Raw genomic sequence first — 90,921 nt, 5'->3', positions numbered from 1 at the left:
CCCCCCCCCCCCCCCCCCCCCCCCCCCCCCGTCAGGGCTCGTCGTCGATGAGCCGTGACCGGATGAGGAAGCGCACCCCCTCGGGTCCTTCGACGGAGAACCCGGACCCGCGTCCGGGAACCACGTCGACCGTGAGGTGGGTGTGGCTCCAGTACGTGAACTGCTCGCGGGACATCCAGAAGTCGACGGGCTGGGCCGGTTCGCCGTCCGGGGCGATGTCGAACCGGCCCAGCCGCACGTCGGCGTCGGACGTGATGAGCTCCCCTGCCGGGTAGCACATGGGGGAGCTGCCGTCGCAGCACCCACCCGACTGGTGGAACATGAGCGGGCCGTGCTTGCCCCAGAGCATGCGCAGCAGCTCGATGGCGGTGTCCGTCAGCGCGACGCGTGACGTGGTCTCGCCGTCGAGGACGACCTCGGCCTCGATCATGGTTCTCCTCCCGTTCGTCCGACTCTCCTGCGGGCCTAGAAGAAGCCCTCGGCCTTCTCCGAGTAGGAGACGAGGAGGTTCTTCGTCTGCTGGTAGTGGGCGAGCGCAGCCTTGCTGTTCTCCCGCCCGATCCCCGAGCTCTTGTAGCCGCCGAACGCCGCCCCGGCCGGGTAGGCGTGATAGTTGTTCACCCACACGCGACCGGCCTTGATGTCACGACCCGCCCGGTAGGCGAGGTTGCCGTTGCGCGACCACACACCGGCGCCCAGGCCGTAGAGCGTGTCGTTCGCCAACGAGATGGCGTCGGCGTAGTCCTCGAAGCTCGTCACCGCGACGACAGGACCGAAGATCTCCTCCTGGAACACCCGCATCGAGTTCTTGCCCTCGAAGATCGTCGGCGCCACGTAGTAGCCGTCCGTGAGGTCGCCCCCGAGGTCGACGCGCTCGCCACCGAGGAGGAGAGCCGCGCCCTCCTGCTTGCCGATGTCGATGTAGCTGAGGATCTTCTCCAGCTGGTCGTTCGATGCCTGCGCGCCCACCTGCGTGTCCGTGTCGAGCGGGTTGCCCTGGATCGCCTTGCGGGTGCGCTCGACGGCGTCACCGAGGAACGAGTCGTAGATGGACGCCTGGATGAGCGACCGGCTCGGGCACGTGCACACCTCGCCCTGGTTGAACGCGAAGAGGACGAAGCCCTCCTGCGCCTTGTCGTAGTAGTCGTCGTGCGTGGACGCGACGTCCTCGAAGAAGAGGTTGGGGCTCTTGCCGCCGAGCTCCACGGTCGCCGGGATGATGTTCGCGCTCGCGTACTGGAGGATGAGACGGCCAGTCGTCGTCTCCCCCGTGAAGGCGATCTTGCGGATGCGGGGGCTCGACGCGAGCGGCTTGCCCGCCTCGAGGCCGAAGCCGTTGACGACGTTGACCACCCCGGGCGGGAGCACGTCGGCGAGCAGCTCCATGAGCACGAGGATCGAGACCGGGGTCTGCTCCGCGGGCTTGAGGACGACGGCGTTGCCGCCCGCGAGCGCCGGGGCGAGCTTCCACGTCGCCATGAGGATGGGGAAGTTCCACGGGATGATCTGCCCGACCACGCCGAGGGGCTCCGCGTAGTGGTAGGCGATCATGTCGCCGTTGATCTCGGTGAACTCACCCTCCTGCGCGCGGATGAGCGACGCGAAGTACCGGAAGTGGTCGGCGGCGAGCGGCAGGTCGGCCCCGAGGACCTCGCGGATCGGTTTTCCGTTGTCCCAGGACTCCGCGACCGCGAGCATCTCGAGGTTGGCGGTGATGACGTCGGCGATCGCGTTGAGGACGGCCGCTCGCTCCGTCCCGGTGGTCTTCCCCCAGGCGGGGGCTGCGCGGTGTGCCGCGTCGAGCGCGGCCTCGATGTCCTCCGCCGTACCGCGACCCACCTCGGCGAACGGCTTGCCGTTCACGGGCGAGATGTCCTCGAAGTACTGCCCCTGCGCGGGGGCGACCCACTGCCCGCCGATCCAGTGCTCGTAGCGGGACTTGAAGGTGATGAGGGAGTCGGGTGTGCCTGGCGCTGCGTAGATGGTCATGCTGCTCCTCTGACGTCGTTGTCATGTGAGCCCCTCGGCTTCGAGGGCACACTCGCACCGTAGGCCGGTGGAGGTTGCATCCAGTTGCGCGCCCGGAGCGGCTGCGGTGTCAGCGCACCGCGCCGAGCTCGGTCTCGAGCGCCTCGAGATGGGCGACGACCGAGGCGCGCCGTGGCGAGCGCGCCGGGAGCAGCTGCAGGCACGTCTCCCACAGGGCCACGTCGTCACGGCTCTCGTCCGTGCGGGCGTACTCGAGGAGGAGGTCGACGCCCGCGTCGGCCAGGAGCGACTCCCGTACCTGACCCGCGAGGACGCTGCGGATCTCCTGGATACCCGGCGCGGTCGACCCGGGCAGGACGGCGCCGACGTAGCAGCCGAGCGCGACACGGTGCGCGCCGCGGTCGAGGAAGGCGAGGACCCGGTGCGCGTCGAGCTCGAGCCGCACGTCGAGGCGGTACGGCCGGGACAGCGGGACGAGCTCTGGCGCGAACGCCTCGAGGACCTTGCGCAGGCGGACCATCTCGGCACGGACGGTCACGACCGCGTCCGCCCGCCCGTAGACGGCGTCGGCGAGCGCTTCGGCAGTGAGCCCTCGACGGTGCCACGCGAGGAGCGTGAGGATCTCGGCGTGCCGCGCGCTGAGCACGATCGACCGGTCGCCCTCGCGCAGGAGCCCCTCTTCTCGGCCGAGGACGGTGAGGAGCGCCTCGGTCGGCACGCTGGACCGCTGCACGACGGGCGAGCCGACCGTCGCCCCAGCGGTGGACGGCGCACGCCGCACGGACGACGGACGACGGGCGCGGTGCCGCTCGTCCTCGAGCCGGTGCACCTGGATCTCGGCCTCGACGGCTGCGACCGTCGCCTCGAGGAGCGGCAGCGTGACGGGCCCGACCGCGTCGTCGCCGCCCGTGACGTCGATGACGCCGACGACCGCGCCGGTCGCCCGGTCGTGCACCGGGACGGCGGTGCAGCTCCACGGGTGGACGATGCGGCTGTAGTGCTCCGTCCGGCGGATCTGCACGGCCCGGTCGAGCACGAGTGCCGTCCCGGGGGCGCTCGTCCCGGCAGCACGCTCGGACCAGTCGGCCCCCTCCACGAAGGCCATCGCCTCGGCCCGGCGACGGAGCGCGGCGTCGCCGGCGACCCACAGGAGACGTCCGGTCTGGTCGCCGATCGCGACGATGAGCCCGCTGTCGTCGGCGTGCCGCACGAGCAGCTGCTGGATGGTGGGGAGCGCGACGGCGAGCGGATGGGCGGCACGGCGCTCGCGGAGCGCGGCATCCGTCAGGTCGAGGGCGTCAGGCACGGCATCGGGGTCGAGCCTGAAGGCGACCGAGCGTCGCCACGACTCCCGGACGAGGGACTCCTGGACGAGGGCGCGCCGCTGGTCGAGCCTGCTGTGGAACCCTGCAGGGTCCACCATGGGGCCACCTCCGATCAGCGCTGGTCGTGGGGCCTCCAGGGTATCGCCGGGACGCGTGTCACGACAGGCCCGCCCCGGCGGCAGGGATCACGACCGCAGCCGCGTCCGGAGGTCGTCGAGCTGGGCGAACAGCGCGTCGGGCGTGCGGTCGCCGAAGGTCTCGAAGAACGCCTCGGTGAGGTCGGCCTCGGCGAGCCAGGACGTGGGCTCGACGTCGAAGAGCGCGTCGAGCGTCTCCTCGGGCAGGTCGAGGCCGTCGAGGTCGAGCGCACCCGGGGTGGGCAGGAGGCCGACGGGGCTCGGTACCGCGTCGACCCGCTCGCCGCCGGAGCGGCGCACGATCCATTCGACGACGCGCGAGTTCTCGCCGAAGCCGGGCCACAGGAAGGAGCCGTCGTCTCCCTTGCGGAACCAGTTGACCTGGAAGATCTCGGGTCGGTTCTCGGGGGCGAGCGCCGCCCCGACCTCGAGCCAGTGGTTCCAGTGGTCGGCCATGTTGTAGCCGCAGAAGGGCAGCATGGCGAAGGGGTCGCGGCGGAGCTCGCCGACGGTGCCCTCCGCGGCGGCGGTCTGCTCCGACGAGATGGTCGCGCCCATGAAGACGCCGTGCTCCCAGCTGTACGCCTGGGCGACGAGGGGCACGTTCGTGGCGCGGCGCCCGCCGAAGACGATCGCGTCGATCGGCACACCGGCCGGGTCGTCCCAGGTGTCGGCGATCGTGGGGCACTGGTCGGCGGCGACCGTGAAGCGCGAGTTCGGGTGCGCGGCCGGCGTCCCGCTCGACGGTGTCCAGTCGCGTCCCTGCCAGTCGGTGAGGTGCTCGGGGACCTCGTCGGTGAGGCCCTCCCACCACACGTCGCCGTCGTCGGTGAGCGCCACGTTGGTGAAGATCGTGTCGCGGGAGATCGTCGCGATCGCGGTCGGGTTGGTGGTGTGCCCGGTGCCGGGAGCGACGCCGAAGAAGCCGGCCTCGGGGTTGATGGCCCGCAGCCGACCGTCGGGGCCGGGGCGCATCCACGCGATGTCGTCGCCGACCGTCTCGACGGTCCAGCCCGGGATGGTGGGGCGCAGCATGGCAAGGTTCGTCTTCCCGCACGCCGACGGGAAGGCCGCCGCGAGGTGGTACGCACGCCCCTCGGGAGACGTCACGCGGATGATGAGCATGTGCTCGGCGAGCCAGCCCTCGTCGCGCGCCATCGCCGAGGCGATCCGCAGCGCGAAGCACTTCTTGCCCAGGAGGGCGTTCCCGCCGTACCCGGAGCCGTAGGACCAGATCTCGCGGGTCTCGGGGAACTGGACGATGTACTTGAGGTCGTTGCACGGCCAGGGGACGTCCTCGGCCCTGACCCCGGCGTCGTCCGTCGGCAAGGGCGCGCCGACGGAGTGCACGGCGGGCACGAACGGCGCACCGGCGTCGATGAGGGCGAGCACGTCGGAACCGGTGCGCGTCATGATGCCCATGCTCACGGCGGCGTAGGGAGAGTCGGTCACCTGGATGCCCACCTGGGAGATCGGTCCGCCGACAGGTCCCATCGAGAACGGCACCACGTACATCGTGCGTCCGCGCATCGAGCCCTCGAAGACGCCGCGCAGCTCGGCGCGCATGACGGCCGGCTCGCGCCAGTTGTTCGTGGGACCCGCATCGATCTCCCGCTCGGAGCAGATGAACGTCCGCGACTCGACGCGGGCGACGTCGCTCGGGTCGGAGCGCGCGAGGAAGCTGTTCGGGCGCAGCCCGGGGTCGAGCGGGACGAGCGCGCCGGACTCCACCATGAGAGCGGTGAGCCGGGCGCGTTCCTCGGGTGAGCCGTCGCACCACACGATGTCGTCGGGGCGCGTGAGGTCGGCGATCGACGTCACCCAGGCCCGCGCGGCGAGAGAGGCGTCGGTCGCAGGGGCTGTCGGGCGGGTGAACGTCGTGTCCTCGAGGATGCTCATCGTCGGGGCCTCCGTGGTCTCGGTGTCGGTGCAGCACCAGGTGTATGGGCCACCAGGTGCAAGTGCGGCGTGGATTCCACTCTGCCCCTGCCCGTGCCCACCTTCAACGGAGGCGGACCGTGAAGAATCGCGAGAATTCCCGTACCGTCAAACCATGACCGCGAACCCGCTCGGCGCCGATGCGTCAGGCTCCTCCCCGGCGACCGACCTCCTCACGCTCGGTCGCCGCATCCGGCACTACCGCACCGAGCGCGGGCTCACCCTCGACGCCCTCTCCGAGGTCACCGGCGCCGCTCCGAGCCAGCTCTCACTCATCGAGAACGGCAAGCGGGAACCCCGGATCTCCCTGCTGACGACCATCGCCGGTGCCCTCGGCGTGACCCTCGCGGACCTGCTGAGCGACAGCCCGCCCTCACGCCGGGCAGCTCTCGAGATCGAGCTCGAGCACGCACAGCGCGGGCCCCTCTACTCCAGCCTCGGGCTGCCGCTCGTCCGACCGAGCCAGAAGCTCTCCGTCCCCGTCCTCGAGAACCTCGTCGGGCTCCATCGCGAGCTCGCCCGCCGTGCGTCGGAGGCGATCGCCACACCCGAGGAGGCACGCCGCGCCAACACCGAGCTGCGGCTCACGATGCAGCAGCGGAACAACTACATCCCGCACATCGAGGAGATCGGCGAAGAGCTGGCCCGGAAGGCCGGCTACACGGTCGGTGCGCTCACGCACCGCACCGTCGCGCGGATGGCGGAGCAGCTCGGCTTCACGCTCCTGCACGTGGACGACCTGCCGCACTCCACCCGGACGGTCACGGACCTCGCCCACGGACGCATCTACCTCCCGCCCGCGTCCATCCCCGGCGGCCACGGACTGCGCTCCCTCGCTCTCCAGGCGATCGCCCACCGCGTCCTCGAGCACGAGCGCCCCCGCTCCTACGCCGACTTCCTGCGCCAGCGGCTCGAGATCAACTACTTCGCCGCCGCGTGCCTCATCCCGCGCACGGCCGCGGTCGGCTGGCTCCAGGCGCGCAAGCAGGAGAAGGACCTCGCGGTCGAGGACTTCCGCGACGCGTTCGGCGTCACCCACGAGGCGGCCGCGCAGCGCTTCACCAACCTCGCCACCGAGCACCTCGGTATCCGCGTCCACTTCTTGCGCGTCGGCGACGACGGCGCCCTCTACCGCGGCTACGAGAACGACGGGCTGCAGTTTCCGTCCGACGTCACGGGCGCGATCGAGGGCCAGTCCGTGTGCCGTCGGTGGGCCGCCCGCAGCGCGTTCGCACGGCGCGACCGTGCGACCGAGTTCTACCAGTACACCGACAACCCGACCGGTACGTACTGGTGCTCCACGCAGACGGGCAGCACCGCCGGCGGGGAGTTCTCGATCACCGTCGGCGTGCCCTTCGCTGCGGTCAAGTGGTTCCGTGGCCGGGAGACCACCCTGCGGCAGGCGTCCACGTGCCCCGACGAGGCGTGCTGCCACCGCGCGGCACCCGACCTCGTGCAGCGCTGGGCGACGAAGTCCTGGCCGAGCGCACACATGCACCAGCACGTGCTCTCGGCGCTGCCGGCCGGGTCGTTCCCGGGGGTCGACGACACCGAGGTGTACAGCTTCCTCGAGAAGCACGCGCCGCGTGGCTGAAGCGGTCGGGTCGTCCGTCAGCCGAGGTGCGGCTCAGTCGAGGAAGATCGCGGCGAGCCTCGGGTAGTGCTCACGCACGAGGTCGTCGTCGTCGAAGTCCCATCCCTCGCCGAGCGGGGGGAGCGGCGTCGTCCCGTGATCGGTGCCGTCGTCGTCGTCGCCCGTCAGCGTCGTGGAGGCAACCCACGCTGCCGCCATGACGTCCTCGCCCTCGGCCTCGGTGTCCTCGTCGACGACGTCGGCGAGCGAGTCCGGGTCCGCGACAGCGCGCTCGAACACCTCACGCCCCTGGGCGACGAGCCATCCGATGAAGTACTCGAAGCCGTCGTCCGAGCACCCGCCGTTGATCGTGTAGGCGGCACCCCACAGCGGCCAGCCGTAGGCCTGCGCCGCGAGCGCGGAGTACGCGCTGTGGGCGCCTCTCGCGGCGGGTGCCCCCCGCTCGACGAGGATCTCGGTGAGCGCCGCTGCCACGGCCTCGGCGTCGGTCTCGGTCGCCCGCTCGCGCGCCTGCTCGACAAGGGTCCAGTACGTGTCGATGTCCATGGCTGGAGTGTGGCAGGGACCGGTGACACGGCGGCGTTCACGAGCGCGCGGCTCACGAGGGCGAGGCGCACCAGCCGGTCGTCGTGCCGCCGTGCTCGCAGGCGGCGGCGAGCGGGTCGGCGGGGTGCGCGGGGACGAGCATGTGCCACGCCCACGTGGCGGCGCGGTCGGTCGACGGGCGCGGGTCCATCTCGAGCCATGTCGTGAGCACCCCGATGAGCGAGCCGGTGATGGACGCTGCCGCGATCTCGACCGGGAGGTCCTGCTCGGCGTCGAAGCCGTGCCCCTCGATGCCGGTCGTGACGATGGCGCCGATCCGTCGTCGCAGACGCGCCATCGTCAGGGGCGAGCCCGTCTCGCCGAGCGCCCGGCGGTAGAGGGCCGCGTTCTCGTCGAGGTGCTCGACGTAGCGGACGAGGAGCGCGGGCGGCTGGGTCGACTCCTCGAGGGGGAGGAGCGCGGAGAGGTCGGCGCCGGCGAGACGTGCCTGCTCATCGAGCGCGTCCGCGAGGAGGGTCTCCTTGTCCGGGTAGTGCTGGTAGAACGTGCTCCGGTTGACGGTGGCGCGGTCCGCGATGTCCGCGACAGCGATCGTGTCGAGGTCCCGCTCGCGCGCCAGCGACAGGAGCGCATCATGGAGGAGTCGCCGGGTCCGCGCGATGCGCGGGTCGGTGCGCGCTTCCGGCTGGGCGGCCGGCTGTGCTGCCGGTCGGGGGCCGGTCTGAAGGTCCATGGCTCCATTGTGGCAGCGAAACGCCCATCCAGCGAGACTTTCCCAACATGTGTTGCGTAGACGACGAGCGTTGCTTAATCTGACACCGTGCGTGCAACGAGGCGCGGCACGTGCGGCACCCGCCGTCGACCCCGTCCACCGGAGACCCCGGCCGACCCGAAGGACCCTCATGGCCTCGTTCCTCTACCGCGTCGGACGCTTCTCGTTCACGCGCCGCTGGACCGTCCTCATCATCTGGCTCGTGGCCGTCGCCGCGATCGGCGGCGCAGCCGTCGCCTCCGGCCTGAAGATGACCGAGGCGCTGACCATCCCCGGCACCGAGTCCGCCACGGCACAGGAGATCCTCGAGGACCGCTTCGGTGACGCCGCCACCGGCGTCGGCGCCGGGACGGGCGCCGGAGCCGAGGCGAGCACCGAAGGCACCCCGGCCAGCTCGCGCGTCGTCGTCCAGGCACCCGAGGGTCAGAGCTTCCTCGACCCGGCCACCTTCCAAGCTGCTGTCGAGCCCATCGCCGTGCTTGCAGGCGAAGCCGACGTCGACACCGTCTCGAACCCTGCCGAGACCCAGACCGTCTCGCCCGACGGCTCGACCCTCTACGCCGACATCACCTTCACGGTCCCGACCGACGACGTCCCCCAGGCCACGCTCGACGCCATCGACGACGTCGAGACGACGCTCGAGGAGTCCGGCCACACCGTCGCACTGACCGGCGGCCCCTTCACCGAGCCCCTCCACCTCATCTCCGGCGCCGAGGCCGTCGGCGTGCTCGTCGCGCTCGTCGTGCTCTTCGTGACCTTCGGGTCCCTCCTCGCCGCAGGCATGCCGATCCTCACGGCCCTCCTCGGTGTCGCCACCGGCGTCGGTGGAGTCCTCAGCCTCTCGGCCGTCGTCGAGATCTCGTCGGCGACCCTCACGCTCGGGCTCATGCTCGGCCTCGCCGTCGGCATCGACTACGCCCTCTTCCTCCTCTCCCGGCACCGCCAGCAGCTCGCCGAGGGCGTCGACCCCGCCGAGTCGGCAGGCCGCGCCGTCGGCACGGCCGGCAGCGCGATCGTCTTCGCCGGCGCCACGGTGGTCATCGCTCTCGCCGCACTCTTCGTCACCGGCGTCCCCTTCCTCGCCGTCATGGGCTTCGCCGCCGCGGGCACCGTCGCGGTCGCCGTCCTCATCGCCATCACGCTCCTGCCCGCGCTCATGGGCTTCGCCGGCACGCGTCTCGTCCCGCGCGGTCGCGCGGCCCGCAGCGCCGAGCGCTCGCAGCGCGCCGAGAACCGCTGGGGCACGTTCGTCACGAGCCGACCGATCGTCACGCTCGTCGGCGCCACCGTCGTGCTCGGGATCATCGCCGTCCCCGCGCTCTCCATGCGCCTCGGGCTGCCCGACGCCGGTCAGGAGCCCGCCGAGTCGAGCGCCCGCCAGGCCTACGACATGCTCGCTGAGGGCTTCGGCGCCGGGATCAACGGTCCGCTCGTCGTGCTCGTCGACGGGGCCGAGAACCCCGAGGGTCTCCTCGAGGGCGCGACCGCGGTGGCCGAGGCCGTCGCGGGCGTCGACAACGTCGCCTTCGTCGCGCCGCCCACGCCGAACGGGATGGAGGACGCGAACGCCGCGCTCATCCTCGTCATGCCGGCCACCGGGCCGAACGCCGAGGAGACGGCCGACGTGGTCCACGACATCCGTGCGCTGCGTGGCGACCTCGAGGCGAGCACCGGGGCGGACATCTGGGTCACCGGCGCCGCCGCGGCGAACATCGACGTCACGGAGAAGCTCGCGGACGCGCTGCCGCTCTTCCTCGCGATCGTCGTCGGGCTCGCGATCGTCCTGCTGCTCGTCGCGTTCCGCTCGATCCTCGTCCCGGTGACCGCGGTGCTCGGATTCCTGCTCACCGTCGCCGCGGCCTTCGGCGCGACGACCGCCGTCTACCAGTGGGGCTGGCTGGCGGACGTGTTCTTCGTCGCGACCCCGGCGCCCCTGCTGAGCTTCATGCCCGTGCTGCTCGTCGGCGTGCTCTTCGGCCTCGCGATGGACTACCAGGTGTTCCTCGTCTCGCGCATGCGTGAGGACTACGTCCACGGTGCCGAGCCGCTGGCCGCTGTCCGGTCCGGCTACGCACACGGAGCACGCGTCGTGCTCGCGGCCGCGCTCATCATGATCGCCGTCTTCGCGAGCTTCGTGTTCTCCGGCAACACGACCATCGGCCCGATCGCCTTCGCGATGGGCGTCGGTATCGCGTTCGACGCGCTCATCGTGCGGATGACCATGATCCCCGCAGCCATGGCGCTGCTCGGCAAGAGCGCCTGGTGGCTCCCGCGCTGGCTCGACAAGATCCTTCCGAACGTCGACATCGAGGGCTCGTCGCTCGAGCGCTCGGGCCGCGCCCCGGTCGTCGTGGAGCAGGCGGTACCGGTCGCCCGCTGACCGGTCGCCCAGACGGGGCGTGCTCTTGCGGACGGATCGTGCTCTTCGGAGCACGTCCGGTCCGCAAGGGCACGCCTCGTCTGCTTCGGGAGCCGGTGGGGCCGGGCCACCAGCCCCGGGACCGGCCTGCCGTCAGGCGTCGCGGAGCGGCCCGCCCGTCGACGTCACGTGGTCGGTGAGGTGGCGCAGCGCGTCGCCGACGCGCAGGCCGTCGTGCTCGTGCTCGTTCGTCACCCACGCGTAGGTGTTCCCGACGTGGGCCGCGGTCTCCAGCGAGAGGTCCGCGGGGACGAACATGTCGTCGTGGTAGACGGCGGCCGCGACCGGGACGTCGTTCGCGGCGAGCACGTCGAGGTCGTAGAGCTCCGACCACTCGCCACGCCGGTGCAGCTCCTCGGTGGCTGCCCGGAACGGGCGAAGGGCCGACATCTCCTCGAACATCCAGGGATAGATCATCTCGCCCGTGAGCAGGAGCGGGCGGGCGGCGGGTGCGAACGCGGGGTGCTCGGCACGGACGGCCTCGGCGGCCCAGCCCGTCGTCGCCGTGCCCGACGCGTAGATGGCCTCCTGCAGCACCGCGTAGAGCGGGTTCGCCCGGTAGGACGTCTCCGCCTCCACGTGCGCGAGGAACGTGTCCGAGAGGTCGTCCGAGCCCGGGTCGAACGCCTCGTCGAGCGCCCAGTGCACCCGCTCGAAGCCGTGCTTCATGCCGAAGTCCGCTCCGAGGGTCTGCAGGCGTCGGACGGTGAGCAGGTCGCCGTCGGGCAGGTGCACGTCACCGGCCTCGATCCTGTCGGCGACGGTCGCGAGCCGGTCCGCGTCGTGCGGGAAGCGGTTGCGGAAGCGAGCGTTCTTCGCCTCCGTGCGGGGGTACGTGCGCCGGTACACCTCGTGGGCGTCGGGGCGGATGCTCGGGAGCCCGCCCGTGACGTAGCACGCGGCGAGCCCGAGCGGTGCCTGAGACAGGTAGGTCAGGGTGATGAACCCGCCGTAGGACTGGCCGAGCGACTCCCAGCGCCGCCCGCCGTACACGCTCCGGCGCACGTGCTCGGCATCGGCGACGATCGAGTCTGCACGGAAGCGGGTCAGGAACTCGGCCTGCTCGGCGGGGGAACCGAGCGCTGCCATGTGCGCGCCGCGGACCGCGGACGATCGACCCGTCCCGCGCTGGTCGAGGAGCACCACCCGGTGCGTGGCGAGCATCTGCCCGACCCAGCCGTCCGGCCCCGTCGGGCGCGGCCCCTTGCCGCCCGGCCCACCCTGGAGGAAGACGAGCAGCGGGAGGTCCTCGTGCCGCCTCGCCGGGGCCACGAGCTCGCGGACGAACAGGGTGAGGGTCCGGGCGCCGGACGGGTCGGACCAGTCGAGCGGGACGGCCACCTCGCGATCGGTGACGTGCATCCCGGGCACGGTGTAGCTCACGGTCGAGGTCGTGGTGGAGGCTGCGGTACTCATCCCGCCATTGTCCCGGACGAACTGTCCCGGACGAGAGAGGGCCCCTGCCGACCAGGTGGTCAGCAGGGGCCCTCTCTCGCGCCAGAGGCTCAGACGACGTCGTCGTCCACCCAGTCGAGCGTCTTCGTCACGGCCTTCTTCCACAGGCGGTACTGGCGGTCACGCTCGGCTGCGTCGACGTCGGGCGTCCAGCGCTTGCCCTCGGCCCAGTTGTCGCGGACGTCCTGCTCGCCGTTCCAGAACCCGACGGCGATCCCGGCGGCGTAGGCCGCACCGAGCGCGGTGGTCTCGGCGACCTTCGGACGGATGACCGGGACGCCGAGCTGGTCGGCCTGGAACTGCATGAGGAGCTCGTTGGCGACCATGCCGCCGTCGACCTTGAGCTCGGTGAGGTCGACGCCGGAGTCGGCGTTCATGGCGTCGAGCACCTCGCGCGTCTGGAAGGCCGTCGCCTCGAGTGCGGCGCGCGCGATGTGGTTCTTGTTGACGAAGCGCGTGAGCCCGACGAGCGCCCCGCGGGCGTCCGGTCGCCAGTGCGGCGCGAACAGGCCGGAGAACGCGGGGACGAAGTAGGCGCCGCCGTTGTCGTCGACCTTGCTCGCGTAGTACTCGACGTCCGGTGCGTCCTCGAACATGCCGAGGTTGTCCCGGAGCCACTGGATGAGCGAGCCGGTGACGGCGATCGAGCCCTCGAGCGCGTAGACCTGGGGTGCGTCGCCGATCTTGTAGCAGACGGTGGTGAGGAGGCCGTTCTTCGACGCGATGGGCTCCGTGCCCGTGTTGAGGAGCATGAAGTTGCCGGTGCCGTAGGTGTTCTTGGCGGTGCCGACCTCGAAGCACGCCTGTCCGAAGGTCGCGGCCTGCTGGTCGCCGAGGATCCCGGCGATCGGCACACCGGGGAGCATCCCGCGCTGGCGGCCCTTCCCGTAGACCTCGGAGGAGGAACGGATCTCGGGAAGCATCGACATCGGGATCGTCATGTCCGCTGCGATGTCCTCGTTCCACGTGAGGGTGTCGATGTTCATGAGCATGGTGCGCGACGCGTTGGTGACGTCGGTGACGTGCACGCCGCCGTCGGGGCCACCGGTCATGTTCCACAGGACCCACGTGTCGGTGTTGCCGAACATGAGGTCGCCGCGCTCGGCAGCCTCCCGTGCGCCCTCGACGTTGTCGAGGATCCACTTGACCTTGGGCCCTGAGAAGTACGTCGCGAGCGGGAGGCCGACGCGGGCCTTGTACTTCTCGGCGCCCTCTGCCCCGCCGAGCTCGTCGACGATCTTCTGCGTCCGCGTGTCCTGCCAGACGATGGCGTTGTAGACGGGCGCGCCTGTCGTGCGGTCCCACACGACCGCGGTCTCACGCTGGTTCGTGATGCCGACGGCGGCGATGTCCTGGTGGGTGAGGTTCCCTCGGGTGAGGGCGAGCCCGACAGCCTCGCGGACGTTGCTCCAGATCTGGTCCGGGTTGTGCTCCACCCAGCCGGCGCGGGGGAAGATCTGGTCGTGCTCGAGCTGGCCTACGGAGTGGATGGTGCCTTCGTGGGTGAAGACGATGGCGCGGGAGCTCGTGGTTCCCTGGTCGATGGCGAGGACGTAGTTGGCAGTCATCGTGTCATTCCTTCACGTCGTTGTGGTCGTGAGCAAGGGGTGGGGCGTGAGGTGGAGCAGGGGGTGGTTCAGGCGAGGGCAGTGGCGGCCAGACCTGCGAGGACGCCACCGACGATGGGACCGACGATCGGCACCCACGCGTAGGACCAGTCGCTCGAACCCTTGCCCTTGATGGGGAGGAGGGCGTGGGCGATGCGTGGGCCGAGGTCACGTGCCGGGTTGATGGCGTACCCGGTGGGTCCGCCGAGGCTCAGGCCGATGCCCACGACGAGGAGCGCGACGGCCAGCGGTCCGAGCTCGGAGGGAGTGTTGCCGAACTGCAGGATGATGAAGACGAGGACGAACGTGCCGATGACCTCGGTGACGAAGTTCCAGCCGTAGGAGCGGATCGCCGGCCCGGTCGAGAACACGGCGAGCTTGTCGCCCGCCGGGGCTTCCTCGTCGAAGTGCTTCTTGTACGCGGCGAAGGCGAGGACGGCTCCGAGGAACGCACCGACCATCTCACCGCCGAGGTACACGAGGGTGTTCGTGACGTTGACGTCGACCCCGGGGACGAACTCGTCCTGCCCGTTCGCGATGATGCCGAAGGTCACGGCGGGGTTGAGGTGGGCTCCGGACCGCCAGGCGGCGAAGACACCGGCGAACACGCCGAGGCCCCATCCGAACGAGATGACGATCCATCCGCTCGAGAAGCCCTTGTTCTTGGGGAGGACGACGTTGGCGACGACGCCGACGCCGAGGAGGAGGAGGATCGCGGTGCCGACGACCTCGGAGATGAAGACTTGGCCAATGGAGACGTCCATCGTGGTCCTAACTGTGTGGGGGTGGACTGCGTTGTCATTCCCTCCCGGGGACGCCTTCGTCCCCGGGAATCTTCAGGTGGGCCGGCTCAGGTCCCGGCGGGGCCTGCGGCACCGTGAGACCCGGCGGGCGAACCGGGCTTGAGGCCTCCCTCGACGTGTCCGGACGGAAGCTCGGTCAGCGGTGACACGTCGGCGGCCGAGAGGCGCACCCGCTCGGCGGTCGCGTCGTCGGGCTCGAGCTCGGCCTGCTCCTCGGCCCGCGCACGGTCGGTGTACGCGGCGACCTCGGCGAGCCGGGTCTCCTCGTCCCAGCCGAGGCCCTGCGCCGCGATGTGCGAGATCTCCTCGAGCGCCCCGACGCCGCGGTCGGGGACCTCGTAGTTGAGGCGGGTGCGGTGCAGGAGGATGTCCTCGAGGTGCAGCACGCCCTCGTGGCTCACCGCGTACGCGATCTCCGCGCGGAGGTAGGCCGGGGCGTGCTCGAGGGGTGTGGCCATGCCTGGGTCGTTCTCGCACAGCTCGACGATGTCGGAGAGCAGCGAGCCGTACCGGTGCAGCAGGTGGTCGACGAGCGCGGGCGTCCAGCCGTAGGTCGCCGCGTGCCGGCGTCCCCAGTTCTGCTGGACGTCGAGCCCGACGGCGCCGAGCAGCGGCACCTTCGACGTGATCGACGGGCGTGCCTTGGCGCCCTCGCCGAGCGCGAAGTCGACCGCGTCCTCGGCCATGACGCGGTAGGTCGTGAGCTTTCCACCGGCGATGACGGTGAGGCCCGGCGTGGGGGAGGCGACGGTGTGCTCGCGAGAGACCTTGGCCGACGACGTCCCTTCCTTGGTGCCCGGCTGGAGGAGCGGGCGCAGCCCGGCCCATGTGCCGATGATGTCCTCGCGCGTGAGCGGGTCGGCGAGGACGGCGTTCGCGTGCTCGAGGACGTAGTCGATGTCCGCCGAGGTCGCCACGGGGTGCTGGAGGTCCTGCGTCCACGGGGTGTCGGTGGTGCCGATGACCCAGTAGCGGGACCACGGGATGACGAACAGGACGCTCTTCTCGGTCTGGAGGATCAGACCGACGGTGCCCTTGATGCGCTCGCGCGGAACGACGATGTGGACGCCCTTGGAGGCGAGGACACGCAGGCCGCCCGTGCCGCCGGCGAGCGACTCGGTCTGCTCGGTCCAGACGCCCGTGGCGTTGATGACGTTGCGCGCCTTGACGCGCAGGTGGTCACCGGTCTCGAGGTCGGCGAGGACCGCGCCGTCGACCCGGCCCGAGGCGTCCTTGGTGAGCTCGACGACCTGGGTGCGGCTGGCCGCGTGCGCCCCGTAGGACGCGGCGGTGCGCACGAGGGTGGAGACGAGGCGGGCGTCGTCGACGGACGCGTCCCAGTAGCGGAGGGCTCCGACGGCGGCGTCGTGGCGCAGGTCTGGGAAGAGGCGGTTCAGGCCCTTGCGGGTGACGTGCCGGTGGAACGGCAGGGCGCGCTTGCCCGGTGCGAGGCTGGCGAGCGTGTCGTAGAGCATGACGCCTGCGCCGACGTAGCCGCGCTCCCAGACGCGGTGCTCGAGGGGGTAGAGGAAGGACACGGGCTTGACGAGGTGGGGGGCGAGCTTGTTGATGAGGAGGTCGCGCTCGGTGAGGGCCTCGTGGACGAGGTGGAAGTCGAGCATCTGGAGGTAGCGCAGCCCGCCGTGGACGAGCTTGCTCGAGCGGCTCGACGTCCCGGACGCCCAGTCCTGTCCTTCGACGATGGCGGTCGTCAGGCCGCGCGTCACGGAGTCGAGCGCGATGCCCGCACCGGTGACGCCGCCGCCGATGACGAGGACGTCGAACGGTTCGCCGTCGGCGCTCGCGCGCAGGGCGTCGAGCGACTGTGCTCGGGACTGCGGGGTGAGCCTGGAAGTTGTTCCGGAGGTGGACATGTGGACCTTTCGACTCGCGTGGTGTCAGGATCAAACGTCACACTGTCAGAACGTTCGCGCAACCTGGCTGCACAAACGTGCACGCCAGGGCGGATCGTCCCGGTGTGCACCATGTGCTCCGGGACGTCACACCCTCGACCGAGACGAGCAGCCCATGGACTCACGAGAACAGGACGTCCTGCGGGCGGCCTCGATGTACTACCTCCAGGACATGAAGATGGAGACCATCGCCAAGCAGCTCGGCACGTCCCGCTCCACCGTGTCCCGGCTCGTCAAGCACGCCCGCGAGACGGGGCTCGTCGAGATCAACCTCCGACCCACGCGCTCCCGCGCGCCGGGCCTGGGCCAGCGGATCCGCGAGATGTATGGGATCGAGGCCTATGTGGTCCCGGTCACCGACTCGGCGCCGCACGACGAGCGCCTCGACCAGGTCGCCCTGACGACGGCCCGGCTCATCGGCACCTGGTTCGAGTCGGAGATGGTCCTCGCGCTCGCCTGGGGCACGACGCTCGGTGCGATCACCCGGCACCTGCCGCGCAAGCCCACCCGCGGGAGCGCGGTCGTCCAGCTCAACGGGGCAGCCAACATGCGCACCAGCGGGGTCGAGTACGCGAGCGACCTCATCGCCGGGTTCGGCCGGGCGTTCGACGCCCACGTGCACTATTTCCCAGTGCCGGCGTTCTTCGACTACGCCGAGACGAAGGAGGCGATGTGGCGCGAGAGGTCCGTCCAGCGGGTCCTCGAGGTCCAGCGACGGGCAGACATCGCCCTCTTCTCCGTCGGTGCGCTCTCGGGCGGCCTGCCCAGCCACGTGTACTCGGCCGGGTACCTCGAGCCGGAAGACGTGGCGACTCTCGACGCGGAGGGCGTGGTCGGTGATGTCTGCACCGTCTTCCTCCGCGGGGACGGCACGTACAGCGACATCGCGCTCAACGCCCGGGCCACCGGGCCGGCGCCGGCGCAGCTCCGGGCGATACCGAGACGTGTGTGCGCTGTGGCGGGCGACAACAAGGTGGTCCCGCTGCGTGCCGCCCTGCGCGCCGGAGCGGTCACCCATCTTGTCGTCGACGAGCAGACGGCCAACCGCCTCCTGGCGTGAGGCGACCTGGCCGGTCGGCGCACCGCGGGTGAACCCCGGCCTGAGAAGATATGCAGTCAAGTGCATATACGTTACGTTGGGCGAGTGACCCTCGCCCCGAGCCCTCCGTACACCCTGCGCCCCGCTCTGCCCCGAGACGTCCGCAGCATCCGCACCCTCGTCGAGCCGTACGCCGCACAGCGCATCCTCATCGCCAAGGAGGCGGTCGCCTACTACGAGGCAGTCCAGGAGTTCGTCGTCGCCGAGGCCCCAGACCCCCAGGCGCGGGAGGTCATCGGCTGCGGCGCGCTGCACATCATGTGGGAGGACCTCGCCGAGATCCGCACCGTCGCCGTCGAGCACGGTCACCTCGGAGCCGGGGTCGGGCACGCGATCGTCACCCAGCTCGTCGACCGGGCCCGCGAGCTCGGCCTCCGACGCGTGTTCTGCCTCACCTTCGAGGTCGACTTCTTCCTCCGGCACGGCTTCCGTGTCATCGAGGGGACCCCCGTCGACCCGACCGTCTACGCCGAGCTCCTCCGCTCCCACGACGACGGCATCGCCGAGTTCCTCGACCTCGCCCGCGTCAAGCCCAACACCCTCGGCAACACGCGCATGCTCCTCGACCTCTGACGCACCAGACGCTCGCGCACGCACTGCCAGTCACGCGGGCCGACCGAACCGCGCCGTGCAGTGCCACAACCGCTTGAGCGCCTGCGGGTCGTGACCGCCGGCGCGCACCGCCTCCCCGATCACCCGGGCGTCGAGCACGCCGTCCTGAGCGACCTCCCGGCCCACCGCCACCACCTCTGGCCCCCGGTACGCCGCGTGCGCCGCGAGCTCGTCGACCGACAGCACGAAACCGTGGTGCCACTCCACGGGGAAGGGCAGCGCGCCTGCAGCGTCCTCGACCGCGGTCCCACGAAAGCTCGGATCGAGCACCAGGGCCGCGATGTCCCGGTTGAGCCGCAAGGCTCCGTGGACGTGCGCCTCGACATAGTCGTCGAGCACGTCGACGTCCGCGGCGTCCGCGAGGCCCACGAGCGGCATGTGCTCGGCCGTGCCGAACGTCGTCGGTGCCATCGAGCTGTCCGGGAAGCAGAAGGTCGTCCGAGCGAGCACGTGCGGTGCGAGCCGCAGGTGCGACGACCCGAACCGGACCGACCCGCCCGCCTGGCGGCGACGATGGTTGAGCGAACCGTACTTCGGCCGCTGCGCCGCGGGGGCGTCGTCGTACGCGCCGGCGAACATCGCCTGCTCCCACCGCCACCTGTCCCCACCCGGGTGCGCGGTCAGCCCGCCGTTGCTCGAGCCCGTCTCGAACTGCGAGCGGTACTCGCCGTCGCGCACGAGGTGGTGCAGGAGCAGCACCTCGCCCACAGGCCGGTCCGGATGGAGGTGCAAGGTCACATCGAGGCCCGGCTCGAGCGGCGGGCCGGCGACCAGCCCGCGCACGTGCAGCATCGCGCGACGCCACGGGCTCTGCGGTACCGGGCTCTGCGGCGCGGGGGTCTCCGCGATCTCTCGTTCTGCCACGGCGACCACTCTGCCAGCAGACGTGGCCCACCGACGCGGATCAGCCCGGCAGGTGCAGCTCGTCGCCCGTCTGCTCGACGAGGCCGTCCTCCACGAGACCGGCGACGCAGCGGTCGAGCTGACCCGCGTCGGGCCACACGAGCGCGACCTCAGCACGGGCCACCCGACCGTGCTCGTCCTGCCCGCTCCCTACCCGACCGTGCGCCTCTCGCAGGACGGCCATGACCTTGCCGCGGACCTGCCGGTCCGTCCCCGCCCAGCCCTGCGTCCTCCTCCGCGCCCCGTGCTCGTCCGGCGGGTAGCCCGCCGCGCGCCACGCGCAGGCCCACGTCACCGGGCAGGCGTCGCACCGTGGTGCGCGCGCCGTGCACACCACGGCGCCGAGCTCCATCGACGACGCCGCCCACCTCGCCGCGTCAGCGTCCCCCGACGGGAGGACCGTCGCCGCCCGCGCCATCTCCGCCGCCGTGAGCGACGGCGCGGGCAGCGCCTCGCCGCCGAGAGTCCGTGCGAGGACGCGGCGCACGTTGGTGTCGACGACCACGGACCGTCGGCCGAAGGCGAACGCCACGACCGCTGCCGCGGTGTACGTCCCGACTCCCGGGAGCGCGAGCAGGGACGGCTCGTCCTCGGGAACCACCCCGTCGTGGCGTTCCACGATCGCGCGTGCGCAGTCCTGAAGGCGCAGCGCACGCCGCGGATAGCCGAGGGTGCCCCACGCGCGCAGGATGTCGGCGGTCGGCGCCTCGGCGACGTCCGAGGGCGTCGGCCAGCGCTCCATCCATGCAGTCCACAGAGGCGCCACCCGGGCGACCGGCGTCTGCTGCGCCATGACCTCGCTGACGAGCACACCCCACGGGGTCCGGTCTGCAGCGCGCCACGGCAGCTCTCGGGCGGTCCGTGCGAACCACTCGGCGAGCGTCTCCTGCATCGCGCGCACGGTCTGCGCTGCGGACGCCTCACGAGCGACGGGGGCTGGGATCGAGGGGATCGAGGGGACCGAGGGGACGGCAGGGGTCGCACGAGCGGGATGCACCGCACTATTGTCGCCTCAGCCGGCAGCACGGCGCGGTCCCGGCGTGCCGTGGAGTGTCCGATCAGTCCGGGTAGACGAGGATGGACGCATGGAACGCGAGAGCACCGGACGCCCACGACAGCCCGCGGGGCGAGGCAGCGGCCGACCGGCTCCGCGGCCCGCCGACCGACCACGGCCGAGCCGCAGGACCTTCCTCGTGCGCTGGATCATCGTCCTCGCGCTGCTCGCCGGGGTGATCGTCGGGATCGTCCTCGGCGTCCGGGCGCTCGCGGGCTGGGTCGGTGGCCTGTTCGAGGCGGACGAGGTCGTCGAGGGAGAGCCGACCCCGGAAGAGACCGGCGCGTACGTCCCGGTGGACTGCACACCTGCGGACGTGCAGCTGACGCTCGCGCCCGACGCGACGAGCTATCCGCTCGGGGGCACGGCCACGTTCCAGGTGACCATCGTCCACACGGGCGTGAACCCGTGCACGATCGACGCCGGGCTCGTCAGCCGTGAGGTGCTCGTCACCTCGGGCTCCGACCGGATCTGGTCGAGTGCCGACTGTGACACGGCCGGGTCGCGGTTGCTCCTTCTCGCGCCGGGGAACCAGGACGTCGAGGCCGTCGCCTGGGCGACGCAGCGCTCGGCGCCGGGGTGTGCCGCCGACCTGCCGGCACCGGGTGCGGGAACCTACCAGGCTGTGGTCAACGCTCCGGGGCTGGCGTCGGCCCCGGTCGTGTTCACGCTCGGGTGAGCGTGCGCGCGGTGGGCTAGACGTACCGCTCGAGGATGCTGGACTCGGCGAGCCGGGAGAGGCCTTCGCGCACGGCACGGGCACGCTGCTCGCCGACACCGTCGACGGACATGAGGTCCTCGATCGTCGCGGCGAGGAGCTTCTGCAGCCCGCCGAAGTGGGTGACGAGGCGCTCGACGATCGGGTCCGGCAGTCGCGGGACCTTCGCGAGGAGGCGGTACCCGTGCGGGGCGACCGCGGCGTCGAGCGCCTCGCCGCCGCCGGGCAGCCCGAGCACCCTGCCGATGAGCGTGAGGTCGAGGAGCTCGGTCGAGTCGAGCTCGCCGAGGCTCGCGAGGACGTCGGCGACGGAACGGTCCTTGCGTGCGACCTCGACGTAGTCGCGGATGACGAACTCGCGGTCGGAGCCGAGGCCACCGATGAGCTCGTCGAACTGGAGGGCGAGGAGGCGCCCGTCGGCGCCGAGCTCGACGACGTAGCCGGCGATCTCCTCGGCGATGCGACCGACCATCTCGAGCCGCTGGACGACGGCGCAGACGTCGCGCACGGTCACGAGGTCCTCGATCTCGAGGGCGGACAGCGTGCCGCTCACCTCGTCGAGGCGGGCCTTGTAGCGCTCGAGCGTCGCGAGCGCCTGGTTGGCGCGGGACAGCACGGTGTCGGAGTCCTCGAGGACGTACCGCGAGCCGCCGACGTAGAGCGCGACGATGCGCATCGACTGGCTGACGGAGATGACGGGGAAGCCGGTCTGCTTCGCGACGCGCTCTGCGGTGCGGTGGCGGGTCCCGGACTCGGTCGTCTCGATGAGGGGGTCCGGGAGGAGCTGTACGGCCGCTCGGAGGATCCGGTCCGCCTCGCGGTCGAGGACGACGGCGCCATCCATCTTCGCGAGCTCCCGCAGGCGGGTCGCGGAGAACTCGACGTCCAGCACGAAGCCGCCGGAGCTGATGGTCTCGACGGTGGTGTCGAAGCCGAGCACGATGAGCGCGCCGGTGCGACCGCGGAGGATGCGTTCGAGCCCGTCACGGAGCTCGGTGCCCGGGGCCACGGCGGCCAGGGTCTCGCGGAGGAGTTCGTCGATGTGCGCGGGGGAGTTGGCCACGAGCGAATCCTACGCGTCGCCGGCGGTTGATCCAGTGAATACCTGGTGCGTGCGTTGCACGGCTTCTGCAAGGTTCGCCGCAGGCAGGAGCGTCATCCCCGCCGGTGCGGGACCACTGGTGCCGGCCGGCACGACTGCGCGCGTGAAGCCGAGGCGCGCGGCCTCGCTCAGTCGCCTCGAGAGGCCGGTGACCGCTCGCAGCTCTCCGGCCAGGCCGACCTCGCCGATGGCGATCGTCCCGACCGGCATGGACTTGTTCTCCACGGCGCTGAGCACGGCGAGCGCGATCGCGAGGTCGGCGGCGGGCTCGGTGACGCGCGCGCCCCCGATGGTCGACACGTAGACGTCGGCGTCGGAGAGCCGGGCGCCGAGGTGTCGGTGCACGACCGCGAGGATCATCGCGAGCCGGCTGGAGTCGATGCCGCTCGTGGTGCGTCTCGGGTTGGCGAGCGGGCTGGCCACGACGAGTCCCTGGATCTCGAGCGCGAGCGGGCGCCGGCCCTCGAGGGTCACGGTGACGCACGTGCCGGGGACGGCCAGGTTGATGTGGCTGAGGAACAGGCCGCTCGGGTCGGCGAGACCGGTGATGCCGTCCTCGGTGAGCTCGAAGCACCCGACCTCGTCGGTCGGGCCGTACCTGTTCTTCACCGCGCGGACCATGCGGAGCCGCGAGTGCCGGTCGCCCTCGAACTGGCAGACGACGTCGACGAGGTGCTCGAGCGTGCGTGGACCGGCGACGGACCCGTCCTTGGTGACGTGCCCGACGAGGACGACGGGCATGTTGCGCCCCTTGGCGGCGGCGATGAGGGCGGCGGCGACCTCGCGGACCTGGCTGACGCCGCCCGGGGAGCCTTCGACCTGGGCGGACGCGATGGTCTGCACGGAGTCGACGATGAGGAGGTCCGGCTGCGTCGCCTCGACCTGGCCGAGGACCTGCCCGAGGTCGGTCTCGGCGGCGAGCAGGAGGCCGGGTGCGAGCGCGTCGATCCGCTCCGCCCGCAGGCGTACCTGTCCCGCCGACTCCTCGCCGGTGATGTAGAGGACGCGTCGTCCCCCGCGCGCATAGGTGCTCGCGACGTCGAGGAGGAGGGTCGACTTGCCCACGCCCGGCTCGCCGGCGAGCAGCACGACGGCGCCGGGGACGATCCCGCCGCCGAGGACGCGGTCGAACTCGGAGATGCCGGTGGGTGTCGCCTGGGCGGCGTCGACGTCGATCTCGCCGATCGGCTTCGCCACGTTGCGGTTCGGTGCGGAGGCGACCGTCCGTGGCCCCGACGTGGCGGCAGCCGCCTCGGTGACCGAGCCCCACTCCTGGCACTCGCCGCAGCGGCCTGCCCACTTGGACGTGGTCCACCCGCACTCGGTGCAGCGGTAGCCCGGTCGTGCTGTGCGGGTGGTCGAGGGGGAGGATGCCATGCGCGGCACGCTACCGGGGGGTACCGACAGCGTGCCGCGCGAACCACTCTCACTCGGGGACGACGGTCACCGGCCCGAGCGCGTGCCGCAGGATCTGGCTGCTCGTGGAGCCGAGCACGAGGCGGTCGAAGCCGCCGAGCCCGCGGCTGCCCACGACGAGCAGGCGGGCGAGCTGCGCGTAGGCGATGAGTCCTTTCGAGGGTGACGCGTCGATGACGACCTGTCGAACCTGTCGGGGAGGGAGGGAGAGGGCGGCTCGGTCGACTGCGTGGGCGAGCGCGGCACCGGCCTCGGCGACCATCCCCTCGGAGGACGGGGTCCAGGCTGTCCCGCCCGCGACGGGGGCGAGCGGGGGGACGTGCCAGCAGCAGACCGCGTGGAGGGTGAGGTCCCGGCGCGCGGCGAAGTCCGCCGCGTGGCGCAGGGCGAGGACGGAGCGCTCCGAGCCGTCGACGCCGACCACGACGGTGTCGGTGTCGGCGTGCCGGCCCGCGGGCGCAGGGTGCGCGCCGCGGTGCCGGGGCGCGGGGACGACGGTCACGGGTCGGTGCGCGTGGTGCACGACGTTCGTCGACACGGAGCCCATGACGAGGTGTGCGAGCGTCCCGCGGCCGCGGCGTCCCACGACGAGCATGGCCGCGTCGGCGCTGTGCTCGAGGAGCGCGGCGACGGGCGACCCCTGGACCTGCGCGGCGACGACCTCGTGGTCCTGGGCGGCCGGGAGACGCTCGGCCAGGCGCTCGCGTGCGGCGTCGACGATCTCCTCCACCTTGGCGAGCTCGCGGGCGCCGATCCGCCGGAAGATCGTCTCGGTCGTGTCCTGGGTGAGCGAGACCTCCGGTGCGTCCATCCACGAGGCGTCCCAGACGAGGAGGACGGTGAGCGGGACTCCGCGGGACACCGCTTCGTCGAATGCCCAGTCGAGGGCGTGGAGTGAGTCGGCTGATCGGTCGATCCCGACGACGATCCCGCTCGGGCTGGTCATGGTAGGCCTCCTGGCGACGGGCCGCCGGCCGTGCGGCTGCTCGGTCGTGCGCCGCGCGTCGGTGGCGATATGTCCAGTCTCCTCTGCCTGCGAGGTTTGTCCACAGGAGAGCGGTGGTCGTCCGGTGGGATCCTGGAACGGGCGTCCGGTGGCGTGGGTGGTATGACGACTCGTCGTCGTACCGACGTGGCACCCGCGCTGGGAGGGCTGCACGCCGTAGGCTGGCGGCCTCTCACGATCATCGCCTCACAAGGGGAAACGAGCACCATGAGCGAGCAAGACCACCGCGGTCGACGAGCGAGCGATCCGGCCCGCACCCCGGAGCTCTCCCGCACGCCGGGGCCGGGGGCGCCCCGCCGGCCCTCGACGGAGCCCAGGAAGCCCGCAGCGTCCGACGCAGGCAGCGACGCGTCGACGCGTCGCTTCCCCGGTCCGCCGTGGCTGCCGTGGGTGATCGGGGGCGTGGTCGCGGTCGTCGTCGTCGTCCTCGTCGTCCTCGGTCTCGACCGTGACGACAGTCCTGGCTCCTCGTCGACGCCGAGCCCGGTCGAGGTCGTCGGGGCCGTGCCGACGCCGGTGGCCGAGCCTGTCGTGCGGGGCGAGGGTTCCGCGCTGTTCCTGTCGCTGCCGGACTCGGTCCGTCAGTACGTCGTGACGGAGATCGCTCCGTCGGAGGCGTTCGCGGCTGCTGCCGCGCTCGAGTCGGTCACCGCGACGTACACCGGCCCCCTCGACGGCGCGGAGGTGGGCTACACGGTCACGGTGGGCCAGTGGCCGACGCCGGCAGAGGCGGCGGCGAACGCCGCCGCGGTGGTCGCGGCCGCCGGGGAGCCGATCTCCTCCGGAGAGGTGACGGTGGCGGGCGCGCCCGCCGGCACCTACTCGATCCACGGCGTCGACGACACGCTCTCGACCGTCGTCTGGACCAACGGGACACTGCTCCTCCAGGCGACCGGCCCCGCTGCCGACATCGAGAACTTCTACCTCGCGTACAGCTTCTGATGGCCGGGGGCTCGCGTCCGCCAGGGATGAACGACGTCGCGCGTGCCGCCGGTGTGTCCCACCAGACGGTCTCGCGGGTCCTCAACGACCATCCGAACGTCCGCGCGGAGACCCGTGTGCGGGTGCTCGAGGCGATCGCCCGGCTCGGGTACCGGCGCAACAGCGCGGCGCGCGCGCTCGTGACGCGCAAGTCCGGGACGCTGGGCGTCGTGACGACCGGCTCCTACCTGTTCGGTCCCTCGCGCACGCTCGTCGCGATCGAGGAGGCTGCGCGCGAGGCGGGGTACTTCTTGTCCGTCGCGACGCTCCGGACGGTCGACGCGGAGACCATGCACGAGGTGCTGGAGCACTTCATGGACCAGGCGGTGGAGGGTGTCGTCGTCATCGCGCCGCACGCCGCCGTCGTCGAGGCCGTGCGATCGGTCGGGGAAGGGCTGCCCGTCGTCGTGGTCGCGGCGATCCCCGACCCGCCGGAGTCGGTCACGACGGTCTCGGTGAACCAGGAGCTCGGGGCGCGGCTCGCGGTGCGTCACCTCGCGGAGCTCGGTCATCGCGAGGTGGTGCACCTCTCAGGACCGGCGGACTGGCTCGACGCGCGCGCGCGGGTCGTCGGGTGGGCCGCGGAGTCGGCGGCGCTCGGCCTGCGGGTCGGCGAGCCCATCGAGGGGGACTGGAGCGCGGAGCGGGGCTTCGAGGTGGGGCAGGACCTCGTGCGGACCGGTGTGCCGACGGCGGTGTTCGCCGCGAACGACCAGCTGGCGCTCGGGCTGCTGCGTGCGTTCCACGAGGCAGGCCTCGTGGTCCCGCGCGACGTGAGCGTCGTGGGTTTCGACGACATCCCGGGGGCCTCGAACTTCATCCCACCGCTGACGACCGTCCGCCAGGGCTTCGCTCGCCTCGGTGCGCGGATCATCGCCACGCTCCTGGCCTCGCTCGACGGGAGGGCGGCCGCCGACTCGAGCTCCGCGCCGGACCTGGTGGTGCGAGCGAGCACGGGGAGGCCCCGTCACTGACGGTCGACCGAGGACCTGCGGTCCTTGACAGCCCAACGGTTGTGAACGTTAACATGGAGTGTCTCCGCGCCCGGCGCACCGCTGGTCCCGGGCGCGGGGACACTCAACCTGGCCAGTGTCTCGATGACGGTGTCCACTGGTCTCGCCAGCACCACCCACTCCAGCACCACCCTCTCCGGCACCGCGCACCACCACCACCGTCCGCCACCGCGCGGACCTTGCAGCAATGGGGCTTCGAATGACCGACCCGCAGCGCGCCCTGACCATCGGCGTCGATTACGGAACACTGTCCGGCCGGGCGGTGATCGTCCGCGTCCACGACGGCGCCGAGCTCGGCACCGGCGTCCACGAGTACCCGCACGCCGTCATGGACCATGTCCTGACGGCCGGTCCGGCGTCCGAGTCGGGCACCCCGGTGCCGCTCCCGCCCGAGTGGGCGCTCCAGGTGCCCCAGGACTACGTCGACGTCCTCAAGATCGCCGTGCCGGCCGCGATCGCGCAGGCGCAGGCGGACCACGGCATCGACGTCGCCGACATCATCGGCATCGGCACGGACTTCACCGCGTGCACGATGGTCCCCACGACCACCGACGGCACGCCGCTCTGCGAGCTCGACGGCTTCGGCGACCGGCCCCACGCGTACATCAAGCTGTGGAAGCACCACGCGGCCCAGGGCCAGGCGGATCGCATCAACGAGCTGGCGCACGCCCGTGGCGAAGAGTGGATCGCGCGCTACGGCGGCCTCATCTCCTCCGAGTGGGAGTTCGCGAAGGGCCTGCAGGTCCTCGAGGAGGACCGCGAGGTCTACGACCGCATGGACCACTGGGTCGAGGCCGCGGACTGGATCGTGTGGCAGCTCTCGGGCACGTACGTCCGCAACGCCTGCACGGCCGGGTACAAGGGCATCTACCAGGACGGGCAGTACCCGTCCGAGGAGTTCCTCGCCGGGCTCAACCCCGACTTCGCGAGCTTCGTCGCCGACAAGGTCGAGCACGAGATCGGCCAGCTCGGCGCGGTCGCGGGCCGCCTCACGGCCGAGGCCGCCGCCTGGACGGGGCTGCCCGAGGGCATCGCCGTCGCGGTCGGCAACGTCGACGCGCACGTGACCGCACCCGCCGCCAACGCCGTGGAGCCCGGTCAGATGACCGCGATCATGGGCACCTCCACCTGCCACGTCATGAACGGCGAAGAGCTGCACGGCGTCCCCGGGATGTGCGGCGTCGTCGACGGCGGCATCGTCGAGGGCCTGTGGGGCTACGAGGCCGGCCAGTCCGGTGTGGGCGACATCTTCGGCTGGTTCGTCAACAGCGCCGTGCCGCCCGCCTACGTCGACGCGGCGGCTGCCGCGGGGCAGTCCGTCCACCAGTACCTCACCGACCTCGCCGCGAAGCAGCAGATCGGTGAGCACGGCCTCGTCGCCCTCGACTGGCACTCGGGCAACCGCTCGGTCCTCGTCGACCACGAGCTCTCCGGCGTCGTCGTCGGGCAGACCCTCGCGACGAAGCCCGAGGACACCTACCGTGCGCTCCTCGAGGCGACCGCCTTCGGCACCCGGACCATCGTCGAGGCGTTCCAGAACTCGGGGGTGCCCGTCACGGAGCTCGTCGTCGCGGGTGGTCTCCTGAAGAACGCGCTCCTCATGCAGATCTATGCCGACGTCACGCACCTGCCGCTCTCGACCATCGCGAGCGACCAGGGTCCCGCCCTCGGCTCGGCGATCCACGCGGCCGTCGCCGCAGGCGCCTACCCGGACGTCCGGACCGCCGCCCAGGTCATGGGCAAGCGCACGCAGTCCGCGTACACGCCGATCCCGGAGAACGTCGCGAAGTACGACGCGCTCTTCGCCGAGTACACGACCATCCACGACTACTTCGGCCGTGGCGCCAACGAGGTCATGCACCGCCTCAAGGCCATCCGCCGCGAGGCCAAGGCCGTCGCGACCAGCACGGGCGTCACGGAGGCCTCCGCATGAGCGCGGCGCAGGAGTCCGGCCAGCCGGTCGGTCTCGCCGGCTTCTCCGACGAGGTCCGCGCCGAGGTCGCCCAGGTCCGAGAGCTCGTCGCGCGGCTGCACGCCGAGCTGCCCCGCTGGGAGCTCGTCGTCTGGACCGCAGGGAACGTCTCCCAGCGGCTGAAGACCGCGGACCTCTTCGTCATCAAGCCCTCGGGCGTGACGTACGACGAGCTCACCCCGGAGTCCATGGTCGTGTGCGACCTCGACGGGAACCTCGTCGACGGCACCCGCGCACCGTCCTCGGACACGGCCGCGCACGCCTACGTCTACCGCCACATGGACCGCGTCGGGGGAGTGGTGCACACGCACTCCACCTACGCCACGGCCTGGGCTGCGCGCGCCGAGCCGGTGCCGTGCGTCCTGACGATGATGGCCGACGAGTTCGGCGGGGACGTCCCGGTCGGGCCCTTCGCCCTCATCGGTGACGACTCCATCGGCAAGGGCATCGTCGACACCCTCTCGACGTCCCGCTCGCCCGCGGTCCTCATGCGCAACCACGGCCCCTTCACCATCGGCAAGGACGCCAAGTCCGCCGTGAAGGCCGCCGTCATGGTCGAGGAGGTCGCGCGCACCGTGCACATCTCGCGCCAGCTCGGGGAGCCCACGCGCATCTCGCAGGACCACATCGACTCGCTCTACGACCGTTACCAGAACGTCTACGGACAGTGAAGGACCAGACATGAAGAAGAACCCCCTCGAAGGCAAGGAGATCTGGTTCCTCACCGGGTCCCAGAACCTCTACGGCGAGGAGACGCTGCGACAGGTCGCCGAGCAGTCCCAGACGATCGCCGCGGCGATCGACGGCGCCGACGCCGTCCCCGTCAAGGTCGTGTGGAAGCCGGTCCTCAAGGACTCGGACGCGATCAAGGAGCTCGCCCTCGCGGCGAACGCCGACCCCGCGTGCATCGGCCTCGTCGCCTGGATGCACACGTTCTCCCCGGCGAAGATGTGGATCCGCGGCCTCGACGCGCTCGACACCCCGCTCCTGCACCTCCACACGCAGGCGAACGTCGAGCTGCCCTGGGCGGACATCGACATGGACTTCATGAACCTCAACCAGGCCGCCCACGGCGACCGTGAGTTCGGGTACATCCAGACGCGCATGGGCGTGCCGCGCAAGACGGTCGTCGGGCACGTGTCCAACCCCGCCGTGATCGACAAGATCGCCACGTGGACGCGCGCCGCGGCCGGCCTCGACGCCGTCCGCAACCTGCGCCTCGCCCGCTTCGGCGACAACATGCGCAACGTCGCCGTCACCGAGGGCGACAAGACCGAGGCCGAGATCAGCCTCGGAGTCTCCGTGAACACGTGGGGCGTGAACGACCTCGTCGCCGTCGTGGACGCGGTCGAGGAGTCCGTCATCGACGCCCTCGTCGCCGAGTACGAGGAGCTCTACGACGTCGCTCCCGAGCTCCGCAAGGGCGGGGAGCGTCACGACTCCCTGCGCTACGGCGCGCGCCTCGAGGCGGGCATGCGTTCCTTCCTCGAGTCCGGCGACTTCGGTGCCTTCACGACGAACTTCGAGGACCTCGGCTCGCTGCGCCAGCTCCCCGGGCTCGCCGTCCAGCGCCTCATGGCCGAGGGCTACGGCTTCGGCGCGGAGGGCGACTGGAAGACGGCCGTCCTCGTGCGCGCCGCGAAGGTCATGGGCCACGGTCTGCCCGGTGGCGCCTCGCTCATGGAGGACTACACCTACGACCTGACGCCCGGCGACGAGAGGATCCTCGGCGCGCACATGCTCGAGATCTGCCCGACGCTCACCACGTCCAAGCCGCGCCTCGAGATCCACCCGCTCGGCATCGGCGGCAAGGAGGACCCGGTCCGCCTCGTCTTCGACACGGACGCCGGCCCGGCCGTCGTCGTCGCGATGTCCGACATGCGCGAGCGCTTCCGCCTCACCGTCAACGTCGTCGACGTCATCGCCCCCGAGCACGAGCTGCCGAACCTCCCCGTCGCCCGTGCGGTGTGGAAGCCGCAGCCGAGCTTCGCCGTCTCCGCGGAGGCCTGGCTGCTCGCCGGCGCCGCCCACCACACGGTCATGAGCACGGCTCTCGGCCTCGAGGCGTTCCAGGACTTCTCCGACATGGCACGCACCGAGCTCGTGACGATCGACGAGTCCACCGAGGCTCGCCGGTTCGCGCAGGAGCTGCGCTGGAACCAGGCCTACTACCGCCTGGCGCAGGGGTTCTGAGCCGGAGCCACTGCCTGGTCTGAGGGCTGCGGATCCGATCGAGGAGGGCGTGCGCGCGGCGGAGAGCCGGGTGCACGCTCTCGCTCGTCCGGGTTCAGGTCCAGGGGCCCTGAGGGGCCGGGAGCCCGGAAACACGCGTCCGGTTTCGTTCAAGTCGAAAACTCAAGAGTTTCATCTGGGTGAAATCCGACATCGACGGGGCTCGGACGGACGGTGGAGGACCCCTCTCACCCGGTCTGGCACCGTCGCCGCGACTATTCGTCCCACCTTTGCGACCGTTATCCGATCGCAACCAGTTCTTGACTTCAAGAAGTTGACGCAAGTCGTCCGAGTGAGCAGAGTAGGACGCGTCCCCGGACGAGTCGCCAGCGCGAGGCACAGTAGCACCGCGTCGACCCTCCTCCAGAGGCACGTCGAACCTGTCGACGACAGCTCGACACCGCACGGATCCCCCCGTTCCCCGCGCGGACCTGTTTCACACGACTTTTCACGGCATGACATGTATCTCTCAAGGAGGAGAAGATGATCAGCAAGAAATATTCAGCTCTCGCAGCTGGATTCGCCCTGGCTCTCACCGTCACGGCCTGCTCGGGCGGCGGAGCCGGCAGCGGCTCTGACGACACGAGCGTCGCCCCCGAGGACGCCACGGTCGGTGTCTCGATGCCGACGCAGACGTCCGAGCGCTGGATCGCCGACGGCGACGCGGTCGAGGCGGGCCTCAAGGAGGCCGGCTACGAGGTCAACCTCCAGTTCGCCGGAGACGAGATCCCGACGCAGCAGCAGCAGATCGACCAGATGATCACGCAGGGCGTCGACCTCCTCATCATCGCCGCGATCGACGGCACCGCGCTGAGCAGCCAGCTCGACGCGGCCGCTGCCGAGGGGATCCCGGTCATCTCCTACGACCGCCTCATCCGCGAGAACGAGAACGTCGACTTCTACGTCACGTTCGACAACTACCAGGTCGGCGTCCAGCAGGCCACCTCGCTCCTCACGGGCCTCGGCCTCGTGACCCCCGCGGGTCCGGGCACGGCCACCGGCCCGTTCAACATCGAGCTCTTCGCCGGCTCGCTCGACGACAACAACGCGCACTTCTTCTACCAGGGCGCGATCGACACCCTCCAGCCGTACATCGACGGCGGGCAGATCGTCGTCAAGTCCGGCCAGACGGAGATCGAGCAGATCGCAACCCTGCGCTGGCTCCAGGAGACGGCGCAGAAGCGCATGGAAGACCTCCTGACGTCCAGCTACGGCGGCGGCGCCGAGCCGCTCCACGGCGTGCTCTCCCCGTACGACGGCATCTCCCGCGGAATCATCACCGCGCTGCAGAACGCCGGCTACGGCCCCACGCAGGCTGAGGGTCTCCCGATCGTCACCGGCCAGGACGCCGAGATCGCGTCGATCAAGCTGATCAACGAGGACGTCCAGCACGCGACGATCTTCAAGGACACCCGCAAGCTCGCCGACCAGGCGATCATCTCCGCCGAGGCGTTCCTCTCCGGCGAGGAGCCCGAGGCGAACGACACGAAGTCGTACGACAACGGCGTCAAGGTCGTCCCGTCCTACCTCCTCGAGTCGGACATCGTCTACAAGGGTGACATCCAGTCCCTCCTCGTCGACTCCGGCTACTGGACCGAGGCAGAGGTTGCCTCCGGCCAGGCCGAGTGACCTGACCGATACCAGCACCTCGGGCAGCACCCGTCATGCATGACGCATGACGACAACGCATCAGCAGCGTGACGGCGGGCGGGCGGAGAACCGCTCGCCCGTCGTCACGACCGCGCGCACAATCGCACCAGACCAGAAGGGTTAGGTCGCATGAATCCCAACATCTTGGAGATGCGTTCCATCACCAAGACATTCCCGGGAGTCAAGGCGCTCGAAGACGTATCGCTCAGCGTGCGGCGGGGAGAGATCCACGCCATCTGCGGAGAGAACGGCGCCGGGAAGTCGACTCTCATGAAGGTTCTGTCCGGGGTCTACCCCGCAGGGACCTACACCGGAGAGATCCACTTCGACGGCAAGCTCGAGGAGTTCCACTCCATCAACCAGAGCGAAGCCAGTGGTGTCGTCATCATCCACCAGGAGCTCGCCCTCATCCCGTTCCTCTCCATCGCGGAGAACATCTTCCTCGGCAACGAGCAGACCCACCGCGGGATGGTCGACTGGAACCGCACGAACTCCGAGGCGACCAAGCTCCTCGCCCGTGTCGGCCTCGACGAGAATCCCGTGACGCCGGTCGGACAGCTCGGCGTCGGCAAGCAGCAGCTCATCGAGATCGCGAAGGCCCTCTCCAAGAGGGTCAAGCTCCTCATCCTCGACGAGCCGACCGCGGCCCTCAACGACTCCGACTCGGAGCACCTCCTCTCCCTGCTGCGCTCGCTCCAGGGACAGGGCATCACGTCGATCATGATCTCGCACAAGCTCAACGAGATCACCGCGATCGCCGACTCCACGACGATCATCCGCGACGGCCGCACCATCGAGACCCTCGACGCCGCGGAGATCACGCAGGAGCGCATCATCAAGGGCATGGTCGGCCGCGACCTCGAGAGCCGCTACCCCGACCACACGCCCACGCTGGGCGCGGAGGTCATGCGGGTCGAGGACTGGACGGTGCACCACCCGACCCAGCGCGACCGGGTCGTCGTCGACAACGCGTCGTTCAACGTTCGCGCAGGCGAGATCATCGGCATCGCCGGTCTCATGGGTGCCGGCCGCACGGAGCTCGCGATGAGCATCTTCGGTCGCACCTACGGCAGCAACATCTCCGGCCGCATCTTCATGCACGGCAAGGAGGTGCGCACCCACACGGTGAGCCAGGCCATCGACAACGGCATCGCGTACGCGACCGAGGACCGCAAGAAGTTCGGTCTGAACCTCATCTCCGACATCCGGACGAACATCACCGGCGCAGGTCTCGACAAGATCTCCTCGCGCGGCTGGGTGAACAACAACGAAGAGCTCAAGGTCGCCGAGGGCTACCGGGCGAGCATGAACATCAAGACGCCCACCGTCATGGCGACGGTCGGCAAGCTCTCCGGCGGTAACCAGCAGAAGGTCGTGCTCAGCAAGTGGATCTTCACGTCCCCGGACGTGCTCATCCTCGACGAGCCCACCCGTGGCATCGACGTCGGTGCCAAGTACGAGATCTACACGATCATCAACAAGCTTGCCGACCAGGGCAAGGCGTGTGTCGTCATCTCCTCCGAGCTCCCCGAGCTCCTCGGCATCTGCGACCGGATCTACACGCTCGCAGAAGGCCGGATCACCGGTGTGCTCAACGCAGACGAGGCCTCGCAGGAGAGCCTCATGGAACTCATGACCAAGGAAAAGGAAGCGCGGCGATGACCGAAACATCGGGTCTCAGAGCCCTAGTCACCCGAAACCTCCGGCAGAGCGGCATCTACGTCGCGTTCGTCGCCATCATCGGGCTGTTCGCGGTGCTCACGGACGGGGTCCTCCTCAGCCCGGGGAACCTCACGAACATCGTCCTGCAGTACTCCTACATCCTCATCCTCGCCCTCGGCATGCTGCTGGTGATCATCGCGGGACACATCGACCTGTCGGTCGGTTCCGTCGTGGCGCTCACCGGTGCGGTGTCCGGTGTGCTGGTCATCAAGGAAGGGATGCCCTGGGGCGTCGGTATCGCGGCTGCGATCGGCGTCGGTCTCCTCGTCGGAGCCTGGCACGGGTTCTGGGTCGCGTTCGTCGGTATCCCGGCGTTCATCGTTACCCTTGCGGGCATGCTCCTGTTCCGTGGGCTCACGCTCCAGGTGCTGAGCAACATCTCGCTCTCGCCGTTCCCCTCCACGTACCAGAAGACCGCTAGCGGCTTCATCAACGGATTGCTCGGGGGGCCGGGATACGACACGTTCACGCTTGTCGTCGCCGCGATCGGCGTCGCCGGCTACGCCTACAGCGCGTTCCGCGGCCGCCGTGCCCGCGTCGCCTACCAGCAGGCCGTCGAGTCGTTCCCGCTCTTCATCGTCAAGCTCGTCGCGATCGCCGCTGTCGTCATGGCCTTCGCGTGGCAGCTCGCCAACAGCCGCGGCCTGCCGATCGTGCTCATCATCCTGGGCGTGCTCATCATGACGTACGCGCTCATCACGAAGCAGACCGTCTTCGGCCGTCACATCTACGCGATCGGTGGCAACCTCAGCGCCGCGCAGCTCTCCGGTGTGAAGGTCAAGTGGGTCAACTTCTGGATCTTCGTCAACATGGGCATGCTGTCGGGTATCGCGGGCGTCGTGTACTCCTCGCGGTCGAACGGCGCACAGCCGTCAGCCGGAAACATGTTCGAGCTCGACGCGATCGCCGCCTGCTTCATCGGTGGAGCAGCCGTCACCGGTGGTGTCGGCACGGTCGTCGGAGCGATGGTCGGTGGCCTCATCATGGCCGTCATGAGCAACGGCATGCAGCTCCTCGGCGTCGACCAGTCGGTGCAGCAGATCGTCAAGGGCCTCGTCCTCCTCCTGGCCGTCGCGTTCGACGTCTACAACAAGCGTCGCGCAGCGCAGGCTCGCTGACACAGCACGACGCCCGCGAGGGCGCGCAACCCCCGCGAGGGCGTAGCGACGAAGGCGACGGCGTGTGGTCCTCCACACGCCGTCGCCTTCGTGCTGCGCCCTCGTTCGCGTGCCAGAGGGCTGCTGGCGCGAGACGGGCCCCGTCGCCGCGCGAGCGGGCCGAGCAGCACCCCGGGCGCGCGCCGGGGGCCGTGTCGAGCCAGATAGCCCATTTGTCGCTAAATCGTTATCTACAGGCCTTTCGCCCGATATGTTGTGAACGCTAACATCGGGAGGATGCGAGCCCGAAGGCGGACCCGCACACCGCCTGGGTCCAACGACGGACCTCAGGTCGATCTCAAGGAGGAGATATGACCCGCAAGGCTTTCACCCGCGCAGCGATCGGCACGCTCGTCGCAGCCTCGATGCTCACCCTCTCCGGCTGCGGCTCCGACGGCGAGTCAGAGGGCGGCGACGACCTCATCCAGGTCGGCTTCTCCCAGCTCGGCGCAGAGAGCGGATGGCGCACCGCCAACACCGAGTCCGTCAAGGCGAACCTCACCGAGGAGAACGGCATCGAGCTCACGTTCGTCGATGCTCAGCAGAAGCAGGAGAACCAGATCAAGGCCCTGCGCGACTTCATCGACCAGGACGTCGACGTCATCGCCTTCTCGCCCGTCATCGAGACGGGCTGGGACGAGATCCTCCAGGACATCAAGGACTCAGGCATCCCCGTCGTCCTCGTCGACCGGACAGTCGACACCACCGTCGAAGACCCCTTCGTCACGTGGATCGGTGCCGACTTCACGGCAGAGGGCGTCACCGCCGGCGAGTGGGTCGCGGAGAACCACCCCGACGCCAAGGTCTTCGAGCTCCAGGGCACCATGGGCTCCGGCGCCCAGAGCAACCGGCAGGACGGCTTCCGGTCCGTCGTCGGAGACAACGTCATCGGTGAGGCGAGCGGCAACTTCACACGCACCGAGGGCAAGGAGGCGACCGAGGCCGCGCTCCAGGCCTACCCGGAGATGGACCTCATCTTCGCGCACAACGACGACATGGGCCTCGGCGCGATCGAGGCGATCGAGGCCGCTGGCAAGGTCCCAGGCGTGGACATCAAGATCGTCACCGTCGACGGCGTGCGTGACGGGCTGACCGCGCTCCTCGAAGGGAAGTTCAACTTCGTCGTCGAGTGCAACCCGGCGTTCGGAGACCAGCTCGTCGAGCTCGTCAAGCAGGTCGCCGCAGGCGAGGACGTGCCTGAGGAGACCATCGTCGTCGACCAGGCCTTCGACCAGACGATCACCCAGGACGTCATCGACGCCAGGTCGTTCTGACGCCCGTCCCCGCTGAGAACCGCAGCTGACCGGGCCCGCGACGGGCCCGGTCAGCCCACCCGCTGCCGGCGGCAGCCGCAGAGAGGACGACGATGTCCGAGACGACGACCGCTCACGGGACCGGGATCGCGCGCACCCCGGTCGTGGAGATGACAGGCATCACGATCACCTTCCCCGGCGTCAAGGCGCTCGACGACGTGGACTTCGCGCTCCATCCCGGTGAGGTCCACGCGCTCATGGGCGAGAACGGGGCGGGGAAGTCGACGCTCATCAAGGCACTCACGGGCGTCTACACGATCGACTCGGGCACCGTCGTGGTGAACGGTGCCCAGGTGGACCTCAGCGGACCGCGCGCCGCGCAGGCCGCCGGGATCAGCACCGTCTACCAGGAGGTCAACCTGTGCTCGAACCTCTCGGTCGCGGAGAACGTCATGCTCGGGCACGAGCCCCGGAGAGGGCCGCTCATCAGCTGGCGGGCGATGCGCCGTGAGGCGAGCCGGTACCTCGAGCGTCTGGGGCTCTCGATCGATCCCGGCTCGATGCTCTCGACGCACTCGATCGCCGTCCAGCAGCTGTGCGCCATCGCGCGCTCGACCGTGGCGGACGCGAAGGTGCTCATCCTCGACGAACCGACGTCGAGCCTCCAGAAGGCAGAGGTGGACGAGCTGTTCGCCGTGGTCCGGAGCCTGCGGGACGCCGGGGTCGCGGTCCTCTTCGTCTCCCACTTCCTCGACCAGGTCTACGAGATATCCGACCGCATGACCGTCCTGCGCAACGGCCGGCTCGTCCGCTCCGCCCCCACCCGTGACCTGCCGCGACGTGAGCTCATCTCCGCGATGATCGGCCGCACGGGGGAGGAGCTCGCGACCCTCGAGGAGGGGGCGCGGTCGCGGGTGCGCACGGCACGCGACGGAGAGGTCTCCGCCATCAAGGCGGTCGGCCTCGGGAAGCACGGCCGGATCCAGCCGTACGACCTCGAGCTCTTCCCCGGCGAGATCGTGGGCCTCGCGGGGCTCCTCGGGTCCGGGCGCACGGAGGCCGCCCGCCTCCTCACGGGAGCCGACAAGCCCGACCAGGGCGAGATCCAGCTCGACGGCCGGACCGTCCGGCTCGACGACCCGCTCCAGGCGCTGAAGATGGGCATCGCCTTCTCCTCCGAGGACCGCAAGAAGGAGGGCATCATCGGTGACCTCACGGTGCGTGAGAACATCGCTCTCGCCGTCCAGACCATCCGCGGCATCTGGCGACCGGTCCCTCGGCGGGAGCTCGACACCATCGTCGACAGGTACATGCGGGCGCTCAACATCCACCCGGCGAGCCCCGGGATGCTCGTGAAGAACCTCTCGGGCGGCAACCAGCAGAAGGTGCTCCTCGCCCGGTGGCTCGCCGTCGCGCCACGCATCCTCGTGCTCGACGAGCCCACCCGCGGCATCGACGTCGGGGCCAAGGCGGAGATCCAGAAGCTCGTCGCGGACCTCGCAGCCGACGGCATGTCCGTCGTGTTCATCTCCTCGGAGTTCGAGGAGGTGCTGCGGGTGAGCCAACGCATCGAGATCCTGCGCGACCGCGTCTTCGTCGAGCAGATCGTCAACGGACCCGAGATCTCCCCGGACACCGTCCTCACGAGCATCGCAGCGAGCGAAGGAACACCATCGTGACCGCCGACATCGCATCCCCTGACCTCTCGACCCGGCCCGGGGCGGCCCCGGAACTCCTCCGCCGAGCGTTCCACCACCGCCTGTTCTGGCCGGTCGTCGCACTCGTCGTCCTGCTGCTCGCCTGTGGTCTGCGCAGCCCGGGCTTCCTCGACGTCTCGGTCCGGGACGGACACCTCTTCGGACAGCTCATCGACATCCTGAGGTTCAGCGCGACGCCGATGCTCCTGGGTCTCGGCATGGCGCTCGTCATCGCGACGGGTGGGATCGACCTCTCCGTCGGCGCAGTCATGGCCATCTCCCTGGCCGTCTCGCTCACCTACCTCGACGGGTCGTCGAGCGCCGGGAGCGTCCCCACCGTCCTCACCGCGATCGGGATCGCCCTCGCCGTGGCGGTCGTCATCGGCACCTTCAACGGGTTCATGGTCGCCGTCCTCGGCATCCAGCCGTTCATCGCGACGATGATCCTCATGGTCGCCGGGCGGGGCATCGCCATGCTCATCACCCAAGGGCAGATCACCACCGTGACCAGCCCGCCGTTCAAGTTCCTCGGCTCCGGGTTCGTCCTGGGCCTGCCGATGCCGGTCGTCATCTCGGCGGTCGTCCTCGTGCTCCTCGTGCTCGTCGTGCGCATCTCCGCACTGGGCATGCTGCTCGAGAGCGTCGGGATCAACCGGGAGGCGAGCCGCCTCGCGGGCGTCCCGTCCCGGAGCATCACGTGGTTCGTCTACATCGTGGCCGCCCTGCTCGCCGGGCTGGCCGGCATCGTCTACGGCGCACCGACCATGGCGGCGGACGCCAACAACATCGGGCTCATGAAGGAGATGGACGCGATCATGTGCGTCGTCCTCGGCGGGACCACGCTCGCCGGCGGCAAGTTCTACCTCGGCGGGACCGTGGTCGGCGCGCTCATCCTCAGCACCATCGAGCGCGCGGTCGTCATCTTCCACATCCCGTCGCAGATCACGCCGCTCTTCAAGGCGCTCGTGATCATCGCCGTCTGCGTCGCGCAGTCCCCGAAGCTCCGCGGGATGCTCCGCGACGCCAGACCGAGACGTGACGGGCGCCCGCCCACGGTCGTGGCGCCCGCCGCGCGCGCGACCGTCAAGGAGGTCGTGTGATGTCGACCAGCACAGCGACAGGCCGCCCCACGGCCGCTGCCCCTCGGCCGGGTCCCGGCCACCGCGCCCGGATCGTCCTCGGTCGCCTCCTCGAGCCCCGGTACCTCCCCGTCGCCGGTACCCTGCTGACCCTCGTCATCATGCTGGCCGTCGGGGAGGCCCGCTACGGCGGCGACCGCGGCTTCGTCTCCGTCAGACTCTTCTCCAACCTCCTCGTCGACAACTCCTACCTGCTCGTGCTCGCGATCGGGATGACCTTCGTCATCCTCACGGGCGGCATCGACCTCTCGGTCGGAGCGGTCGTCGCGCTCGTGGGTCTCGTCGTCGCGAGGCTCCTGCCGCTCGGCGTCCCGCTGCCCGTCGTGCTCGTCGTCGGCGTCCTCATCGGGTCGACCTTCGGGCTGCTCATCGGCACGATGGTGCACGCCTTCGCGATCCAACCGTTCATCGCGTCGCTCGCGGCGATGTTCCTCGCCCGCGGGCTGTGCAACGTCGTGAGCGTGCAGTCGCTCGCCATCAAGGACGAGGGCTTCGCCGCACTGGCGTCGTGGAGCGTGAAGTTCGGGGAGGGACGCAGCATCTCGAAGATCAACCTCAGCATGATCGTCGCGTTCGCCGTCCTCCTCGTCGCGTTCTACCTCCTGCACTACACACGCTTCGGTCGAACGGTCTACGGGGTGGGCGTCGGTGACGGTGGCAACGCGGTCCAGCTCATGGGCCTCTCGAGCGGGCGCACGGTCGTGGGGGTCTACGTCATCAGCGGGACGTGCGCCGGCATCGCCGGGATCCTCTTCGCGCTGTACACGAAGTCCGGGTTCAACCTCACCGGGATCGGCATGGAGCTCGACGCGATCGCCGCGGTCGTCATCGGCGGGACGATCCTCACCGGCGGCGGAGGCTACGTCCTGGGTACCGCGGCCGGAGTTCTCGTCTACGGGCTGATCCAGGTGCTCATCGCTCGCGAGGGCCTCGACTCCTGGTGGACCCGTGTCTTCATCGGTGTGGTCCTCCTCGCGTTCGTCGTGCTCCAGCGCGTCCTCACGCTCCGACGCCGGTAGCGGGCGTCCCGCCCGCGGTCCTAGGGGCGCGCAGCGAAGCGGTCCAGCAGGTCCGAGTGACCGGACACGACGAGGAGGTCGTTCGCGGAGATGCGCGTCTCGTCCGTGGCGTAGACGAACTCCTGGCCGGGCGACTTCACGCCGATGATCGTCACGCCGTAGCGTTCGCTCACCTTCGACTGGGCGATCGTGAAGCCCTGCGTCTCCTTCGGCGGGCGCATCTTGACGATGGTGAAGCCGTCCTCGACCTCGATGTAGTCGAGCAGCTTGCCCGAGACGAGGTGAGCCACGCGGTTGCCCGCGTCGGACTCCGGGAACACGACGTGGTGCGCGCCGATGCGCTGGAGGATACGACCGTGCTCGGCGGAGACTGCCTTCGCCCAGATCTGCGGTGTACCGAGGTCGACGAGGTTCCCGGTGATGAGGACGCTCGCCTCGAGGGACGTGCCGACGCCGACGACGGCGATGGGGAAGTCGCGCGCGCCGACCTGCTCGAGCGCTTCCGGGTTGGAGGCGTCGGCCTCGACGATCGGCAGCCGGTCCGAGTAGTGGGCTACGAGGCCCGGTGAGCGCTCCATCGCGAGCACGTCCTGCCCGAGGCGGTCGAGCGTCATCGCCAAGGACGAGCCGAAGCGGCCCAGCCCGATGACGAGCACACCTGCGTCCTTGGCCTTCTCGTTCCGGTCGGACGCGCGCGCGTCGGACGCGTTCCTGATGTTCCTGTCAGCCAATGATCGGCCTTTCTTCGGGCTGCCGGACGACCCGGCGGCGGTCGCGCAGCGCGAGCGCTGCGGCAAGGGTCATCGTGCCGGTCCGGCCGATGAACATCAGGGCGACGAGGACGTACTTCCCGGCCTCAGGCAGGTCAGCGGTCACCCCGGTCGACAAGCCTACGGTCGCGAAGGCCGAGATGACCTCGAAGAGGACCACGTCGAGCGTCCAGCCGGTGATCTCGAGGAGCAGGAGGCTCGAGACGAGGACGGCGGTCGCGCCGACGAAGGACACCGCGACGGCGAGGCGCAGCGTCTCCCGGGGGATGCGGCGCCCGAACACGTCGATGTCCTGGTCGCCACGTGCCTCGGCGACGATGGCGAGCATCATGACGGCGAGGGTGGTCACCTTGATGCCTCCTGCGGTGGAGGCGCTGCCTCCGCCGACGAACATCAGTGCGTCGGTGATGAGCCAGCTCGCCTCCCGCATCTCGCCCACGTCGACGGTGGAGAAGCCTCCCGACCGTGGCATGACGCCCATGAAGAGGCCCGACAAGAGCTTGTCGTGCCACGACATGGCACCGACGGTGCCCGCGTTGGTCCATTCGAAGAGGAGGAAGAGGAACGAGCCGACGAGGACGAGCAGCGCGCTCGTGACGACCGTCAGCTTCGCGTGCAGGCTCCACCTGCGGACCTTGCGGCGGTTTCGGGCGACGTTGAGGATGACCGGGAACCCGAGCGAGCCGATGAAGACGCCGATGACGATCGGCATGAGCAGGAGCCAGTCGCCCGCGTAGGGGGCCAGGCCCTCGGTCGTGGGGACGAAGCCGGCGTTGTTGAAGGCGGAGACGGCGTAGAAGATCCCCTGCCACGTCGCCTCGCCGACGCTCTTGCCGAGGGCGAGGAAGCGGGGGACGAGCAGGAGCGCGATGGCGACCTCGAGCACGGTCGAGGTGATGATGACGACCCGGACGAGCGAGCCCACCTCGCCGAGCCGGGTCGTCTTCGTCTCCGACGCGGTGAGGAGCCTCTGCGTCAGGCCGATGCGGCTGGACACCGCCATGCCGAGGACGGAGGCGAGCGTCATGACGCCGAGCCCACCGATCTTGATGCCGACGAGGATCGTCACGTGACCGAAGGTCGACCAGTACGGTCCGGTCGGCACCGTCACGAGCCCCGTGACGCAGACCGCGGAGGTGGCGGTGAACAGGGCGTCCACGAAGGGTGCCCGCGTGCCGGACGCCGTGGCGAACGGGGTGGACAGGAGGGCGGTGAAGACCGCGATCACGGAGGCGAAGACACCGAGCGCCAGGCGTGCGGGAGACTGGCGCGCCAACCGGTCGACGAGCTCGCGGCCTGCCCAGAGGCGTCCCGAGAACCCGGATGCCATGCTCTCTCCCTCACGTGGTGCCGACTGCGTACCACCGAACTTTGCCACGTCCCGGCGCTGTGGGCGTGCTGCCACGGACGTCGGTGGGCAGAGCAGCAGGCCAGGCGGCCTTCAGGCGTCCTCGCCCTGTGTCGCCGCAGACCACTAGGGTCGTCGTGTGATCACCCCCTCTCATCCCCGTGCGCCCGTCATCGCCGACGTCGCCCGGGTCGCCGGTGTCTCCGTACCGACCGTCTCGCGCGTCCTCACGGGGTCGACCCCGGTGAGCGACGACAAGCGCGAACGTGTCATGGCCGCGATCCGCGAGCTGGGCTATCGTCCCAACGCGGCGGCGCGTGCGCTCGTCTCGGGCAGGCAGTCGATGATCGCGATCGTCGCGGGCAACACGACGCGCTACGGGTACTCGACGACCATCCAGGGGATCGAGGAGGCAGCGAGGGCCGCCGGGTATCTCGTGGTCATCACGGTCGTCGAGACGCCGGGTGAGGGTGGGGACGCAGGGGCGGTCGAGACGACGATCGACCTCGTCCTCGGCCAGCCGGTCGCGGGCGTCGTCGTGCTCGAGTTCGACGAGGCCGGGATGCGGGCGACGAAGGCCTTCCCGGGCACCGTGCCGATGGTGTCCGCGGTGGCGATCCCGTCGGCTGGCGCCACCGCACCGCAGGCCTACCTCGACGACCGCGCTGCGGCGAAGGTCGCGACGGAGTACCTGCTCGCTCTCGGTCACGCCACGGTCCATCACGTGTCCGTGCCGCAGGCCGTCCCGCAGATGGGCCGCACGCTCGGGTGGGAGGACGCGCTGCGGGCTGCCGGTATCGAGGTTCCCCCGATCATCGCGGGCACGTGGGAGCCGGCGTCCGGTCGCGACGTGGGCCTCGCGCTCGCGACGAGGGACGACGTGACGGCGGTGGTGTGCGGCAACGACGAGGTGGCCATCGGGGTCATCCGTGGTCTCCACGAGGGAGGCAAGGAGGTACCGGGCGACGTGAGTGTGATCGGCTTCGACGACGAGCCGCTCGCCGCCGTGACGATCCCGGCACTGACGACCGTCTCCCAGGACTTCATCGATCTCGGGCGGCGTGCGTTCAGGCTGCTCGAACAGCTCATCACGACGGGGACCGCCCCGCTCCTGTCGTCGGCGTCGCCGGAGCTCGTCGTGCGCGAGAGCACGGGTGCGCCACGGTCGGCGCGTGCCGACGCCCGCTAGTCGCGGTCCTGCGCGGTCCCCAGCTCGTCGCTGAGGGCCCCCGCCCGCGCGCGGAGCCTGGTCGCGAGCTCGACGTCGACGGCCGCAGGCTCAGCCTCGGTGGGGGCTCCGAGGACGCTCGACCGGGTGGCGACCTCGAGAGCCCGCCGACGCATGGCCGCGGGGTGAGCGGGGTCTGCGGCGAGGTCGAGGGCGGCACCGACCTGGCGGACGGAACCTGTCCTGTGCGTCGCACCCCACACCGGGCGGTCGGGGTCGGCGTGGCAGATCGCGGCGTCGACGAGCTGGTAGCGCCGCCAGAGCGGACCGGGCTCGGTGACGGACGCCCATCCCCGTGCCGCAGCGGCGGCGACCGGGTGGCCGTAGGTGCGGGCGTCGAGGGTCACCCAGCCGTGCGCGGCCTGCCGGCTTCCGGGCCCGTCGGTCATCGCGGCCGCCCAGAGGCGCGCGGACGCGTCCGGGCCGCCCGTCTCGGCCAGGACCAGGTGCCGGGGCCCGGCAGCCCAGCCACGGGGGTCGGCGAGCACGACGCGCGCCACCTCGTCGCCGAGAGGGTCCCCGGCACGGAGCAGCGCGCTCGCGAAGGTCACGACGGCGGGGCGCGCGCTCGAGTACGTGTCCGGCGTGACGAACAGGCGTCGACGCCATCCCGTGCGCAGCGGGTCGAGGTCCGCCACCCGCAGGGCTCCCGTGACGAGGAGCAGCTCGAGGCACGTGGCGAGCTCGGTCTCGGTGGCGTCGGTGCGCGTCAGGTGGGCGCGCAGGGCATCGGCCTGCCACGCGTCGAGCTGCGTGGTCGCCTCGTGCGTCCGGGCACGTGATCGGGCGCTCCCGACACCGAAGCCCGGCCAGGGTGGGGCGCCTGCGTCGGCGAAGGCGGTGCGTGCCGCGTCGTCCCAGGCGTCGAGGACGGTCCGCGCCTCCTCGGGTGACGGCTGGTCCGGAGACGGTCCGAACGGCCGGGGGGGTGTCCCAGGCGGTGCGCACGAGCCCGTCGTGGAGCCGGCCCGGCAGCTCCGACTGCGTGCTGACGACCTGCGCGCGGAGCCACGCGGGGAGCGTCGTGTCGCGCAGCGCCGCGAGGATGCGTGCGACGAGCGGGCCGTCCACGTCGACCACGCTCGGGACGAGGTAGGCCAGGGTGTCGAGCCGGCCCCGGTGTGCCCGGACGTCCGCCGTGTCGGTGCGGCCCGACCCGCCGCCGGTCCGTCGGCACGGATCTGCTCGGCGATCGTGAGCAGCGCGTCTCGGCGGGTGGCGCCGTGCGAGACGGCCAGGTCGAGGTACGCCTCGACGTCGCGGCGGGTGCCGCGCACGGCCCGCTCCCGGGTCGCCTCCACCGCGCGAGGGTCGCCCCACGCGGCGAGCAGGTCGCTCGGCGCGGCGCCGTCGGCGAGGAGGTCGAGCACGAGGTCCTCGGCGAAAGGGTGCCTGAGGTCCACGGCAACGCGTGCGAGCTCAGGCGCACGATCACCGAAGACCTCGCGCCATCCCCTCACGACCGCCTCGACGTCCGTCGTGGTGGCGCGACCGCGCCGGTGGAGTGCTGCGAGCGCGTCCGGGCGGACGGCGGCGTCCGGCGCGGCGAGCTCCGGGGAGCGCAGGACGTCGTGGAGGAGGTCCTCCTCTCCGGCGCGCAGCGGTACCGGTTCGTCCCGGTGGAGCTCTGGATCGGCGAGGAGGCGGAGCCGCGTGCGCAGGGCGGGCAGCTCGTCGGCGACCGCGGCCGTGGGGTGGGCGTCCCGCACGAGCAGGAAGGCCTCGTCGTCGGTCCGGCCGCCCAGCACGGCGAAGCCGTGGTCCTCGAGAGCGAGGAGGCGATCGCGCACCTGGCTGCGGTCCCCGCCGAAGGAGATGCGCTGTGGTCGGGTGAGCGCGCCGTCCCGGCCGGCCGCCGCGGCTTGGGTGTGCCAGCCGGCGTAGGGAGTCTCCGGGGGCAGGTCGCGACGGGCGATCTCCACCCGGGCGTCGTGGTGGACCTCGTCCTGCATGACGCGGTCCCTGCTCGGCGGCAGGAACACCCAGCCCGGGGTGTCGAGGGTCTGGAGGATGACGTCGATGTCGCGCGGCACGGGACGAGCCTAGGTGCGACGCAGCCTGGCGCGCGCGCTCAGGACGGCTCCGAGCCCGCCGAGCGCGACGACGAGGAGTCTCGCAGGAGTGTCGGGCGCAGTGCTCGCCGCTGCTGCCACGAGCGCGGAGACGATGAGCGCGTCGGCCTGCCACACGACGATCGCCACCCCCGACGCGTCGCCCGCGGGTGTCGAGACCGGGGTGAGGAGCTGGGGCGGGAGCGGCCCCTTGGCGCTGTCGCGCGCTCGCACGAGCACGAGGAAGCACGCGAGCGCCGCGACGGCCGAGCCGATGGCCAGGTCCGGGCCCGCGACGACCGCTGTCCCGGCTCCGGTGAGGAGCAGGGCGCAGGCTGTCGGCAGCAGGCCGTGGAGCGCGAAGAGACTGCCTGTGCCGTAGCGGTAGAGCGTCGGTGCGGACGCGGCCTCGGCCGCGTGACGGAACCCGTCCGCGACGACGCCCAGGGCGAGGTAGCCGACGACCGCGCCGACCGCGGCGACGACCGGGCCGAGCAGCTCCGGCCCCTCCAGGCCGGTTGCCAGGAGCGTGCCGGCGAGGACGAGGACGAGCGCGCCCCCGGCAGCCCGCGCAGGCGTTCGCAGAGCCCCGACGAGGTCCCGGACGACGAAGCGCCCGACGCTCGACCGTCCCCGGACCGCCCACCAGGCGCGGCCTGTGCGAGGTGGCGGGCGGAACTGGCCGAGCGCACCCGAGAGGTCGCCTGCCGAGGCAGAGGTGCCGGCCGTCTCCCACCGCCGTGCCTGGGCGAGGAGCTCGACCCCGCCGAGAGCGTCGAGCAGACGGGGGACGGCGGCGACGGCGAGCAGCGCGGCCGCCACGAGCGCTGGAAGAGCTGCCGTCTCGGCCCAGGACGGGATGCTGCTCTCGACCGGCCACAGTGCGCCGGCCCATCCGGTGGGGACGAGGATCCCGATGGTCGGGACGACGGCGTGCAGGCCTGTCACGACAGCGAGGATCCCGGCGAGACCACTCGCCCGGGCGGGGCTCAGTCGCTGGCCGAGCAGCCAGGCGACGGCGGCGAGCAGCCCGACCGCCGAGGCGCCGAGCACGAGCGCGCCGGCAGAGGACGAGGGCAGGCCGGTGGCGTCATGGAGCACCCACGCGAGGACGGCGGCGACGAGCGCGGAGGAGGTCACGAGGAGTGCCGTTGCAGTGCAGAAGGGCCGCCGGAGCGTCACGCTCCTCGGGAGGTCGGTGCCGGCGACCGCGACGGTGAAGAACGGGCTGGTCAGAGCAGGTCCGCGGACCTGACCGAGGAGCACGCACGCCGCGAGGAGCAGCCCGACGACGACCCCGACGCCCCGCGCGGCCGACGGCGCGGTGAGGACGCCGAGCACCTCCGGGCCGGAGAGGCCGATGACCAGGCCCCGGACCAGCGGCGCGACGACGATGGCGAGGACGAGGACCGTCGCGTAGACCACGTAGGCCACGTCTCCCGTGGAGCGGGCGTCCCCGCGCCCACCGTGCACGGCCCGGACGGCGGCGAGGCGGCGCGCGGGGTCGGGCGGGTGCAGCAGGGCGGCCTCAGGCACGGACGGAGTTCCGCGGGTCGCCTGCGTCGCCCAGGTCGTGGACGTGTTCCGCGGAGCCGAGGACGATGGTCGCGTCGGCGACGCGCTCGACGAACGTGGGGCTGTGGCTGGCGACGAGGAGGGCGGTGCCGGCGTCGACCGTCCCGCGCAGGAGGTCGGCCACCACCTCGAGCCGCTCGGCGTCGAGGCGTTGCTCGGGCTCGTCCAGCAGGAGGATGTCGGCGGGGCGGGCGAGCGTCAGCGCGAGCGCGAAGAGCTGCGCCTGCCCGGACGACAGCTCGTGCGGGAACCTGCGCGCGAGCCGGTCGATGCCGAGGCCGGTGAGCAGGGCGTGGCCGTGCTCGGTCGCGTCCGACGTCGTCGTGCCCCACGACGCCCCGACGAGGGCGAGGTGCTCGTGCAGTGTGAGGTTGCGGGCGAGGGGCGGCGGGCCGACGAGGGCGGCGAGGCGTGCGCGGAAGTGACGGTCGCGGTCGTCGGGCGGGCGGCCTCCCACGAGCACGGTGCCCGAGGTGGGCTCGGCGAGGCCGGCGACGACGCGCAGGAGCGTCGTCTTTCCCGATCCGTTCGGTCCGCGGACGGCGAGCGCGTGCCCCGCGTGGAGGTCGAAGGTCACGGGGAGCAGGAGATCGGCGTCGTCGATCCGCACGCCGACGCCGCGAGCCGCGACGAGCGGGCCGGTCCCGGGCGACGGTGGTGCGTCGGTGGCACGGTCTGCGGCCTGGTCGTCCGCGGGCGAGCCGGAGCGGTTCCGGCGCCATGGCGCGACTCGTCCGGGACCCATGCGGTCCAGCCTCGCGGCACGTCCAGGAGAACGCAAGCGGCGGGCCTGGGCGGTGGCTCACCGCACCGGCGCTCGCGCGGACGTGTCTGACCTGTCTCCACCAGCGCCTCTGAAAGCGTTATCAAGTGGTGACCTGCGCCACTTGCATCTCCATTTGATTAACGTTTTCATGGATCTGGCCCGCCAGTCCTCCTCCCGATCGGATCCCCATGAGTCGCAGTGCCGAGACCATCAGCTGGGTCGCCCCCCGGCTGCGCGTCGAGATCTCGACCGGCGGCGACGCCCCCGTGCGCGTCACGTCGGTACGAGCCGTCGAGAGCCCGGACGCTGCGCCCAGCCACCAGCCCGGCGTCGCCGACGCCGAGACGGCCCAGCCGCTCGTCGAGGTCCTCGCAGGCGCCCACGGCCGCGCCTGGTCCTCCTCGCGCTACGTCGAGACGATCGTCGGCGAACGGCTCCGCTACGTCGCGCACACCGAGCGCACCGAGCCCGCGCGCGGCGACGGCACGTGGTCCGTCCTCGAGATCGAGCAGGTGGACGACCTCAGTGCGCTGCGGGTCGTCACGACGCTCCGATCGCACGAGTCGGTCGCCGGGCTGCAGACCTGGAGCACCGTGACCAACGAGAGCCCCAGCACCGTCCGACTGCGGGCGCTCACCTCGCTCGTCGTCGGCGGCTTCCCCGCAGGCGACCTGACCGACGTCGAGATCCACCAGGCAGCGACCGACTGGCTCGGCGAGAGCCGCTGGACCACGCAGCGTGTGCGCAGCCAGCCCGTCGTCGACCTCGCGCGCGCCCGCCACGAGCACGATCCCCGCGGTGCCCACCGGGTCACCGGGCTCGGCGCGTGGTCCACGGGCGAGAGCCTCCCCACCGGTGTCCTCGTCGACACGGCGACCGGCGCTGCCTGGGGCTGGCAGGTCGAGCACAACGGCCCGTGGCACTGGCAGGTGGGCGAGCGCACCGACGGCCTCTACCTCGCGGCGACCGGGCCGACCGACGACGAGCACCAGTGGTCACGAGACCTCGTGCCGGGCGAGTCCTTCACGTCGGCGCGGGCATCCCTCGTCGTGTCCGACGACGGCGTCCACGGCGCGTTCGCCGAGCTCACCCACCAGCGCCGTGCGCTGCGCCGCCCGCACCTCGACGTCCGCACGCTGCCCGTCGTCTACAACGACTACATGAACACCCTCATGGGTGACCCGACGACCGAGAAGCTCCTGCCGCTCGTCGAGGCCGCCGTCGCGGTGGGGGCCGACTACTTCTGCATCGACGCCGGCTGGTACGCCGACGAGAGCGACTGGTGGGACGGCGTGGGGGAGTGGCGGCCGTCCGCGGCCCGCTTCAGCGGCGGGCTGGACACCGTCCTCGCGCACATCCGCGCGAACGGCATGGAGCCCGGGCTGTGGCTCGAGCCCGAGGTCGTCGGCGTGCGCAGCCCGCTCGCCGACGCGTACCCCGCCGACGCGTTCATGCAGCGTGGTGGCCAGCGGCTCACGGAGCACCAGCGGCACCACCTCGACTACTCGAGCTCGGCCGTCCGCACGTACATGGACGAGCGCATCGACACCCTGGTGAACGACCACGGGGTGCGGTACTTCAAGCTCGACTACAACATCACGCCCGGGCCGGGGACCGACGGTGCAGCCGACGGCGCCCCCGCTCCCGCCTCGCCCGGCGACGGCCTCCTGCGGCACAACCGGGCATACCTCGACTGGCTGCGCGCCGTGCTCGACCGGCACCCCGACCTCGTCCTCGAGAGCTGCGCGTCCGGTGCCATGCGCATGGACCACGCGATGCTCTCCGAGCTCCAGCTCCAGTCCACCTCGGACCAGCAGGACCTCCTGCGCTACCCGCCGATCGCCGCGGCCGCCCCGGCCTCGCTCCTGCCGGAGCAGGCGGCGAGCTGGGCGTACCCGCAGCCGGAGATGACGCACGAGGAGATGACCTTCACGCTCGCCACGGGCGTGCTCGGCCGCCTGTACCTCTCCGGCTTCCTCGACCGGATGACCGACCCGCAGCGCGCGACGGTGCGCAGCGCCGTGACGGCCCACAAGGCCGTGCGGCACGAGCTGGCCCGCAGCGTCCCCGTGTGGCCGCTCGGGCTCCCCGCCTGGACGGACCCTGCGGTGTGCCTCGCGCTCCAGGCGCCGGCTGCGACCTTCATCACCCTGTGGCGCCGTCCCGGAGCGGCGCAGGACGTCGTCCTGCCGTTCCCCGGGCTCGTCGGCAGCGACGCCGAGATCGTCCCGGTCTTCCCCGCCGACCTCGGCGACTGGTCGCTGACCTGGGACGCGGCTGCCGGCGCCGTCCGGGCGAGCGTCCCCGCCCGGCTGATCGACATCGCGTCCGCCCGTGTCTTCAAGGTCGTCCCCCGGTGACCTCCACCCGCGCGACATGACAACCCTCACCCCCGCGACACACCCCAGGTGGTCGACGTCGACCACCGCAGACGAAAGGATCCTTCGATGACGAAGTTCGCACGCACAGCAGTCGCCGTCACAGCCCTCGGCCTCGCCCTCACGGCCTGCAGCGACCCGAGCACGGGCGGGGCGGCCACCTCCGGCACCGCCGCCGACTGGCCCGACCAGACGGCCGACCTCACCGGGGTCGAGCTGACCGTCTGGGCAGCGCAGAGCAGCGTCGCGGTCCCCGAGGCCGTCGTCGCCGCGTTCGAGGACGCGACCGGGGCCGACGTCACGGTCGAGGTCATCCCCGACTCCTACGAGACGAACGTCCAGACCCGCGTGGCCACGGGCGCGAAGCCCGACCTCGCGTTCTGGCAGCCGACGCCGTCGATGCTCACGGCGATCAACGCCGGCACCAACCTCCAGCCGCTCGACGGCGCACCGTGGATCGAGGACGTCCAGCCGGACCTCCAGGACATGGCCGGCATCCTCGACGACACCCGCTACGCGGCCCTCGTGTCGAGCCCCGGCGTCATCGGCGTCTACTACAACAAGGACGTCTTCGAGGCGAACGGCATCACCGAGGTGCCGCAGAGCTTCGCCGAGGTGACCGAGATCGCGCGAACGATCGACGCGACCGGTATCGATCCCTTCTTCGAGATGGGCGACCCCGGCTGGGCCTCGCAGTACTGGCCCCAGATGCTCCTCGCGGACGATGCGCAGGCCGGCTACTGGGACGACGTGAACGCCGGCGAGAAGACCTTCTCGTCCCCCGAGATGCTCGACGCGATCACCACGTACGACTCCCTCATCGACGAGGGCCTGTTCAACGCCGACCTCACCACCTCGACGTTCGACGACCAGGGTGCCGCGCTGCTCGCCGGCGAGGCCGCGATGGTCGTCCAGACGAACGTCTTCGCCGGACAGCTCCTCGCCCTCGCCGAGACCGACGTCCTCGACGAGACGATCGGCTTCTTCCCGGTCTCCCCGGAGGGCACCGTCGCGACGTCGATCCCCGACCAGGCCAACGGCCTCGTCGCGTTCCGCACCGGTGACGCCGAGCGCGAGGCCGCGGCACGACAGCTCCTCACCTTCTGGATGGGCGACGGCTACGAGATCTTCGTCGAGGCGAACGACGCCGTCTCGATCATGACCGGCGTCGAGAGCTCGCCCGCCGTCCCCGAGGTCCTGCTCGACGCGCACGCGTCCCTCTCGGACTCCGTGGGCTCCATGCAGTCCCAGGCCGTCGCCAACCCCGACCTGTGGCTCAACCTCGTCGACATGCTCAACGACGTGAAGACGCCCGAAGAGGTCGCCGAGGCGACGCAGGCGCAGTTCGCCGAGCTGGCTCGCGCCGCCGGCGCGGACGGGTTCTGACCGGTGACCCGACGCCCCCAGCTGGGATCGGCACGTCAGACGCACCCGTGGTGGTTCCTCGCCCCCGCGTTCGCGGTCCTCGCGGTCTTCTTCCTCACGCCGACCGTCTACAGCTTCGTCTACGCGTTCACCGACTGGTCGAGCTTCAAGGCCGAGATCAGCATGGTCGGGCTCGACAACGTCCAGGCGCTGCTGTCCAACGGGACGCTCCTCACCTCGCTGCGGATCACGCTCGTCTACGCGCTGCTCGTCGCCGTGTTCCAGAACCTCTTCGGCCTCCTGCTCGCGCTGCTGCTCGAGAAGGACACGACCGTCAACCGCACGGCACGAGTGGTCTTCTTCATCCCCGTGGTCATGTCCGCCCTCGCGGTCGGCTACATCTTCCAGGCGCTGCTCAAGCCGGACGGCGCCCTCAACCAGGTGCTGTCCTTCGTCACCGGCCAGGACGTCTCGATCGCCTGGCTCGGGAGCACCACCTGGACCCTCGTGGTCGTCGCGCTCATCCACGCGTGGAAGTGGATGGGTCTGTCGATGCTCGTCTACCTCGCCGGGCTCAAGACCATCAACGAGGACGTCCTCGAGGCAGCCCGCCTCGACGGCACGAGCTCGTGGCAGATGTTCTGGAAGATCCGCTTCCCGCTCATGGGACCGGCCGTGACGTTCAACGTCGCGACCGCGCTCCTCGGGTCGATGAACGGCTTCGACATCGCCCAGGCCACCACCGGTGGTGGCCCCGCCCGGTCGACCGAGATCTTCAACATCTTCATCTTCCGCACGTTCGGACAGGGGCTGTACGCGCAGGCCACGACGATGAGCCTCGTGCTCTTCGTCGTCGTCGCGGCGCTCGCGTTCCCCGTCATCCGGATGCTGCGCCGTCGGGAGGAAGTCCTGTGAGCGCCCCGAAGACCCTCAGCGGGGGCCGGACCGGCCTCTGGTCACGGATCCAGCCCGTGGCCGTCGTCCTCATCACCGTCCTGACGATGGGCGTGCCGCTGTGGCTCGTCGTCGTGACCGCGGGCAAGAGCCAGGCCGAGGCCATCACCCCGACGATGTCGTTGCCGGGGGAGTGGCGTCTCGGCGAGAACCTCGCGGAGATCTGGACCGACGGCGACATCCCGGCCGGGTTCGCCGGCAGCCTTCTCGTCATGGTGCCGTCCGTGCTGCTCGTCCTCGTGCTCGGCTCGATGGCCGCGTGGATCCTCGCCCGCCGCACGGGCCGCCTCAACGCGGTCCTCTACGCGTGCGCGATCTCCGGGCTCATCCTCCCGCCCGCGGTCGTCACCCTCGTCCTGCTCCTGCGCCAGCTCGGGCTCGCCGGCACGACGATCGGCATGATCTGCGTCTACACGGGGATCTACCTGTCGACCGTGATCTTCTTCGTCACGGGGTTCGTCCGCACCATCCCCGTCGAGCTCGAGGAGGCGGCGCGGATGGACGGCGCGGGACCGGTCAAGGTCTTCGTCCGGATCATCCTGCCGCTGCTCGTCCCCGTGCTCTCGACGGCGACGATCCTCATCTGCCTCTACGTGTGGAACGACGTCTTCTACGCGTTCTTCGTGCTCGGCGGGACGCTCGACACGCTCCCGCTCAACCTGTTCACCGTCGCGAGCGCCGGCCTGTACCTCAACAACTGGCACCTGATCTTCGCGTACGTCATCCTCATGAGCCTCCCGCTGCTCGTGGTGTTCATGGTGTTCCAGCGCAAGATCATCTCGGGTGTCACGAGCGGTGCGGTCAAGTAGGAACCGTTACCGTGAACCATGCCCTTCCGCGTGCACGTCAGCTGGAGCCCTGAGCTCGTCGAGCACGACTTCGGCCTCGGGCACCCGATGGCGCCGCTCCGGCTGGACCTCACGGTCCGGCTCGCACAGGAGCTCGGGCTCCTCGCGCACGACGACGTGACGGTGGTGGGCAGCGGCATCGCCTCGGACGAGCTGCTCGCCACCGTGCACGAGCCGGAGTACGTCGCGGCCGTGCACGCCGCGTCGGACGACGACGTGGAGAACATCGGTCGCGGCCTCGGGACCGACGACAACCCGATCTTCCCGGGCATCCACGAGTCCGCCGCGCGCATCGTCTCCGGCACGGTCGACTCCGCGCTCGCCGTGTGGCGGGGCGAGGCGACCCACGCGGTGAACCTCGCCGGCGGCATGCACCACGCCATGGCGGGCGCCGCCTCGGGCTTCTGCATCTACAACGACGTCGCGGTCGCCATCCGTGCACTCCTCGACGCCGGCGTCGAGCGCGTCGCGTACGTCGACGTCGACGCCCACCACGGTGACGGCGTCGAGGCGGCCTTCTGGGACGATCCGCGGGTCCTCACGGTCTCCGTCCACCAGAGCGGAGCCTCGCTCTTCCCAGGGACGGGCCACGCGACCGACACCGGAGGACCGCACGCTCCCGGCTCGGCCGTCAACGTCGCGCTCCCGGCCCGCACGCAGGCCCCGGAGTGGTTGCGCGCCGTCGACGCGGTGCTCCCGGACGCCGTCCGTGCGTTCGAGCCCCAGGTCATCGTGTCGCAGCACGGCTGCGACGCGCACGGCAAGGACACGCTGAGCGACCTCGACGTCGCGGTGGACGCCCAGCGCCAGGTCGCCGAGTGGGTCCACGACCTCGCCCACGAGGTCGCCGACGGGCGGTGGATCGCCCTCGGCGGCGGTGGCTACGCCGTCGTCGACGTCGTGCCGATCGTCTGGTGCCACGTCCTCGCGATCGCCGAGCACCGGCCCGTCGGGCCGACGCAGCCCCTGCCTCCCGCCTGGCGAGCCCACGTCGAAGAGGTGCTCCACCACTGCGCGCCCGAGCTCATGTCCGACGACGCCGGCGCCGTGTCCTTCGTGCCGTGGGAGTCGGGCTTCGACCCGGACAGGGAGGTCGACCGCGCGGTGCGCGCCACGCGGCAGTCCGCGTTCCCGCTGCTCGGCGTCGACGTGAGCCGCGACGCCTGAGCGACACCCGGGTCGCGACCAGGGTGGTCGCCGTTCTCACCTGGTGCCACGTGCCCCACGAACCCCACGATGGGAATAGGGTGTGGGCCAGGACGTGCACTGCCCCTCCGGCGGTCTGCACCAGGACCACGAGAAGGACTCACCCATGACGTCGGACGCACCACGGATGCAGTTCCTCACGGTGGCCGAGGTCGCCGAGGTCATGCGCGTGTCGAAGATGACGGTGTACCGCCTCGTGCACTCCGGTGAGCTGCCGGCGGTCCGCGTGGGCAAGTCCTACCGTGTGCCGCAGGAGGCGCTGCAGGCCTACCTCGCCTCGTCCTACATCGACGGCGACCGCCTCTCGTCCTGAGCTCTCCGGTCCGTCCGCGTCGCGTCGACCCCCTCGGAGACGGTAGGCTCAGTCTCGGACTTTCCCAAGCGTGGGCGTCGTGCGCACGGTTCTCAGTCCTACGGCACGTCAGCGTAGGGATCCGAGCCGTCGCAGGGCGTGCTGCGCGAGCAGACCCGATCAACATTGCGAGGACCCATGGGCTCCGTCATCAAGAAGCGCCGCAAGCGTATGGCCAAGAAGAAGCACCGCAAGCTGCTTCGCAAGACGCGCCACCAGCGTCGTAACAAGAAGTAGGCACCACCTCGTCCGGGCCCGGTTTCGACCGGGCCCGAGTCGTGTCCGGGGTCAGGGCCACAGCGGGATATCCTCAGCGTGAGCATGTCACCGACCGGAAACGCGGAGGCTAGGAAGTGTCTACAACGATGCATGACGTCGCGCAGCTCGCGGGCGTCTCCATCAAGACCGTCTCGAACGTGGTGAACGGCTACCCGTACATCCGGGACACCACACGGGACCGCGTCCTTGCCGCGATCAAAGAGCTCGACTACCAGATGAACGTCTCGGCCCGGAACCTGCGCTCCGGACGCACCGGGATGATCTGCCTCGCAGTGCCGGAGCTGAGCCTCCCGTACTTCGCCGAGCTCGCCGACTCCGTCATCCGCGCCGCCGAGGACGTCGGCCTCACCGTCATCATCGAGCAGACCGGAGCCGACCGAGCCCGTGAGCTCGAGATCCTCTCCGGCAAGCGCAAGCACCTCACCGACGGGCTGATCTTCTCCCCGCTCGAGCTCGGGCCCGAGGACAAGCCCGCGTTCGACGTGAGCTTCCCGATGGTGCTCCTCGGCGAGCGGATCTTCGGCTCCTCCCACGACCACGTGACGATGCACAACGTCGAGGCCGCCCGGGCGGCGACCGCCCACCTCATCGGGCTCGGCCGACGCCGGATCGCCCTCATCGGTGCCCACGAGGGCGAACAGGTGGGCTCTGCACGGCTGCGCACCGAAGGCTACGTGCGCGCCCACGAGGACGCCGGGATGGAGATCGACCCGGCGCTCATCGGCGAGGCAGGCATGTGGCACCGCGCCAACGGCGCGGAGACGATGGACCGGATGCTCGACGCAGGCATCGAGATCGACGCCGTCTTCGCCCTCAACGACGCCCTCGCCCTCGGTGCCATGCACGCCCTGCACCAGCGCCGCATCGCCGTGCCCGAGCAGGTCGCGGTGATCGGCTTCGACGACATCGACGAGGCCCGCTACGCGGCACCCCCGCTCTCGTCCGTGTCTCCCGGACGGGAGGACATCGCGCGGACCGCCGTGCACCTCCTGCAGCAGCAGATCGAGGACCGCGGCACACCGCGCGCCCCCGTCGAGATCGTCGCGGACTACGAGATCGTCGTGCGCGAGTCGACGAGCGGCGTCAGCGCGTAGCGCCACGACGGCCGCGACCAGGGGCGATAGGCTCGTCGGCGTGCTGCTGACCGTGACCTCCACCGCCCCCGAGGCCACCGACCTCGGATTCCTCCTCCACAAGCACCCGGCGAAGGTGCAGGCGTTCGACCTGCCCGTCGGGACGGCGCACGTGTTCTACCCCGAGGCGACCGCCGAGCGGTGCACCGTCGCACTGCTCCTCGAGATCGACCCCGTCGCGCTCGTCCGAGGGCGCAGCGGGTCGGCGGGGCACAGCGGGTTCAGCCTCGCCCAGTACGTCAACGACCGCCCGTACGCGGCGTCGTCGATGCTCGCAGCCGCCCTCGGCAAGGTCTTCCGCACCGCGATCGCCGGACGGTGCACCGCCCGCCCCGAGCTCCCGGAGCAGTCCCTGCCCCTCGTCGTGGAGATCCCGGCACTCCCGTCCCGCGGCGGCCCGGAGCTCGTCGAGCGTCTCTTCCGGCCGCTCGGCTGGGACGTCGACGCCCGACCCGTGCCGCTCGACCCGACCGTCCCCGCGTGGGGCGACTCCCGGTACGTCGAGCTGCGGCTCTCCGGGACGCTGCGGCTCGCGGAGGCGCTGAGCCACCTCTACGTGCTGCTCCCGGTGCTCGACGCCGACAAGCACTACTGGGTGGGGCCCGACGAGATCGACAAGCTCCTCCGCGCGGGCGACGGCTGGCTCGCGGCCCACCCGGACCGGGAGCTCATCGCGCACCGCTACCTCGCCCAGCAGCGCGACCTCACGGCGACGGCGGTCGAGCGCCTGGAGGCGACCGACGTCCTCGAGGCCCTCGACGGCGGTGCGACGACCGACAGCGGCGAGGCGACCGACAGGACCGACCCGACCGACGCGACCGACGCGACCGACGCGACAGACGAGCCTGACGCGAGCCCCCTGCCCTCCGTACCGCTCGCCCGCCTGCGCGCGGACGCGGTCCTCGCCGAGCTGCGCGACGCGGGGGCGCGGACCGTCGTCGACCTCGGGTGCGGGGAGGGTGCGCTGCTGGCCCGGCTCCTCGAGGAACGGACGATCGACCGTGTGCTGGGCGTCGACGTCTCCCACCGTGCGCTCGAGACGGCCGCCAGCCGGCTCCACCTCGACACGATGCCCGAGCACCGGCGCGCACGCATCGAGCTGGCCCAGTCGTCGCTCACCTACTCCGACGCGCGGGTGGCGGGTTTCGACGCCGCGGTCCTCATGGAGGTGATCGAGCACGTCGACCCGCCTCGGCTCGCGGCTCTGGAGCGCGCGGTCCTCGGGCACGCCCGCCCGGGCGTCCTCGTCGTCACGACACCGAACGCGGAGCACAACGTGCGGTACGCCCGCCTCGTCCACGGGACCATGCGCCACACCGACCACCGCTTCGAGTGGACGCGTGCCGAGTTCGAGAAGTGGGCCTCGGACGCAGCGGCCCGCCACGGCTACGCGGTGCGCTTCGCGCCCGTCGGCGTCGTCGACCCCGAGGTCGGTCCGCCCACCCAGATGGCCGTGCTCACCCGCACGGCCCCCGAGGACGGGGTGTCCGCATGACCGAGATCTCCGTCCCCGACCTCTCCCTCGTGGTGCTCGTCGGAGCCTCGGGCTCCGGGAAGTCGACGTTCGCGGCGACGCACTTCGGCCGCTTCGAGACGATCTCGAGCGACTTCTGCCGCGGCCTCGTCTCGAACGACGAGAGCTCGCAGGAGGCGACTGCCGCCGCGTTCGAGGTGCTCGAGCACATCGTCGGCAAGCGACTCGACGCCGGTCTCCTCACGGTGGTCGACGCGACCAACGTGCAGCCCCACGCCCGCAAGAGCCTCGCCGAGCTCGCCCGCGCGCACGACGTCCTGCCGGTCGCCCTCGTCCTCGACCTGCCCGAGGACGTGTGCCTCGCCCGCAACGCCGAGCGCACCGACCGCTCCCTCCCGTCGCACGTCGTCCGGCGCCAGCGCGAGCAGCTGCGTCGCTCTCTGCGCGGCCTCGGTCGTGAGGGCTTCCGCGACGTGCACGTGCTGCGCGGCGCCGACGAGGTCGAGGCGGCGACGATCGTGCGCCGCCCGCTGCGCAGCGACCTGCGCACCGAGACCGGTCCCTTCGACGTCGTCGGTGACGTGCACGGCTGCCGGAGCGAGCTCGAGTCGCTGCTCGGCACGCTCGGGTACAGGATCGTCCGCGACGAGGCCGGTCGGCCGGTCGACGCCGTGCCGCCGGAGGGGCGCCGCGCAGTGTTCCTCGGCGACCTCGTCGACCGCGGCCCCGACTCTCCGGGCGTCCTGCGCCTCGTCATGGGCATGGTCGCCGCCGGTCACGCCCTCGCGGTCCCGGGGAACCACGAGAACAAGCTCGTCCGCGCGCTCGACGGCCGCACGGTCCAGGTCTCCCACGGTCTCGCGGAGACGCTCGCGCAGCTCGACGGGGAACCGGAGGAGTTCCGCCGCGAGGTCCGCACGTTCTGCGACGGTCTCGCGGCGCACCTCGTGCTCGACGAGGGGCGTCTCGTGGTGGCCCACGCCGGGCTCAAGGAGGCGTACCACGGCCGGGCGTCGGGCCGTGTGCGCAGCTTTGCGCTCTACGGGGAGACGACCGGCGAGACCGACGAGTTCGGCCTGCCCGTGCGCTACCCGTGGGCGGAGGACTACCGGGGGAGGGCGACGGTCCTCTACGGGCACACGCCGACGCCCGTGGCGCACTGGGTGAACAACACGATGTGCCTCGACACCGGTGCCGTCTTCGGGGGGCACCTCAGCGCGCTGCGCTACCCGGAGCGAGAGGTGGTCCAGGTCCCCGCAGAACGCGTCTGGTACGAGCCGGTGAAACCGTTCCCCGTCGCGGGCGACGGCACGGGCGTCGGTGCCGAGACCGGAGGCCGGCGCGACCCGGACCTCCTCGACGTCACGGACGTCCTCGGCAAGCGCGTCGTCGAGACGCGGGCCCACGGCCGCGTGACCGTCGCCGCGGAGAACGCGGCAGGCGCGCTCGAGGTCATGAGCCGCTTCGCGCTCGACCCGCGCTGGTTGCTCTACCTGCCGCCGACGATGAGCCCGTGCGCGACCTCGAGCCGCGACGGCATCCTCGAGCACCCCGCCGAGGCCTTCGCCCAGCTGCGCGCCGACGGCGTCGACCAGGTCGTGTGCGAGGAGAAGCACATGGGGTCCCGGGCCGTCGTGCTCGTCTGCCGGGACCAGGCCACCGCGACCGCGCGGTTCGCGATGCCCGAGGGCACGACCGGCGTGGTCCACACCCGCACCGGCCGGTCCTTCCTCGACGACGAGCGGACCGAGGAGCTCCTCACCCGGCTGCGGGCCGCGGCGGACGCTGCCGGGACGTGGACGACGACGGGTGCCGACGGCGCGGAGAGCGGCTGGCTCCTGCTCGACTGCGAGCTCATGCCGTGGTCCCTCAAGGCCGGCCCGCTCCTGCGCGAGCAGTACGCGAGCGTCGGTGCCGCGGCCCGGTCGGCGCTGCCCGCGGCCGTCCGCACGCTCGAGACCGCGGAGCGCGCGGGGCTGCCGGTCGGCGACCTCCTCGAGCGCACCCGGTCCCGAGCCGCCAACGCCGAGGGCTTCACCGCCGCCTACCGGCACTACGCGTGGGACGTCGACGGCCTCGAGGGCGTGCGCCTCGCCCCGTTCCAGGTCCTCGCGGCCGAGGGCTCGACCTTCCACGACCGTGACCACCTCTGGCACCTCGGCGTCATCGACGAGCTCGTTGCCTCGGACACCTCGGGGCTGCTGCAGACCACCCGCCGTCTCGTCGTCGACCTCACCGACGAGACCTCGGTCGCGTCGGGGACCGCATGGTGGGAAGAGCTCACGGGCGCCGGGGGAGAGGGCATGGTCGTCAAGCCCGTCGCCAACCTCGTGCGGGGTCGGCGCGGCCTCGTCCAGCCGGGCATCAAGGTGCGCGGCCGGGAGTACCTGCGCATCATCTACGGGCCCGACTACACCGAGCCCCAGCACCTCGAGCGGTTGCGCGAGCGCGGTCTCGGGCGCAAGCGGTCGCTCGCCCTGCGCGAGTACGCGCTCGGTCTCGAGGCCCTCGAGCGACTCCGTGACGGCGAGCCGCTGTGGCGCGTCCACGAGGCGGTCTTCGCCGTCCTGGCCCTCGAGTCGGAGCCCGTCGACCCGCGGCTGTGAGCGTGCGCGGGTCGCGTCGGCGCGGCTCCTCCGGTGTCAGATGCCAGCGCCGGACTCGGGGTCCGTCTCCGCCCGCATCCGCTGGAGCTCGGCGTTGACCACCCCGCCGGCGAGCACGACGATGCTGCTCAGCCACAGCCAGAGGATCGCGGCGAGCGCCGCTCCGAGGGTCTGGGCCGCGACGGAGACGGCCTCCCCGGGGCGTCCGAGCTCGGGTGCGGCAGGCCCCGCGATCGCGAGGTAGGTGCGCAGGGCGACGGCGACCCCGACGAGGGCGAGCATCCCGAGGACGGCGCCCGGGAGGCAGTCGCGCCATGTGTTCACGACGTTGGGTCCGTAGCGGTAGAGGACCACGAGGAACCCGAGGCCGACGAGCCCGACGACGGGCCACCGGACGAGCGTCCACAGGGTCTCGAAGGTCCGGTCCTGGCCGAGCCACTCGGCGACCTGGCGTCCGCCGCCGAGCAGCGGCCCGATGACGACCGTGGAGAGCAGCAGGGTGAGCGTGAGGAGCGCGCCGACGGACAGACCGAGACCGAGCGTCCACTGGGCGGCGAGGCTCCGCCGTTCGGGCACGCGGTAGGCGTCGTCGAGCGCGCGGATGGCGGCGCGGAACATGCGGCTGGCGAGCCACAGGGTGATGGCGAGGCTGCCGATCGCCAGCCCGGACCGCTCCTCGCGGAGGACCCCGGTGACGAGGGGCGCGAGGACGTCCTCGATGAGCTGTGCCTCGAAGACCCCGGCGAACGTGTCGACCAGGGCCAGCTCGAGGCGGATCACCTGCTCTTCGCCGAGGATGCGCTCGAGGAACCCGAGCGTCGCTCCGAGGGCGGTGAGGAGCGGCAGCAGCGAGATGATCGCGTAGTACGTCATCTCCGCGGCGAGGCCGGTGACCCGGACGTCGACGACGCGGCGCCAACCACGCATCGTCACGAGAGCGAGGTTGTAGCGGCCGAGGGTGAGCGGGTGGCGGGTCGCGAAGGCCTCGGCGCGGTCGAACACGGTCGTGTCCTGCGCTCTCCACGCGACCCATCGGTCCCACCAGCCGCGTGCGGCTCCCAGCATCATTGTCACGACCCTAGTCGCCGGCGTCCTGGTCGGCCCGCGCTCAGGCAGGCACTACGCCGCCGCGGGAGGGGTGAGCGGTGGGCTCGGCGAGGCGTCGTCGGCAGCCGGCTCCCGGGCGAGGAGCGGGTCGCCGAGGAAGTCACCGTCGCCGAAGAGCGCGTCGAGCCGACGGCCTGCGAGCCACGTGCCGAGGAAGATCGGCGCGGAGAAGCCGAGGAGCACCACGAGGACGGGCCACTGCCACGTGAGGACGACGAACGCGCCCACCGTGAGGACGATCGCGAGCGAGGTGCCGACGGACAGGAACGGGGCGACGAGCACGAAACGCCAGGTCGCGAGGGTCCCGTCGCGGAAGCGCAGGAGGACGGCGACGAGGAAGGCGAGCGCCACGGCGCACACGACGACGACGATGACGAAGGGCGCGAGCAGGAGGCTCGCGAAGCGCTCACCGGTCTCGGCAGCGGCGCGGAAGACCTGGAGGTCGAGGACGGCGAGCGCACCGAGCACCCAGAACGGCGCCCCGAGGAGGTTGCTCCGCCAGAAGTCCGTGCGGTAGCCGTCCCAGAAGTCGCGCAGGAGGTTCTCGGACGGGCGGCGTCGGCGCAGCGCCTCGAGGAGACGGGCGGCGGCGCGGGTGGCGGGGAACGCGCCGAGGACGACGAGCCCGCACACGGTGCCGACGACCCACAGGAGGTTCACGAGGACGAGCTGCGTGGCGTACCGGAGCGCGACCATGACGCGACCGGCCCAGCCGAGCTCGTCCATGCGTCCTCCTTCCTCGTTCGTCCGTGTCAGTCTGACGCAGGCCGGAGCGTCCCGGAGACTGCGGTCCCGCGGGTGCTGTATCCGGCGAACGACAGCGTCTCGCTGCCTGTCACCTGGTCGCGCGAGGCGAAGACGACGCCGTCGGCCACGCCGGTCACCGTGAGGTCGCCGTCCGGGGCGTCGACGGGACGGGAGACCGTCATCGGTCCGGCAGGCGTGGCCGCGGGGGAGTCTCCGAGGTCGAGGACGTCCCACGTCCCGGCGAGCAGGGGGTCCGCTCCGAGCGCGGTGCTCAGCGGCACCTCGAGCCCTTCCCCGGCGTACGGTTCGGGCGCGACGGCCGGCCATCCTGACCGCGTCCAGACGATCCGCCGCACCTGGGCGACATGCTCGCGCGGGTCGGCGGCGAAGCGCACGTGGTGGACGAGGAGGTCCACACCGGTCGAGCCGTCCGGGACGTGCAGCACGGAGCAGTGTCCCGGCGCGACCCAGGCCTCGCCGTCGCCGCGCTGGTGGCCGACGAGGACACGGGTCCCCACAGTGTCCGGCACGAGGTCGACGTCCGTCATGACCGTGCCGTCCCGGTCCCGGTACGGCCCGGTGATGTGGTCGGCCACGGCGACCCGCACGTTGTACGTCGAGAAGAGCGAGTCGTAGCTGACGAACAGGACGTACCTGTCGTCGCCCGGTGTGTCTCCCGGCCGACGGACGATGAACGCGCCCTCGATCGCCGCCTCGACGGAGTGCGCGCGACGCGCGATGCACGTGCCGAGGTCGCCGGGCGTGACCGGCAGGCCGGTCTCGCGGTCGAGCCGCAGGGTGTGGATCCCGGAGAAGAACGACCCGTACGTCAGCCACGGGTCGCCGTCCCCGTCCCACGTCACGGCCGCATCGATGGCGTTCTGCGACTGCTCGCCCGCCCGCGTGCGCACGACGAGCTCGCGCACGTCCCACGGACCGGTGAGGTCCTCGGCGACGGCCAGCCCGATCGCCGAGGTGCTGGAGCCGAAGGTCGACGCCGAGTAGTACATGTGGAACCGCGGCGAGCCGTCGGCGGTCGGCCAGCGGACGACCTCGGGGGCCCACAGGCCCTCGGCGCCGGTCCAGGCGGCCGCCTCGGCGGGGACGCACCCGAGGGCGGTCCCCGCCGGCGTCCACGTGACGAGGTCGGGTGACGTGCGGACGTGGACGCCCGCGTCCGGACGGCCGCCCGCGAGGGCGTCCGTCGAGAACATGACGAACGTGCCGTCGGGTGCTTGCACGACCGTCGGGTCGTGCGCGTGGCGGGCACCCGACGTGTCGGCCGGTACCGGTGCGGCGACCGCCACGGGTGCGACGTCCACAGGTCGGGCTGCGTCGTCGGTCGCGGTGCTCACGGGCTCAGCCCTTCGATCCGGTGAGGGCGATGGACTCGATGATCTGGCGCTGGAAGACGAGGAAGATCACGAGCACGGGGACGAGGGCGACGAACGACGCAGCCATGATGAGCGGGTAGTCCGTCTGGATCGCGTAGCGGGCGTTGAAGCTCGCGATGACGAGCTGGAGGGTCTGCTTCTCGGGGCTGTTCAGGTAGATGATGGGCGCGAGGTAGTCGTTCCACACGGCCATGAACCACAGGATGAACTGGGCGGCGATCGCCGGCCGGATGAGCGGGAGGATCATCTTCCCGAAGATCTGCAGGTACCCGGCTCCGTCGATCTTCGCGGCCTCGATCATCGAGTCCGGGATGTTCGACAGGTACTGGCGCAGGAAGAAGATCATGATGATGTTGCCGAAGAGCCCGGGGATGATGAGCGGGAGCAGGGTGTCGACCCAGCCCATCCGCGAGAACATCATGAACTGCGGGATCATGAGCGTCGGGAACGGGATCATGAGGCCCGCGAGGAGGGCCAGGAACACGGCGTTCTTGTAGGGCAGCCGCATCTTCGCGAAGGCGAAGGCCGCGAGGCTCGACGCGACGCTGCCGACGATCGTCACGGTCGAGGCGACGATGAGGCTGTTCTGGATACCGCTGAGCAGCGGGCCGGCGGTCCAGATCCGTGCGTAGGTGTCCCAGACGAAGGGGTCGGGGATCCACTGCGGTGGCAGCTGGAACACGCCCTCGCGCGTCTTGAGGGACGACGACAGCGTCCAGAGCAGCGGCGCGATCATGATGACGGCGCCGAGGCTCAGCACGATCGTCGTGATGACGTTGCCGATGCGGTACCGGGCCTTGGCGCCCATCGGCGTGGACTTCGTGCGCGTCCTGCCGGCGCCGAAGCCGGCGGGCAGCTTGCGCGCCCCCGCCTCGTCGACGGGGTCCGGGGAGGTGTTGATGAGAGTCATGGTGTGTCCGTTCCCTCGCTCAGTCGACCGAGAACGAGTTGCGGGCGTTGACCCGGAACTGGATGGCGGTGATGACGAACACGATCAGTCCGAGGACGATCGACATCGCCGATGCGTAACCCATCTGGAGGTTCTCGAAGGCCTTCTGCCAGATGTACCAGACGACCGACGCGGAGCTGAACTCCGGGCCACCGGTGGGCGTCATGATGTTGATCTCGATGAAGATCTGGGCGCCGCCGATGATGCTCGTGACGACGAGGAAGAACGTCACCGGTCGGACCATCGGGAGCGTGATGCTGCGGAACTGCTGGAAGGCGTTCGCGCCGTCGAGCGAGGCAGCCTCGTAGAGGGACCGCGGGACGGACTGGATGGCTGCCAGGTAGAGGAGCATCGAGTACCCGAGGCCCTTCCACACGGACATGATGATGAGGGCCGGCTTGACCGTGTCCTTGTCCATGAGCCAGTTGGGGCCGTCGATCCCGACGAGCCCCAGCGCCTGGTTCACGAGCCCGAAGTCCCCGTTGTAGGCCCACTGCCAGAGGATGGCGATCGCGGCGAGCGACGAGATCACGGGGATGTAGTAGATCGTGCGGAAGAACGTGGTACCGGCCATCTTGCGGTTGAGCGCGAGGGCGAGCACGAGAGACAGGATCAGCCCGATGGGGATGCCGATCATGAGGAAGAACGTGTTGAACAGGGCCTTGCGGAAGTACGGGTCGCCGGCCATCGTCACGTAGTTCTTGAGGCCGATGAACTGCGGGTCGGAGAGTCCGTTCCAGCTCGTCAGCGAGGCGTAGAACGAGTACCCGAGCGGGTAGAGCGTGAACACGAGGAAGCCGACGACGGGGATCGCGACGAAGGCGGCGGCGACGAGGTGCTCGCGCCGGTGGAGCCGGGGTCGCTTGGGTCGCGGTGGTGGCGGGGTGCTGGAGATCCCGGCCGGGTTCCTCGGGGCGCCCCCGGGAACGATCGTGGCCGCTGAGCTGGTCCCAGCGGGTGCGTCTGCGCGTGCGTGCGCCATCGCCTTCTCCCTCGAGTGCGTTCGTGCCGTGTGGTGTGCGGTGGGGTGGACCGGTGCGTCCGGTGTCTCGCGGACGCACCGGTCCGGGGCGGGCTAGTTGAGCGCCGCCGCCTGCTCGGCCTGCTCGTTGGCCGAGTCGAGGAACGCCTGCATCTTCGGCTGGGCCTCCTTGAGGTACGCCTCCGCGGTCACGTCTCCGTCGAGGACGGGCTGGATGTTCGTGAAGAGCTCGTCGTACCACTCGCCGTTGTACGTGTTGTTCGCGGGCAGCGGGCGGCCGTAGTCCTCGACGATCTGGAGGAACTCCTGCTTGTTCGCGGGCTGCGTGGTGGAGTCGTCGACCCAGGTCTGGGCCATGTCCTTGAGGTTGGGGACCTGGATGCCGGCGTCGACGAGGCTCTGCTGCGCGGTGGCGTCGGCGGCGAGGAACTCGACGAGCTTCGTGGCCTCCTCCGGGTACTCGGTCGTGTTGGAGACGGCGATACCGAGCGTGCCGGTCCAGGTCGCGGTCTCGCCGGTGGAGCCGACGGGGTAGGGGATGAGGTCCCACTCGAAGTCGAGCTTCTCGTAGGTGCTGATGTCCCAGGGGGCGACGGGGAAGAAGCCGATCTCGCCCTTCATCCAGCGCTGGTAGGTGTCGAGGGTCTGGGCCTCGGCGGGCGAGGGCGTGACCTTCTCGACGTTGGTGAGGTCGGCGAACCACTGGAGGGTCTCGGCGAACTCGGGGGTGTCGACGGTGACCTCGGTGCGGTCCTCGTTGAGCCAGTCGCCACCGTTGCTCCACACGAACGGCTGGAGGTTCCACTGGACGTTGAGGCCGGTGCCCCACTGGTCGACGGCTCCGTCGCCGTCCTTGTCGACGGTGAGCTGCTTGGAGATGGCGACGAACTCGTCGAAGGTCAGGGGGACGTCGGGGTCGGGCAGGGGGATCCCGGCGGCGTCGAACATCGTCTTGTTGTAGCCGAAGGAGAAGGGGCCGACGTCCTTGGGGAGCGCGTAGATGGCGCCCTGGCCCTGGAGCGTGCCGTCGTAGCGGTAGCTGTCGACGCCGTAGGCCCACACGTTGTCGAGGTCGATCGTCTCGGAGCCTTCGACGTACTCGGTGATGTCCTTGACGACGCCGTTGTTGACGTAGCCCTGGACGTCGCCGGGGGCGATGTAGAAGACGTCGGGGATCTGGCGGCCGGTGATGGCGGCCTTGAGCTTGGTGTTGTAGTCGTCCGCCGTGGTGACGATGATGTCGACCTCGACGTCGTTGGCGGTCTCGAAGGCTTGGACGGCCTTCTCGTACGCGGCCTTCTCGTCCTCGCCGCCACGGAACATGAACGTCAGCTTCTTCGAGCCGTCGTCGTTGCCTCCGCCGCCGGAGCAGCCGGCCACGAGCATGCTCGTCACAATGGTGGTTCCCGCTAGTGCGGTTGTCAGACGTGACTTCTTCATCACGGATCCTCTCGATTCCCACAGGGATGTGCGAGGTCCGACGCGTCCTTCGTGCCACTGCTGCCCGGCGCATCACCACGGAGTGCTGCGGGTCGGGGAGGAGCTCGTGGCGGTCTGGGTGACCGTCCACGCGGCATCAGGGTCGTCGTTGACCTCTCCGATTTCTACATCGTTGAAGATAAGGTCGCACACGCTCGGTGTCGCGGTCAAGGCGGCTGGGTAACGATTCTCCATCGGTGTAGATCGGCCTGGCCGAGTGTACGCAGAGAAGGGTTGACGACCGTCCGGCCGGTGCTGCATGATCCATCTACAACGATGTAGACATGCGGTTCCACGGCGGCACCGCGACCGAGTCCTAGGAGAACCATGCTTCCCGTCACCCTGACCCTCGACCCCGCGTTCGTCGTGGGCCCGGTCCGCCGCCGGACGTTCGGCTCGTTCGTCGAGCACCTCGGCCGGTGCGTCTACACGGGCATCCACGACCCTGAGCACGCGAGCGCCGACGAGAACGGCTTCCGCGGCGACGTCATGGACATGACCCGCGAGCTCGGCATCTCGACCGTGCGCTACCCCGGCGGCAACTTCGTGTCCGGCTATCGCTGGGAGGACGGCGTCGGCCCCAAGGACCAGCGCCCCACCCGCCTCGACCTCGCGTGGCACTCGAGCGACCCCAACCTCGTGGGCGTCGACGAGTTCATGGAATGGGCGCGCAAGACCGGTGTGGAGCCGATGATGGCCGTCAACCTCGGCACGCGGGGCATCCAGGAGGCGCTCGACCTCCTCGAGTACTGCAACGTCCCCGGCGGCACGCACTTCTCGGACCTCCGCCGAGCGAACGGCCACGAGGAGCCGTACCGCGTGACCATGTGGTGCCTGGGCAACGAGATGGACGGCCCGTGGCAGATCGGTCACAAGACGGCCGAGGAGTACGCGCGGCTCGCCACCGAGACGGCTCGTGCCATGCGGATGATCGACCCGACGATCGAGCTCGTCGTGTGCGGGTCGTCCTCCTCGGACATGCCGACCTTCGGCTCCTGGGAGGCGACCGTCCTCGAGGAGTCCTACGAGTTCGTCGACTACATCTCCGCCCACGCGTACTACTGGGAGGAGGAGGGCGACCTCGGTTCCTTCCTCGCGTCGGCCGTGGACATGGACCACTTCATCGAGTCCGTCACCGCGGCCGCCGACTACGTCCGCGCTGCCGGCAAGCACTCCAAGCGCATCAACATCTCGTTCGACGAGTGGAACGTCTGGTACCAGAAGCGCGCGGAGTCGAAGCCGCCGACGGGCGACGACTGGCCGGTCGCCCCCGTTCTCCTCGAGGACCGGTACAACGTCGCCGACGCCGTCGTCGTGGGGAACCTCCTCATCTCGCTGCTGCGCAACACCGACCGGGTGCACGCCGCGTCACTGGCCCAGCTGGTCAACGTCATCGCGCCGATCATGACGGAGCCGGGTGGGCGCAGCTGGCGCCAGACCACCTTCCACCCCTTCGCCCAGGCGTCGCAGCACGCCGTGGGTGACGTCCTCCAGGTGGGGATCAGCGCGCCGACGTACGAGACGGCACGCTTCGGCGAGGTCGCTGTCGCTGACGCTGTCGCGACGCGCGACCCAGAGACCGGTGCCGTGTCCCTCTTCGCCGTCAACCGCTCGCTCACCGAGCCGGTCACCCTGACGGTCGACGTCCGCGCGCTCGTCGGCTTCGCCGACGGTCCGCACGCGTCGCTCGAGGTCGTCGAGTCGACCAGCCTGTCGAACCCCGACCACACGTGGGCCGCGACCGCGGACGACGACACGTCGGTGCTGCCCGTGCTCAACGACACGGCGAAGGTCGTCGACGGTGTCCTCACCGTCGAGGTGCCGCCGGTGTCCTGGAACATGGTCCGGCTCGGCTGATGCGCCGGCTCGCAGCCGTGGCGCTCGTCGCGGCCCTCGGGCTCGCCGCCTGCTCCGGGTCCGACGACCCGGAGCAGACGGCCGGGCCGTCGGCGACGGTCGTCGACCTCTCTGGAGACCTCCGCACCCACGACCCGGCGCTCTACATCGAGGACGCCGGCACCTCCGACGAGTCCGACGACACCTGGTACGTCTTCTCCACCGGCGACGGGCGGGTGGGTCTCGGTGCGCCGCAGGTCCGCCGCTCGACCGACGGCGGAGCGACGTGGGAGCACGTCGGCGAGGTGTGGACGCCCGCGGACGAGCCGTACTGGACGCGGGAGGTCGTCGCCGGGGTGAGCAACTTCTGGGCCCCCGAGATCTACGAGCACGACGGCACGTACTACCTCTACTACTCGGCGTCGACCTTCGGCTCGAACACCTCGCTCATCGGCCTGTACACCAACCAGACGCTCGACCCCGAGGACCCGGCGTACCGGTGGGTCGACGAGGGCGAGGTGTGGCGGTCGGACGGGACCACGCCGTACAACGCGATCGACCCCGGCATCGTCGAGGACGCCGACGGGACGCCGTGGATGGCCTACGGCTCCTTCTGGGACGGGCTCTTCATGATCGAGCTCGAGTGGCCCACCGGAAAGCCGGTCGGCAGCACGCTCGACGCCCCCGCCGGGACGGCCGAGCCGGTCCACCTCGCCGACCGCGGCTTCGGCGACAACGCGATCGAGGCGCCGTACCTGCTGGAGCGTGACGGCTGGTACTACCTCTTCTTCTCGCGCGACTCCTGCTGCCAGGGCACCGACAGCACCTACAACATGGCCGTCGGTCGTTCGCGCGACGTGACCGGCCCCTATGTCGACGCGGACGGCGTGCCGCTCCTCGAGGACGGTGGACTGCCCCTCCTCGGGACGGACGGGACGATGATCGGCCCGGGCGGCCAGTCGGTCTCTCGTGACCACCTCGCGTTCCACTACTACGACGAGACCCTCGGCGGTGACTTCCAGCTCGGCATCCGCAGGCTCGCCTGGACGACCGACGGCTGGCCGGTCGCACAGACGGCCGAGGAACAGGCGCGGGCGGAGGGGGACGGCTGATGCCCGCGCCCGGGACCTTCAGCCCGTGGTGAAGGCCGGGTGCGGTGCAAGACTCGACGAGCGACCGACCGGCCGCGCTCGACACGTGCACGACCTGGGAGACCCACATGGCACGTCCGGACCTCGTCGTCGCACGGGCCGCAGGTCGGCACCCCAGGTCCGTCGTGGTCGTGGTGGGACTCCTCGCAGGGTTCCTCGCCGGGTGCGTCGACCCAGGTCGGTGACACGTGCTCACCGCTGACGTCGGGCGGATCCTCCTCTCCGAGGTCGCCGGCACAGCCGTCCTCATGACCCTCGGCGTGGGCGTGTGCGCGAACATGACGCTCTCCCGGACCTTCGGCCGGGGCGGCGGCTACCTCGTCGTCGCCGTCGGCTGGAGCCTCGGCGTCTTCGCGGGCGTCGTCGTCGCGCAGGACTCCGGTGCGCACCTCAACCCGGCCGTCACGCTCGCGATCCTCGCGCAGAGCGCGACCGCCGACGGGCCGACCGAGTTCGCGCCCGGCATCGGGATCTCCCTCGCGACGACGCTGGCCTACCTCGTCGCCGAGCTGCTGGGTGCGTTCCTCGGCGCCGTCGCGGCATGGGCGGTCTACCGTCAGCACTACGACGCGCACCCGGTCCAGGCGGAGAAGCTCGCCTCCATGGCGACAGCACCGGCCATCCGGTCGCTGCCGACGAACGTCTTCGGCGAGGGGGTCGCGACGTTCGTCCTCGTGCTCGTGCTCCTCCTGCTCGCCCAGACTCCCTCGGAGCTCGGGCCGCTCGGCATGGCGCTCGTCGTGCTCGGGGTGGGTCTCGGTCTCGGCGGGGTCACCGGGTGGGCGATCAACCCCGCGCGTGACCTCGGCGGGCGGCTCGCCCACACCGCGCTCCCCATCCGGGGCAAGGGCGGCAGCGACTGGTCCTACGCCTGGGTGCCCGTCGTCGGCCCAGCCGTCGGAGGGGTGCTCGGCGGTCTCGCTGCCGTCGCGATCGCCACCTGACGTCACGCTCCCGTGATCGGCCGGCTCCCGCGATCGGCCGGATCCCGTGGAGGTTCCGTGGAGCACGACCGGACGGTCCGCGGTGCGGGCATGCTGGACCCGTGACCTTCCGACCCTCCCTCCTCGCGCGCCGTCCCGCCCTGGCGCTCGCGGTGATCGTCACGACCGTGCTGGGGCTGGGTGTGCGCGCCGTCGGCGGCGGGGTCGTGGCAGAGGTCGGTGGCGACGCGCTCTACGCGGTGCTCGTGTACGTGCTCGTGGCGCTCGTCGCGCCACGCGCCCGCCCGGCGACGCTCGTCGCGGTCGCCTGGTCGCTGTGCGCGGCGGTCGAGCTCGCGCAGCTCGCGGGTCTCTCGGCGGCGGTCGTCGCCGTGTGGGAGCCCGCGCGGTGGGTTCTCGGCACCACGTTCCACACCCTGGACCTTGTCGTCTACGCAGTCGGCGCGTGTGCCGCCGGGGCGCTGGACGTCGCGGTAGGCACCGTGGTGCGCCGTCGCGCGGGGGCGCTCGTCGAGGCCTCGGAGGTCAGCCCCCGAAACGAGACCGCAGGGACCTCGTCGCCGAGCGGACGACGAGACCGCCCGCCCAGGCGAGACCTGCCCAGCTCGCGGTCTTGATCCCGCGCCGTGCGGTCCGGCGCCGACCGCGGAACTCACGCACGGGCCAGCCCACGGTCTTCGAGTGCTTGCGCAGGCGCGGGTCGGGGTTGATCGCGCACGGGTTGCCGACGGTGGAGAGCAGCGGCACGTCGTTCATGGAGTCGCCGTAGGCCGAGGAGCCGGCGAGGTCGAGACCGAGCCGTTCGGCGAGGGCGACGACGCCGTTGGCCTTGGCCTGCCCGTGCATCATGTCGCCGACGAGCCGGCCGGTGTAGAAGCCGCTCTCGTGCTCGGCGATCGTGCCGAGAGCGCCGTCTGCGCCGAGCCTGCGTGCGATGAGGTCGCCGATCTCGACCGGCGTCGCCGTGACGAGCCACACCTGGTGGCCCGCGGCGAGGTGCGCGTCGAGGAGCTTCTGCGTCCCGGGGAAGATCCGCAGGGCGAGCACCTGGTCGTACACCTCTTCGCCGATCGCGACGACCTCGGCGACCGAGTGGCCCGTCATGAGGTGCAGCGCGCGCGAGCGGACCTCGTCGATCTGCTGCCGGCTCTCGCCGAAGGCCATGTAGCGGGCCTGCTGGAAGAAGAAGTTGACGAGGTCCCGCTTGCGGAAGAACCCGCGGGCGTAGAGGCCCCGCGCGAGGTGGAACGACGAGGCCCCGCGGATGATCGTGTTGTCGACGTCGAAGAACGCGGCGACCTGCGGGACGCGCTCGTCCGCGACGGGTGGGGCCTCTGGTTCGGTGAGCGTCGTGGCCGCGAGCTGTTGCGCGGCGGCCTCGGCCACTGCTTCTCCGGTCTCCGGGTCAGACTCGTCGGTGCGCACACGCCCCACTGTAGTCAGCACTCTAGGGTTGGTCCCGTGAACGTGGGTGGAGCAGCACATGAACGGTCGGGCGCCGCGAGCACCGACGACACCGCTGGCGCGTCGCGCGTCGTCGTCTACACGCGCACGGGGTGCCACCTGTGCGACGACGCGTGCGTGGTCGTCTCCCGCGTGTGCGGCGAGACCGGCACCTCGTGGACGACCGTCGACGTGGACGCGTCGGACGATCTGCGCGGCGTGTACGGCGACTATGTCCCCGTCGTGACCGTCGACGGTGTACAACAGGGATTCTGGCGGATCGACGAGGACCGGCTGCGACGGCTCCTCGCCCGCTGACGCTGCGGGTGGGGAGGACGAGGGTGACCGGACCGGACGAGCTGGTGCGCCGGATGCCCTCGGCGAGCATCGAGCGCCTGCCCGTCTACCTGCGGGTGCTGTCCGACCTCGCGGCGCGGGGCGTGGTCGGTACCTCGTCGACGGAGCTCGCCGAGCTCGCCGGCGTCGGGCCGGCCCAGCTGCGCAAGGACCTCAGCTATCTCGGCTCGCACGGCACCCGTGGGGTGGGGTACGACGTGCGCCGGCTCCGGGCCCGGGTGAGCGGGGCGCTCGGTGTGGCGCAGGAGCTGCAGGTCGCGATCGTCGGCGTCGGCAACCTCGGGCACGCGCTCGCGAACTACTCCGGCTTCGCGGCACGCGGGTTCACCGTCGCGGCGCTGCTCGACAGCTCGCCGAGCGTCGTCGGGCAGGAGGTGGCGGGTCGGGTGGTGGAGGACGTGGCGCGGCTCGACGAGGTCGTCCGGGAGCGCGGGGTGTCGATCGTCGTCATCGCGACGCCGGGGGAGGGCGCACAGGAGGTGTGCGACGCGGTCGTGGCAGCCGGTGTCCGGGAGATCCTCAGCTTCGCGCCGTGCGCGCTGCAGGTGCCGCCCGGGGTCGAGCTCCGGTCCGTGGACGTCGGCAGCGAGCTGCAGATCCTCGCGTTCCACTCCCAGGCCCGGAGACGGGACTGACCTGCACCCTCGGCCCGTGCGGGCAGGTGCAGGTCAGTCCTGTCGTGCTGTCGAGCGACTCAGCCCTTGATGGCGGAGATGTCGATCGCGATCTTCACGGTGTCGCTGATGAGGACGCCGCCGGTCTCGAGCGCGGCGTTGTAGGTGAGGCCGAAGTCCTTGCGGGAGATCTCGGTCTTGGCCTCGAAGCCGGCGCGGCTGTTGCCGAACGGGTCCGTGGCGATGCCGACGAACTCGGTGGCGAGGGCGACCGAGCGGGTCACGCCGTTGATCGTCAGGTCGCCGGTGACGGCGAAGTCGTCGCCGGAGGCTGCGACGGAGGTGGAGGTGAACGTCCACACCGGGTTCTTCTCGACGTCCCAGAAGTCGGCGCTCTTGAGGTGGCCGTCGCGGTCGGGGTTGCCCGTGTTGATGGACGCTGCGTCGAGCTCGGCGCTGACGGAGGAGCTCTCGATGTCCTCGCCGACGGTGACGACGGCGGTCGGCACGGCGAGGCTGCCGCGGACCTTCGAGATGCCGGCGTGGCGGACGGTGAACGTCGCGGACGTGTGGGTCGGGTCAGCGGTGTAGGTGCCGGTAGCGAGTCCGGTGGGAAGAGCAGTCATGAGAATCTCCTGGGTCTGTGGTCGAGCGTGGCGCCGATCGTGCCACCTTCAATAGTTGAACTTTCTACTATGGTAGGCAGAAGAAAAGCAAGTGCGCTATACATGTGATGCAAGTCACACCTCGCGGCAGCGGCCAACCGGGGCACGCTATCGTCCTGCATACACAGGCGCCGCACAGGGCGGGGCCGAAGCAGGGGGAGACTGCGCCATGATGATGGAAGAGACGGACGTCCTGTGGCTCACCGACGAGCAGCAGGCCAGCTGGCGAGCGTTCCTCGAGGGGACCGCACGCCTCAACGAGACGCTCAACAGGGACCTCGAGAACGACTCCGACCTCTCGCTCAACGAGTACGAGGTCCTCGTCCGGCTCTCTGAGAGCCCCCACCGCACGCTCCGCATGTCGCAGCTCGCAGACAGCCTCGCCTACTCGCGCAGCAGGGTGACCCACACCATCCGTCGCATGGAGGAACGGGGCCTCGTCGTCCGCGAGTCCTGCGTCGCCGACGGCCGAGGCGTCAACTGTGCGCTCACCGAGGCCGGGGTGGCCGCGCTCGTGGCGGCCGCCCCGAGGCACGTCTCCTCGGTCCGCCGCCATCTCGTCGACGTCCTCACCCCCGAGCAGCTCGTGGTGCTCGGGCAGGCCATGGAGCGCGTGTCCCTGGCCTGCCGCACCTGACGCCACGCCCACCGATGCGTTGATCTGCTCCGACCTTTGGGACCATGGTGCCCATGGCCACCACAACAGTTCACCTCATGCGCCACGGCGAGGTCTTCAACCCCGACAAGATCCTCTACGGACGGATCCCGGGGTACCACCTCTCCGAGCTCGGGCACCAGATGGCGCAGCGCGTCGCCGAGCACCTCGTGGCCGGCGGTCACGACATCACCGTCGTGACCGCCTCGCCGCTCCAGCGCGCCCAGGAGACCGCCACCCCGGCGGCGGCGGCCTTCGGCGTCGAGCTCGGCACCGACGAGCGGCTCATCGAGGCGGGCAACCACTTCGAGGGCAAGAGCTTCGGCGTCGGCGACGGGTCGCTGCGCCACCCTCAGCACTGGCCCTACCTCGTCAACCCCTTCCGCCCGTCATGGGGCGAGCCCTACAAGGAGCAGGTCGCGCGCATGCACGCTGCCGTGCACGCGGCTCGCGAGCAGGCCGAGGGGCACGAGGCGCTCCTCGTCAGCCACCAGCTCCCGGTCTGGATGGCCCGCCGCGGATTCGAGGGCAAGCGCCTCTGGCACGACCCCCGCAACCGCCAGTGCTCGCTCGCCTCGATCACGTCCCTGCGGTTCGACGGCGACACCCTCGTCGGCCTGCACTACACGGAGCCGGCCGCCGACCTCCTGCCCGGCGCCAACCAGGTCTCCGGAGCCTGAGGCGGACCAGCTCGTCGGGCAGCACGGCACGCGCGTCTCTCAGAGATCTCTCAGCACCATCGGGGATAGTGGGGGAGTGATCCCTGCTGTTCCCGCCGCCCGTCGTCGTGCCCGTCCGGCGAGCAACCGCCGCACGCCGTCTCGCACGGTGGCCGTCGCGCTCGCCGTGGCGACCGGCCTCCTGCTCTCCTCCTGCGCAGCCGACTCCGGGAACAGCGACCCGGACGACGTCGTCGGGCAGGGGTACGCCTCCGGCGACGGCAGCCTGCGGACCTGGTCCGAGGACGAGCGGACCGACCCCGTCGAGATCACGGGCACAGACTTCTCGGGCAACGCCGTCGACACCCGCAGCACCGGCGACGAGATCGTCGTCCTCAACACCTGGTACGCGGCGTGCCCGCCCTGCCGGGCAGAGGCCCCCGACCTCCTCGAGGTCGCGACGCAGCGTGCGTCCGACGGCGTGCGACTCATCGGCATCAACGGCACGGACGACAGCGGCGCGGCCCTCGCGTTCGAGCGAGAGCACGGCATCACGTGGCCGTCCATCGCCGACACCGACGGCTCGGCCGTCGCGGCCCTCCAGGCGATCGTGCCGGTCCAGGCCGTCCCCACCACCGTCGTGCTCGACCGGCAGGGCCGTGTCGCCGCCCGGGTCCTCGGTCAGATCGACGCCTCCACGCTCGACGGGCTCATCGACGACGTCCTCGCAGAGCCGGACGCCTGAGCAGTGGTCACCTCTCTCGCCGCGTCGGCTGTCGCGAGCGGCTCTGCTCCGGTGCTCGCGAGCGTCGGGGACTCGTTCGCCTCCACCGCGTTCTCCGGGTCGATGCTCCTGGCGATCCCCGTCGCCCTCCTCGCGGGCTTCGTGTCGTTCGCGTCGCCGTGCGTCCTGCCGCTCGTCCCCGGCTACCTCGGCTTCGTCAGCGGGCTCGCCGCCTCGAGCGTCGGCGGTCCGGGTGCGCCACGCGGCGCAGGCGGCTCGGCACCGGCTGCCGGCCGCGGCCGGGTCCTGCTCGGTGTCGCGCTGTTCATCCTCGGCTTCGCGGTCGTCTTCGTCTCGATCGGCATCCTCACCGGGACCGCCGGGTCGTTCCTCACGCGCTGGCAGGACGAGATCTCCCGTGTGCTCGGGGTCGTCGTCGTCCTCATGGGACTTGCCTTCCTCGGTGCCGTCCCCTTCCTCCAGCGTGAGCGACGGCTGCACGCGAGCCCGACCGCCGGCCTCTGGGGCGCTCCCCTCCTCGGCTTCGCGTTCGGCCTCGGCTGGACGCCGTGCCTCGGTCCCACGCTCGTCGCGATCTACGCGCTCGCCCTCGGCGAAGGCTCAGCGACCCGCGGCGGGATCCTCGCGGTCGCCTACTGCATCGGGCTGGGGACCCCGTTCCTCCTCATCGCGCTCGGCCTGCAGAGCAGCAAGCGCGGTCTCGCCTTCCTGCGCAAGCACCGGCTCGCGATCATGCGTATCGGCGGCGCCCTGCTCATCGCCATCGGGCTGGCGCTCGTCACCGGCCTGTGGGGCGACTGGAGCCGGTCGATGCAAGGCTTCATCGGCGGGACAGAGACGGTGATCTAGGTGAGCACACCCCCCAACCCTCCCGAGCGGGACCGCAGCTACCACCCCGAGGGCATCGACGACGCGTTCTCCGGCGACCCTGCCCGGACGTCCGCGACCGCCGAGACGGCTGAGAGCACCGGTCCGGGCGGGACCGCGGGAGCCCCCCAGCTGCCCCAGCTCGGCGGCGCCGGGATGCTGCGCTTCGCGTGGCGTCAGCTCACCTCCATGCGCGTGGCGCTCATGCTCCTCATGCTCCTCGCGGTGGCCGCCGTCCCCGGATCGGTCTTCCCGCAGCGCGGCCAGAGCCCGGCCGCGGTCGCCCAGTACATGCTCGACAACCCGACGCTGGGCTCGTGGCTCGACCGCCTCGGCTTCTTCGACGTCTATGCGTCGGTGTGGTTCTCGGCCATCTACATCCTCCTGTTCATCTCGCTCGTCGGCTGCATCCTGCCGCGTGTGCGTGCTCACTTCCACGCCCTGCGCGCCGCGCCGCCCCGGACGCCGCGGCGGTTCGGTCGCTTCCCGGCCCGGGGCGGCTACACCGTCGCTGCCGACGAGGTGTCGCCCGACGACGTGACCGCCGCGGCCGAAGCCCACCTGCGCGGACGTCTGCGCTGGCTGCCCCGGTTCCGCGTCGTGCCCGCGACGGAGAGCAGCGGCGCCCGTGTCGTGAGCGCCGAGCGCGGGTACCTGCGCGAGACCGGCAACCTCGTCTTCCACATCTCGCTGCTCGGCCTGCTCATCTCCTTCGGTGCCGGCCAGCTGCTCGAGTACCGCGGGCAGGCGATCGTCACGGAGGGTCGCGGGTTCGCGAACTCCGTCGTCGACTACGACACGTTCGAGAGCGGCGCCCTCTTCCAGGAGGACTCGCTCGAGCCGTTCTCCATGACGCTCGACTCCTTCGAGTCGGTCTTCCGCATCACGGACGCGAAGGCGCAGGACTTCACGGCGAACGTCACGGTCCGCGAGACGGACGGGACGTCCCGCTCGGCGGAGATCAAGGTCAACCACCCTCTGTCGCAGTCCGGCGCAAAGATCTACCTCCAGGGCAACGGCTTCGCGCCCGACGTGATCGTCCGCGACGCGGCGGGCGAGATCGCCTTCGCCGGACCGGTGCCGTTCCTCCCGGAGGACGACGTCTACACGTCCCAGGGCGTCATCAAGGTCCCCGACGTCTCGACCGGCGAGCAGATCGGCCTCGTCGGCTTCTTCCTCCCGACCGCCGAGATCACTCCCGAGGGCGCCCGCTCGATCTTCCCGGACCCCATCAACCCGGCGCTCGTCCTCAGCGTCTACCACGGTGACCTCGGGCTCGACGACGGTGTGCCGCAGAACGTCTACCAGCTCGAGACGGACGGCATGACGCAGTCGGTCGAGGAGGACGGGAGTCCCGTGACCCTCGTCGTCGGCAGGGGAGAGACCGTCGACCTGCCCGACGGGCTCGGCACCCTCGAGTTCGCCGAGCTGCCCCGCTTCGTCGCTCTCGACCTGCGCCACGACCCCTCCCTCGTCTGGACGCTCGTCTTTGCGCTCGGTGCCCTCGCCGGCGTGAGCGTCTCCCTCTTCACACCCCGCCGACGTGTGTGGGTCCGGGCCTCGGTCCAGGACGACACCGACGGCCCACGTACAGTGGTCGAGGTCGCGGGCCTCGCCCGCGGCGACGACCTGGGCCTCCAGGGAGAGGTCGACGCGCTCCTCGCGCACCTTCCCGGGTACGAGGTCCCGGGCACCCCCGACCCGTCCCCTCTAGAACCTCGACCGTCGATGCAGGAACCGGAAAGGCCGACCGATGAACCTCGGTGAGATCAGTGACACCCTCGTCTGGGGCGCAGCGACCGCGTACACGATCGCGATGATCGCGTTCGCGACCGACCTCTCGCGCGCGACCGACGCCCTCGGCCAGCGCAAGGCGCAGGAGCGCACCGCGCCGAAGGCCGCGACGGTCTCCGTCTCGACGCCGTCGTCGGGCGCCGCGGCGCCCGGGAGCGCGGTCGGGGTGATCGAGGGGCGCCGGGCCTCCAAGGCGCTCGGCATCGCGATGGCCACCATGTGGGCGGGCTTCCTCATCCACCTCGTCGCGGTCGTCCTGCGCGGGCTGGCCGCAGGCCGCGTCCCGTGGGCGAACATGTACGAGTTCTGGCTCACGGGGACCCTCGTCGCCGCGGGTCTCTTCCTCGTCCTGCAGCTGCGACGCGACGTCCGGTTCCTCGGCGTCATCGTGTCCTTCATCGTCGTGACCTTCCTCATGATCGCCATCACCGCGCTGCACGTCGAGGCCGACGGCGTCCAGCCCGCCCTGCGAAGCTACTGGCTCGTCATCCACGTCGGTGTCGCCGTCGGCGCCACCGGGGTGTTCACGGTCGCGTTCGCGATGAGCGTCCTCCAGCTGCTCCGCGACTCCCGGGACAACGGCTCGACGCTCCTGCACGGCGAGGGGACGGTCGTGCGCGGCCGCAACGTGGCCGCGTGGAAGGTCATGAACTGGCGCTTCCTCGACACCATCCCCACGCCGGTCGCCCTCGAGGCTCTGAGCTTCCGCATCAACGCCGTGGGCTTCGTCCTGTGGACGTTCACCATCATCGGCGGTGCCATCTGGGCCGACGGCGCGTGGGGCCGCCCTTGGGGCTGGGACCCCAAGGAGGTCTGGAGCTTCGTCGTCTGGGTCGTCTACGCCGCCTACCTCCACGCGCGGACGACACGAGGCTGGTCCGGCCGCCGCGCCGCCTACTTCGTGCTCGTCGGCTACGGCTGCGTGCTGTTCAACTTCACGGCCGTGAACATCCTCTTCAGCGGCCTGCACTCCTACTCGGGCGTCGACCGCCCCACGATCTGACCTCTCCGGCCGCCTGACCCCTCGCGCCGCCGGACCTGGCCCTGCCGCATGCCTCTCGGGTGGGGCGAGGGTCTCCGTCAGGCGAGTTCTCCGTCAGGAGGGCGTCCGCGTCAGGCCGGTGTGCCGTCGTCGTGCGTCTCGTCGTCGCTGCGGCGCTCGTCGGACGCGCCGTCGGCACGGTCGTCGGGGGAGGTGCCGGTCGGGCGCCCGTCGGCCTTCCCTGCGCTCGTGCCGCTGGAGGTGCCGCTGCTCGTCCCGTCCGTCGGGGTGTCTCCTGCAGCCGTGTCCCCGTTGCCCTGGGCGCTGCGCGCCTGACGACGCTGCTCCTGCGCGAGCCGCCACAGGAAGTCGGGGTCGTCGTCCGGTGCGACGGGTCCGCTGGCGCGCCTGCGCGTCCGTCCGCGCGGCGCCGGACCCTTGCCCGATGCGACGGGCCGCTGCCCACGACCGGCCTGCTTGCGGCGCGACCGGCTGAACGCGATCCACGAGATCGGCCCGAAGTAGGGCAGGAGCACGATGATGACGAGCCACAGCCAGCGCGGGATGTCCCCGCGGTCCTCCTCGTCGCTGCTGGCGAAGTCGGTGAAGGCATAGACGAGGAGACCGAAGGCTGCGAGGACTGCGAGGACGCGGAGCATCTCCCCACCCTATGCGTTTACCCTGAGAGCGTGGCCCTGCTGAAGTACTCCGTCCTGCGACTCGCTCTCCTCGCTGTCATCGCCGTGGCCCTCTACGCCGCTGGCCTGCGGGGACTCCCGCTCATCGTCGTCGCGCCCGTGGTGGCGCTCATGGTCTCGTACGTGGTGCTCGGGGGTCCGCGCGAGGCCGCCGCCGTCGAGCTCGCGGAGCGTCGGACACGGCGCGCAGCAGGCGGTGAACGCTTCAGCCGGGGGATCGAGGACGACGCCGCGGCCGAGGACGCGACGATCGACCGAGCCGCGCCCCGTCCCGCGCGTCCGGTGACGGACCTGCAGGAGCCTGCCCCGCGCACGGCCCAGCAGGGGCCCGCTCAACACACGTCAGATCGAGAGCCCGAGGGCAAGTAGCGCGCCGAAACCGAGCTCGTACATCCCCGTCGCGGCCAGGACGGGGACGAGCAGCCGGCCCCGCGCTCCGGCGAGCACGGGGATGCTCAGGAGCGTCGCCGGCGGCACGAGCAGGAGGACGATGACGGCCCACGGGTTCGCGAAGGCGCACAGCGCCCCGAGCAGCAGCGGGAGCCAGATCATCGCGACGTACGCGCGTCGTGCTCGCCGGTCGCCGAGACGGACGGCGAGCGTGCGCTTGCCGACGACGGCGTCCGTGGGGATGTCACGGATGTTGTTCGCCATGAGGATGGCGCACGCGAGGAGCCCGACCGCGACGGCACCGAGCGCGGAGGCCACGGTGATGCGGTCCGCCTGCGTGTACGTCGTGCCGAGCACCGCGACGAGGCCGAAGAAGACGAAGACGCCGACCTCACCGAGGCCGAGGTACCCGTACGGGTTCTTGCCCCCGGTGTAGTACCACCCGGCAGCGATCGACAGGACCCCGACGGCGAGCAGCCACCAGTGCCCCGACAGCGCGACGAGCGCGATCCCGGCCAGGGACCCGACGCCGAACGCGGCGAACGCGGCGAGCTTGACCGTGCGGGGCGGCGCGGTGCCGGACGCGGTCAGACGGAGGGGACCCACGCGGTCGAGGTCGGTGCCTCGGATGCCGTCCGAGTAGTCGTTGGCGTAGTTGACGCCGACCTGGAGGGCGAGCGCCACGACGAGGGCGAGGACGGCGAGGAGCGGGTCCACCGCGTCGACCTGGGCCGCGGCCCCGGTGCCGACGAGGACGGGCGTCGCCGCGGCAGGGAGGGTGCGCGGGCGCGCGCCGGCGACCCACTCGGATGTCGTGGCCATGAGGCTCCGTTTCAGCGTTCTGCGTCTGTGCTCGGTCGTGAGGCCGCGACGTGCCGGGTCGCGATCTCGGTCGCCGCCCTGCGGTCGACCTTGCCGGGTCCCCGCAGCGGGAGCTCGCCGACGACGACGATCTCACGCGGCGCGGCCGGCGCCCCCAGCGTATCCGTGACGCGGGCGCGCACCTGCGGGAGGAGGTTCTCGGAGGGTGCCCCGTCCGCGAGGGTCACGACGGCCGCGACGCGCGCACCCCACGCCTCGTCGGGGACACCGACGACGCACACCTCGCGCAGCGGACCCCACCCCGTGAGGAGTGCCTCGACCGCGGCCGGGGAGACGTTGACGCCGCCGGAGACGAGCACGTCGTCCGCGCGACCGCGGACGTGCAGGGTCGTGGCACCGTCCGGACCGGTCGCGATGTCGCCGACGTCGCTCGTCCGGAACCACCGTCGGCCCGCGTCGGTCACGAAGGCGGCGTGGGTCGCGTCGTCGTCGCCGTCGTACCCGTCGGCCAGGACCGGCCCGGAGATCTCGATGCGGCCGTCGCGCACCCGGACGTCGACGCCGTCGAGCGGGGCACCGTCGTAGACGCAGCCTCCGGCGGTCTCGCTCATGCCGTACGTCGTGACCACGGGAACCCCGGCGTCACGGGCGGCGAGCAGGAGCGCCGGTGACGTCGCGGCACCGCCGACGAGGACGGCGTCGAGGGTGCGGGCCGCGACGAGGCCGGCGTCGTCGCCCTCCCGGGCATCCTCGAGGATCCGGTACAGCTGGGTCGGGACGAGCGAGGTGTAGCGACGACGACCGGTGAGCTCGCGGGCGGCAGCGGCGAAGGCGGCGGAGCGGAACCCGTGGTCCAGGTGCACAGCTACGGGGCGCGTCCCGGCGAGGACGGACCGCGCGACCACCTGGACACCGGCGACGTGGTCCGTCGGCAGCGCCAGGAGCCACTGGCCATGACCCCCGAGCCGTGCGGCGGTCGCCTCGCCCGAGGCGCGCAGGGCGTGCGCGGGGATGCGGACCCGCCGGGCGTCCCCGGTCGAGCCCGACGTCGCGACGAGGACGCAGGCACCGGGCTCGCCCGGAGCTGCGGAGAGGATCTCGCGCAGGCCTGCTCCCAGCTCGGCCGGACCGTGCCGGCCGATGCCGGCGAGATCGAGCTCACGGGTGGTCCTGGGGCCTTCCGGTGTGGCAATCACGGCTTCAGGGTATGCGCGACCCTAGGCTGGACCCCACGCCCCCGTCCCGGCCCGAGAGAGCCAGGGCTGCCGAAGATCTGAGGAGACAACCGTGCTGACGCCATCTCGCGCGCAGAGAACCCCACACGCGTCGCGTCGTCGTGCCGCATGGAGCGTCGTCACCGCCGGAGTGTGCGCGACGACGCTGATCCTCGCAGGCTGCTCCGGCGACGACGCGGAGGAGCCCGTCCCGACCCCGACGACCGAGGTGACGCCCGGAGCGACGGCCGACAAGCAGGCACCACCCGCCCCCGCCGTCCCTCCCACGTGGGCGCTCACCGGAGTCGCCGCCACGGACATCGTCGCCCGGCCTGCGCTCGCCGTGAAGATCGAGAACTCCAAGGAGGCGCGGCCCCAGACAGGGCTCGAGAACGCCGACGTCGTCTGGGAGGAGATGGTCGAGGGCGGCGTCACGCGCTACATCGCCGTCTACCACTCGCAGGTCCCCGAGACGGTCGGACCCATCCGCTCCGTCCGACCGATGGACTCGAACATCATCGCGCCGCTCCGCGGGCTCATGGCGTTCTCCGGCGGGCAGCCGGGGTTCGTCCAGTCGGTGAGCGCCGTGGGCCTGCAGGTCATCAGCCACGACGGTGGCGCGTCCGGTTTCTACCGCGCGAGCGGCCGCCGTGCCCCGCACAACGTCTACGGGACGCCGGCGACCTTCCTGTCGCAGGCGGACACCGAGCACTCCGCCCCGCCCGCCCCGGAGTTCGTCTTCGCGCGTGACGCGGCGCAGGCGACGGCCGTCGTCGCCGGGGCACCGACGAACGCGGTCTCGATCACGATGTCCCGCTACAGCCAGCCGTCCTGGACCTGGGACGGGGCGTCAGGCAGCTTCCTGCGGTCCGAGGCGGGCACCCCGGCGGTCTCCGCGGACGGCGTGCGCCTGGCCGCCACGAACGTCGTGGTCATGAGCATGTCGATGTACAACACCGGGACCGTGGACCCGGCGGGGTCCCCGGTGCCCGAGACCGAGGTCGTCGGCACCGGGCCGGCGCTCGTCGCGACCGGTGGCATGTCCGTCGCGGCGACGTGGAGCAAGGCGAGCCCGGCGGACCCGTTCGTTCTCACGGCGGCGGACGGTACGCCGGTCACGCTGGCGCCCGGCGGCACGTGGGTCGAGCTCGTCCCGACGACCTCTGGCTCCTTCACGACGAGCTGACGCCTCCTCCTCAGGGTGGAGGCGTCAGCCCCGGCGTCCACCCAGCGGGTGAGAGGTCACAGTTCGGTCCCATCCGCTGGCCCGAGGTGCAGCACGCCCTGCACGAGGCAGGCTAGGACCATGGCAACTCTTCCTCAGCTCCACCCTCACCGGTTGACCCTCTCCCGTGGCCGCGCCCTGCTGACGAACCACCGCCCGGTGCCGTCGACTCCTCGGGTAGAGCAGGTCGACGCAGAGCAGGAACGTCCTGCTGGTCCGACCGCGTACCACGCGGCCCGCCCGAGCCCGGCCGCGTCGATCGTGCCCGTGCTGCTCTCGCTCGGAGGGCTGTTCGCCCTCGCGGTCGGCTCCGCCTACACCGGGCGCGCGATCATCGAGGCGCTCTCGGGACTGCTCGCGGCCACGTAGCGTCTCCGGGCACGCTCCGACCGGCCCGGCTCCTGCCGGTCGTCAGGAGCAGACCGGTTGGAGCCGGTCGTCAGAAGTAGTAGGGGAACGCGGACCAGTCCGGGGCCCGGCGCTCGAGGAACGCGTCCCTGCCTTCCACCGCCTCGTCGGTCATGTACGCGAGGCGCGTGGCCTCGCCCGCGAAGACCTGCTGGCCCGCGAGGCCGTCGTCCGCGAGGTTGAACGCGAACTTGAGCATCCGGATCGCCTGCGGCGACTTCGTCGCGATGGTTCGTGCGTAGTCGAGCGCGAGCTCCTCGAGGTCGGCGTGGTCGGCCACCTCGTTCACCGCACCCCACGAGTACGCGTCCTGCGCCGAGTACTCGCGAGCGAGGAAGAACACCTCGCGCGCACGCTTCTGGCCCACCTGCCGGGCGAAGAGCGCGGAGCCGTACCCCGCGTCGAACGAGCCGACGTCCGCGTCGGTCTGCTTGAAGCGCGCATGCTCGCGGCTCGCGATCGAGAGGTCGGCCACGACGTGCAGGGAGTGCCCGCCGCCTGCCGCCCAGCCGTTGACGACCGCGATGACGACCTTGGGCATGGTGCGCATGAGGCGCTGCACCTCGAGGATGTGCAGTCGCCCCGCCTGAGCGGGGTCGATGTGGTCGGCGGTCTCGGCCGCCTGGCCCGTCGCGTCGTCGGTCGTGTACCGGTAGCCGTCACGGCCACGGATCCGCTGGTCGCCGCCCGAGCAGAAGGCCCACCCGCCGTCCTTGGCGCTCGGGCCGTTGCCCGTGAGGATGACGGCCGCGACGTCGGAGGTCATCCTGGCGTGGTCCATGACGCGGTACAGCTCGTCCACCGTGTGCGGCCGGAACGCGTTGCGGACCTCGGGCCGGTGGAACGCGATCCGGACCACCGGGAGGTCGCGCTCGCCGTCAGCAGCACCCGGCGAGCCTTCCTCGGTCCGGGAGACACCGCGGTGGTACGTGATGTCGGTCAGATCCTCGAAGCCGGCGACCGTGCGCCACCGTCGAGGATCGAAGGTCTCGGACACTGAGGTGGGGGTCGCGCTCACCGTCCCACCCTAGGGGACGTGCGGCACGGCCTCGACGGTCCGATCGCGAGCGATGGCCGACGGGTGAGGCCGAAACATCCAGTACACATCGCGCCGCTAGTGTCGCCGGGGTGCACCCACCATCGCGTCGCCAGAGCAGGGGAGTCGTCCGCCGGGACGCCATCATCGCGGCTGCCGCGGCCCTCGTGCTCGAGGTCGGGCCGGCAGCCGTGACCCACCGCGGCATCGCGGCGCGCGCCGAGGTGCCCCTCGCTGCGACCACCTACTACTTCGAGTCCCTCGACGACCTCGTGGGCGCCGCCGGCGCCCGGCTGGCGACGCGCTGGGCGATGCACGCCGCCTCCGTCGCCGCCCAGGTGATGGGGCCGACGAGCGTCGACGAGCAGGCACGGGTCCTCGTCGACGCCGTCCTGCCCGAGGGCGACGAGGCGGCCGTCCGCGGCCACTACGAGCACCTCGTCTCCGCCGGCCGGAGCCCAGCGCTCGCCGAGGCCTACGCCGCCGGACGCGCTGCGCTCGACGCAGCGGTGGGAGACCTGCTCGGCACGCTCGACCTCGCTCTGGCGCCCGAGCTCGTCGTCGCGCTCGTGGACGGGGCGGCGGTGACGTCTCTCAGCGAGGGGCACGACATCCGGCTCCGCGCCGCGACCCTGCTGCACCACGTGCTGCTGCCCGAGGCCGTCAGAGCCTAACCTGGGGGCGTGCACGTCTACTCCACGCCCCTGACCACCCGCTTCCGCGGCCTCGACGTGCGCGAGGGCGTCCTCGTCGAGGGCGCCGCAGGGTGGGCCGAGTTCTCTCCGTTCTGGGAGTACGGCGACGCCGAGGCGGCCGCCTGGTGGTCGGCCACGGTCGAGGCGGCCGAGATCGGCTGGCCGACGCCGGTGCGGATGCACGTGCCCGTGAACGTCACCGTCCCCGCCACCGGACCCGAGGAGGCGCACGCGATCGTGCGTGCGTCCGGCGGGTGCCGCACGGCCAAGGTCAAGGTCGGTGAGCGCGGCCAGAGCGTCGGCGAGGAGATCGCACGCCTCGAGGCGGTGCGCGACGCGCTCGGCCCCACCGGCCACGTCCGCATCGACGCCAACGGCGCGTGGGACGCCGACACGGCCGTCGCGCGGCTCACCCGCCTGGACCGCGCGGCCGGCGGTCTCGAGTACGTCGAGCAGCCCTGCCCCGACGTCGCCGGTCTCGCTGCGGTCCGTCGTCGCACGGACGTGCTCGTCGCAGCGGACGAGTCGATCCGGCGCGCTGACGATCCCCATGCCGTCGTCCGGGCCGCTGCCGCCGACATCGTCATCCTCAAGGTCCAGCCCCTCGGCGGCGTCCGTGCCTGCCTGCGGCTCGCCGAGGAGATCGGCCTGCCGGTCGTCGTCTCGTCGGCCCTCGAGACGTCCGTCGGGCTCGCCGCAGGGCTCGCGCTCGCGGCCGCCCTCCCGGTGCTGCCCTACGCGTGCGGCCTCGCGACGGCCCAGCTCCTCGTCCATGACGTGGTCCCCGACCCGCTGCTCCCGGTCGACGGCATGCTCGAGGTCCGCCGACCCGTGCCCGACGCCGCCGCCCTCGAGCGCACGGACGCACGGCGCACCGCTCCAGAGCGGGCGCAGGCGTGGAGAGAACGGGTCGACCGCGTCCGTGCCCTGAGCGAGGGCCGGCCCTCGTGATGCTCTCGCCCTCGATCGCGAGCGCCCACGAGCTCGTCCAGAGCCTCGCCCGGCTGGGCGTCCGTGACGTGGTGCTCGCCCCCGGCTCGCGCAGCGCACCGCTCGCCTACGCGCTCGCGATCGCGGCGCGCGCCGCACAGCGCACCCCGGACGGCACCCCGGACGACGCCGGCACGCACCCGGTGACCGGCATCCGGCTCCACGTCCGGATCGACGAGCGCGATGCAGGATTCCTCGCCCTCGGCCTCGCCCGCGCAGGTCAGGTCCGGCGCGCGCGCTCCGGGGATCCGGCACGGCTCGCCCCGCCGGTGGCCGTCGTGACGACGTCGGGAACTGCTGTCGCGAACCTCCACCCGGCGGTCCTCGAGGCCCACCACGCCGGCGTCCCGCTGCTCGTGCTCACGGCGGACCGGCCGCACGAGCTGCGCGGCACCGGTGCCAACCAGACCGCCGACCAGGTGGGGATCTTCGCCGGGGCCGTCCGGCTCGAGGTCGACGTCCCCGCACCCGCCGGGCGCGTCGGTGAGCTGCAGGACCTGCGGGCCGTCATCGGTCGGGCCGTGGCCGCAGCGTCGGGAGCCCGCACGGGTGTGCCGGGTGCTGTGCACCTCAACCTTGCGTACCGGGAGCCGCTCGCCCCGAGCGCTGCCGAGCTCTCGGAGCTCTCTGCCGCCACGACGCCGACCGACGGTGCGCCGTTGCCGAGCGGGCTCGTCGAGGTCCGTCCCACGGTCGTCGGTGGCCTGCTCGACCCCGACGGCGCCGCGGACGAGCCTGCGACGCTCGTCGTCGCTGGCGACGGGGCCGGCGCGGTCGCCCGAGCCGTGGCCGAGGCTCGTGGTTGGCCGCTCCTCGCCGAGGCGTCGTCCGGTGCGGCGGGTGGGCCGAACCTCGTCGCGGCGCACCGGCTCGTCCTCGGCTCCGCGACGCTCGTCGACGCCGTCCGGCAGGTCGTGGTCATCGGCCGCCCCACCCTCTCGCGGCCCGTCCAGTCCCTCCTCGCGCGGCCCGAGGTACGGGTCGTCGTCGTCGCTCCCGGCTCCGGCCAGTGGCCCGACGCCGCACGCGGTGCGTCGTCCGTGCTCGCCGCAGTGCCCTCGTCGTGGCTCGCGGCCCCCGCGCCTGCCGCGTCGGGATCCGACGGGCCGTCCCTCGCGTGGATGCGTGCCTGGCGGTCGGCATCCACCGTGGCCGCCGACGTCGTGGATCGGTCGGTCGCTCGCGGTGCCGACGGCCCGCTCGACGCCCTCCAGGTGGCTGAGGCGGTCGCGTCGGCGTCGCAGCCCGACGACGTGCTCGTCATCGGCTCGAGCAACCCGGTCCGTGACCTCGACCTCGTCGTCCGCTGGGCCGAGCCGCCCGTCGTCGTCGCGAACCGTGGCCTGGCCGGCATCGACGGCACGCTCTCCACGGTCCTCGGCGTCGCACTGGGCATCCAGGACCCCCGCGTCACCCGTGGCACGGGTGTGCCGGGCCCGATGGTCCGCGCGCTCGTCGGCGACCTCACGTTCCTCCACGACGTCGGCGGGCTCCTCGTCGGGCCGGGCGAACCGGGCGTCGACGTGCAGATCGTCGTCGTCAACGACGACGGCGGGTCGATCTTCGCGACGCTCGAGCACGGACGCACCGACGACCCTGCTCTCTTCGAGCGCGTCTTCGCGACCCCGCACGGTGCGAACCTCGGCCTTCTCTGCGCCGGCTACGGGGTGCAGCACGAGCTCGTGCACAGCGCCGACCGGTTGCGTGCCGCGCTCGCCCACGCGCCGCACGGTGTGAGCGTCCTGGAGATCCAGGTCGACCGGACGAGCAGGCACCACAGCGCGCAGGACCTCGCGGCGGCGGTCGTCGACGCGCTCTGAAGTCCCGCGCCGCCCTGGTCGCCGCGACGAGAAACTCGCAGCGAATCCCCAGCAAAGCCCAAGCCGCGTCCCAGCCCCCGGGTGTTGAGTAGTTCTCAGCCGAAGGAGGGTGATTCCCGATGACCACACCGAACCAGAACGAGACGCAGCGCATCCCCAGCACGAACCCGTACGCCCCTGGACCAGTCCCGGCACCGCCGAGCGCCTGGTACGGCGCGACACCTGCCGAGCCTGCCGCCGGTCCTGCAACGGCCGGTCCCGCCGCCTCCGGACCCGCCGCCGACGCCGCTCCCGCGGCACACTGGTCGACCGGTGCTGCGCAGGCCGCCGCAGCCGAGCCCGCACCGCGCCGCCGTCTGCTCGTCCCGGTCGCCACGACCGCGGTCGCCGCGGCCGTCCTCGCGAGCCTGGGCACCGCGGCGCTCACCGGTCAGCTGGGTGGCTCGCCGGCAGCCACGAGCACGTCGCAGTCGACCGTGTTCGGCACGCTCGGCCAGGCGTCCGACTCGTCGGTCAACGTGCCCGTCGCGTCGTCGGACGAGACGAACCCGGACTGGCAGGCCGTCTCCTCGGCGGTCGCGCCTGCCGTCGTGGCGATCCAGGTGACGACCGCATCAGGGGCCGGAGAGGGCTCCGGCGTCGTCATCGACAGCGAGGGGCACATCCTCACGAACAACCACGTCGTCGAGGGCGCCAACGACGACACCGTCCAGGTGACGCTGAGCGACGGACGCATCTACGAGGCGACGATCACGGGCCTCGACCCGGCGACAGACCTCGCCGTGGTCCAGCTCGTCGACCCGCCAGACGACCTCCGCTCGGCCGTCCTGGCGGACTCGGACGCCGTCGTGGTCGGCGAGCCCGTCATGGCGATGGGCAACCCGCTGGGCCTGTCCAACACGGCGACGACGGGGATCGTCTCCGCGATCGACCGCCCGGTGAGCACCGCCACGACGTCCGGGACGGGTACCTCCGTCGTGACGAACGCCCTGCAGATCGACGCCGCCATCAACCCGGGAAACAGCGGTGGGCCGCTGTTCAACGCGAGCGGCGAGGTCATCGGCATCACGTCCTCGATCGCCTCCCTCTCCTCGGGATCGAGCCAGAGCGGCTCGATCGGCCTGGGCTTCGCCATCCCGGCGAACCTCGCGCAGCACATCGGTGAGCAGCTCATCGAGGACGGCGAGGCGGAGCACGCGTTCCTCGGGGTGAGCCTGAGCGACGGCACGGGGACTGCTGACGGCACGACCCGCCAGGGAGCGGTCGTCGAGGACGTCTCCGACTCCTCGCCAGCGTCCGAGGCCGACCTCCAGACCGGTGACGTCATCGTGGCCATCGACGGCGACCCGGTCACGGGCGCCGAGTCCCTCACCGGCTTCGTGCGGGCCCTGCCCGCCGACACCGAGGTGACTCTCACGGTCGTCCGGGACGGCGAGGCGCTGGACGTCACCGTGACCCTCGCGACGAAGCCCGAGGACGCGACGAGCACGACACCCGCACCCGAGGAGTCGACCGACCCGGGCCAGGGTCGAGGCGCGCCGGACAGCCCGAGCACCATCCCCGACCTCGGTGAGCTCTTCCCCGGTCAGGGCTGACGAGCACCCTCACGGGCGACGCCCCCCTCGGTGCCCGGTGAGGAACGACGACGGCCGACGCTCTGCGAGAGCGTCGGGGGGG

The 90,921-nt window shown here is 71.2% G+C and carries 79 protein-coding genes; 47 read left to right on the top strand and 32 right to left on the bottom strand.

Annotation, left to right across the window (positions count from 1 at the left end; genetic code table 11):
* Positions 1-31 precede the first annotated feature (31 nt).
* From ABKW26_RS10465 to ABKW26_RS10450, 4 genes are all read right to left on the bottom strand, one after another.
* Positions 32-430 (bottom strand): DUF779 domain-containing protein, encoded by a 399-nt coding sequence (locus tag ABKW26_RS10465; protein ID WP_348593422.1) that lies wholly within the window; start codon positions 428-430, stop codon positions 32-34.
* Between the two features lie 35 nt (positions 431-465).
* Complete coding sequence (locus ABKW26_RS10460; RefSeq protein WP_348593420.1) at positions 466-1,989, bottom strand: aldehyde dehydrogenase family protein; 1,524 nt, start codon at positions 1,987-1,989, stop codon at positions 466-468.
* Between the two features lie 109 nt (positions 1,990-2,098).
* The gene (locus ABKW26_RS10455) at positions 2,099-3,412 is read right to left on the bottom strand and encodes a GAF domain-containing protein (protein ID WP_348593418.1); all 1,314 of its coding nucleotides are present in this window, start codon (positions 3,410-3,412) and stop codon (positions 2,099-2,101) included.
* 87 nt (positions 3,413-3,499) lie between these two features.
* A complete protein-coding gene (locus ABKW26_RS10450) occupies positions 3,500-5,350 on the bottom strand; it encodes a phosphoenolpyruvate carboxykinase (GTP) (RefSeq protein WP_348593416.1) in 1,851 nt (616 codons plus the stop codon).
* 154 nt (positions 5,351-5,504) lie between these two features.
* On the opposite strand from ABKW26_RS10450, the gene ABKW26_RS10445 reads away from it, so the two are divergent.
* Positions 5,505-6,983 (top strand): helix-turn-helix domain-containing protein, encoded by a 1,479-nt coding sequence (locus ABKW26_RS10445; RefSeq protein ID WP_348593415.1) that lies wholly within the window; start codon positions 5,505-5,507, stop codon positions 6,981-6,983.
* 33 nt (positions 6,984-7,016) lie between these two features.
* On the opposite strand, the gene ABKW26_RS10440 is transcribed toward ABKW26_RS10445, so the two are convergent.
* On the bottom strand, positions 7,017-7,529 hold the full coding sequence (locus ABKW26_RS10440; RefSeq protein ID WP_348593413.1) for a DUF4240 domain-containing protein: 513 nt from the start codon (positions 7,527-7,529) through the stop codon (positions 7,017-7,019).
* Positions 7,530-7,581: 52 nt separating this feature from the next.
* Positions 7,582-8,262 carry a TetR/AcrR family transcriptional regulator gene (locus ABKW26_RS10435; RefSeq protein WP_348593411.1) on the bottom strand — a complete coding sequence of 227 codons (681 nt, stop codon included), beginning with the start codon at positions 8,260-8,262 and terminating at the stop codon, positions 7,582-7,584.
* Positions 8,263-8,431: 169 nt separating this feature from the next.
* Here ABKW26_RS10435 and ABKW26_RS10430 point away from each other — a divergent pair, with 169 nt between their 5' ends.
* Positions 8,432-10,681: an MMPL family transporter gene (locus ABKW26_RS10430; protein WP_348593409.1), complete on the top strand. Its 2,250-nt coding sequence runs from the start codon at positions 8,432-8,434 to the stop codon at positions 10,679-10,681.
* 132 nt (positions 10,682-10,813) lie between these two features.
* On the opposite strand, the gene ABKW26_RS10425 is transcribed toward ABKW26_RS10430, so the two are convergent.
* The 4 genes from ABKW26_RS10425 to ABKW26_RS10410 form a co-directional block, all read right to left on the bottom strand.
* Positions 10,814-12,136, bottom strand: a complete 1,323-nt coding sequence (locus tag ABKW26_RS10425) for an alpha/beta fold hydrolase (RefSeq protein ID WP_348593407.1) — start codon at positions 12,134-12,136, stop codon at positions 10,814-10,816.
* Between the two features lie 89 nt (positions 12,137-12,225).
* Entirely contained in the window at positions 12,226-13,743 is a 1,518-nt protein-coding gene (gene glpK, locus ABKW26_RS10420) for a glycerol kinase GlpK (RefSeq protein ID WP_348593405.1), read from the bottom strand.
* A 68-nt stretch (positions 13,744-13,811) separates the two neighbouring features.
* Complete coding sequence (locus ABKW26_RS10415) at positions 13,812-14,546, bottom strand: MIP/aquaporin family protein (RefSeq protein WP_348593404.1); 735 nt, start codon at positions 14,544-14,546, stop codon at positions 13,812-13,814.
* A gap of 86 nt (positions 14,547-14,632) precedes the next feature.
* Positions 14,633-16,459 carry a glycerol-3-phosphate dehydrogenase/oxidase gene (locus tag ABKW26_RS10410; RefSeq protein WP_348593402.1) on the bottom strand — a complete coding sequence of 609 codons (1,827 nt, stop codon included), beginning with the start codon at positions 16,457-16,459 and terminating at the stop codon, positions 14,633-14,635.
* 154 nt (positions 16,460-16,613) lie between these two features.
* On the opposite strand from ABKW26_RS10410, the gene ABKW26_RS10405 reads away from it, so the two are divergent.
* Positions 16,614-17,558 (top strand): sugar-binding domain-containing protein, encoded by a 945-nt coding sequence (locus tag ABKW26_RS10405; protein ID WP_348593400.1) that lies wholly within the window; start codon positions 16,614-16,616, stop codon positions 17,556-17,558.
* Between the two features lie 84 nt (positions 17,559-17,642).
* Positions 17,643-18,170, top strand: coding sequence for an amino-acid N-acetyltransferase (locus ABKW26_RS10400; protein ID WP_348593398.1), 528 nt, complete (start codon positions 17,643-17,645; stop codon positions 18,168-18,170).
* Between the two features lie 30 nt (positions 18,171-18,200).
* On the opposite strand, the gene ABKW26_RS10395 is transcribed toward ABKW26_RS10400, so the two are convergent.
* Complete coding sequence (locus tag ABKW26_RS10395; RefSeq protein WP_348593396.1) at positions 18,201-19,073, bottom strand: DUF3626 domain-containing protein; 873 nt, start codon at positions 19,071-19,073, stop codon at positions 18,201-18,203.
* A 40-nt stretch (positions 19,074-19,113) separates the two neighbouring features.
* Positions 19,114-20,004 carry an A/G-specific adenine glycosylase gene (locus tag ABKW26_RS10390; RefSeq protein ID WP_348593434.1) on the bottom strand — a complete coding sequence of 297 codons (891 nt, stop codon included), beginning with the start codon at positions 20,002-20,004 and terminating at the stop codon, positions 19,114-19,116.
* Positions 20,005-20,197: 193 nt separating this feature from the next.
* On the opposite strand from ABKW26_RS10390, the gene ABKW26_RS10385 reads away from it, so the two are divergent.
* Positions 20,198-20,845 (top strand): hypothetical protein, encoded by a 648-nt coding sequence (locus ABKW26_RS10385; protein ID WP_348593394.1) that lies wholly within the window; start codon positions 20,198-20,200, stop codon positions 20,843-20,845.
* Between the two features lie 16 nt (positions 20,846-20,861).
* Here ABKW26_RS10385 and disA read toward each other — a convergent pair whose 3' ends face one another.
* The 3 genes from disA to ABKW26_RS10370 are packed head-to-tail and all read right to left on the bottom strand — an operon-like array spanning position 20,862 to position 24,348.
* Entirely contained in the window at positions 20,862-21,947 is a 1,086-nt protein-coding gene (gene disA / locus ABKW26_RS10380; protein WP_348593392.1) for a DNA integrity scanning diadenylate cyclase DisA, read from the bottom strand.
* Between the two features lie 9 nt (positions 21,948-21,956).
* A complete protein-coding gene (gene radA, locus ABKW26_RS10375; protein WP_348593391.1) occupies positions 21,957-23,363 on the bottom strand; it encodes a DNA repair protein RadA in 1,407 nt (468 codons plus the stop codon).
* A gap of 49 nt (positions 23,364-23,412) precedes the next feature.
* Positions 23,413-24,348 carry a universal stress protein gene (locus ABKW26_RS10370; RefSeq protein ID WP_348593389.1) on the bottom strand — a complete coding sequence of 312 codons (936 nt, stop codon included), beginning with the start codon at positions 24,346-24,348 and terminating at the stop codon, positions 23,413-23,415.
* A 267-nt stretch (positions 24,349-24,615) separates the two neighbouring features.
* On the opposite strand from ABKW26_RS10370, the gene ABKW26_RS10365 reads away from it, so the two are divergent.
* The 12 genes from ABKW26_RS10365 to ABKW26_RS10310 all read left to right on the top strand — a co-directional run bounded on the left by ABKW26_RS10365 (position 24,616) and on the right by ABKW26_RS10310 (position 40,243).
* The gene (locus ABKW26_RS10365) at positions 24,616-25,350 is read left to right on the top strand and encodes a hypothetical protein (protein WP_348593387.1); all 735 of its coding nucleotides are present in this window, start codon (positions 24,616-24,618) and stop codon (positions 25,348-25,350) included.
* 26 nt (positions 25,351-25,376) lie between these two features.
* The gene (locus ABKW26_RS10360) at positions 25,377-26,363 is read left to right on the top strand and encodes a LacI family DNA-binding transcriptional regulator (RefSeq protein WP_348593386.1); all 987 of its coding nucleotides are present in this window, start codon (positions 25,377-25,379) and stop codon (positions 26,361-26,363) included.
* A gap of 238 nt (positions 26,364-26,601) precedes the next feature.
* Positions 26,602-28,335 carry a ribulokinase gene (gene araB / locus ABKW26_RS10355; protein WP_348593383.1) on the top strand — a complete coding sequence of 578 codons (1,734 nt, stop codon included), beginning with the start codon at positions 26,602-26,604 and terminating at the stop codon, positions 28,333-28,335.
* The gene (locus tag ABKW26_RS10350) at positions 28,332-29,045 is read left to right on the top strand and encodes an L-ribulose-5-phosphate 4-epimerase (protein WP_348593381.1); all 714 of its coding nucleotides are present in this window, start codon (positions 28,332-28,334) and stop codon (positions 29,043-29,045) included. The genes araB and ABKW26_RS10350 overlap by 4 nt, the downstream gene beginning before the upstream one ends.
* A gap of 10 nt (positions 29,046-29,055) precedes the next feature.
* Positions 29,056-30,567: an L-arabinose isomerase gene (gene araA / locus ABKW26_RS10345; protein WP_348593379.1), complete on the top strand. Its 1,512-nt coding sequence runs from the start codon at positions 29,056-29,058 to the stop codon at positions 30,565-30,567.
* Between the two features lie 522 nt (positions 30,568-31,089).
* On the top strand, positions 31,090-32,235 hold the full coding sequence (gene chvE / locus ABKW26_RS10340; protein ID WP_348593377.1) for a multiple monosaccharide ABC transporter substrate-binding protein: 1,146 nt from the start codon (positions 31,090-31,092) through the stop codon (positions 32,233-32,235).
* A gap of 150 nt (positions 32,236-32,385) precedes the next feature.
* Positions 32,386-33,918, top strand: a complete 1,533-nt coding sequence (gene mmsA, locus ABKW26_RS10335) for a multiple monosaccharide ABC transporter ATP-binding protein (RefSeq protein ID WP_348593375.1) — start codon at positions 32,386-32,388, stop codon at positions 33,916-33,918.
* A complete protein-coding gene (gene mmsB / locus ABKW26_RS10330) occupies positions 33,915-35,096 on the top strand; it encodes a multiple monosaccharide ABC transporter permease (RefSeq protein WP_348593373.1) in 1,182 nt (393 codons plus the stop codon). Before mmsA ends, mmsB begins: the two co-directional genes overlap by 4 nt.
* A 350-nt stretch (positions 35,097-35,446) precedes the next feature.
* Complete coding sequence (locus tag ABKW26_RS10325; RefSeq protein ID WP_348593372.1) at positions 35,447-36,409, top strand: ABC transporter substrate-binding protein; 963 nt, start codon at positions 35,447-35,449, stop codon at positions 36,407-36,409.
* Between the two features lie 92 nt (positions 36,410-36,501).
* Entirely contained in the window at positions 36,502-38,067 is a 1,566-nt protein-coding gene (locus ABKW26_RS10320; protein ID WP_348593370.1) for a sugar ABC transporter ATP-binding protein, read from the top strand.
* Positions 38,064-39,185 (top strand): ABC transporter permease, encoded by a 1,122-nt coding sequence (locus tag ABKW26_RS10315; RefSeq protein WP_348593368.1) that lies wholly within the window; start codon positions 38,064-38,066, stop codon positions 39,183-39,185. Before ABKW26_RS10320 ends, ABKW26_RS10315 begins: the two co-directional genes overlap by 4 nt.
* A complete protein-coding gene (locus ABKW26_RS10310) occupies positions 39,185-40,243 on the top strand; it encodes a sugar ABC transporter permease YjfF (protein ID WP_348593366.1) in 1,059 nt (352 codons plus the stop codon). Before ABKW26_RS10315 ends, ABKW26_RS10310 begins: the two co-directional genes overlap by 1 nt.
* Before the next feature lie 20 nt (positions 40,244-40,263).
* Here ABKW26_RS10310 and ABKW26_RS10305 read toward each other — a convergent pair whose 3' ends face one another.
* Together ABKW26_RS10305 and ABKW26_RS10300 are read right to left on the bottom strand one after the other, a co-directional pair.
* Positions 40,264-40,959, bottom strand: coding sequence for a TrkA family potassium uptake protein (locus ABKW26_RS10305; protein WP_348593432.1), 696 nt, complete (start codon positions 40,957-40,959; stop codon positions 40,264-40,266).
* Between the two features lie 7 nt (positions 40,960-40,966).
* On the bottom strand, positions 40,967-42,343 hold the full coding sequence (locus tag ABKW26_RS10300; protein ID WP_348593364.1) for a potassium transporter TrkG: 1,377 nt from the start codon (positions 42,341-42,343) through the stop codon (positions 40,967-40,969).
* Positions 42,344-42,500: 157 nt separating this feature from the next.
* Between ABKW26_RS10300 and ABKW26_RS10295 the strand changes: the two genes are divergently transcribed.
* Complete coding sequence (locus ABKW26_RS10295) at positions 42,501-43,550, top strand: LacI family DNA-binding transcriptional regulator (protein ID WP_348593362.1); 1,050 nt, start codon at positions 42,501-42,503, stop codon at positions 43,548-43,550.
* Here the strand turns inward: ABKW26_RS10295 and ABKW26_RS10290 are convergent.
* From ABKW26_RS10290 to ABKW26_RS10280, 3 genes are read right to left on the bottom strand one after another with little or no spacing between them, the layout of a single operon-like run.
* On the bottom strand, positions 43,547-45,622 hold the full coding sequence (locus ABKW26_RS10290; RefSeq protein WP_348593360.1) for a hypothetical protein: 2,076 nt from the start codon (positions 45,620-45,622) through the stop codon (positions 43,547-43,549). The two genes, ABKW26_RS10295 and ABKW26_RS10290, sit on opposite strands and share 4 nt — an antisense overlap.
* A 9-nt stretch (positions 45,623-45,631) precedes the next feature.
* Positions 45,632-47,176: a hypothetical protein gene (locus tag ABKW26_RS10285; RefSeq protein ID WP_348593358.1), complete on the bottom strand. Its 1,545-nt coding sequence runs from the start codon at positions 47,174-47,176 to the stop codon at positions 45,632-45,634.
* Positions 47,169-47,960, bottom strand: a complete 792-nt coding sequence (locus ABKW26_RS10280; protein ID WP_348593356.1) for an ABC transporter ATP-binding protein — start codon at positions 47,958-47,960, stop codon at positions 47,169-47,171. The genes ABKW26_RS10285 and ABKW26_RS10280 overlap by 8 nt, the downstream gene beginning before the upstream one ends.
* Before the next feature lie 209 nt (positions 47,961-48,169).
* Between ABKW26_RS10280 and ABKW26_RS10275 the strand changes: the two genes are divergently transcribed.
* The 10 genes from ABKW26_RS10275 to ABKW26_RS10230 all read left to right on the top strand — a co-directional run bounded on the left by ABKW26_RS10275 (position 48,170) and on the right by ABKW26_RS10230 (position 60,576).
* The gene (locus ABKW26_RS10275; protein ID WP_348593354.1) at positions 48,170-50,341 is read left to right on the top strand and encodes a glycoside hydrolase family 36 protein; all 2,172 of its coding nucleotides are present in this window, start codon (positions 48,170-48,172) and stop codon (positions 50,339-50,341) included.
* An 87-nt stretch (positions 50,342-50,428) separates the two neighbouring features.
* Positions 50,429-51,745, top strand: a complete 1,317-nt coding sequence (locus ABKW26_RS10270) for an ABC transporter substrate-binding protein (protein ID WP_348593352.1) — start codon at positions 50,429-50,431, stop codon at positions 51,743-51,745.
* Positions 51,746-51,748: 3 nt separating this feature from the next.
* Entirely contained in the window at positions 51,749-52,639 is an 891-nt protein-coding gene (locus ABKW26_RS10265; RefSeq protein ID WP_348593350.1) for a sugar ABC transporter permease, read from the top strand.
* The gene (locus ABKW26_RS10260; protein WP_348593349.1) at positions 52,636-53,487 is read left to right on the top strand and encodes a carbohydrate ABC transporter permease; all 852 of its coding nucleotides are present in this window, start codon (positions 52,636-52,638) and stop codon (positions 53,485-53,487) included. The genes ABKW26_RS10265 and ABKW26_RS10260 overlap by 4 nt, the downstream gene beginning before the upstream one ends.
* A gap of 18 nt (positions 53,488-53,505) precedes the next feature.
* Positions 53,506-54,693: an acetoin utilization protein AcuC gene (locus tag ABKW26_RS10255; protein ID WP_348593347.1), complete on the top strand. Its 1,188-nt coding sequence runs from the start codon at positions 53,506-53,508 to the stop codon at positions 54,691-54,693.
* 145 nt (positions 54,694-54,838) lie between these two features.
* Positions 54,839-55,045 (top strand): helix-turn-helix domain-containing protein, encoded by a 207-nt coding sequence (locus ABKW26_RS10250; protein WP_348593345.1) that lies wholly within the window; start codon positions 54,839-54,841, stop codon positions 55,043-55,045.
* Between the two features lie 177 nt (positions 55,046-55,222).
* Complete coding sequence (locus tag ABKW26_RS10245; protein WP_003792170.1) at positions 55,223-55,321, top strand: AURKAIP1/COX24 domain-containing protein; 99 nt, start codon at positions 55,223-55,225, stop codon at positions 55,319-55,321.
* 128 nt (positions 55,322-55,449) lie between these two features.
* The gene (locus tag ABKW26_RS10240; protein WP_348593322.1) at positions 55,450-56,457 is read left to right on the top strand and encodes a LacI family DNA-binding transcriptional regulator; all 1,008 of its coding nucleotides are present in this window, start codon (positions 55,450-55,452) and stop codon (positions 56,455-56,457) included.
* Between the two features lie 40 nt (positions 56,458-56,497).
* Positions 56,498-57,991 carry a 3' terminal RNA ribose 2'-O-methyltransferase Hen1 gene (locus ABKW26_RS10235; RefSeq protein WP_348593320.1) on the top strand — a complete coding sequence of 498 codons (1,494 nt, stop codon included), beginning with the start codon at positions 56,498-56,500 and terminating at the stop codon, positions 57,989-57,991.
* The gene (locus ABKW26_RS10230) at positions 57,988-60,576 is read left to right on the top strand and encodes a polynucleotide kinase-phosphatase (protein ID WP_348593317.1); all 2,589 of its coding nucleotides are present in this window, start codon (positions 57,988-57,990) and stop codon (positions 60,574-60,576) included. Before ABKW26_RS10235 ends, ABKW26_RS10230 begins: the two co-directional genes overlap by 4 nt.
* 36 nt (positions 60,577-60,612) lie before the next feature.
* On the opposite strand, the gene ABKW26_RS10225 is transcribed toward ABKW26_RS10230, so the two are convergent.
* The 6 genes from ABKW26_RS10225 to ABKW26_RS10200 form a co-directional block, all read right to left on the bottom strand.
* A complete protein-coding gene (locus tag ABKW26_RS10225) occupies positions 60,613-61,644 on the bottom strand; it encodes a YihY/virulence factor BrkB family protein (protein ID WP_348593316.1) in 1,032 nt (343 codons plus the stop codon).
* 51 nt (positions 61,645-61,695) lie between these two features.
* Entirely contained in the window at positions 61,696-62,409 is a 714-nt protein-coding gene (locus ABKW26_RS10220) for a DUF624 domain-containing protein (protein WP_348593315.1), read from the bottom strand.
* Between the two features lie 26 nt (positions 62,410-62,435).
* Positions 62,436-63,785: an arabinan endo-1,5-alpha-L-arabinosidase gene (locus tag ABKW26_RS10215; RefSeq protein WP_348593313.1), complete on the bottom strand. Its 1,350-nt coding sequence runs from the start codon at positions 63,783-63,785 to the stop codon at positions 62,436-62,438.
* Positions 63,786-63,789: 4 nt separating this feature from the next.
* Positions 63,790-64,734, bottom strand: coding sequence for a carbohydrate ABC transporter permease (locus ABKW26_RS10210; RefSeq protein WP_348593311.1), 945 nt, complete (start codon positions 64,732-64,734; stop codon positions 63,790-63,792).
* A 19-nt stretch (positions 64,735-64,753) separates the two neighbouring features.
* Positions 64,754-65,755, bottom strand: a complete 1,002-nt coding sequence (locus ABKW26_RS10205; protein WP_348593309.1) for a sugar ABC transporter permease — start codon at positions 65,753-65,755, stop codon at positions 64,754-64,756.
* Between the two features lie 93 nt (positions 65,756-65,848).
* Complete coding sequence (locus ABKW26_RS10200) at positions 65,849-67,195, bottom strand: sugar ABC transporter substrate-binding protein (RefSeq protein ID WP_348593307.1); 1,347 nt, start codon at positions 67,193-67,195, stop codon at positions 65,849-65,851.
* 366 nt (positions 67,196-67,561) lie between these two features.
* On the opposite strand from ABKW26_RS10200, the gene ABKW26_RS10195 reads away from it, so the two are divergent.
* The 4 genes from ABKW26_RS10195 (at position 67,562) to ABKW26_RS10180 (ending at position 71,782) form a co-directional block, all read left to right on the top strand.
* On the top strand, positions 67,562-69,091 hold the full coding sequence (locus ABKW26_RS10195; protein WP_348593305.1) for an alpha-N-arabinofuranosidase: 1,530 nt from the start codon (positions 67,562-67,564) through the stop codon (positions 69,089-69,091).
* Positions 69,091-70,182 (top strand): arabinan endo-1,5-alpha-L-arabinosidase, encoded by a 1,092-nt coding sequence (locus ABKW26_RS10190; RefSeq protein ID WP_348593303.1) that lies wholly within the window; start codon positions 69,091-69,093, stop codon positions 70,180-70,182. Before ABKW26_RS10195 ends, ABKW26_RS10190 begins: the two co-directional genes overlap by 1 nt.
* Before the next feature lie 227 nt (positions 70,183-70,409).
* Complete coding sequence (locus tag ABKW26_RS10185) at positions 70,410-71,165, top strand: MIP/aquaporin family protein (protein ID WP_348593301.1); 756 nt, start codon at positions 70,410-70,412, stop codon at positions 71,163-71,165.
* 101 nt (positions 71,166-71,266) lie between these two features.
* Positions 71,267-71,782 (top strand): DUF2809 domain-containing protein, encoded by a 516-nt coding sequence (locus ABKW26_RS10180; RefSeq protein ID WP_348593299.1) that lies wholly within the window; start codon positions 71,267-71,269, stop codon positions 71,780-71,782.
* Here ABKW26_RS10180 and ABKW26_RS10175 read toward each other — a convergent pair.
* Positions 71,691-72,599 carry an HAD-IB family hydrolase gene (locus ABKW26_RS10175; protein WP_348593430.1) on the bottom strand — a complete coding sequence of 303 codons (909 nt, stop codon included), beginning with the start codon at positions 72,597-72,599 and terminating at the stop codon, positions 71,691-71,693. The two genes, ABKW26_RS10180 and ABKW26_RS10175, sit on opposite strands and share 92 nt — an antisense overlap.
* A 27-nt stretch (positions 72,600-72,626) precedes the next feature.
* Here ABKW26_RS10175 and ABKW26_RS10170 point away from each other — a divergent pair, with 27 nt between their 5' ends.
* Both ABKW26_RS10170 and ABKW26_RS10165 read left to right on the top strand, forming a co-directional pair.
* Positions 72,627-72,926: a glutaredoxin family protein gene (locus ABKW26_RS10170; RefSeq protein ID WP_348593297.1), complete on the top strand. Its 300-nt coding sequence runs from the start codon at positions 72,627-72,629 to the stop codon at positions 72,924-72,926.
* A gap of 23 nt (positions 72,927-72,949) precedes the next feature.
* Positions 72,950-73,600: a redox-sensing transcriptional repressor Rex gene (locus tag ABKW26_RS10165; RefSeq protein WP_348593295.1), complete on the top strand. Its 651-nt coding sequence runs from the start codon at positions 72,950-72,952 to the stop codon at positions 73,598-73,600.
* A 59-nt stretch (positions 73,601-73,659) separates the two neighbouring features.
* Here ABKW26_RS10165 and ABKW26_RS10160 read toward each other — a convergent pair whose 3' ends face one another.
* On the bottom strand, positions 73,660-74,205 hold the full coding sequence (locus ABKW26_RS10160) for a YceI family protein (protein WP_348593293.1): 546 nt from the start codon (positions 74,203-74,205) through the stop codon (positions 73,660-73,662).
* A 208-nt stretch (positions 74,206-74,413) separates the two neighbouring features.
* On the opposite strand from ABKW26_RS10160, the gene ABKW26_RS10155 reads away from it, so the two are divergent.
* The 6 genes from ABKW26_RS10155 to ccsB all read left to right on the top strand — a co-directional run bounded on the left by ABKW26_RS10155 (position 74,414) and on the right by ccsB (position 79,967).
* Complete coding sequence (locus ABKW26_RS10155; RefSeq protein WP_348593291.1) at positions 74,414-74,881, top strand: MarR family transcriptional regulator; 468 nt, start codon at positions 74,414-74,416, stop codon at positions 74,879-74,881.
* A 53-nt stretch (positions 74,882-74,934) separates the two neighbouring features.
* Positions 74,935-75,579 carry a histidine phosphatase family protein gene (locus ABKW26_RS10150; RefSeq protein WP_348593289.1) on the top strand — a complete coding sequence of 215 codons (645 nt, stop codon included), beginning with the start codon at positions 74,935-74,937 and terminating at the stop codon, positions 75,577-75,579.
* A gap of 76 nt (positions 75,580-75,655) precedes the next feature.
* Positions 75,656-76,303 (top strand): TlpA disulfide reductase family protein, encoded by a 648-nt coding sequence (locus tag ABKW26_RS10145; RefSeq protein WP_348593287.1) that lies wholly within the window; start codon positions 75,656-75,658, stop codon positions 76,301-76,303.
* 102 nt (positions 76,304-76,405) lie between these two features.
* Positions 76,406-77,152, top strand: a complete 747-nt coding sequence (locus ABKW26_RS10140) for a cytochrome c biogenesis protein CcdA (RefSeq protein WP_348593428.1) — start codon at positions 76,406-76,408, stop codon at positions 77,150-77,152.
* A 174-nt stretch (positions 77,153-77,326) separates the two neighbouring features.
* Entirely contained in the window at positions 77,327-78,937 is a 1,611-nt protein-coding gene (locus tag ABKW26_RS10135; RefSeq protein WP_348593426.1) for a cytochrome c biogenesis protein ResB, read from the top strand.
* Positions 78,924-79,967 (top strand): c-type cytochrome biogenesis protein CcsB, encoded by a 1,044-nt coding sequence (ccsB, locus tag ABKW26_RS10130; RefSeq protein WP_348593285.1) that lies wholly within the window; start codon positions 78,924-78,926, stop codon positions 79,965-79,967. Before ABKW26_RS10135 ends, ccsB begins: the two co-directional genes overlap by 14 nt.
* Positions 79,968-80,077: 110 nt before the next feature.
* Here ccsB and ABKW26_RS10125 read toward each other — a convergent pair whose 3' ends face one another.
* Positions 80,078-80,605: a PLDc N-terminal domain-containing protein gene (locus ABKW26_RS10125; RefSeq protein ID WP_348593284.1), complete on the bottom strand. Its 528-nt coding sequence runs from the start codon at positions 80,603-80,605 to the stop codon at positions 80,078-80,080.
* Positions 80,606-80,635: 30 nt separating this feature from the next.
* On the opposite strand from ABKW26_RS10125, the gene ABKW26_RS10120 reads away from it, so the two are divergent.
* Positions 80,636-81,013: a DUF4229 domain-containing protein gene (locus ABKW26_RS10120; protein ID WP_348593282.1), complete on the top strand. Its 378-nt coding sequence runs from the start codon at positions 80,636-80,638 to the stop codon at positions 81,011-81,013.
* Here the strand turns inward: ABKW26_RS10120 and ABKW26_RS10115 are convergent.
* Both ABKW26_RS10115 and menE read right to left on the bottom strand, forming a co-directional pair.
* A complete protein-coding gene (locus ABKW26_RS10115; RefSeq protein WP_348593280.1) occupies positions 80,987-81,856 on the bottom strand; it encodes a 1,4-dihydroxy-2-naphthoate polyprenyltransferase in 870 nt (289 codons plus the stop codon). The genes ABKW26_RS10120 and ABKW26_RS10115 overlap by 27 nt on opposite strands.
* Positions 81,857-81,867: 11 nt before the next feature.
* On the bottom strand, positions 81,868-83,052 hold the full coding sequence (menE, locus tag ABKW26_RS10110) for an o-succinylbenzoate--CoA ligase (RefSeq protein ID WP_348593278.1): 1,185 nt from the start codon (positions 83,050-83,052) through the stop codon (positions 81,868-81,870).
* A gap of 91 nt (positions 83,053-83,143) precedes the next feature.
* Between menE and ABKW26_RS10105 the strand changes: the two genes are divergently transcribed.
* Together ABKW26_RS10105 and ABKW26_RS10100 are read left to right on the top strand one after the other, a co-directional pair.
* Entirely contained in the window at positions 83,144-84,256 is a 1,113-nt protein-coding gene (locus tag ABKW26_RS10105; RefSeq protein WP_348593276.1) for a DUF3048 domain-containing protein, read from the top strand.
* Positions 84,257-84,376: 120 nt separating this feature from the next.
* Positions 84,377-84,664, top strand: a complete 288-nt coding sequence (locus ABKW26_RS10100; RefSeq protein WP_348593274.1) for a hypothetical protein — start codon at positions 84,377-84,379, stop codon at positions 84,662-84,664.
* A 70-nt stretch (positions 84,665-84,734) separates the two neighbouring features.
* Here the strand turns inward: ABKW26_RS10100 and ABKW26_RS10095 are convergent, their stop codons facing one another.
* Positions 84,735-85,721 (bottom strand): 1,4-dihydroxy-2-naphthoyl-CoA synthase, encoded by a 987-nt coding sequence (locus tag ABKW26_RS10095; RefSeq protein WP_348593272.1) that lies wholly within the window; start codon positions 85,719-85,721, stop codon positions 84,735-84,737.
* A gap of 110 nt (positions 85,722-85,831) precedes the next feature.
* Between ABKW26_RS10095 and ABKW26_RS10090 the strand changes: the two genes are divergently transcribed.
* The 4 genes from ABKW26_RS10090 (at position 85,832) to ABKW26_RS10075 (ending at position 90,839) form a co-directional block, all read left to right on the top strand.
* Positions 85,832-86,413 (top strand): TetR family transcriptional regulator, encoded by a 582-nt coding sequence (locus ABKW26_RS10090; protein WP_348593270.1) that lies wholly within the window; start codon positions 85,832-85,834, stop codon positions 86,411-86,413.
* Positions 86,414-86,422: 9 nt separating this feature from the next.
* On the top strand, positions 86,423-87,385 hold the full coding sequence (locus tag ABKW26_RS10085) for an o-succinylbenzoate synthase (RefSeq protein WP_348593268.1): 963 nt from the start codon (positions 86,423-86,425) through the stop codon (positions 87,383-87,385).
* Positions 87,385-89,244, top strand: coding sequence for a 2-succinyl-5-enolpyruvyl-6-hydroxy-3-cyclohexene-1-carboxylic-acid synthase (gene menD, locus ABKW26_RS10080; protein WP_348593424.1), 1,860 nt, complete (start codon positions 87,385-87,387; stop codon positions 89,242-89,244). The genes ABKW26_RS10085 and menD overlap by 1 nt, the downstream gene beginning before the upstream one ends.
* 119 nt (positions 89,245-89,363) lie before the next feature.
* Positions 89,364-90,839 carry a trypsin-like peptidase domain-containing protein gene (locus tag ABKW26_RS10075; protein ID WP_348593266.1) on the top strand — a complete coding sequence of 492 codons (1,476 nt, stop codon included), beginning with the start codon at positions 89,364-89,366 and terminating at the stop codon, positions 90,837-90,839.
* Positions 90,840-90,921 lie beyond the last annotated feature (82 nt).

The sequence above is a fragment of the Sanguibacter sp. 25GB23B1 genome, assembly GCF_040012415.1.
GTDB lineage: Bacteria > Actinomycetota > Actinomycetes > Actinomycetales > Cellulomonadaceae > Sanguibacter.
This window is presented reverse-complemented; position numbering and strand designations above follow the sequence as displayed.

What these genes read in the sequence shown, in the direction of transcription:
- ABKW26_RS10325 (WP_348593372.1), top strand. Translation starts at nt 35,447, where the DNA reads ATGACCCGCAAGGCTTTCACCCGCGCAGCGATCGGCACGCTCGTCGCA.
- glpK (WP_348593405.1), bottom strand. Translation starts at nt 13,743, where the DNA reads ATGACTGCCAACTACGTCCTCGCCATCGACCAGGGAACCACGAGCTCC.
- ABKW26_RS10365 (WP_348593387.1), top strand. Translation starts at nt 24,616, where the DNA reads ATGAGCGAGCAAGACCACCGCGGTCGACGAGCGAGCGATCCGGCCCGC.
- ABKW26_RS10220 (WP_348593315.1), bottom strand. Translation starts at nt 62,409, where the DNA reads ATGGACGAGCTCGGCTGGGCCGGTCGCGTCATGGTCGCGCTCCGGTAC.
- ABKW26_RS10390 (WP_348593434.1), bottom strand. Translation starts at nt 20,004, where the DNA reads ATGCAGGAGACGCTCGCCGAGTGGTTCGCACGGACCGCCCGAGAGCTG.
- ABKW26_RS10270 (WP_348593352.1), top strand. Translation starts at nt 50,429, where the DNA reads ATGACGAAGTTCGCACGCACAGCAGTCGCCGTCACAGCCCTCGGCCTC.
- ABKW26_RS10460 (WP_348593420.1), bottom strand. Translation starts at nt 1,989, where the DNA reads ATGACCATCTACGCAGCGCCAGGCACACCCGACTCCCTCATCACCTTC.
- menD (WP_348593424.1), top strand. Translation starts at nt 87,385, where the DNA reads ATGCTCTCGCCCTCGATCGCGAGCGCCCACGAGCTCGTCCAGAGCCTC.
- ABKW26_RS10150 (WP_348593289.1), top strand. Translation starts at nt 74,935, where the DNA reads ATGGCCACCACAACAGTTCACCTCATGCGCCACGGCGAGGTCTTCAAC.
- ABKW26_RS10385 (WP_348593394.1), top strand. Translation starts at nt 20,198, where the DNA reads ATGGAACGCGAGAGCACCGGACGCCCACGACAGCCCGCGGGGCGAGGC.
- ABKW26_RS10210 (WP_348593311.1), bottom strand. Translation starts at nt 64,734, where the DNA reads ATGACTCTCATCAACACCTCCCCGGACCCCGTCGACGAGGCGGGGGCG.
- araA (WP_348593379.1), top strand. Translation starts at nt 29,056, where the DNA reads ATGAAGAAGAACCCCCTCGAAGGCAAGGAGATCTGGTTCCTCACCGGG.
- mmsA (WP_348593375.1), top strand. Translation starts at nt 32,386, where the DNA reads ATGAATCCCAACATCTTGGAGATGCGTTCCATCACCAAGACATTCCCG.
- ABKW26_RS10275 (WP_348593354.1), top strand. Translation starts at nt 48,170, where the DNA reads ATGAGTCGCAGTGCCGAGACCATCAGCTGGGTCGCCCCCCGGCTGCGC.
- ABKW26_RS10430 (WP_348593409.1), top strand. Translation starts at nt 8,432, where the DNA reads ATGGCCTCGTTCCTCTACCGCGTCGGACGCTTCTCGTTCACGCGCCGC.
- radA (WP_348593391.1), bottom strand. Translation starts at nt 23,363, where the DNA reads ATGGCATCCTCCCCCTCGACCACCCGCACAGCACGACCGGGCTACCGC.
- ABKW26_RS10440 (WP_348593413.1), bottom strand. Translation starts at nt 7,529, where the DNA reads ATGGACATCGACACGTACTGGACCCTTGTCGAGCAGGCGCGCGAGCGG.
- ABKW26_RS10245 (WP_003792170.1), top strand. Translation starts at nt 55,223, where the DNA reads ATGGGCTCCGTCATCAAGAAGCGCCGCAAGCGTATGGCCAAGAAGAAG.
- ABKW26_RS10075 (WP_348593266.1), top strand. Translation starts at nt 89,364, where the DNA reads ATGACCACACCGAACCAGAACGAGACGCAGCGCATCCCCAGCACGAAC.
- ABKW26_RS10205 (WP_348593309.1), bottom strand. Translation starts at nt 65,755, where the DNA reads ATGGCGCACGCACGCGCAGACGCACCCGCTGGGACCAGCTCAGCGGCC.
- ABKW26_RS10230 (WP_348593317.1), top strand. Translation starts at nt 57,988, where the DNA reads ATGACCGAGATCTCCGTCCCCGACCTCTCCCTCGTGGTGCTCGTCGGA.
- ABKW26_RS10255 (WP_348593347.1), top strand. Translation starts at nt 53,506, where the DNA reads ATGCCCTTCCGCGTGCACGTCAGCTGGAGCCCTGAGCTCGTCGAGCAC.
- araB (WP_348593383.1), top strand. Translation starts at nt 26,602, where the DNA reads ATGACCGACCCGCAGCGCGCCCTGACCATCGGCGTCGATTACGGAACA.
- ABKW26_RS10160 (WP_348593293.1), bottom strand. Translation starts at nt 74,205, where the DNA reads ATGACTGCTCTTCCCACCGGACTCGCTACCGGCACCTACACCGCTGAC.
- ABKW26_RS10250 (WP_348593345.1), top strand. Translation starts at nt 54,839, where the DNA reads ATGACGTCGGACGCACCACGGATGCAGTTCCTCACGGTGGCCGAGGTC.
- ABKW26_RS10450 (WP_348593416.1), bottom strand. Translation starts at nt 5,350, where the DNA reads ATGAGCATCCTCGAGGACACGACGTTCACCCGCCCGACAGCCCCTGCG.
- ABKW26_RS10445 (WP_348593415.1), top strand. Translation starts at nt 5,505, where the DNA reads ATGACCGCGAACCCGCTCGGCGCCGATGCGTCAGGCTCCTCCCCGGCG.
- ABKW26_RS10200 (WP_348593307.1), bottom strand. Translation starts at nt 67,195, where the DNA reads ATGAAGAAGTCACGTCTGACAACCGCACTAGCGGGAACCACCATTGTG.
- mmsB (WP_348593373.1), top strand. Translation starts at nt 33,915, where the DNA reads ATGACCGAAACATCGGGTCTCAGAGCCCTAGTCACCCGAAACCTCCGG.
- ABKW26_RS10310 (WP_348593366.1), top strand. Translation starts at nt 39,185, where the DNA reads ATGTCGACCAGCACAGCGACAGGCCGCCCCACGGCCGCTGCCCCTCGG.
- ABKW26_RS10300 (WP_348593364.1), bottom strand. Translation starts at nt 42,343, where the DNA reads ATGGCATCCGGGTTCTCGGGACGCCTCTGGGCAGGCCGCGAGCTCGTC.
- ABKW26_RS10155 (WP_348593291.1), top strand. Translation starts at nt 74,414, where the DNA reads ATGATGATGGAAGAGACGGACGTCCTGTGGCTCACCGACGAGCAGCAG.
- ABKW26_RS10405 (WP_348593400.1), top strand. Translation starts at nt 16,614, where the DNA reads ATGGACTCACGAGAACAGGACGTCCTGCGGGCGGCCTCGATGTACTAC.
- ABKW26_RS10195 (WP_348593305.1), top strand. Translation starts at nt 67,562, where the DNA reads ATGCTTCCCGTCACCCTGACCCTCGACCCCGCGTTCGTCGTGGGCCCG.
- ABKW26_RS10115 (WP_348593280.1), bottom strand. Translation starts at nt 81,856, where the DNA reads ATGGCCACGACATCCGAGTGGGTCGCCGGCGCGCGCCCGCGCACCCTC.
- ABKW26_RS10190 (WP_348593303.1), top strand. Translation starts at nt 69,091, where the DNA reads ATGCGCCGGCTCGCAGCCGTGGCGCTCGTCGCGGCCCTCGGGCTCGCC.
- ABKW26_RS10350 (WP_348593381.1), top strand. Translation starts at nt 28,332, where the DNA reads ATGAGCGCGGCGCAGGAGTCCGGCCAGCCGGTCGGTCTCGCCGGCTTC.
- ABKW26_RS10370 (WP_348593389.1), bottom strand. Translation starts at nt 24,348, where the DNA reads ATGACCAGCCCGAGCGGGATCGTCGTCGGGATCGACCGATCAGCCGAC.
- ABKW26_RS10465 (WP_348593422.1), bottom strand. Translation starts at nt 430, where the DNA reads ATGATCGAGGCCGAGGTCGTCCTCGACGGCGAGACCACGTCACGCGTC.
- ABKW26_RS10140 (WP_348593428.1), top strand. Translation starts at nt 76,406, where the DNA reads ATGCTCCTGGCGATCCCCGTCGCCCTCCTCGCGGGCTTCGTGTCGTTC.
- ABKW26_RS10415 (WP_348593404.1), bottom strand. Translation starts at nt 14,546, where the DNA reads ATGGACGTCTCCATTGGCCAAGTCTTCATCTCCGAGGTCGTCGGCACC.
- ABKW26_RS10360 (WP_348593386.1), top strand. Translation starts at nt 25,377, where the DNA reads ATGAACGACGTCGCGCGTGCCGCCGGTGTGTCCCACCAGACGGTCTCG.
- ABKW26_RS10435 (WP_348593411.1), bottom strand. Translation starts at nt 8,262, where the DNA reads ATGGACCTTCAGACCGGCCCCCGACCGGCAGCACAGCCGGCCGCCCAG.
- ABKW26_RS10135 (WP_348593426.1), top strand. Translation starts at nt 77,327, where the DNA reads ATGCTGCGCTTCGCGTGGCGTCAGCTCACCTCCATGCGCGTGGCGCTC.
- ABKW26_RS10240 (WP_348593322.1), top strand. Translation starts at nt 55,450, where the DNA reads ATGCATGACGTCGCGCAGCTCGCGGGCGTCTCCATCAAGACCGTCTCG.
- ABKW26_RS10280 (WP_348593356.1), bottom strand. Translation starts at nt 47,960, where the DNA reads ATGGGTCCCGGACGAGTCGCGCCATGGCGCCGGAACCGCTCCGGCTCG.
- ABKW26_RS10320 (WP_348593370.1), top strand. Translation starts at nt 36,502, where the DNA reads ATGTCCGAGACGACGACCGCTCACGGGACCGGGATCGCGCGCACCCCG.
- ABKW26_RS10125 (WP_348593284.1), bottom strand. Translation starts at nt 80,605, where the DNA reads ATGCTCCGCGTCCTCGCAGTCCTCGCAGCCTTCGGTCTCCTCGTCTAT.
- ABKW26_RS10455 (WP_348593418.1), bottom strand. Translation starts at nt 3,412, where the DNA reads ATGGTGGACCCTGCAGGGTTCCACAGCAGGCTCGACCAGCGGCGCGCC.
- chvE (WP_348593377.1), top strand. Translation starts at nt 31,090, where the DNA reads ATGATCAGCAAGAAATATTCAGCTCTCGCAGCTGGATTCGCCCTGGCT.
- ABKW26_RS10225 (WP_348593316.1), bottom strand. Translation starts at nt 61,644, where the DNA reads ATGATGCTGGGAGCCGCACGCGGCTGGTGGGACCGATGGGTCGCGTGG.
- ABKW26_RS10410 (WP_348593402.1), bottom strand. Translation starts at nt 16,459, where the DNA reads ATGTCCACCTCCGGAACAACTTCCAGGCTCACCCCGCAGTCCCGAGCA.
- ABKW26_RS10100 (WP_348593274.1), top strand. Translation starts at nt 84,377, where the DNA reads ATGGCAACTCTTCCTCAGCTCCACCCTCACCGGTTGACCCTCTCCCGT.
- ccsB (WP_348593285.1), top strand. Translation starts at nt 78,924, where the DNA reads ATGAACCTCGGTGAGATCAGTGACACCCTCGTCTGGGGCGCAGCGACC.
- ABKW26_RS10425 (WP_348593407.1), bottom strand. Translation starts at nt 12,136, where the DNA reads ATGAGTACCGCAGCCTCCACCACGACCTCGACCGTGAGCTACACCGTG.